The sequence below is a fragment of the Nonomuraea sp. NPDC051191 genome, assembly GCF_044455665.1.
Taxonomy (GTDB): domain Bacteria; phylum Actinomycetota; class Actinomycetes; order Streptosporangiales; family Streptosporangiaceae; genus Nonomuraea.
In genome coordinates this window covers 1-112292 of record NZ_JBITEZ010000016.1, presented here as the reverse complement: position 1 = coordinate 112292, position 112292 = coordinate 1, and the positions used below count along the sequence as shown (strand labels likewise).

Annotated in this window: 103 protein-coding genes, 1 pseudogene and 1 riboswitch (1 of these 105 running past the window's edge); of the genes and pseudogenes, 58 read left to right on the top strand and 46 right to left on the bottom strand. The window is 71.7% G+C overall.

Features of this window, described 5'->3' with window-relative positions:
* Nucleotides 1-1015, top strand: the 3' portion of a protein-coding gene (locus ACIA8R_RS39740) for a glycoside hydrolase family 15 protein (RefSeq protein WP_397042669.1). It extends 815 nt beyond the left edge of the window; the window shows 1015 of its 1830 coding nt (coding positions 816-1830); the start codon falls outside the window, past its left edge; it ends in the stop codon at nucleotides 1013-1015.
* A 5-nt stretch (nucleotides 1016-1020) separates the two neighbouring features.
* On the opposite strand, the gene galK is transcribed toward ACIA8R_RS39740, so the two are convergent.
* On the bottom strand, nucleotides 1021-2133 hold the full coding sequence (gene galK / locus ACIA8R_RS39735) for a galactokinase (protein ID WP_397042667.1): 1113 nt from the start codon (nucleotides 2131-2133) through the stop codon (nucleotides 1021-1023).
* 43 nt (nucleotides 2134-2176) lie between these two features.
* Here galK and ACIA8R_RS39730 point away from each other — a divergent pair, with 43 nt between their 5' ends.
* Complete coding sequence (locus ACIA8R_RS39730) at nucleotides 2177-3013, top strand: 1-aminocyclopropane-1-carboxylate deaminase/D-cysteine desulfhydrase (RefSeq protein ID WP_364086935.1); 837 nt, start codon at nucleotides 2177-2179, stop codon at nucleotides 3011-3013.
* Here ACIA8R_RS39730 and ACIA8R_RS39725 read toward each other — a convergent pair.
* The 3 genes from ACIA8R_RS39725 to ACIA8R_RS39715 all read right to left on the bottom strand — a co-directional run bounded on the left by ACIA8R_RS39725 (nucleotide 2947) and on the right by ACIA8R_RS39715 (nucleotide 4674).
* Nucleotides 2947-3618 carry a DUF6766 family protein gene (locus ACIA8R_RS39725; protein ID WP_397042665.1) on the bottom strand — a complete coding sequence of 224 codons (672 nt, stop codon included), beginning with the start codon at nucleotides 3616-3618 and terminating at the stop codon, nucleotides 2947-2949. The two genes, ACIA8R_RS39730 and ACIA8R_RS39725, sit on opposite strands and share 67 nt — an antisense overlap.
* A gap of 79 nt (nucleotides 3619-3697) precedes the next feature.
* Nucleotides 3698-4078 carry a hypothetical protein gene (locus ACIA8R_RS39720; protein WP_357693885.1) on the bottom strand — a complete coding sequence of 127 codons (381 nt, stop codon included), beginning with the start codon at nucleotides 4076-4078 and terminating at the stop codon, nucleotides 3698-3700.
* A 50-nt stretch (nucleotides 4079-4128) separates the two neighbouring features.
* Entirely contained in the window at nucleotides 4129-4674 is a 546-nt protein-coding gene (locus tag ACIA8R_RS39715; RefSeq protein WP_357693883.1) for a hypothetical protein, read from the bottom strand.
* 114 nt (nucleotides 4675-4788) lie between these two features.
* On the opposite strand from ACIA8R_RS39715, the gene ACIA8R_RS39710 reads away from it, so the two are divergent.
* The 3 genes from ACIA8R_RS39710 (at nucleotide 4789) to ACIA8R_RS39700 (ending at nucleotide 8295) form a co-directional block, all read left to right on the top strand.
* Nucleotides 4789-5520, top strand: a complete 732-nt coding sequence (locus tag ACIA8R_RS39710; protein ID WP_397042662.1) for a TetR/AcrR family transcriptional regulator — start codon at nucleotides 4789-4791, stop codon at nucleotides 5518-5520.
* A complete protein-coding gene (locus ACIA8R_RS39705; protein ID WP_397042660.1) occupies nucleotides 5517-7994 on the top strand; it encodes a PEP/pyruvate-binding domain-containing protein in 2478 nt (825 codons plus the stop codon). The genes ACIA8R_RS39710 and ACIA8R_RS39705 overlap by 4 nt, the downstream gene beginning before the upstream one ends.
* Nucleotides 7995-8145: 151 nt before the next feature.
* Nucleotides 8146-8295, top strand: coding sequence for a hypothetical protein (locus ACIA8R_RS39700; RefSeq protein ID WP_357693877.1), 150 nt, complete (start codon nucleotides 8146-8148; stop codon nucleotides 8293-8295).
* 192 nt (nucleotides 8296-8487) lie between these two features.
* On the opposite strand, the gene ACIA8R_RS39695 is transcribed toward ACIA8R_RS39700, so the two are convergent.
* From ACIA8R_RS39695 to ACIA8R_RS39685, 3 genes are all read right to left on the bottom strand, one after another.
* A complete protein-coding gene (locus ACIA8R_RS39695; RefSeq protein WP_397042658.1) occupies nucleotides 8488-8727 on the bottom strand; it encodes a hypothetical protein in 240 nt (79 codons plus the stop codon).
* 199 nt (nucleotides 8728-8926) lie between these two features.
* On the bottom strand, nucleotides 8927-10909 hold the full coding sequence (locus ACIA8R_RS39690; protein WP_364086947.1) for an amino acid transporter: 1983 nt from the start codon (nucleotides 10907-10909) through the stop codon (nucleotides 8927-8929).
* An 86-nt stretch (nucleotides 10910-10995) separates the two neighbouring features.
* The gene (locus ACIA8R_RS39685) at nucleotides 10996-11652 is read right to left on the bottom strand and encodes a helix-turn-helix domain-containing protein (RefSeq protein WP_364086949.1); all 657 of its coding nucleotides are present in this window, start codon (nucleotides 11650-11652) and stop codon (nucleotides 10996-10998) included.
* Between the two features lie 59 nt (nucleotides 11653-11711).
* On the opposite strand from ACIA8R_RS39685, the gene ACIA8R_RS39680 reads away from it, so the two are divergent.
* Nucleotides 11712-12680 carry an NAD(P)-dependent alcohol dehydrogenase gene (locus tag ACIA8R_RS39680; RefSeq protein WP_364086951.1) on the top strand — a complete coding sequence of 323 codons (969 nt, stop codon included), beginning with the start codon at nucleotides 11712-11714 and terminating at the stop codon, nucleotides 12678-12680.
* 61 nt (nucleotides 12681-12741) lie between these two features.
* On the opposite strand, the gene ACIA8R_RS39675 is transcribed toward ACIA8R_RS39680, so the two are convergent.
* Nucleotides 12742-13746 (bottom strand): PP2C family protein-serine/threonine phosphatase, encoded by a 1005-nt coding sequence (locus ACIA8R_RS39675; protein WP_397042655.1) that lies wholly within the window; start codon nucleotides 13744-13746, stop codon nucleotides 12742-12744.
* 138 nt (nucleotides 13747-13884) lie between these two features.
* On the opposite strand from ACIA8R_RS39675, the gene ACIA8R_RS39670 reads away from it, so the two are divergent.
* From ACIA8R_RS39670 to ACIA8R_RS39650, 5 genes are all read left to right on the top strand, one after another.
* Complete coding sequence (locus ACIA8R_RS39670; protein WP_357693865.1) at nucleotides 13885-16002, top strand: ATPase; 2118 nt, start codon at nucleotides 13885-13887, stop codon at nucleotides 16000-16002.
* Between the two features lie 131 nt (nucleotides 16003-16133).
* Entirely contained in the window at nucleotides 16134-17348 is a 1215-nt protein-coding gene (locus ACIA8R_RS39665; RefSeq protein WP_357693863.1) for a cytochrome P450, read from the top strand.
* A 268-nt stretch (nucleotides 17349-17616) separates the two neighbouring features.
* Complete coding sequence (locus ACIA8R_RS39660) at nucleotides 17617-18561, top strand: alcohol dehydrogenase catalytic domain-containing protein (protein WP_397042653.1); 945 nt, start codon at nucleotides 17617-17619, stop codon at nucleotides 18559-18561.
* Between the two features lie 3 nt (nucleotides 18562-18564).
* Nucleotides 18565-19857 carry an alpha-galactosidase gene (gene melA / locus ACIA8R_RS39655; protein ID WP_397042652.1) on the top strand — a complete coding sequence of 431 codons (1293 nt, stop codon included), beginning with the start codon at nucleotides 18565-18567 and terminating at the stop codon, nucleotides 19855-19857.
* Between the two features lie 2 nt (nucleotides 19858-19859).
* Nucleotides 19860-20912 (top strand): amidohydrolase family protein, encoded by a 1053-nt coding sequence (locus ACIA8R_RS39650; RefSeq protein WP_364086960.1) that lies wholly within the window; start codon nucleotides 19860-19862, stop codon nucleotides 20910-20912.
* A gap of 61 nt (nucleotides 20913-20973) precedes the next feature.
* Here the strand turns inward: ACIA8R_RS39650 and ACIA8R_RS39645 are convergent, their stop codons facing one another.
* Nucleotides 20974-21858: a sigma-70 family RNA polymerase sigma factor gene (locus tag ACIA8R_RS39645; protein ID WP_397042650.1), complete on the bottom strand. Its 885-nt coding sequence runs from the start codon at nucleotides 21856-21858 to the stop codon at nucleotides 20974-20976.
* Between the two features lie 202 nt (nucleotides 21859-22060).
* Here ACIA8R_RS39645 and ACIA8R_RS39640 point away from each other — a divergent pair, with 202 nt between their 5' ends.
* Nucleotides 22061-23368 (top strand): FAD-binding oxidoreductase, encoded by a 1308-nt coding sequence (locus ACIA8R_RS39640; protein WP_397042648.1) that lies wholly within the window; start codon nucleotides 22061-22063, stop codon nucleotides 23366-23368.
* On the opposite strand, the gene ACIA8R_RS39635 is transcribed toward ACIA8R_RS39640, so the two are convergent.
* Nucleotides 23369-24634 carry a C39 family peptidase gene (locus tag ACIA8R_RS39635; RefSeq protein WP_397042646.1) on the bottom strand — a complete coding sequence of 422 codons (1266 nt, stop codon included), beginning with the start codon at nucleotides 24632-24634 and terminating at the stop codon, nucleotides 23369-23371. It abuts the gene before it with no gap.
* A 254-nt stretch (nucleotides 24635-24888) separates the two neighbouring features.
* Here ACIA8R_RS39635 and ACIA8R_RS39630 point away from each other — a divergent pair, with 254 nt between their 5' ends.
* Together ACIA8R_RS39630 and ACIA8R_RS39625 are read left to right on the top strand one after the other, a co-directional pair.
* A complete protein-coding gene (locus ACIA8R_RS39630; protein ID WP_397042644.1) occupies nucleotides 24889-25875 on the top strand; it encodes a polysaccharide deacetylase family protein in 987 nt (328 codons plus the stop codon).
* A 30-nt stretch (nucleotides 25876-25905) separates the two neighbouring features.
* Nucleotides 25906-26409: a GNAT family N-acetyltransferase gene (locus tag ACIA8R_RS39625; RefSeq protein WP_397042642.1), complete on the top strand. Its 504-nt coding sequence runs from the start codon at nucleotides 25906-25908 to the stop codon at nucleotides 26407-26409.
* Nucleotides 26410-26434: 25 nt separating this feature from the next.
* Here ACIA8R_RS39625 and ACIA8R_RS39620 read toward each other — a convergent pair whose 3' ends face one another.
* Nucleotides 26435-26881, bottom strand: a complete 447-nt coding sequence (locus ACIA8R_RS39620; RefSeq protein ID WP_364086970.1) for an Lrp/AsnC family transcriptional regulator — start codon at nucleotides 26879-26881, stop codon at nucleotides 26435-26437.
* Nucleotides 26882-26974: 93 nt separating this feature from the next.
* On the opposite strand from ACIA8R_RS39620, the gene ACIA8R_RS39615 reads away from it, so the two are divergent.
* A complete protein-coding gene (locus ACIA8R_RS39615; RefSeq protein WP_397042639.1) occupies nucleotides 26975-30460 on the top strand; it encodes an indolepyruvate ferredoxin oxidoreductase family protein in 3486 nt (1161 codons plus the stop codon).
* On the top strand, nucleotides 30457-31590 hold the full coding sequence (locus ACIA8R_RS39610; RefSeq protein WP_364086973.1) for an acyl-CoA dehydrogenase family protein: 1134 nt from the start codon (nucleotides 30457-30459) through the stop codon (nucleotides 31588-31590). The genes ACIA8R_RS39615 and ACIA8R_RS39610 overlap by 4 nt, the downstream gene beginning before the upstream one ends.
* A gap of 434 nt (nucleotides 31591-32024) precedes the next feature.
* On the opposite strand, the gene ACIA8R_RS39605 is transcribed toward ACIA8R_RS39610, so the two are convergent.
* The 5 genes from ACIA8R_RS39605 to ACIA8R_RS39585 form a co-directional block, all read right to left on the bottom strand.
* Nucleotides 32025-32237: an SseB family protein gene (locus ACIA8R_RS39605; protein ID WP_357694641.1), complete on the bottom strand. Its 213-nt coding sequence runs from the start codon at nucleotides 32235-32237 to the stop codon at nucleotides 32025-32027.
* A 125-nt stretch (nucleotides 32238-32362) separates the two neighbouring features.
* Nucleotides 32363-32632, bottom strand: a complete 270-nt coding sequence (locus ACIA8R_RS39600) for a hypothetical protein (RefSeq protein ID WP_357693840.1) — start codon at nucleotides 32630-32632, stop codon at nucleotides 32363-32365.
* Complete coding sequence (locus ACIA8R_RS39595) at nucleotides 32629-33768, bottom strand: hypothetical protein (protein ID WP_397042636.1); 1140 nt, start codon at nucleotides 33766-33768, stop codon at nucleotides 32629-32631. The genes ACIA8R_RS39600 and ACIA8R_RS39595 overlap by 4 nt, the downstream gene beginning before the upstream one ends.
* A gap of 264 nt (nucleotides 33769-34032) precedes the next feature.
* Nucleotides 34033-34272, bottom strand: coding sequence for a hypothetical protein (locus ACIA8R_RS39590; RefSeq protein WP_397042634.1), 240 nt, complete (start codon nucleotides 34270-34272; stop codon nucleotides 34033-34035).
* Between the two features lie 792 nt (nucleotides 34273-35064).
* A complete protein-coding gene (locus ACIA8R_RS39585) occupies nucleotides 35065-35928 on the bottom strand; it encodes a hypothetical protein (RefSeq protein ID WP_364086983.1) in 864 nt (287 codons plus the stop codon).
* Between the two features lie 909 nt (nucleotides 35929-36837).
* Between ACIA8R_RS39585 and ACIA8R_RS39580 the strand changes: the two genes are divergently transcribed.
* Nucleotides 36838-38268, top strand: a complete 1431-nt coding sequence (locus ACIA8R_RS39580; protein WP_397042632.1) for a M20/M25/M40 family metallo-hydrolase — start codon at nucleotides 36838-36840, stop codon at nucleotides 38266-38268.
* 136 nt (nucleotides 38269-38404) lie between these two features.
* On the opposite strand, the gene ACIA8R_RS39575 is transcribed toward ACIA8R_RS39580, so the two are convergent.
* Together ACIA8R_RS39575 and ACIA8R_RS39570 are read right to left on the bottom strand one after the other, a co-directional pair.
* On the bottom strand, nucleotides 38405-38824 hold the full coding sequence (locus ACIA8R_RS39575; RefSeq protein ID WP_397042630.1) for a hypothetical protein: 420 nt from the start codon (nucleotides 38822-38824) through the stop codon (nucleotides 38405-38407).
* An 81-nt stretch (nucleotides 38825-38905) separates the two neighbouring features.
* Nucleotides 38906-39208 (bottom strand): hypothetical protein, encoded by a 303-nt coding sequence (locus ACIA8R_RS39570; RefSeq protein WP_397042628.1) that lies wholly within the window; start codon nucleotides 39206-39208, stop codon nucleotides 38906-38908.
* Between ACIA8R_RS39570 and ACIA8R_RS39565 the strand changes: the two genes are divergently transcribed.
* Nucleotides 39203-39952 (top strand): hypothetical protein, encoded by a 750-nt coding sequence (locus ACIA8R_RS39565; RefSeq protein WP_397042626.1) that lies wholly within the window; start codon nucleotides 39203-39205, stop codon nucleotides 39950-39952. The genes ACIA8R_RS39570 and ACIA8R_RS39565 overlap by 6 nt on opposite strands.
* Here the strand turns inward: ACIA8R_RS39565 and ACIA8R_RS39560 are convergent.
* A complete protein-coding gene (locus tag ACIA8R_RS39560; RefSeq protein WP_357693824.1) occupies nucleotides 39839-40747 on the bottom strand; it encodes a LysR substrate-binding domain-containing protein in 909 nt (302 codons plus the stop codon). The two genes, ACIA8R_RS39565 and ACIA8R_RS39560, sit on opposite strands and share 114 nt — an antisense overlap.
* 134 nt (nucleotides 40748-40881) lie before the next feature.
* On the opposite strand from ACIA8R_RS39560, the gene ACIA8R_RS39555 reads away from it, so the two are divergent.
* Genes ACIA8R_RS39555 through ACIA8R_RS39540 form a run of 4 tightly spaced genes read left to right on the top strand, consistent with a single transcriptional unit; the run spans nucleotide 40882 to nucleotide 43045 of the window.
* Complete coding sequence (locus ACIA8R_RS39555) at nucleotides 40882-41322, top strand: nuclear transport factor 2 family protein (protein ID WP_397042624.1); 441 nt, start codon at nucleotides 40882-40884, stop codon at nucleotides 41320-41322.
* Nucleotides 41323-41351: 29 nt separating this feature from the next.
* Nucleotides 41352-41894 (top strand): YceI family protein, encoded by a 543-nt coding sequence (locus ACIA8R_RS39550; protein ID WP_397042622.1) that lies wholly within the window; start codon nucleotides 41352-41354, stop codon nucleotides 41892-41894.
* Nucleotides 41895-41930: 36 nt separating this feature from the next.
* Entirely contained in the window at nucleotides 41931-42764 is an 834-nt protein-coding gene (locus ACIA8R_RS39545; RefSeq protein WP_397042620.1) for an NAD(P)H-binding protein, read from the top strand.
* Between the two features lie 35 nt (nucleotides 42765-42799).
* On the top strand, nucleotides 42800-43045 hold the full coding sequence (locus tag ACIA8R_RS39540; RefSeq protein WP_364087001.1) for a hypothetical protein: 246 nt from the start codon (nucleotides 42800-42802) through the stop codon (nucleotides 43043-43045).
* Here the strand turns inward: ACIA8R_RS39540 and ACIA8R_RS39535 are convergent.
* From ACIA8R_RS39535 to ACIA8R_RS39520, 4 genes are all read right to left on the bottom strand, one after another.
* Complete coding sequence (locus ACIA8R_RS39535; RefSeq protein ID WP_397042618.1) at nucleotides 43029-44744, bottom strand: hypothetical protein; 1716 nt, start codon at nucleotides 44742-44744, stop codon at nucleotides 43029-43031. The genes ACIA8R_RS39540 and ACIA8R_RS39535 overlap by 17 nt on opposite strands.
* Nucleotides 44745-44929: 185 nt before the next feature.
* On the bottom strand, nucleotides 44930-45250 hold the full coding sequence (locus tag ACIA8R_RS39530) for a helix-turn-helix domain-containing protein (RefSeq protein ID WP_357693814.1): 321 nt from the start codon (nucleotides 45248-45250) through the stop codon (nucleotides 44930-44932).
* A 116-nt stretch (nucleotides 45251-45366) separates the two neighbouring features.
* Complete coding sequence (locus tag ACIA8R_RS39525; protein WP_397042616.1) at nucleotides 45367-46047, bottom strand: TetR/AcrR family transcriptional regulator; 681 nt, start codon at nucleotides 46045-46047, stop codon at nucleotides 45367-45369.
* 44 nt (nucleotides 46048-46091) lie between these two features.
* On the bottom strand, nucleotides 46092-47381 hold the full coding sequence (locus ACIA8R_RS39520; protein ID WP_357693810.1) for a cytochrome P450: 1290 nt from the start codon (nucleotides 47379-47381) through the stop codon (nucleotides 46092-46094).
* A 207-nt stretch (nucleotides 47382-47588) separates the two neighbouring features.
* Between ACIA8R_RS39520 and ACIA8R_RS39515 the strand changes: the two genes are divergently transcribed.
* On the top strand, nucleotides 47589-48485 hold the full coding sequence (locus ACIA8R_RS39515; protein ID WP_397042614.1) for a cation diffusion facilitator family transporter: 897 nt from the start codon (nucleotides 47589-47591) through the stop codon (nucleotides 48483-48485).
* Here the strand turns inward: ACIA8R_RS39515 and ACIA8R_RS39510 are convergent.
* Both ACIA8R_RS39510 and ACIA8R_RS39505 read right to left on the bottom strand, forming a co-directional pair.
* On the bottom strand, nucleotides 48470-49726 hold the full coding sequence (locus ACIA8R_RS39510) for a DUF3500 domain-containing protein (RefSeq protein WP_397042612.1): 1257 nt from the start codon (nucleotides 49724-49726) through the stop codon (nucleotides 48470-48472). The two genes, ACIA8R_RS39515 and ACIA8R_RS39510, sit on opposite strands and share 16 nt — an antisense overlap.
* Before the next feature lie 20 nt (nucleotides 49727-49746).
* Complete coding sequence (locus ACIA8R_RS39505; protein ID WP_397042610.1) at nucleotides 49747-50454, bottom strand: FadR/GntR family transcriptional regulator; 708 nt, start codon at nucleotides 50452-50454, stop codon at nucleotides 49747-49749.
* 144 nt (nucleotides 50455-50598) lie between these two features.
* Between ACIA8R_RS39505 and ACIA8R_RS39500 the strand changes: the two genes are divergently transcribed.
* Both ACIA8R_RS39500 and ACIA8R_RS39495 read left to right on the top strand, forming a co-directional pair.
* Nucleotides 50599-51420 (top strand): fumarylacetoacetate hydrolase family protein, encoded by an 822-nt coding sequence (locus tag ACIA8R_RS39500; RefSeq protein WP_364087018.1) that lies wholly within the window; start codon nucleotides 50599-50601, stop codon nucleotides 51418-51420.
* A gap of 29 nt (nucleotides 51421-51449) precedes the next feature.
* A complete protein-coding gene (locus ACIA8R_RS39495) occupies nucleotides 51450-52280 on the top strand; it encodes an AraC family transcriptional regulator (RefSeq protein ID WP_397042608.1) in 831 nt (276 codons plus the stop codon).
* Here the strand turns inward: ACIA8R_RS39495 and ACIA8R_RS39490 are convergent.
* Nucleotides 52238-53155, bottom strand: coding sequence for an NAD(P)-dependent oxidoreductase (locus tag ACIA8R_RS39490; RefSeq protein WP_397042606.1), 918 nt, complete (start codon nucleotides 53153-53155; stop codon nucleotides 52238-52240). The two genes, ACIA8R_RS39495 and ACIA8R_RS39490, sit on opposite strands and share 43 nt — an antisense overlap.
* A gap of 94 nt (nucleotides 53156-53249) precedes the next feature.
* A complete protein-coding gene (locus tag ACIA8R_RS39485; RefSeq protein ID WP_357693796.1) occupies nucleotides 53250-53975 on the bottom strand; it encodes an MgtC/SapB family protein in 726 nt (241 codons plus the stop codon).
* Between the two features lie 114 nt (nucleotides 53976-54089).
* Here ACIA8R_RS39485 and ACIA8R_RS39480 point away from each other — a divergent pair, with 114 nt between their 5' ends.
* Nucleotides 54090-54923: an SDR family oxidoreductase gene (locus tag ACIA8R_RS39480; RefSeq protein WP_397042603.1), complete on the top strand. Its 834-nt coding sequence runs from the start codon at nucleotides 54090-54092 to the stop codon at nucleotides 54921-54923.
* Nucleotides 54924-54955: 32 nt separating this feature from the next.
* Here ACIA8R_RS39480 and ACIA8R_RS39475 read toward each other — a convergent pair whose 3' ends face one another.
* Complete coding sequence (locus tag ACIA8R_RS39475; protein WP_357693792.1) at nucleotides 54956-55972, bottom strand: hydroxyacid dehydrogenase; 1017 nt, start codon at nucleotides 55970-55972, stop codon at nucleotides 54956-54958.
* Nucleotides 55973-55998: 26 nt separating this feature from the next.
* Nucleotides 55999-56139 (bottom strand): helix-turn-helix transcriptional regulator, encoded by a 141-nt coding sequence (locus tag ACIA8R_RS39470; protein ID WP_357693790.1) that lies wholly within the window; start codon nucleotides 56137-56139, stop codon nucleotides 55999-56001.
* Nucleotides 56140-56280: 141 nt separating this feature from the next.
* Between ACIA8R_RS39470 and ACIA8R_RS39465 the strand changes: the two genes are divergently transcribed.
* A complete protein-coding gene (locus ACIA8R_RS39465) occupies nucleotides 56281-57723 on the top strand; it encodes a long-chain fatty acid--CoA ligase (protein WP_397042601.1) in 1443 nt (480 codons plus the stop codon).
* Between the two features lie 11 nt (nucleotides 57724-57734).
* Here ACIA8R_RS39465 and ACIA8R_RS39460 read toward each other — a convergent pair whose 3' ends face one another.
* The 3 genes from ACIA8R_RS39460 to ACIA8R_RS39450 all read right to left on the bottom strand — a co-directional run bounded on the left by ACIA8R_RS39460 (nucleotide 57735) and on the right by ACIA8R_RS39450 (nucleotide 60113).
* Entirely contained in the window at nucleotides 57735-58742 is a 1008-nt protein-coding gene (locus ACIA8R_RS39460; protein ID WP_364087031.1) for an endonuclease/exonuclease/phosphatase family protein, read from the bottom strand.
* Between the two features lie 41 nt (nucleotides 58743-58783).
* Entirely contained in the window at nucleotides 58784-59347 is a 564-nt protein-coding gene (locus ACIA8R_RS39455) for a hypothetical protein (protein WP_357693784.1), read from the bottom strand.
* A 61-nt stretch (nucleotides 59348-59408) separates the two neighbouring features.
* A complete protein-coding gene (locus ACIA8R_RS39450) occupies nucleotides 59409-60113 on the bottom strand; it encodes a hypothetical protein (RefSeq protein WP_397042598.1) in 705 nt (234 codons plus the stop codon).
* Between the two features lie 539 nt (nucleotides 60114-60652).
* Here ACIA8R_RS39450 and ACIA8R_RS39445 point away from each other — a divergent pair.
* Together ACIA8R_RS39445 and ACIA8R_RS39440 are read left to right on the top strand one after the other, a co-directional pair.
* Nucleotides 60653-62428, top strand: coding sequence for a hypothetical protein (locus ACIA8R_RS39445; protein WP_364087036.1), 1776 nt, complete (start codon nucleotides 60653-60655; stop codon nucleotides 62426-62428).
* On the top strand, nucleotides 62425-62787 hold the full coding sequence (locus ACIA8R_RS39440; protein WP_357693778.1) for a hypothetical protein: 363 nt from the start codon (nucleotides 62425-62427) through the stop codon (nucleotides 62785-62787). The genes ACIA8R_RS39445 and ACIA8R_RS39440 overlap by 4 nt, the downstream gene beginning before the upstream one ends.
* Before the next feature lie 91 nt (nucleotides 62788-62878).
* Here ACIA8R_RS39440 and ACIA8R_RS39435 read toward each other — a convergent pair whose 3' ends face one another.
* The 3 genes from ACIA8R_RS39435 to ACIA8R_RS39425 all read right to left on the bottom strand — a co-directional run bounded on the left by ACIA8R_RS39435 (nucleotide 62879) and on the right by ACIA8R_RS39425 (nucleotide 67405).
* Entirely contained in the window at nucleotides 62879-63517 is a 639-nt protein-coding gene (locus ACIA8R_RS39435; protein ID WP_397042596.1) for a GPP34 family phosphoprotein, read from the bottom strand.
* Complete coding sequence (locus tag ACIA8R_RS39430; protein WP_397042594.1) at nucleotides 63514-64917, bottom strand: APC family permease; 1404 nt, start codon at nucleotides 64915-64917, stop codon at nucleotides 63514-63516. The genes ACIA8R_RS39435 and ACIA8R_RS39430 overlap by 4 nt, the downstream gene beginning before the upstream one ends.
* 193 nt (nucleotides 64918-65110) lie before the next feature.
* Entirely contained in the window at nucleotides 65111-67405 is a 2295-nt protein-coding gene (locus ACIA8R_RS39425) for a chitinase C-terminal domain-containing protein (protein WP_397042592.1), read from the bottom strand.
* 293 nt (nucleotides 67406-67698) lie between these two features.
* On the opposite strand from ACIA8R_RS39425, the gene ACIA8R_RS39420 reads away from it, so the two are divergent.
* The 5 genes from ACIA8R_RS39420 to ACIA8R_RS39400 are packed head-to-tail and all read left to right on the top strand — an operon-like array spanning nucleotide 67699 to nucleotide 73030.
* Nucleotides 67699-68697, top strand: coding sequence for a LacI family DNA-binding transcriptional regulator (locus ACIA8R_RS39420; RefSeq protein WP_397042591.1), 999 nt, complete (start codon nucleotides 67699-67701; stop codon nucleotides 68695-68697).
* A gap of 14 nt (nucleotides 68698-68711) precedes the next feature.
* A complete protein-coding gene (locus ACIA8R_RS39415; protein WP_357693768.1) occupies nucleotides 68712-69977 on the top strand; it encodes a sugar ABC transporter substrate-binding protein in 1266 nt (421 codons plus the stop codon).
* Nucleotides 69974-70852, top strand: coding sequence for a sugar ABC transporter permease (locus ACIA8R_RS39410; RefSeq protein ID WP_357693766.1), 879 nt, complete (start codon nucleotides 69974-69976; stop codon nucleotides 70850-70852). Before ACIA8R_RS39415 ends, ACIA8R_RS39410 begins: the two co-directional genes overlap by 4 nt.
* A complete protein-coding gene (locus ACIA8R_RS39405; RefSeq protein ID WP_397042588.1) occupies nucleotides 70852-71658 on the top strand; it encodes a carbohydrate ABC transporter permease in 807 nt (268 codons plus the stop codon). Before ACIA8R_RS39410 ends, ACIA8R_RS39405 begins: the two co-directional genes overlap by 1 nt.
* 10 nt (nucleotides 71659-71668) lie before the next feature.
* Nucleotides 71669-73030: a sulfatase-like hydrolase/transferase gene (locus ACIA8R_RS39400; RefSeq protein ID WP_364087049.1), complete on the top strand. Its 1362-nt coding sequence runs from the start codon at nucleotides 71669-71671 to the stop codon at nucleotides 73028-73030.
* Here the strand turns inward: ACIA8R_RS39400 and ACIA8R_RS39395 are convergent.
* Both ACIA8R_RS39395 and ACIA8R_RS39390 read right to left on the bottom strand, forming a co-directional pair.
* On the bottom strand, nucleotides 73025-74068 hold the full coding sequence (locus ACIA8R_RS39395) for a PP2C family protein-serine/threonine phosphatase (RefSeq protein ID WP_397042585.1): 1044 nt from the start codon (nucleotides 74066-74068) through the stop codon (nucleotides 73025-73027). The two genes, ACIA8R_RS39400 and ACIA8R_RS39395, sit on opposite strands and share 6 nt — an antisense overlap.
* A 160-nt stretch (nucleotides 74069-74228) precedes the next feature.
* Entirely contained in the window at nucleotides 74229-76181 is a 1953-nt protein-coding gene (locus ACIA8R_RS39390) for a glycosyl hydrolase family 18 protein (protein ID WP_364087053.1), read from the bottom strand.
* 242 nt (nucleotides 76182-76423) lie between these two features.
* Between ACIA8R_RS39390 and ACIA8R_RS39385 the strand changes: the two genes are divergently transcribed.
* Nucleotides 76424-76771 carry a luciferase family protein gene (locus ACIA8R_RS39385; RefSeq protein WP_364087055.1) on the top strand — a complete coding sequence of 116 codons (348 nt, stop codon included), beginning with the start codon at nucleotides 76424-76426 and terminating at the stop codon, nucleotides 76769-76771.
* 263 nt (nucleotides 76772-77034) lie between these two features.
* Nucleotides 77035-77172, top strand: a riboswitch (cyclic di-AMP (ydaO/yuaA leader).
* A 13-nt stretch (nucleotides 77173-77185) separates the two neighbouring features.
* Entirely contained in the window at nucleotides 77186-77917 is a 732-nt protein-coding gene (locus tag ACIA8R_RS39380; protein ID WP_357693755.1) for a CHAP domain-containing protein, read from the top strand.
* Here ACIA8R_RS39380 and ACIA8R_RS39375 read toward each other — a convergent pair.
* On the bottom strand, nucleotides 77896-78507 hold the full coding sequence (locus ACIA8R_RS39375) for a TetR/AcrR family transcriptional regulator (RefSeq protein WP_397042582.1): 612 nt from the start codon (nucleotides 78505-78507) through the stop codon (nucleotides 77896-77898). The two genes, ACIA8R_RS39380 and ACIA8R_RS39375, sit on opposite strands and share 22 nt — an antisense overlap.
* Nucleotides 78508-78604: 97 nt before the next feature.
* Here ACIA8R_RS39375 and ACIA8R_RS39370 point away from each other — a divergent pair, with 97 nt between their 5' ends.
* The 10 genes from ACIA8R_RS39370 (at nucleotide 78605) to ACIA8R_RS39325 (ending at nucleotide 89312) form a co-directional block, all read left to right on the top strand.
* The gene (locus ACIA8R_RS39370) at nucleotides 78605-79063 is read left to right on the top strand and encodes a nuclear transport factor 2 family protein (RefSeq protein WP_397042580.1); all 459 of its coding nucleotides are present in this window, start codon (nucleotides 78605-78607) and stop codon (nucleotides 79061-79063) included.
* A gap of 79 nt (nucleotides 79064-79142) precedes the next feature.
* Nucleotides 79143-80366, top strand: a complete 1224-nt coding sequence (locus ACIA8R_RS39365; RefSeq protein WP_397042579.1) for a Tm-1-like ATP-binding domain-containing protein — start codon at nucleotides 79143-79145, stop codon at nucleotides 80364-80366.
* Nucleotides 80366-81181, top strand: a complete 816-nt coding sequence (locus tag ACIA8R_RS39360; RefSeq protein WP_364087063.1) for a phosphoenolpyruvate hydrolase family protein — start codon at nucleotides 80366-80368, stop codon at nucleotides 81179-81181. Before ACIA8R_RS39365 ends, ACIA8R_RS39360 begins: the two co-directional genes overlap by 1 nt.
* 16 nt (nucleotides 81182-81197) lie before the next feature.
* Nucleotides 81198-81611, top strand: coding sequence for a cupin domain-containing protein (locus ACIA8R_RS39355; protein ID WP_357693746.1), 414 nt, complete (start codon nucleotides 81198-81200; stop codon nucleotides 81609-81611).
* 184 nt (nucleotides 81612-81795) lie between these two features.
* On the top strand, nucleotides 81796-82086 hold the full coding sequence (locus tag ACIA8R_RS39350) for a hypothetical protein (protein ID WP_397042576.1): 291 nt from the start codon (nucleotides 81796-81798) through the stop codon (nucleotides 82084-82086).
* A 111-nt stretch (nucleotides 82087-82197) separates the two neighbouring features.
* Nucleotides 82198-82689, top strand: a complete 492-nt coding sequence (locus tag ACIA8R_RS39345; protein WP_364087065.1) for a hypothetical protein — start codon at nucleotides 82198-82200, stop codon at nucleotides 82687-82689.
* Nucleotides 82689-84137, top strand: a complete 1449-nt coding sequence (locus ACIA8R_RS39340; protein ID WP_397042574.1) for a hypothetical protein — start codon at nucleotides 82689-82691, stop codon at nucleotides 84135-84137. The genes ACIA8R_RS39345 and ACIA8R_RS39340 overlap by 1 nt, the downstream gene beginning before the upstream one ends.
* Nucleotides 84134-85435 carry a VWA domain-containing protein gene (locus tag ACIA8R_RS39335; RefSeq protein WP_364087069.1) on the top strand — a complete coding sequence of 434 codons (1302 nt, stop codon included), beginning with the start codon at nucleotides 84134-84136 and terminating at the stop codon, nucleotides 85433-85435. Before ACIA8R_RS39340 ends, ACIA8R_RS39335 begins: the two co-directional genes overlap by 4 nt.
* 14 nt (nucleotides 85436-85449) lie before the next feature.
* Entirely contained in the window at nucleotides 85450-86562 is a 1113-nt protein-coding gene (locus ACIA8R_RS39330; protein WP_357693738.1) for an AAA family ATPase, read from the top strand.
* Nucleotides 86559-89312 (top strand): DUF5682 family protein, encoded by a 2754-nt coding sequence (locus tag ACIA8R_RS39325; protein ID WP_364087071.1) that lies wholly within the window; start codon nucleotides 86559-86561, stop codon nucleotides 89310-89312. Before ACIA8R_RS39330 ends, ACIA8R_RS39325 begins: the two co-directional genes overlap by 4 nt.
* Nucleotides 89313-89412: 100 nt before the next feature.
* Here the strand turns inward: ACIA8R_RS39325 and ACIA8R_RS39320 are convergent, their stop codons facing one another.
* The 4 genes from ACIA8R_RS39320 to ACIA8R_RS39305 form a co-directional block, all read right to left on the bottom strand.
* Nucleotides 89413-90672: a lamin tail domain-containing protein gene (locus ACIA8R_RS39320; protein WP_397042571.1), complete on the bottom strand. Its 1260-nt coding sequence runs from the start codon at nucleotides 90670-90672 to the stop codon at nucleotides 89413-89415.
* Between the two features lie 121 nt (nucleotides 90673-90793).
* A complete protein-coding gene (gene hpaE, locus ACIA8R_RS39315) occupies nucleotides 90794-92260 on the bottom strand; it encodes a 5-carboxymethyl-2-hydroxymuconate semialdehyde dehydrogenase (RefSeq protein ID WP_357693732.1) in 1467 nt (488 codons plus the stop codon).
* Nucleotides 92260-93171, bottom strand: a complete 912-nt coding sequence (dapA, locus tag ACIA8R_RS39310; RefSeq protein ID WP_397042569.1) for a 4-hydroxy-tetrahydrodipicolinate synthase — start codon at nucleotides 93169-93171, stop codon at nucleotides 92260-92262. Before dapA ends, hpaE begins: the two co-directional genes overlap by 1 nt.
* 21 nt (nucleotides 93172-93192) lie before the next feature.
* Nucleotides 93193-94593 (bottom strand): fumarylacetoacetate hydrolase family protein, encoded by a 1401-nt coding sequence (locus ACIA8R_RS39305; protein WP_397042567.1) that lies wholly within the window; start codon nucleotides 94591-94593, stop codon nucleotides 93193-93195.
* 162 nt (nucleotides 94594-94755) lie between these two features.
* On the opposite strand from ACIA8R_RS39305, the gene hpaD reads away from it, so the two are divergent.
* The 4 genes from hpaD (at nucleotide 94756) to ACIA8R_RS39285 (ending at nucleotide 97718) form a co-directional block, all read left to right on the top strand.
* Nucleotides 94756-95616: a 3,4-dihydroxyphenylacetate 2,3-dioxygenase gene (gene hpaD, locus ACIA8R_RS39300; RefSeq protein ID WP_357693726.1), complete on the top strand. Its 861-nt coding sequence runs from the start codon at nucleotides 94756-94758 to the stop codon at nucleotides 95614-95616.
* Between the two features lie 14 nt (nucleotides 95617-95630).
* Nucleotides 95631-96398, top strand: coding sequence for an alpha/beta fold hydrolase (locus ACIA8R_RS39295; protein WP_397042564.1), 768 nt, complete (start codon nucleotides 95631-95633; stop codon nucleotides 96396-96398).
* Nucleotides 96395-97060, top strand: coding sequence for a GntR family transcriptional regulator (locus ACIA8R_RS39290; protein ID WP_357693723.1), 666 nt, complete (start codon nucleotides 96395-96397; stop codon nucleotides 97058-97060). The genes ACIA8R_RS39295 and ACIA8R_RS39290 overlap by 4 nt, the downstream gene beginning before the upstream one ends.
* A gap of 70 nt (nucleotides 97061-97130) precedes the next feature.
* A complete protein-coding gene (locus ACIA8R_RS39285) occupies nucleotides 97131-97718 on the top strand; it encodes a TetR/AcrR family transcriptional regulator (protein ID WP_357693721.1) in 588 nt (195 codons plus the stop codon).
* A gap of 94 nt (nucleotides 97719-97812) precedes the next feature.
* Here ACIA8R_RS39285 and ACIA8R_RS39280 read toward each other — a convergent pair whose 3' ends face one another.
* Nucleotides 97813-98802, bottom strand: coding sequence for a methyltransferase (locus tag ACIA8R_RS39280; protein ID WP_397042562.1), 990 nt, complete (start codon nucleotides 98800-98802; stop codon nucleotides 97813-97815).
* A 214-nt stretch (nucleotides 98803-99016) separates the two neighbouring features.
* Between ACIA8R_RS39280 and ACIA8R_RS39275 the strand changes: the two genes are divergently transcribed.
* The 4 genes from ACIA8R_RS39275 to ACIA8R_RS39260 are packed head-to-tail and all read left to right on the top strand — an operon-like array spanning nucleotide 99017 to nucleotide 104263.
* A complete protein-coding gene (locus ACIA8R_RS39275) occupies nucleotides 99017-100741 on the top strand; it encodes a dipeptide ABC transporter ATP-binding protein (RefSeq protein ID WP_397042561.1) in 1725 nt (574 codons plus the stop codon).
* Nucleotides 100742-100796: 55 nt separating this feature from the next.
* Nucleotides 100797-102401 (top strand): ABC transporter substrate-binding protein, encoded by a 1605-nt coding sequence (locus ACIA8R_RS39270; RefSeq protein ID WP_397042559.1) that lies wholly within the window; start codon nucleotides 100797-100799, stop codon nucleotides 102399-102401.
* Between the two features lie 9 nt (nucleotides 102402-102410).
* Complete coding sequence (locus tag ACIA8R_RS39265; protein WP_357693713.1) at nucleotides 102411-103355, top strand: ABC transporter permease; 945 nt, start codon at nucleotides 102411-102413, stop codon at nucleotides 103353-103355.
* Nucleotides 103352-104263, top strand: a complete 912-nt coding sequence (locus ACIA8R_RS39260) for an ABC transporter permease (protein ID WP_397042557.1) — start codon at nucleotides 103352-103354, stop codon at nucleotides 104261-104263. Before ACIA8R_RS39265 ends, ACIA8R_RS39260 begins: the two co-directional genes overlap by 4 nt.
* Before the next feature lie 56 nt (nucleotides 104264-104319).
* On the opposite strand, the gene ACIA8R_RS39255 is transcribed toward ACIA8R_RS39260, so the two are convergent.
* Nucleotides 104320-105291, bottom strand: a complete 972-nt coding sequence (locus tag ACIA8R_RS39255) for an aldo/keto reductase (protein ID WP_397042556.1) — start codon at nucleotides 105289-105291, stop codon at nucleotides 104320-104322.
* A 114-nt stretch (nucleotides 105292-105405) separates the two neighbouring features.
* Here ACIA8R_RS39255 and ACIA8R_RS39250 point away from each other — a divergent pair, with 114 nt between their 5' ends.
* The gene (locus ACIA8R_RS39250) at nucleotides 105406-106152 is read left to right on the top strand and encodes an SDR family NAD(P)-dependent oxidoreductase (protein ID WP_397042555.1); all 747 of its coding nucleotides are present in this window, start codon (nucleotides 105406-105408) and stop codon (nucleotides 106150-106152) included.
* A 42-nt stretch (nucleotides 106153-106194) separates the two neighbouring features.
* Here ACIA8R_RS39250 and ACIA8R_RS39245 read toward each other — a convergent pair whose 3' ends face one another.
* The gene (locus ACIA8R_RS39245) at nucleotides 106195-107550 is read right to left on the bottom strand and encodes an amidohydrolase (protein WP_397042554.1); all 1356 of its coding nucleotides are present in this window, start codon (nucleotides 107548-107550) and stop codon (nucleotides 106195-106197) included.
* Nucleotides 107551-107633: 83 nt separating this feature from the next.
* Here ACIA8R_RS39245 and ACIA8R_RS39240 point away from each other — a divergent pair, with 83 nt between their 5' ends.
* Genes ACIA8R_RS39240 through ACIA8R_RS39230 form a run of 3 tightly spaced genes read left to right on the top strand, consistent with a single transcriptional unit; the run spans nucleotide 107634 to nucleotide 111944 of the window.
* The gene (locus ACIA8R_RS39240) at nucleotides 107634-108737 is read left to right on the top strand and encodes a zinc-binding dehydrogenase (protein ID WP_364087102.1); all 1104 of its coding nucleotides are present in this window, start codon (nucleotides 107634-107636) and stop codon (nucleotides 108735-108737) included.
* A 10-nt stretch (nucleotides 108738-108747) separates the two neighbouring features.
* Complete coding sequence (locus ACIA8R_RS39235) at nucleotides 108748-109701, top strand: aldo/keto reductase (RefSeq protein ID WP_364087104.1); 954 nt, start codon at nucleotides 108748-108750, stop codon at nucleotides 109699-109701.
* Nucleotides 109698-111944, top strand: coding sequence for an arylsulfatase (locus ACIA8R_RS39230; RefSeq protein ID WP_397042553.1), 2247 nt, complete (start codon nucleotides 109698-109700; stop codon nucleotides 111942-111944). The genes ACIA8R_RS39235 and ACIA8R_RS39230 overlap by 4 nt, the downstream gene beginning before the upstream one ends.
* 4 nt (nucleotides 111945-111948) lie before the next feature.
* On the opposite strand, the pseudogene ACIA8R_RS39225 reads toward ACIA8R_RS39230, so the two are convergent.
* Nucleotides 111949-112292 (bottom strand): annotated as a pseudogene (locus ACIA8R_RS39225) (hypothetical protein); the annotation flags it as partial.

The following is a 112292-nucleotide window of genomic DNA, read 5'->3' as shown; positions in this document are numbered from 1 at the left end:
GGACTACCGCTACACGTGGATCCGCGACGCCGCCTACGCCGTCTTCGCGCTGCGCCGCGTCGGCTTCGAGGAGGAGGCCGACGGCTTCCTCGGCTGGGTCCTCGACGCCTTCGAGCAGAGCGGCGATCCGCTGATCATGTACACGCTGCGCGGCGACCCCGTACCCGAGGAGGTCGTCGACGCCGATCTGGAGGGCTACCGGCGCTCGGCGCCGGTGCGGTGGGGCAACGGCGCGGCCGACCAGCGCCAGCACGACGTCTACGGCGAGGTGCTGGACTGCGCCGACCAGTGGCTGCTGCCCGGCCGCGACCTCCAGCCCGCGCTGTGGTCGGGGCTGTCGGAGCTGGCCGAGGCCGCCGCGCGCACCTGGCAGGAGCCCGACCAGGGCATCTGGGAGGTACGCAGCCAGGGCCGGGTCTTCACCTACTCGGCGGGCATGTGCCAGGTGGCGCTGGACCGGGCCGCGGCCATCGGCGAGCGGCTGGGCCTGGCCGGTCCGATCGCCAGGTGGCGGTCCACCGCCGAGGAGCTGCGCCGGCTCATCCTGGAACAGGCGTGGAACGAGGAGGCGCAGTGCCTGGGCGAGCACCTCGACGGCGGCAGCGGCCTGGACGCCAGCCTGCTCGCGCTGCCGCTGCGCAAGGTCGTGCCGGCCAACCACCCGCGGATGGCGGCGACCACCGCGGCCGTCGCCGAACGCCTGTCCGCCGGCGACGGCCTGCTCTACCGCTACCTGCACGAGCAGTCGCCGGACGGTCTGCCCGGCGACGAGGGCGCCTTCCTGCTGTGCAGCTTCTGGCTGGTGGACAACCTGATCCTCCAGGGCCACCGGGCCCGCGCCGAGGAGCTGTACGCCTCCCTGTGCGCCCGCGCCAGCCCGCTCGGCCTGCTCCCGGAGCAGATCGACCCGGCCACGGGCGCGTTCGCGGGCAACTTCCCGCAGGCGTTCAGCCACATCGGGGTGATCGCCAGCGGGGTCAACCTGGCCCGGGCGGGGGCGGCCCGGACGCCCTGACCGGCTCAGGCCAGGCGGTGGGCGCCCTTGGCCGCGGTGGCCGACAGGAAGCGCGGGGCCTGGAAGCCGCGCTCGGCGTAGGCGGCCGTGACCGACGCGCGCACGTCGTCGAGACGGGCGTCGGGGACCAGGGCGATGGCCGAGCCGCCGAAGCCGCCGCCCGTCATCCTGGCGCCGCGGGCCCCGCCGCGGAAGGCGGCCTCCACGGCGACGTCGAGCTCCGGCGAGGAGACCTCGTACTGGTCGCGCAGCGACAGGTGGGAGGCGTTGAGCAGGGCGCCGATCTCGGTGACCTTGCCCGCGCGCAGCAGGCCGATCAGGGCCTCGACGCGGTGGTTCTCGGTGACGACGTGCATGACGCGCTTGCGCTCGGCGCCCTGGAGCCGGTCGAGGGCCGCGGCCAGGTCGGTGACGTCGCGCAGGGACGGCACGCCCAGCTTCCCGGCGGCGGACTCGCACTCGGCGCGGCGCTTGGCGTACTCGCCGCCGGCGTGCTCGTGGTGGACCTGGGTGTCGATGATGAGGATGCTCAGGCCCTCGGCGGCCAGGTCGAGGGGGATGTTCCTGGAGCCGAGCGAGCGGCAGTCGAGGAACAGCGCGTGGCCCTCCTGGCACAGCGCGGAGGCGGCCTGGTCCATGATGCCGCACGGCATGCCGACGAAGTCGTTCTCGGCCCGCTGGCTGAGCAGGGCGATCTCCATCGGCGTCAGGCCGAGCCCGTGGACGTCGTTCAGCGCGGAGGCGACGGCCACCTCCAGGGCGGCGCTGGAGCTGAGCCCCGCGCCCTGGGGCACGTCGCCGTCGATCGCGATGTCGGCGCCCGCGACCCGGTCGCCGAGCATGGCCAGCACGCCCACGGCGTAGCGGGCCCAGCCGGTCGCCTCCTCCCTGGCCGACAGCTCGACCGGGCCGCCGGAGGACTGGAGGGACAGCAGGCGGATGGTCTGGTCGGCGCGCGGGGTGACGGCGGCGCTCACGCCCCACGGCACCGCGAAGGGCAGGACGAAACCGTCGTTGTAGTCGGTGTGCTCGCCGATCAGGTTGACCCGGCCGGGCGCGCGCCAGACCGTGCGGGGATCGGCACCGAAGGCGGCACGAAAAGCTTCAGCAACGCGCATAATCCAACACTCCTCAACAAAGGCCCGACCGTAGACTAGCGCCATGGAGGAGCTCCTGGATCCAGCGCTCGGCGAGGTCCGGGTGTTCCTGATGCACGACGACAACAAGCGGCGCAAGCTCAAGTACAACCTGGGCCATCGGCGGCTGCTCACCTTCGGCGGGGCGTACTCCCATCACATCAGTGCCGTGGCCCGGGCCGGGAGGCTGCACGGGATCGAGACGATCGGGGTGATCAGGGGCGAGGAGCACCTGCCGCTCAACCCCACGCTCGCCTTCGCCGTCTCCTGCGGGATGACGCTCACCTACCTCGACCGCGCCTCCTACCGGCTCAAGCACACGCCCGAGGTGCAGGCACGGCTGCGGGAGCGCTGGGGGGACGTCACGATCCTGCCGGAGGGCGGCAGCAACGCGGCGGCCGTGCGCGGCTGCGCCGAGCTCCCGCCGGAGATCGGCGTCGACTACGACGTGGTCTGCTGCCCGGTCGGCACCGGCGGCACCCTCGCCGGCATCGCGGCCGGGCTGCCCGAGGGCAGGCGGGCGCTGGGCTTCGCGGTGCTCAAGGGGGCCGGCTTCCTGACGGACGAGGTGGCCCGGCTCCAGCGCGAGGCGTACGGCCGTACCTGGACGAACTGGTCGGTCAACCTCGACTACCACTTCGGCGGCTACGCCCGCTCGACCCCCGTCCTCGACCGGTTCGCCGCCGAGCACCGGGTCGAGGGCGTCTACGTGGCCAAGATGCTCTACGGCGTGCTCGACCTGGCCCGGCAGGGAGCCTTCGCGCCGGGCACCCGCGTCGTCGCCGTGCTGACCGGTCAGCCCTCGACGTCCGTGGCGGCGTGCGGGGCGCCGACCGGCTTCGACTCGGGCGAGCCGCGCTGACGCAGGTAGACCGACAGCACCACCATCGACAACACGGCCAGCAGCTCCGACTGCCAGTTCTGCAGGCTGCGGTTCCAGAACTCGGCGGAGGTCACGTACTGGCCCCACGAGACGGGGTCGCGCAGGTCGCCCAGCCGTCCGGAGTTGTAGGCCGCCTGGCCGGCCACCGACTGGGCCAGCCACGACAGCACGAAGATGACGCCCATCACCAGGCCGAGCGAGTTGCTGAACAGCCACAGCCGGGCTCCGCGGGCCTTGGCCCAGGCGGGGGAGTAGCTGGTGGCGTGCGCGCCGATCTGCTGCTGCTCGTCCGACTCGGCCCCGGCGTCCTCCACCTTCTTGGACTCGGGGGAGCCCTTCTGCACGAGCCAGACGGTCAGCATGATGTACAGGAAGAACTGCAGGTACTCCGACTGCCAGTTCTCGGCCACGTCCACGGCGAAGTCGGAGGAGGTGACGTACTCGGCGAACGACACCGGGTCGGCGCCCTGGACCAGTTGCAGGTCGTTGAACTGGAGCATGCCGGCCACCGCCTGGCCGCCGAGCGCCAGCAGGAACATGACCAGGAAGGCCAGCGACAGGGAGTTCTCCTTCAGCCACCTCACAACCGCGCCCACCCGATGGCGAAGAACCAGGCCAGCCCCGCCGCGATGACGAGCAGGGTCAGCGTGAACATCACCCGCATCAGCCCTCCACCTCGCATTCGTAGGGCAGGTCGCGCACGGGCCGGCAGCCCGCGGCCTTCACCCGCCAGCCGTCGGCGAAGCGGTGGAGGAACACCGTGTCGCCGGCCAGCCGCACCTGGGCCTCGTTCCCCCACACGTTCACCTCGGTGACCCGGCCGCCGGGGCCCAGCTTGACGTCGCCCAGCGCCTGCGCGCAGGTCTGGCCGGGGTCGGGCAGCTTGTCGGCGGTGGTACGGGCCAGCAGCCCGCACGCGGCGTCCTCCTGGTGGGCCGCCACGGCCGCGTGGAACCGTTCGGCGGCCCGCGCGGGGGACGTCGTGTCCACGGCGCAGCCGACGGCCGCCAGGAGGAGCGCCGGAACGACGAACGGGAATCTCATGAGCCACCCGCTACCCACAGGGGCTCAGGGCATGCTGCCGGGCGCGCCGGCTAGCCGAGCTGGTCGAGCACCGGGGTGACCAGGGCGTTGAGCTCGCGGGCCAGCACGACCACGGCCCGGTGGGCCCGCTGCTCGACCTCGTCGTGCGGGCCCTCGGGCTCCGGCGGGAGGTCGTCGAGCGGCACGGGCGCCTCGACGAGCAGTGTGGCGCGCAGGAACGGGATGCGCGCCAGGTCCTGCTGGCTCGGCTCGACGTACTGGCCGAAGGTCTCCTGCCAGCCCAGCCAGCCGCGGTCGCGCCACCAGGCCCGCGACCTGGTCAGCTCCTCGGGGAGCGGCGAGGCGATCTGGACGCGGGCGTAGAGGGTGCCGTCCCAGGTGTTGCGGTGGCAGGTGGCCTCCAGGACGCGGCGGTCCCAGCGCACGTAGCCGGGGGTGAGCGAGGGCGAGGTGGCCAGCCGCCAGGCCGCGCAGGCGAACCTGACCGGCGCGATGTCACCCCACTCGAACTCGTCGAGGTTCTTGCGCACGTGTACGGCGTAGCGCCCGTCACGGTCCCTGTCGAACTCCTGGTCGATCCAGAACGCCTTGCCCATGCCCCCTACGCTACGGCCCGGCGGGGCCGCCCGGCGGGGTACGGGAGATCTGGGTCTTGTCGGTAATTACGTGACCATATAAGCTCATCTGGTCAAACAATGGGAGGGCGAAGAATGGCCAGAGCGGGCAGGCCGCCGCAGGACCCCGCGCGGCACGCCGAGCGGGCCCACCGCATCCTCGACGCCGCCGCCGAGCTGATCCTGCGCTGGGGCTACGACAAGACCACCGTCGACGACGTGGCCAGGCGCGCCGGCGTCGCCAAGGGCACGATCTACCTGCACTGGAAGACACGCGACGAGCTGTTCGCCGCGCTGCTGCGGCGCGAGCGGGTGCTCATGCTGGACCGGGTGCGCGAGGCCGCGCCCGCCACCCTCGGCGAGCTGTTCGGGAGCCTGGCCTCGGCGCTGTTGCACCGGCCGCTGCTGCACGCGGTCCTGCTCGACGACTCCGAGGTGCTCGGCAAGCTCACCCGGCTCAAGCGGCAGCGCCCGTCGATCGGCGGACTCGAACTCGGCGGCCCCTTCGACGCCTACCTGCGCGAGCTGGTCAAGCTGGGTGCCGTGCGCGAGGAGCCGGCCGAGCAGGTCATGGTGATCGGCTCGATCTTCTACGGCTTCATGTTCCTGCCCGGCGCGCGCCCGGAGTCCGAGCGGCTGCCCGACGACCGCGTCGCCGACCTGCTGGCCGAGACCGTCGAACGCGCGGTGGGCACCGGACGCGCGCTGCCGCCCGCCGACGCCGCGGCCGTCGCGCGGGCCACGCTCGACCTCCTCGACGCCCTCGCCGACGTCGCCCGGCGCAAACTGGCGACATCCATGAGCCCTGCTAAGGAGCGCGTGCAGTGAAGGAAGTCATCCCCCTCGACGACGAAGCCGCCGCCGACCTCGACACCGCGGGCGGCAAGGGCGCCTCGCTGGCCCGGCTGGTCAGGGCGGGGCTGCCGGTGCCCGGCGGGTTCGTCGTCACGACCGGGGCGTACCGGTCGTTCGTGTCGGCGTTCGGCGACGAGATCGCCTCCTCCGGTGACCCCGGCGCGCTGTTCGCCGCGCACGAGATCCCGGCCGGCCTGGCCGCGCAGATCGAGGCCGCGCACGCCGCGCTCGGCGACGACGTCGCGGTGGCCGTGCGCTCGTCGGCCACCGCCGAGGACCTGCCCGAGCTGTCGTTCGCCGGGCAGCAGGACACCTTTCTCAACATCCGGGGCGACGGGCTGCTGGAGGCGGTCCGCCGCTGCTGGGCCTCGCTGTGGAACCCGCGCGCCGTCGCCTACCGCGAGCGCAACGGCGTCCCGCACGATGACGTGGCCCTGGCCGTGGTCGTCCAGGAGCTGGTGGACGCCGACGCGGCCGGGATCATGTTCACCGCCGACCCGGTCACCGGCGCGCGCGACGAGATCGTGGTCAACGCCTCCTGGGGGCTCGGTGAGGCCGTCGTCGGCGGGCAGGTCACGCCGGACACGATCACCCTGTCGGGCGGCCGGGTCACCGGGTCGCGGGTCGCCGACAAGACCGTCATGACCGTGCGCACCGCGAGCGGCACCCGTGAGGAGCCCGTGCCCGAGGAACTGCGCCGCCGACCCGTGCTCGACCCGCCGCAGGCGATGGAGCTGGCCGCGCTCGGCGAGCGCGTCCAGGCCCTGTACGGCCTGCCCATGGACGTCGAGTGGGCCAGGCGCGACGGCACGTTCGCGATCCTCCAGGCCCGCCCGATCACCGGCCTGAAACCGCAGGTCGAGGAGTGGAACGACAGCCTCAAGGGCGACTACCTGTGGACCGCGGGCAACCTGGGCGAGGCCATCCCCGACGTGATGACCCCGGCGACCTGGTCCTTCGTCCGGCTGTTCATCCACGAGGCCATGTCGGCCTCGGCGCTGCCCGGCTTCGACCTGGTGGGCAACATCGGCGGCCGGTTCTACATGAACCTCAGCGTCGTCCACTCCATCGCCGCCGCCCTGGGCATGCGGAGCAGGCTGGGCGCGGTCGAGCAGGTCTTCGGCAAGCTGCCGCCCGGCCTGGAGATGCCCCTGGTGGGCCTGTCCCGCTGGGAGATCATCAGGCGCGTCCTGCCGATGGCCGTGAACCTCCAGCGGCGGGTGCGCCGGAACCTCAAGGAGATGCCGGCCTTCCTCGCCGCCTCCCGGCGGCGCTGCGAGGAACTGCGCGAACGCGTCGCCGCCACCTCCTCCGGCCCCGAACTGGCCGACCTGTGGACGGCCGAGATCAAGCCCCACGTGGTCACCTCCAGCCGCATGCTGGAGGCCGCCGGCCGCCAGGGCGGCGCCACGCTCGTCTGGACCCGCGACCGGCTGCGCAGGCTGATGGGCGAGGTGGACGCCGAGGCCATGCTCACCGGCGTGAACGCCGACGGAGAGCTGGCCAGCCTCGGGCCCGTCCTGGGCCTGGGCAGGCTGGCCAGGGGCGAGATCAGCAGGGAGGAGTTCGCGCTGGCCTACGGGCACCGCGGGCCGCACGAGTTCGAGGTCTCCCGGCCCCGGCCCGGCGAGGACCCGGCCTGGATAGACGCCCAGCTCACCGGCCTGCGCGACCTGCGGGCCGGCACCGAGGCGCTGCTCGCCCGCCAGGAGAAGGCCAGGCAGGAGGCGTGGGCGAGGTTCGCCGCCCGCCACCCGGGCAAGGAGGCCAAGATGCGCGCCCGGGTACGGCGGTGGAACGCGGTCGTCCGCGACCGGGAGAACGCCCGCTCGGAGAACATGCGGGCCTTCTGGGTGCTGCGGGCGTTCGTGGTGCGCGCCGGCGAGCTGACCGGTCACGGCGACGACCTGTTCCACCTCTACCTGGAGGAGATCCTCGACGTGCTGCGCGGCGACCCCTCTGCCTTGGAACGGGTGCCGGTACGGCGGGCGACCCACGACCTGTACGCCGCGCTGCCGCCGTACCCGACGGTGATCGTCGGCCGGTTCGACCCCGTCCGGTGGGCCGCCGACCCCGGCCGCCGGGCCGACGTGTACGACGCCCGCGGCTTCGACGTCCCGGTCAGCGACACCGTGACCGGGTTCCCCGGCGCGCCCGGCGTGGTCGAGGGCGTGGCCAGGGTCATCGCCGGCCCGGAGGACGGCGACCGGCTCAAGTCCGGCGAGATCCTGGTGACGACCCTGACGAACGTCGGCTGGACCCCCATGTTCCCGCGCGCCGCCGCCGTCGTGACCGACATGGGCGCGCCGCTGTCGCACGCCTCGATCGTCGCCCGCGAGCTGGGCATCCCGGCCGTGGTCGGCACCGGCAACGCCACCATGCGGCTGCGCGACGGCGACCGCGTCCGCGTGGACGGCGAGCGCGGCACGGTCGAGTTGCTGCGCTGAAAGGGGTGCTGCGCCGAAAGGGGTGCTGCGGTGAAAGGGGTGCTGCGGTGAAAGGGGTGCCGCGGTGAAAGGGGTGCTGCGGTGAAAGGGGTGCCGCGGTGAAAAGACTGCGCCAAGTCGGCCGCCCGCCGGCGGCCGGTGTGTTCTCTGGATGACCATGATCGAACAGTGGATCCTCGACGACGAGCGCGAGCTCGAAGCACGCTGCGCCCGCTTCCGCCTCGCCCTGCTGGGCCCCGACCGCGACGGCCCGCAGCCCGACCTCCAGAAGGAGCCCCGGCACCCGGATGACACCACCTGACCAGCCGTACACGTGGGACGACGTGCCCGGCGCCCTCGTCCGGGAGGTCGAGCGGCGGCTCGGCCGGGCGGCGGCGGGCTTCCAGGAGCGGCACGGCGGCTTCACCGGCGGCGTGCGCGGCGTGCTCACCCTGACCGGCGGCGGCCGGGTGTTCGTCAAGGCCGTGCCCGCCGCCTCCGGGCACGCGGCCGACTACCGGGCGGAGGCGGTGGTCGCCGCCGCCCTGCCGCCGGGCGTGCCCGCGCCCCGGTTCCTGTTCTCGTGCGAGGAGGCGGGCTGGGTCCTGCTCTGCTCGCGGGTCGCACCCGGCAGGGTCCCGCACGAACCCTGGCACGACGACGAGCTGGCCGCCGCGCTCGGCCTGCTCACGGCGTGCGCCCGCGAGCTGACCCCGTCCCCGCTGGGCGGCCTGCTCACACTGGCCGGGCGCATGTCGGGCCGCTGCGAGCTGTGGAACACCCTCGACCCCGCCCGCGCCGGAGCCTGGGAACGCGCCCACCTGCCCCGCCTGGCCGAGGTCGAACGCCGCTGCGCGACCGGCGCGAACGCTCCCGCCGCGCCACCCTCGCCTGGCTGCGCGCCCGCTGGGCCTGACCGGGCCGCTGTCGGTCAGCCGCCGGTCGGCCGCCGGTCAGCCGCCGACGTGGATGCCGGGCCGCCGCTGCGGGTCGGTCTCGATCTTGCGGATGATCTCGCGGACGACCGGGGCGGTGTCGCCGCGCCCCAGGATGAGGTAGCGCAGCAGGTGGACCATCGGCGAGCCCTCGGCCCACTCGAAGTAGCAGTGGGGGCGCACCCCGGTGGCGTCGCGCAGCGCGAGCAGGACGGCCGCGATGGCGTTGGGCGCTGCCGGGCTCTCCGCGCGCAGCACGCGGTGGCCGTCGACCTCGACGCCGCGCACCCGCAGCACGTCGCTGAAGCTGGAGGGGTCGATGACGTCGATCTCCAGGAACAGCACGTCGGCCCGGCCCGGCACCGGGTTCATCGAACGCTGCTCGCTCTCCTTGGCCAGGTACTCGGCCGCGTCGCCGGGGCCGCGCCGGTTGGCGATGATGTTGAGCGCGCCGTCGTAGTCGAGTGAGTCGGTGACGAACCGGCGCGCCACCTCGTCGAACTCGATCCGGTCGGCCCGCAGCTCGGTCGTGCGCGACACCCGCGAGATCAGCGAGATCGCGACGATGCCGAGGATGAAGAACGCCGAGATGGTGATGCCGTCGGGCTTCTCCCTGATGTTCTCCACCAGCGCGTAGAGCAGCACCAGCGTCAGCACGGTGAACCCGATGGCGGCCGGCGTCTGGCGGCGCCGTACGGCCGAGATCGTCACCGCGACCGCGCCGGAGACCATCATGGCCAGGATGCCGGTGGCGTACGCGCCGGCCTGCGCGTCGACGTCGGCGTTGAAGAGCAGGGTGAGCAGGACGCAGATGGCCGTGTAGACCAGCACGACGGGCCGCACGGCCCTGCCCCACTCGGGCGCCATGCCGTACGAGGGCAGGTAGCGCGGCACGATGTTGATCAGGCCCGCCATGGCCGAGGCGCCGGCGAACCAGAGGATGAGGATGGTGCTGATGTCGTAGACCGTGCCGAAGCCCTCGCCGAGGCGCTCGTGCGCCAGGTACGCCAGCGCCCTGCCGTTGGCCTGCCCGCCGGGCGCGAACTGGTCGGCCGGGATGAGCACGGTGGTGACGAAGCTGGTGGCGATCAGGTAGACGCTCATGATGAGCGCGGCCACGGTCAGCAGCTTGCGGGTGTTGGCGATGCGCGAGCGCAGCCGCTGCTCGGGGTCGTCGCCCTGGGCCGCCACGAGGGGCATCATGCTGACGCCCGTCTCGAACCCGGACAGGCCCAGCACCAGCAGCGGGAAGGCCAGCACGGCCGGGCCGAGCAGCCCGGTGAAGCCGCCGCGCCCGGTCAGCAGCGCGTCCGTCCAGCGGGACAGCGACTCGGGCTCGGCCGCCACGTCGGCGAACCCGACGGCGACGACGACCGCGTTGAGCAGCAGGAACAGCGCCACCAGCGGGATCGCGACGCCGACCGCCTCGGTGAAGCCCATCAGGAACACCCCGCCGAGCACCAGCAGCAGCACCACGGTGATGATCACCGCGTGCCCGTGCAGGAAGCTCGGGAAGTACGGGTTCTCCAGGACGTGCACCGAGGCGTCGGCGGCCGACAGCGTGATCGTGATGATCCACGACGTGGCCACGAACCCCAGCAGGACCAGCACGAACAGCTTGCCCCGCCAGAACGGCAGCAGGCGTTCGAGCATGGCGACCGACCCCTGCCCGTTCGGGCTCTCCTTGGCCACCCGCCGGTACATCGGCAGCATGCCCAGCAGCGTCAGCCCCACGATGAGGAGGGTGGCCAGCGGCGACAGCGCGCCGGCGGCCAGCGCGGCGATGCCGGGCAGGTAGGCGAGGGTGGAGAAGTAGTCGACGCCGGTCAGGCACATGACCTTCCACCAGGGCTGCGGCTCGCCGTGCCCCTCGGCGGACTCCGGACCGACGGGCTGGACCTGGTGCCGCAGCAGCCACCGCGCCAGACCGCTCGAAGGCGGCCCGGTACGGCCCGCGCTCTCGACCGACTCGGGGACGGCCAGCCCACCGGTACCGCTCACCGGAACTTCCTCTCAAGGGACACCGCCAAACGAACGTCCCCACACTAGGGGGTCGGCCTCCGCGAGCGCGCGCCGCGGCCCCCGCCCTAGGAGCTGTTCACCGTTCGGATCAGGTGGCCGAGCGTGAGCGGCGGTGCCGGCGGCAGCGGTTCGGCGTGCCCGGCGCCGAAGGACTGCAGCAGGTACGCCACCAACCGCCGCGACGCCGCCTCCACCCCTTCCCCCGCACCGGCGATGAGGCCGCAGTTGGCCCTGAACAGCAGCACCAGGTCCGCGACGTCGAAGTCGGCCCGCAGCCGGCCCGTGGCCTTGGCCCGCCGTACCATCTCTGCGAGGCCCCGCTCGGCCCGCAACCGCGTGCGCTCGTAGTCGATCGCGTCCGGGAACGCGGTGAGGAAGGCCTCGGTGAACCCCCGGTCGGCGACCTGCATCGCGCACACCTTCTCGATCGCCCCGCGGAACCCCCGCCACGGATCCGGGTCGGCCAGAGCGTCGTCCACGGCCGACGCGCACGCCGCCAGCTCATCCGCGAACACCTCCGTGATCAGGGACTCGCGGGACGGGAACCGCCGGTAGAGGGTGGCCACCCCGACCCCGGCACGCCGGGCGATGGCCACCATCGGCGCGTCCAGACCGCGCGCGGCGAACGTCTCCCGCGCCGCGCCGAGGATGCGCGCCCGGTTGTGCCGCGCGTCCGCCCGCAGGTCTTTGGCCGACGCCAACTGAGAGGGATGATCAGCCATATTTCTCACATTAGCGTAAGTGGAGAGGGCCGTCCGGTTAGCGAGCTAGCGTCGTCCGTATGGAGACGAATCAGATGCGCGCGGCCCTGTTCGACCGGTACGGGCCGCCGGAGGAGCTGTACGTGGGCACGGTGCCGAAGCCGGTCCCCGCCCCCGGACAGGTGCTGGTGCGGGTGCACGCCGTCAGCGTGAACGGCGGCGAGGTGCACGGCCGGACCGGCCGGCTGCGCCTGGTGACCGGGATGATGCAGCGGGGCTTCCCGAAACGGGTCGGGATCGACCTCACCGGCGAGATCGTCGCCCTCGGCCCCGGGGTGACCGGCCCGAAGGCAGGCGACCGGGTGTGGGGCGCGCTGGGACGCACGTTCGGGAGCGCCGCCGAGTACGTGGCGATCCGCCCCCGCCGTCTGTCCCCGGCCCCGGCGGGACTCGACCTGGTGACGGCCGCGGCGCTCCCGGTGGGCACGACGGCCATCACGGCGCTGCGCGACCTGGCCGCGCTCAGGCCGGGCGAACGCCTGCTCGTCCGGGGTGGCAGCGGCGGCGTGGGCGTCGTCGCGGTACAGCTCGGCCGGGCGCTCGGCGCCCACGTCACCGCCCTCGCCGGGGCGCGGGGCCTCGACCTCGTCCGCGACCTCGGCGCGCACGAGGCGTACGACTACGCCGCCGTCGCCCCGGCGGACCTGGGCAGGTTCGACGTGATCCTGGACACCGCCGGCACCGAGCACGCCGCCTTCCGCCGCCTGCTGACGCCGTCCGGCCGGATGGTGGCGATCGCCTTCGACCAGCGCAGGATCGCGGCGTCCCTGGCGTACATCGCCGCCTCGGCCGTTCACGGGCGGCGGCGGGTGCGCTTCTTCAGCGGCAACCCCACCACCCGGCTCTTCACCGACCTCACCCGGTACGTGGACAGCGGCGCCATCCGCCCGGTCGTGGACACGGTCTTCCCCTTCGACGACATCGCCCAGGCACACCGGACCCTGGAGAAGGGCGGCGTACGCGGCAAGGTCGTCGTACGGATCGCCTGAGAACGGTACGACACGCCGAACGTCCACCGCGGCACCGCCGTCGCAGGACGGCCAGAAGCGGCTAGAAGCCGTCGTCGCGGGAGTCCGCCGGGAGGGCGGTGACGCCCGGACCACCCGGCACGGGCCCGGGCACCCGCTCGGCCGGTTCCGGTGCGGGGCCCGCCGTCCGCTCGGCCGGGTCCGGCGCGGGCATCGGCTGCGCCAGCACCAGCGTCAGGTCGTCGCGCAGGTCGCCGGCGTGCTCGTCGAGCAGGTCGAGCAGGTTGGGCAGCGCGTGGTCCAGGCCCGGCGCGGCCAAGGCGTGCCGGACCTGCCGGTCGAGCGGGAAGTGCACGCCGTCGGCGTCCCTGGCCTCGCTCAGGCCGTCGGTGTAGAGCAGCAGCCGCTGGGAGGGGCCGAGACCGGCGCGCCGCATCCGCGGCTCGGGGCCCAGGCCCAGCGGCGGCGAGGGCTCGGGCGGCTCCAGGGCCTCCAGGCGGTGGCCGATGCGCAGGGGCGCCGGATGGCCGCAGTTGACCAGCCGCACCTCGCCGGGCACGAACTCGGCCAGCAGGACGGTCACGAAGTCCTCCTCGCCCAGGTGCGGCGCGAGGTCGGCGTCGAGCGCCGCGGCCAGCGCCACCAGGTCGGTCACGACGGGCGCGTGCCGGCGGAAGGCGGCCAGCACGACGGCGCTGAGCCGGACGGCCTCCATGCCCTTGCCCTTGACGTCGCCGACGATCAGCCGCACGCCCGTGGGCGTGACCAGCGCGTCGTGCAGGTCGCCGCCGATCAGCGCCTGGTCGGTGGCCGAACGGGTGTGGACGGCCAGGCTCATGCCGCCCAGCCGGGGCGGCAGCGGCCGGACGATCGCCTGCTGGGCGAGCTCGGCGATCTGGCGGACCCGGGCGAGCTCGCGCTCCTGGCCGCGCTGCATCCGGAAGCTCACGTACATCCACCCGGCCGCGGCGGCGAGGACGAGCAGACCCGTCAGAGGGTCGAAACCGCCGCCCCGGAAGGTGACGAACAGCGCGACAACCACTTCGACCAGCAGGAACAGCAGGAACCAGCCTCGCTGTGAACGCATGGTATGTCTCCGGTTATCGGCTTCTTCTTTCCGGACGCGGCGAACAGGGTGAGTAGCTACTTTCTCACTTTTAGTCACGCAGTGCATCAGGTTCCGGCAAGCTGCTTTCACAACTTCATCCGATAGGTGGCGATCACGATGGCAGGTAAGTGGCAGGCAGGCAACCTTCCAGCGGAACTCACGAGCCTGATCGGCCGCGGCGACGAGCTGGAGCAGGTGCGGAGGGCGTGCCGGCGTTCGCGGCTGGTGACGCTGACCGGGGTGGGCGGCGTGGGCAAGACCCGCCTGGCCCTGCGTGCCGCCGCCGACCTGCGGGCCGACTTCGCCGGCGGCTCCTGGCTGGTCGAGCTGTCGCCCCTGGACGACGGCACCCTGCTGCCGCACGCCATCGCCGAGGCACTCCGGGTCACCGACCAGACCACCAGGCCCATGGCCGAGGTGCTGGCCGAGCACCTGTTCGGCCGCGAGCTGCTGCTCGTGCTCGACACCTGCGAGCACCTGGTCGGGGCCTGCGCGGCGACCGTCGAGGCGCTGCTCGCCGCGGTGCCGGGGCTGCACGTCCTGGCCACCAGCCGCCGTCCGCTGGAGATGGACCCCGAGCTGGTGATCGTGGTCGAGCCGCTGCCGGTGCCGGCGGCGGGCGCCACCGCGCTGCTCGGCCAGGACGCCGTGACCCTGCTCGTCGAGCGCGCCGCGGAGACGATGCCGACCTTCGAGGTCACCGACACCAACCGGGACGACGTCGTCCGGCTGTGCCGCAGGCTCGAAGGCATCCCGCTGGCGATCGAGCTGGCCGCCGCCCGGCTGCGCGACCTGCCCCTGGGTCACCTGGCCGACCGGCTGGAGGACCGCTTCGCCACGCTGGAGGACGACCTCGCGCTCGTCCAGGAGGCCGACCCGCCCTGGCATCAGGCGCTGCGCACCGCCGTCGGGTGGAGCCACGAGCTGTGCGAGCCGGCCGAGCGTCTGCTGTGGGCGCGGGTGTCGGTGTTCTCCGGGGACTTCGACGCCGAGGCGGCCCGCCGGGTGTGCGCCGACGAGCGCCTTCCCGAGGGCGACATCGGGCTGCTGCTCGACGCCCTGGCCGACGAGTCGATCCTGACCTGGCTGCCGACCGGCTCGGGGGAGCGCTACCGCATGCTCGACACGCTGCGCGAGTACGGCGCCGGCTGGCTGCGCGGCCTGGGCGAGGAGGAGGAGCTGCGCCGCCGGCACCGCGCCCACTACCAGGACCTGGCGGTACGCGGCGCGGCCGGCTGGCTCGGCTCCGCGCAGCCGTCGTGGTACGACCGGATGGTCGGCGAGCACGACAACCTGCGCGCCGCGCTGGAGACCGCTCTCGGCGAGCGGGACGGCGCCGCCGCCCTCGACCTGGCCGGCACGCTGGCCTTCTTCTGGTACGGCTGCGGCTACGCCAAGGAGGGCCGCCACTACCTCGGCCAGGCCCTGGCCCTCGATCCGGCGCCTCACCAGGCTCCCGGCGGGGTGCGCGCCCGCGCCCTGTGGGCCGACGGCCTGCTCGCCGCCACCCAGGGGGACGCCGCCGCCGTCGAGGCGCGGGCCGAGGAGTGCGAGGCCGCCGCGGACCCCGACGACGCCTTCGCCGCGCTGTGCGTAAAGGCGCTGCGCTCGTCGGCCGGCGTGATCCGGGGCGACCTGGAGCAGGCCATGACGGAGTCGGAGCCGGCGTACGCGATGCGCTGGAGCGACGAGGACCTGACGATCGCGGGGCTGCTGGCGTTGATGTGCCGGGCGGTCGCGCACACCGTCGGCGGCCGGATCGAGGAGGCGATCGCGGTGCTGGAGGACCTGCGGGCCCTGTGCGACCGCTGCGGCGAGCAGGCCATGCGCTCCCACGGCGACCTGCTGCGCGGCCAGGCCGAGCTGGCCCGCGGACGGGTGGGGGCGGCCGTCGCCTACGGGCAGGCCGCGCTGCGCACCAAGCGGCGGCTGCACGACGACTTCGGGATCGGGCTGACCGTCGACCTGCTGGCGCTCGGCGCGGGCGCGGCGGGCCGGGCGGAGCGCGCGGCCCGGCTGCTGGGGCTGGCGCAGCGGATCTGGAGCACCCACGGGCAGGCGCAGGCCAGCGTCCCGGCCTGGGTGGCGGCCCGGCAGGAGTGCGAGCGGCAGGCGCGCGAGGCCCTGGGCGACGACGCGTACGAGTCGGCGTTCCGCGCCGGGTACGACGGCGAGGTCGACGCCGGGATCGGGTACGCGCTCGAACCCGAGGAGGAGGGGCTGCCGAACGTGTGAGACCGCCGGCCTCGGGGCTCCGACGTGGCGGAGGAGGCAGATGTTGCCCGCCTGACGGTGACAGCCTCACCTCTTGGCTGTATCGGCGTTACCACGGAGAGTAGGGAGACATCCGTACATGGGAGGCTGCATTGGACATCCGTCCACTTTCGTTCCCGGTTCCCGGCGAGCGGACGTCCGAGACGATCCGCCGCCTGCGGGACGAGCACGGCCCCGTCCTGCCCGTCCTGCTGCCCGGGGAGGTGAACGGCTGGCTGGTGACCTCCTACGAGGCGACGGACGAGGTGCTGGCCAACGACGACACGCTCTACAGCAAGAACGCCAAGAACTTCACCGGGCTGCATGACGGCACGGTTCCCGCCGACTGGCCGCTGCGCCAGGTCATCCAGGGCGACCACCTGCTGACCAAGGACGGCGCCGACCACCGGCGGCTGCGCAGCCTCGTCAACCGGGCCTTCACGCCGGCCCGGGTGGCCGCGCTCGTGCCGCGCGTCCAGGAGATGACCGACGAGCTGCTCGACCGCCTGGCCGAGCGGGACGGCGAGGTCGATCTCGTGCACGCCTTCAGCGAGCCGCTGCCCGTCGCGGTGATCTGCGAGCTGTTCGGCGTCCCCGGGGAGGAGCGGGCGCAGATCCGCGAGTGGACCGGGGTGATGTTGTCGCACGCCGCCACCCCGGACGAGGTGAACGCGGCGGCCGGGTCGCTGCTCGGCTACCTGGGGGCCTTCATCGCGCGCCGCCGCGGCGAGCCGGGCGACGACCTGACCACCGGCCTCATCCGCGCCAACGAGGACGACGGCGACCGGCTGTCCGACAACGAGCTGCTGTGGATCCTGTGGGTCGTGCTCGTCGCCGGTCACGAGACGACCGTGCACCTGATCGCCAAGGCGGTCGTGGCCCTGTGCGCCGACCCCGTCCAGCTCGACCGCGCCCGTACGGAGGACGCGTGGGAGCAGGTGGTCGAGGAGGCGCTGCGCAGCCGCAACTCGGTCGTCGGCCTGGTGTTCCGCTACGCGCTCAAGGACGTCACGGTCGCCGGGACGACCATCCGGGCGGGCGAGCCCATCGTCGTCGGGCTCACCGGCGCGGGCACCGACCCGGCCCGCTACGGCCCGGACGCCGGCAGCTTCGACCTGGGCAGGGCCAAGGACGGGCACCTGGGCTTCGGCCGGGGCCCGCACTTCTGCCTGGGGGCGCCGCTGGCCCGGCTGGAGGCCAGGATCGCGCTGTCGTCGTTGTTCACCAGGTTCCCCGGGCTGCGGCTGGCCGTCCCGCCGGAGGAGATCGCCTACACGGCGTCGATCATCACCGAGGGGCCGCTGGCGGTTCCCGTACTGTTGCGCTGATTCTGCCTGCCAAACCGGCTTTCCATGATCCGGAATAGGGTCTGAGCGGCCGGGCTCAGGGGCATCGTCCGAGGACATCGCCCTGGCCCGGCCGCTTCTGTCGTTCTCGCCGAGGTGCGGGGCTCCTGGTTGAGTTCGTCCCTGCCTCTTGACATGTTCTCCGCCCCAGTGGTCTCCTAGCGCCAGTTCGGAATGTCATTCCTTATGACGGAACAGGAACAGGACGGATCTCAATGGAACGCGCGCATTCGACCGCCGGCCCGCTCTCGTGAGGGCGCTCGTCTTCACCGCGCCCGGCGTCGTGGAGCCGCAGGACGTGCCCGAGCCCGTGGCCGGGCCGGACGAGGTGCTGGTGCACGTGGTCGCCTCCGGCATCTGCGGCAGCGAGCTGCACGGGGTGAGGACCCCCGGGTTCCGGGTGCCGCCGCTGGTCATGGGGCACGAGTTCGCCGGGCGCACCGACGACGGGCGGCCGGTGACGGTCAACCCGATCCTGTCGTGCGGCGCCTGCGACGTGTGCCTGATCGGCCGGCCCAACGTGTGCAGGAAGCGGCAGATCATCGGCGTGCACCGGCCGGGCGCCTTCGCCGAGCGCGTCGCGGTGCCGGCCGCCGCCGTGGTGCCGCTGCCCGACGGGCTCGGGTGGAGCGCGGCGGGCGTGGTGGAGCCGGCCGCGAACGCCGTGCACGCCTGGGGGCTGGCCGGACGGCCGGCCGGGGCGCGCGTGGGCGTGATCGGGGCCGGGGCCATCGGGGTGACCTGCCTGCTGGCCGCCCTGTCCGGCGGCGCGGCCAGTGTGGACGTGGCCGACCGCTCGCCCGAGCGGCTGGCCGTGGCCGCCGGGCTCGGCGGCGTGGCGGCCGGCGCCGAGCTGACCGGCGAGTACGACGTCGTCTTCGACGCGGTCGGCGCCGCCTCGACCCACGAGCAGTCCCTGTCCCGGCTGCGCCCCGGCGGCGTGGCCGTCTGGCTGGGCCTGGCCGACCGCGTGGCCGGCTACGACGCCGCCGACCTGGTTCGCGGCGAGAAGCGCGTGCTGGGTTCGTTCGCCTACGACGCGGCCGACTTCGCCGCGGCCGTGGACCTGGTCGCCGGCTGGGACCTGAGCTGGGTCCGGACCTTCCCCCTCGAAGAGGGCGCCGAGGTCTTCACCCGGCTGATGAACGGCCAGGCCACCCCTGTCAAAGCTCTGCTGACCCCGGAATCGAGGTAACCCATGGCCCGCATCGTCCTGGTGGGCGCCGGCAGCATCACGTTCGCCAAGAACCTGCTCTCTGACATCCTGACATTTCCAGAACTGTCCGAGTCCACGATCGTGCTCCACGACATCGACCAGGCCCGGCTCGACACCGCTGAGGCGATGGCCCGCTGGATGGTGACCGAGCTGGGCATCGGCGCCAGGATCGAGGCGTACGCCGACCGCAGGGCCGCCGTCGAGGGCGCCGACTACGTGATCAACGAGATCGCCGTGGGCGGCCTGGAGGCGGTCAGGCGCGACCTGGAGATCCCCGCCGCGTACGGCGTGCGCCAGACGATCGGCGACACCCTGGGCATCGGCGGCATCTTCCGCGCCCTGCGCACGATCCCCGTCATGGTCGGCATCGGCGACGACCTGGCCGAGCTGGCCCCCGGCTCGGTGCTGTTCACCTACACCAACCCGATGTCGATGATCCCGTGGTCGGTCTACGCCGGCACCCCGTTCAAGAACGTCGTCGGCGTCTGCCACGCCGCCCGCGACACCCAGAGGACGCTGGCCGCCATGGTCGGCGTACCGGAGGAGGAGATCTCCTTCCTCACCGCGGGCGTCAACCACCAGGCGTTCGTGCTGCGCTTCGAGCACAACGGCGAGAACCTCTACCGGCGGCTCGACGAGCTGATCGACCAGGACCCCGAGCTGCGGCGGCGGGTGCGCGTGGAGGTCTACCGCAACTTCGGCTACTTCCCGACCGAGTCCTCCGAGCACGGCTCGGAGTACCTGCCGTGGTTCCTGCCGCACGCCGAGGAGGTCGAGCGGTACCGCATCCCGATCAACGTCTACCTGGAGTGGCTGGCCGACGGGTACGAGGAGTACGAGCAGTACAAGGGCTCGCTGGCGGCCGGCCACGGCGTGCCGATCGAACGCGGCGAGGAGCTGGCCTCGCTGGCCATCCACTCGATGGAGACCGGCACCCGCAGGATGATCCACGGCAACGTGCGCAACGGCGGCCTGATCACCAACCTGCCGCCCGAGGCCACCGTCGAGGTGCCCTGCCACGTCGACCGGTCCGGCGTGCAGCCGGTGCTCGTCGGCGAGCTGCCCGCCCAGGTCGCCGCGCTCAACCGGGCCTTCCTCAGCGTCGGCGAGCTGACCGTCAAGGCGGCCCTGGAGGGGCGGCGCGACCACGTCTACCAGGCCGCGCTGCTCGACCCCAACACCGCGGCCACCCTCCCGGTCCGCAAGGTCCGCGAGCTGGTGGACGCCCTCATCGAGGCCCACGGCGAGCTGCTGCCCGAAGGCATCAGGAAGTGACCATGTGCGATGCCGACCTGCCGTTGTCCCGCTACCGGCCGGTGTCCCAGCTGCGGGTGGCCGTCCACGAGGTGGACCGCGCCCGGCTGCCCGTCGTGGACGCCCACATCCACCTCGGACGCTGGCTGACCGAGGACGGCGGCTGGATGGTCGAGGACGTCCCCGCCCTGATCGGCATGATGGACGAGCTGAACCTGCGCGGCATGGTCAACCTCGACGGCCGCTGGGGCCGGGAGCTGGCCGAGAACATCGAACGCTACGACGCCGCCCATCCGGGCCGTTTCGCCACGTTCTGCCACGTCGACTGGTCCGAGACCGCCGTACCGGGGTTCGGCGAGCGGCTGGCCGCGCAGCTGCGCCGCTCGGTGGCCGAGGGCGCGGCCGGGCTGAAGGTGTGGAAGGACGTCGGCCTGCGGGTGCGCGACCACAAGGGCGAGCTGGTCATGCTCGACGACCCCCGGCTGGACCCGCTGTGGGCCGCCGTGGGGGAGGCGGGCGTCCCGATCGCCCTGCACACCGCCGACCCGGTCGCCTTCTTCGAGCCCATGGACGAGCGCAACGAACGCCTCGAACTGCTGGCCGCCCGGCCCGACTGGAACTTCTCCGGGCCCGGGTTCCCCTCGTTCGAGCGGCTCGTGGAGGCCATGGAGTCGATGGTCGCCCGCCATCCGGCCACGACCGTGATCGGGGTGCACGCCGGGTGCTGGCCGGAGAACCTCGGGTTCGCCGGGCGGATGCTGGACGCGTACCCGAACTTCCACATCGACATCGCGGCGCGCGTCGCCGAGCTGGGGCGTCAGCCGCGCGCCACGCGGGCGCTGATGCTCCGCCACCCCGGACGGGTGCTGTTCGGCACCGACGAGATCCCGCCGCACCGGGACGTCTACCGCATCCACTTCCGGTTCATGGAGACCGACGACGAGGCGTTCGCCCACTCCCTCGACGACCCGCCGCTGATGGGCCGGTGGACGATCTCCGGGCTCGACCTGCCCGACGACGTCCTGGAGCAGGTGTACGCGCGCAACGCGCTGCGGCTCGTGCCGAGGCTGGCATGACGGCGGCCCCGGCGGCCAACACCCAGGTGAACGCGCTCTTCCAGTGACCGGCCCGGCCGCCTCAGGCCGCCGGGGGCGGTGCCTCCTCGTCGAGTGCGACGTCCAGGGCGGCCAGGCGGGCGGGGTCGGAGACGATGTCGATCTCGGTGATGCGCTCGCCGTCCGTCGTGACCCGCAGCACCAGGAACAGCCTGCCGTCGCGCAGGACGCCGATGCCCGGCGTGCCGTCGATGAGCACGAGGTCGGCGAAACGCGCGCCGCCGGCGTCGGTGAGCGTGCCCTGCGCCACCGGACGGGCCCCGCGCCGCTCGCCGCCCGAGCCCGGCAGGTCCGACCGGTGCAGCACGTCGGGGTCGAGCACCGCGAGCAGGGCGTTCAGGTCGCCGGCGCGGGCCGCGGCGAGGAAGGCGGCCACGAGCCTGCGCTGCCTGGCGTGGTCGGGGGCGGGCAGCACGGGCGTGCCGTGCACCCGCTGCCGCGCCCGGCTGGCCAGCTTCTTGGCCGTGGCGGGCGTGCGCGCGACGATCTCCGCGATCTCCCCGAACGGCACCGCGAACAGGTCGTGCAGCACGAACGCGACCCGCTCGGCCGGGCTCAGCGTGTCCAGGACCACGAGCAGGGCGAGCCCGACCGAGTCGGCCAGCACCGCCGCGTCGGCCGGATCGCCGTCATGGACGCTGACCTGGTCGAACCGCTCCGCCTCGACGAGGTGCTCGTCCCTGCGCCCGCGGGCGCGCAACATGTCGAGGCAGACCCGGCCGACGATCGTGGTCAGCCAGCCGGGCACGTTCGCGACCCCGTCCGTGCCGGCGCGGGCGGCGCGCAGCCAGGTCTCCTGGACGGCGTCGTCGGCCTCGTCGGCCGAGCCGAGCATGCGGTGCGCCACCGCCCGCAGATGGCTCCTGGTCAGGTCGAAGTGCTCGGCCAGGTGGGCTTGCGCGTTCATCGGTCACCTTTCGTCGCGCCGGGTCGTCATACAGGCGGCTGGGCGACGACGGGGGGCGACCATGGCGGAATCCTAAGGCCCGTCCGGGGGTGGTGAAGGCCCGCGGGCATGTCTTGGGGACGATCGTGCTTCTTCTGATCGGCGGTCACCTTTTCCGGGCCCCCGTCGTCAAGGTGGTGAGTCTTCATGAAGGAGTGACCGAATGACGTACGACAACCTGCGCACCGTGGTCGACGGGCGGGTGTGGCTGCCCGGCGACGAGGGCTTCGAGGAGGCCGCCAGGGCGTGGAACCTGACGGTGGCCCAGCCGGTGGCCGCCGTGGTCGAGGCGGCCCACGCCGGCGACGTGGCCGCCCTGGTCCGCCATGCGCGCCAGGAGGGGCTGACCGTCTCCGCGCAGCCGCGCGGGCACGGCGCGAGCGGCGCCTGCGAAGGCGTGATCCTGCTGCGCACCAACCGGCTGGACGAGTTGGAGATCCACCCGGGCGAGCGGCGCGCCCGCGCCGGCGCGGGCGTCAACTGGGGCGCCGTGCAGGCCGAGGCGGGCAGGCACGGCCTGACCGGGCTCGCCGGCAGCAACCCCACCGTGACGGTCACCGGCTACACCCTCGGCGGCGGCCTGGGCTGGTTCGCCCGCAGGTACGGCTGGGCGGCCGACAGCGTGCGCGCCTTCGACGTCGTGGACGCCGAGGGCAGGCCCACGCGGGTGACCGAGGAGAGCGACCCCGAGCTGTTCTGGGCGCTGCGGGGTGGCGGCGGCGACTTCGCGCTGGTCACCGCCGTCGAGTTCGACCTGTACGCCGAACGCGCCCTGTACGGCGGCCGTCTCATGTGGCCCGGCCAGAAGGAGGCCGAGGTGTTTGCGGCCTTCCGGGAGCTGACCGCCGACGCGCCGCCCGAGTTGTCGCTGTGGCTGAACCGGGTGCAGTTCCCCAAGGCGCCCCCGATGGTGACCGTGGACCTGGCCCACCTGGGCGGGGCGGCCGAGGCCGAGGACCTGCTGGGCCGCCTGGCCAAGATCGACGGCGTGCTGGCCGACACGCGTGCCGCCATGGCCACGGCCGACCTGGGCACGATCACCGCCGAGCCGACCGACCCGGCGCCCGCGCTGTCCCGTACGGAGCTGCTGACCGGGCTGGACGACGACACCGTGGAGATCCTGACGGCCGAGCCGGTCGAGCCGCTGATCAGCATGCAGATCAGGCACCTGGGCGGCGCGCTGACCCGGCCGGGAGGCGGCGCCGGGGGAGCGCTGGCCGAGCCGTACCTGCTCTACCTGCTCGGGCCCGGCGCCACCCCCCAGCTCACCCAGGCCGTACGGGCCAAGCAGGACGCGATCGCCGCCGCCCTGGGGGACCGGGTCAGCGGGCGCAAGCCGTACACGTTCCTGGCGCCGGGCGAGCGGGCGGCGCAGGCGTTCCCCGAGCCCGCGCTCGCCCGGCTGCGCGAGATCAAGCGCTCGCGCGACCCGCACGGCGTGTTCCGTGCCAACTACCCGGTCCTGGACTGATCACCAGTTCGCGGGCAGCCCCGGCGTCGTGGCGGGCAGGGCGTGGCCGGGCGGGCGGATGACGTAGGCGACGCCGCCGCTGCTCGAACTGCGCAGCCACACGTTCTCGAAGGCGGCGCGGGGATAGACGTGGCGGACGGCGTCGTTGCCGGACGAGGCCGGGTCGTTGGCGATCACGTCGCCCGTCGCGGTGAAGCCGACGACCACCATGAGGTGGCCGTCGGTGCCGTACCCGGCGCCGGGCAGCTCGCCCTTCTTGAACGACTGCGAGGTGATCACGGGGATGCCCGCCTTGATCAGCTGTTCCAGCTCGGTCAGGGTGCGCAGGCGGGTGACGAAGCCGTCCAGGCCGTACCGGCCGGCGTAGGCGGTGTTGAACGGCCAGTTGCCCGCGCCCTGGTAGGCGTGGTCGTAGGTGTAGCGGGCCGCGTGGTCCACCTCGGGGTTCGGGTCGGACGGGTCCACCCAGGAGGTGTCCTGCGCGCTCGGCCACTTGTCCCAGTAGCCGAGCACCATCGTGGTCGAGGTCGGGCTGCACCACGCCTCGCCGCCGCCGTCCCATTCGGGGTAGTGGCCGGCGTGCACGTTCTGGGAGCGGCGCGGCACGTTCAGCTCGACGCCCCACGCGCCGCCGCCAGGGCTGACCGGGACGGTCTTGCGGTCCGGCACGTTCGAGGCCATCGCGCCGAGCGTGCGCACCCGGGGCGTCACGGTCGAGCCCGGCGTCCGGTAGAGGGTCAGGCGCAGCTGGTACGCCGACAGCTGCCGCCCGGCCGCCGCCACCAGCGTGTCCACGGCGACGGACGCGTCCGCGTCGCCCTGGCCGGCCACGGAGGTGCGCAGGATGTCGCCCTCGGCGTAGGACCAGCGGCCCAGGACGTACCACTTGGTCAGGCCGGCGGTGTTCCTGGCCCTGGCCTCGACCTGCACCCAGCTGCCCTGGGGCACGTCGGCGGTCCAGGAGGCGATCAGCTCGGTGGCGGGGAAGCCGACCGTGCGCTCGGGGCCGGTCCAGCGGGAGTACTCCCAGCTCTTGGTGCCCAGGGCGTCGGTGTAGGAGGTGGTGCCGGCGGCCGCGGCGAACGACAGCCCGTCCCCGGCGGACGTGCCCTCGCCGGCGCCCGCGGCGAAGTCGGCCCGCTGGTAGACGACGTCGGGGACGAGCGGCCCCGGCTTCTGCTCGGCGGCGGCGGCGACGGCGGCGGCGGGAGGTTGGAGGGTGGTGGCCAGCAGGAGTCCGGACAGGAACACGGTCAGCACGCGCATGAACCCACCTTGCTCGGAAGGCTTCGGATGGGGCCGACAGTAGGCACATCGGGCGGGCAAAGCATCGGGAAATCTACGTATGGGTCATGAAGCTTTCCGCGCGGCGAAACTTTCTCGGCCGGTTCGCGCAGCTCTTCTCGCGGTCGTCGGAGGGCGTGGGCGAAAGTTTCTGTGATGGATTGACATGTTTCGGGATGGTCATCACACTCGCCATCGAGCTTCCCCCCTCCGCCCGGCCGCTTTGGAGGCAGACCATGATCCGGAAGTTGCTCGTCCTGGGCGCCGCGTGCACGCTCGCCGCGGGCCTCGTGCTGACCTGGACCACCACCCCCTCGAAAGCCGCCGACTGCAGCGGCGGCTACGTCGGCCTCACCTACGACGACGGCCCCAACCCCGCCACCACCTCCAACCTGCTCGACGCGCTGACCTCCAACGGCCTGCGGGCCACGATGTTCAACGTCGGTCAGAACGCCCAGAACAACCAGGCCCTGGTCCGGGCCCAGCAGAACGCGGGCATGTGGATCGGCAACCACAGCTGGACCCACCCGCACCTGACCCAGCTGGGCGCCGCCCAGATCCAGTCCGAGCTGCAACGCACCCAGCAGGCGATCCAGCAGGCCACGGGCGCCGCGCCGAAGCTGTTCCGGCCGCCGTACGGGGAGACCAACGCCACCCTCCGGTCGGTCGAGCAGCAACTCGGCCTGACCGAGGTCATCTGGGACGTCGACTCCCAGGACTGGAACGGCGCGAGCACCGCCCAGATCGTCCAGGCGGCGGGCCGGTTGCAGAACGGCCAGGTCATCCTCATGCACGACAACTACGCGACGACGATCGCCGCCGTCCCGCAGATCGCCGCGAACCTGCGTGCCCGCAACATGTGCGCGGGCATGATCTCGCCGGCGACCGGCCGGGCCGTCGCGCCCGACGGGAGCGGCCCGACCACGCCGCCCTCGTCCCCGCCGCCCGGCGGCGGCAGCTGCACGGCGACCGTCTCTGCGGGCCAGCAGTGGAGCGACCGGTTCAACCTGTCGGTCACGGTCTCCGGCACGAACTCCTGGATCGTCACCGTGACCGTGCGCAGCCCGCAGAAGATCATCGCCACCTGGAACGGCACCCCGACCTGGGACGGCACGGGCAACGTCATGACGATGCGGCCGAACGGCAGCGGGAACACCTTCGGGTTCACCGTCCAGCACAACGGCAACTGGACCTGGCCCTCGGTGTCCTGCCGGGTGGGGTGAGGGCGGTCCCGGTATGGAATGCTCTCCGCCATGCTGATAAGGAACGGGACAATTGACGACATTTCCCCGATCGTGGCGTTGCACGTGGAGAGCTGGCGTACGGCCTACGCGGGCATCATGCCCGACGCCTTCCTGAACGGCCCCCTGGACGACGACCGGCTGGCCCTCTGGCGGGAACGGCTGGACGCGCCGGTGCCGGGGGCGGGCCTGTTCGTCGGCCATGACGACGACGGGGACCTGCTCGGGTTCGTCTACCTGCTCCCGGCCCCGGACGGCCGCGTCCTGCTCGACAACCTGCACGTGCGGCCGGGGAGCACGGGCTCGGGCGCCGGGTCGCGGCTGCTGCGCCGCGGCCTGGCCTGGGTGGCGGACGAGCACCCCGGCCGGGAGGTCTACCTGGAGGTGCTGAGCGCGAACACGCGGGCCGTCGCCTTCTACGAACGACACGGCGCACGCCGCACCGACGAGCGGATGTGCCGTTTCGAGCAGGGGTTCGAGCTGCCCGAGTACGAGTACGCCTGGCGGGTGAACTGACCGGCCCGTGCCTCGCCGGGTAGGGTCAGGTGAGGGCGTCGCGGGTCCAGGAGCCCAGGACCAGCAGGGACTTGGTGCCCGTGACGTTGCCGGCTCTGCGCAGCCGGTCGATGACCAGCTGGAGGTGTCCCAGGTCCCGTACCCGTACGTGGATGAGGGCGTCGGGGTCGCCGGCGATGGTGAAGACGGCCTGCACCTCCGGCACGTCGGTCGCCGTGCGGACGATCTCGGCCACCGGCGTGGTGCCCGGGTACCGCAGCTCGGTGAACGCCTCGATGCCCCATCCGAGCTTGGCGTAGTCGATCTGGACGGTGAACCCCGTGATCACCCCGATCTCCCTGAGCCGGTCGACCCGCCGCTTGACCGCCGCCACCGACAGACCGACCTGATCGGCCATCTCGGAGAAGGTCCGCCTGCCGTCCTCGCGCAGCAGCCGGAGCACATGGTGGTCAATGTCGTCGATGTCCGGCATGTGAGAATCCTCCCTGGTGACGCAAAGATCTTCTGTGTCAGAATCGCCCAGCTCACATTATTTGCGTCTTCTTCGTGGTTTCGCATCTGATACTTGCGCACAGTAGCTCTCCGTTGCTGTGCTGGGGAACCCCACATACGCATTGCCCGCCAGGAGGTTCGCGTGAGCGTGAACAGCGCGACCGTGTCGCTCGACGACAAGTACGCCGCGCCCGACGGCCGGGTGCTGATCTCCGGCATCCAGGCCCTCGTCCGGCTGACCCTCGAACAGCGGCGCCTGGACCGGGAACGCGGCCTGGACACCAGGGCCTTCGTCTCCGGCTACCAGGGCTCCCCGCTGGGCGGCGTCGATCTGGAGATGGCCCGCGCCGCCCGGTTCCTGGACGAGGCCGGCGTCGTCTTCCGTCCCGGCCTCAACGAGGAGCTGGCCGCGACGGCCGTGGCCGGCACGCAGCTCCTCGGCCAGGTCCCCGGCCGCAGCCACGACGGCGTCACCGCCTTCTGGTACGGCAAGAACCCCGGCCTCGACCGCGCCGCCGACGCCATCAGGCACGGCAACATGGCCGGCACCGCCGCGCTCGGCGGCGCGGTGGCCTGGATCGGCGACGACCCCGGCTGCAAGTCCTCCACGGTGCCCAGCTCGTGCGAGCCGATGTGCCAGAGCCTGTCGATGCCGCTGCTCGCGCCCGGCTCGGTCGCCGAGATCATCGAGTTCGGCCTGCACGCGGTCGCCCTCTCCCGCGCCACCGGCCTGTGGACGGGCCTGAAGATCGTCGCCGACATCGCCGACGCCTCGGCCACCGTCGACCTGGGCGCGCTGCGCGACGGCATCCCCTTCCCCGACCACGCCGACCGCGGCAAGTCGCCGATCCTGGTCGGCCCGTCCGCCCTGGACGCCGAGTACGACCTGCTCACCCGCAGGCTGGAGCTGGCCCGCGACTACGCCCGCGTGAACGGGCTCAACCGCGTCATGCGCGACGCGCCCCGCGCCACGCTGGGCATCCTGGCCTCCGGCACCACGTACGCGGTGGTCCTGCGCGCCCTGGCCGACCTCGGCCTGGACGAGAGCGCCACCGAGGACCTCGGCCTGCGCCTGATCCGGCTCGGCATGCCGTTCCCGCTGGCCGCGGCCGACCTGGCCGCCATGACCTCCGACCTCGACCGGGTGCTGGTGGTCGAGGACAAGGTGCCGTTCCTCGAAGGGCACCTCAAGCAGGCCCTGTACGGCGGCGAGCGCGCGCCGGTCGTGTCGGGGCGGGACCTGCTGACCGCCCGCGGCACCCTGGGCGCCGAGGACGTCGCCAAGGCGCTGATCAGCTGCCTCGGCCCCGACCGGCTCCCGCGCGGGAGCGTCCGCCTGACGCCGCCCCCGACCGCCGCGCGCCGCCTGCTGCCGGTGGTCGCGGCGCGCACGCCGTACTTCTGCTCGGGCTGCCCGCACAACTCCTCCACCCGCACCGCCGACGACACGCTGGTCGGCGTCGGCATCGGCTGCCACGCCATGATCGCCCTCGACGGGCACGGCCGCGGCACCCAGATCGGCATCACCCAGATGGGCGGCGAGGGCGCCCAGTGGATCGGGCTCGCGCCGTTCACCCGGGACCGGCATTTCGTACAGAACCTCGGCGACGGCACCTTCCACCACTCCGGCTCCCTGGCGGTGCGGGCCGCGGTGGCGGCCGGGGTGACGATGACGTACAAACTGCTCTACAACGACGCCGTCGCCATGACCGGCGGCCAGCGCGCCGAAGGGCGGCTCGACGTGCCCGCGCTGACGCGGTCGCTGGCCGAGGAGGGCGTGCGCAGGATCGTGATCACCACGCCCGAGCCGGAGACGTACCGCGGGGTGCGGCTCGGGCCGATCGTGTCGGTGCGGCACCGCGACGACCTCGCCGACGTCGAGCGGGAGCTGGCCGCGCTCGACGGCGTGACCGTCCTGCTGCACGACGACAAGTGCGCGGCCGAGGAACGGCGGCTGCGCAAGCGCGGCAAGCTGCCCACCCCGACGGCGAAGGTCGTGGTCAACGAGCGCGTCTGCGAGGGCTGCGGCGACTGCGGCGACGTCTCCACGTGCCTGTCCGTCCAGCCCGTCGAGACCGAGTATGGCCGCAAGACCCGCATCCACCAGCCGTCGTGCAACTCCGACCTGAGCTGCCTCAAGGGCGACTGCCCGTCGTTCCTGCTGGTCGAGCCGGGCACCAGGGCGCCGCGCGAGCTGCCGCCGCTGCCCGTGCCGCTGCCCGATCCGGTCGTCAGGCTCGACGGCGACGCCGAGACGCTGATCCGGATGCCCGGAATCGGCGGCACTGGGGTCGTCACGGTCTCGCAGATCCTCCAGATGGCCGCCCACCTCGACGGCCTGCACGCCGCCGGCATCGAGCAGACCGGCCTCGCGCAGAAGGGCGGCCCGGTCGTCAGCGACGTGCGCATCGCCAAGCGGCCGGTGGACGGCTCGGTGCGGGCCTCGCGCGGCACGGCCGACGTGCTGCTGGGGTTCGACCTGCTCGGGGCCGCCGCCGACGCCAACCTCGCCGTCGCCGCGCCCGGCCGTACGGTCGCCGTGGTGAACACCTCGGTCGTGCCTACCGCCGCCATGGTCACCGGACGGGTCGCCCTGCCCGGCTCCTCCGCCGACGCCGTGGTCAGGCTGGAGTCGGCCACAGAGGGTGGGGACAACCTCTACCTCGACGCCCACGAGCTGGCCGAAGCGCTGTTCGGCGACCACATGCCGGCCAACATGCTGCTGGTCGGGGCGGCGTACCAGCACGGCTGCCTGCCCGTCTCGGCCGCGTCGGTCGAGGCGGCGATCAGGCTCAACAAGGCCGCCGTCGAGCAGAACCTCGCGGCCTTCCGCTGGGGCCGGGCCGCCGTCGCCGACCGCGAGGCGGTACGCCGGGCCGCGCTCGCCGAACCCGCCGAGCGGCCCGCGCCCGGCCTGGAGGAGACGCTGGCCCTGCGGGTGACGGACCTGACCGGCTACCAGAACGCGACCTACGCCCGTACGTACGAGACCGAGGTCAGGCGCGTGATCGCCGAGGCGGCCGGGCGTGCGGGGGAGGAGGCCGGCGCGCGTGTCGGGCTCGCCTACGCCCGCTCCCTGCACAAGCTCATGGCCTACAAGGACGAGTACGAGGTCGCCCGCCTGCACCTCGACCCCGACGAGCAGGCCAGGCGCGAACGCGAGTACGGCGCCGACGCGGTCGTGTCCGTGCTGCTGCACCCCCCGCTGCTGCGCGCGATGGGCATGAAGCGCAAGATCCGGCTGCGCCGCAGCGCGCCGACGCTGTTCCGCGGCCTGCGTGCCGCACGCGTGCTGCGCGGGACCGCCTTCGACGTGTTCGGCCAGGCCGAGGTCCGCCGGGTCGAACGGGAACTGATCACCGAATATCGTGATCTCATGCGCGCCGCCCTCGCCCGGCTGACCCCCGGCACGATCGACGCCGTCGCCGAGATCGCCGGCCTTCCCGAGTCGATCCGCGGGTACGAGGACATCAAGCTCGCCCGCGTCGCCGAGTTCCGTGAGCGGGCGGCGACCGCCCTGGCCCGCCTCGCCGAAGCCGCACCCAAGGAGTCGTCGTGACCGTTGACCGCCTGCTCCCCGACCAGGACGCCAAGGACCTGATCGAGCTGACCCGGGACATCGCCGACAAGGAGCTCGCGCGCCGGGTCGACGAGCACGAGCGCGCGGAGACGTACCCCGAGGGGCTGTTCGCCACGCTCGGCGCCGCCGGGCTGCTCGGCCTGCCCTACCCTGAGGAGTTCGGCGGCGGCGGGCAGCCGTACGAGGTGTACCTCCAGGTGATCGAGGAACTGGCGGCACGCTGGGCGGCGGTCGCGGTGGCGACGAGCGTGCACACGCTGGCCTGCTTCCCCGTGGCCGCGTACGGCACCGCCGAGCAGCGCGAACGCTGGCTCCCCGACATGCTGGCCGGACGGATCGTCGGCGGCTACAGCCTGTCGGAGCCGCAGGCGGGCTCGGACGCCGGCGCGCTCACCTGCCGCGCCGAGCGCACCGAGAGCGGCGACTACCGCATCACCGGCAACAAGGCGTGGATCACCCACGGCGGCATCGCCGACTTCTACGCCCTGTTCGCCCGTACCGGCGAGCGCATCTCCTGCTTCGTCGCGCCCGGCGCGGCCGAGGGCCTGACGTTCGGCCGCCCCGAGGAGAAGATGGGCCTGCACGCCGTGCCCACCACCAGCGCCCACTGGGACGGCGCCGTCATCGACGGCGACCGGCTGATCGGCGAGGAGGGCCAGGGCCTGCAGATCGCCTTCAGCGCCCTCGACTCCGGCCGGCTCGGCATCGCCGCCTGCGCCGTCGGCCTCGCCCAGGCCGCCCTGGACGAGGCCGTCGCCTACGCCAAGGAACGGCAGACGTTCGGCAAGCGCATCATCGACCACCAGGGCCTCGGCTTCCTGCTCGCCGACATGGCGGCGGGCGTGGACAGCGCACGGGCCACGTACCTGGACGCGGCCCGCCGCCGCGACGCCGGCCTCGACTACAGCAGGCAGGCCAGCGTGGCCAAACTGGTCGCCACGGACACCGCCATGAAGGTCACGACGGACGCGGTCCAGGTCTTCGGCGGCTACGGCTACACCAGGGAATTCCGGGTGGAGCGCTACATGCGCGAAGCCAAAATCATGCAGATCTTCGAGGGCACGAACCAGATCCAGCGCCTGGTCATCGCCCGCCAACTCGCCAAGTAGCCCCTGACATGCGAAAACCCTGCCTACCGGTTCCTGGGAGGCGGGGTTCGCTGTCTTGTGTTCGAGGCTCAAATGGTCCCGCTGTAGGTCCGGCAGCTGATGTGGCGGTCATCCGTCCAGCGGAAGAGCAGGTTGTGGGTGCGGGGCTTGCCATCCAGCCTCTCCCAGGGCAGGGAACAGCCCAGCGGACGGTAGACCGAGACGTGCCGCTGGACGGCCTCTGCCGTCCGATCGGGCAGCGGTACGACGCGCTCCCGGTCGTGCGGCCACACCCTGGACGTGGTATGACGTCGAGTTAAAGCGACTACTCTCAATCGAGAGGAGGATTTCGCTGCCATCTTCGCGTATAGGAATAATGCGGGCACTGTCTCCCATGGACCGGATCAGGGCGGTACGGCCGGAGGCATTCCTCTCAGACTCCGTAATCCCAATCCTTATGGGCGTTGAGTCTGTATCGCGACCCGCTGGATGGCATCGGCGCGCAGATGGAGGGCGTGGTCAGTGCCTGGGTCGAGGAGAAGGTGGCATCTGCCGGGGAGCTGGGTAAGTAGATCGTCCCCTTTCGTGCGGAACCAGGCCCGATGCTCGGTGAACCCGGCCAGAGCAGCGAGTGAGCTGAAGATCGGGATGATGCTGCGGCCGGTCACTTCTCTGGCAAAGAAGCCGGGTACGGATGGAGCCTCGCAGAACACTGGTGAGAGGCGGAAGACCTCGTGGAGGGCCACGCTGTCCAGCCTTCCGTCGGCAAATCGCTTCGCTGCTTCCACCAGCGTCAGGGGGCTTTTGGGCCGAACTTCTGCTGGAACGATGCGATCACCTTCTCCGCCTGCGCCTGACTGATTTCCACAAGATCTCCGACTGCATTGCCCACTTCCCAGTGCTTGATCTCGCGTGTTGGATGCCATTGGAGGTCCCGGTGTAGGGCTTCGTCAACCTGGGTGCCGTTTTCCAGCACGCGTCGGCGTGCGAGCCCGCCAGGGCTTTCCGGGCTGTCGGGGCCGTCCAGAAGGACCATCGCGTAGTACTGCACATGTTCGTTCATCTAGGTGGGTTGACCTTCGTGAAGGAGGGGATGTCGCGTGCGCCTGGCGGCACCGGAACCGCGGAGAATACCTCCTCCTGATACCTTTCCCAGCGCGTGATCTCTTCAGGTGGAGTTGTCGGGTCCTCAATCTTCTCATAAGCGTCGTGTGTCGACTGCTTAGCCTGCCAGCTGCTGGGGGTGTGGAATTGCACCTCGAACAGGTGGCCGCTCTTCGGATCCCGCCACCTCGTATTGATACCCTTGTAGCTTCCCGGGTTGCTCCAGGAAGGCTTCTGCAGGATCAGCTCGTAACCTTGGTGCTCCAGCAGTTGTCTCGCACGTGTCACCCCAGAGGTGTAGCGGTCATCAGAAAGGCTGAAGGTATATCTGATGCCGTCAGGGATGTTTCCTAACAGCTTGTCCAGCGGCAGATCAGGGCGCTCAGCGACCTGCTTGGCCAGCTTCTCTTTGAAGCGATCCTCACTCTTCAGTACGAATTCCGGATAGCCTTCCATCTTCGCGCCCAACTCCCCTGCGTTCATCCGCATGTTGGCCGACACGTCCTGCTCGGCCTGCCGTAATCCGGAGAACACCTCAGTCACTCGACGGTTGACCTCTGGCTCGAGCCGCAGGCCCTTCCATTCCCAACCTCCGTCAGCGGTGATCTTTGCTGCTGCCTTGCCCGCTCCAGCCACTTTGTCCAAAGCGCGGGAGGCTTGGTCGACTGCACGGGCCCCCTTTACAGCACCCGAGGCCGCGCCACTCGAACCCGCCGACGCCGCCGCCATGAGCATGTCCGGCACCAGCCGACCGAAGGCCCTGTCGGGGTTGGTGGCCCACGTGTCCCAGTCCAGCAGCGCCTTACCCAACTCGATCGGGTGTTGGACTCCATGCGCCAGGCCGCTGCCCAGGTCTTCAAGGTCTTGTGCCCAGCCCGCTGGATCCACGACAAGCCGGACGGTGGAATAAGTGGAGGCCATGTCCACCAGACCACCTACGGCCTCCACTGCGCCCTTGGCCATCTCCGCTGCCGAGAAGCCCGAGTTCTGATTGAGGTCGAGAGCGCTTTGGAACATCTGTCCCAACCTGTCCCCGACATCACCCATGAGCGGCAGCGGCTTACCGGGGGCAAAGGTCTCGGCGTCGACCGTCATGGCCCTTCCCCCTTGGAAGAGGTCCGGCCGTACCTGCTCCATCCGCTCCAACAGCAGCACGCGCTGATTGATCCCGGGGACTTGCTGGCCTGCCCACCCGGCTGCTTGCCGTACAGCATGTGCGGGGGTACCCGACAACCCAGCTTCCAGTAGGAGCCCCCACAACTCCTCCGCTGCTGCCTCCAGCGACGACTCGGCCCGGCGCAGCCTCCCCATCAGAGCCCTGACCCCGTCAGGCACCATGCCCTCTAAGTCGCTCATGGCTTACTGTGGTGCATCGGCCGGAGTGCGGGCCAGGAGCATACGTAGCTCACTGATCGCCGTAGTGAACGCCCCCATGACGGCCTGACGCTGCCCCGCCAGTTCCTGGCCGAATTGATCCGCAGCTGGTCCCGTCCAGACACTCTGCGACATGAGTGCCACAGCGCCATCGAGATCAGCCCTCGCCTGCTCCGCCAGCGCCTCGGCGCCACGTAACGCCTGCTCCAGTTGCTCTCGTGTCATACACGACTCCCTCGCAAGCCGGACAACAATTGCACAATTACTCGAAGCATCAGGCAACCGAAGTGTCGGAATTGGTCTATCTAGAACACCCTGCTCAGTCCAGTGCTATGGCAGGGCGGCGGACATGGCTCATCCACAGGGCTGGTCCTGCTTGCTGAGCCACGCCAGCCGCACGGCGAAACCGGCGGGAATATCTTGCTCCGCAAGAAGCGCGCAAGAAATGAGCCCCGGTCAAGCCGGGGCCGAAAGCGGATTGATCAGGACTACCCGTCAACGCGTCGTTGGGCTTGGTAGTCATATGCCCTGTTGACCGTCCATGCAATTGGCATAGCCCCGAAGCAGAACATCGACGCTGTGGCCGGCCCGCTTGGCGGGCTTTCTCTTGCTCGAACGGCGAGGCTTCTCCTCCGGGGCGTCGGCCATCACACAGCGCTCCCACGCCGCGCGGTGACCGGCTCGACAAGTCCCGCCGAAATGAACGCCTCAAGGGCCGCCTCTGGGATGCGGACATTGCGCCCGAGGCGGACGCACGCGATGCGTCGCTCCTCGATCAAGCGGCGGCGCGCCGCGCCGCCGTGCCCGGCCCTCTGCCGCCCGCCGGCCGGGCATGCGGCCTGGAGGCCGGTCCCGGACGGCGGCGGGACACCGGGCCGGCCGCCGGACACCTGCCGCGCCGTACCGACCGAACGCACCAACCATGGACGCGCCCCCGCCTGCTTCCTTCGGCTACGGCGCTCGGCATACGATCTCCCACCATGACCGGTGACTTAGCGTATGGCGGCTGACTGACGATCATCTCTGCGGAGGCTCGAAGTCGACGAGGTACTCCGCGCTGATCGCACGCAGCTTGCTCCCTGCGGCAAGGGTCTCGTTGAGACTCAGAGTGGTTGAGTCGACCTCAACAAGCCGGCGCCCGACCCTGGCGAACAGCACCATTCTGCCGTTCGCCTCCTTCTTGGACAGCCATCGATCCGCCGCCAGCCGCTCGCAGGACTCAGAGCCCCTTTCCCACGCCGTACACGCCTTGCGTGGATCCCCGCTGCTGCTGATACGGACGAATACGTCGGGCTCGCTCTGTCGGTCCTTGGCGTAGTCGAGTGCCAGGACGTCGTCGGAGATGGTCCATACGTTGACCAGTGTGCGTCCCGGGACTACGTCAGGCACCGCCAGGGGAAGGGACTCGTTGTAGGAGGCGATCAAGTCTTTGCGGAGTTGCTGTTTCCGAGCCGCCGTTCGCTGTTGATGGATCGTCGTCGTCGTGATCACGCACGCGCACACGACCACGGCCGCGATGACCTGGGGTATCAGCGACGCTGTACTCGCCAATCCGGCGGCGCTCGCATAACTCGCCATGGCCAGGACGGTGAATCCGAGCAAGGCCAGATGGGGACGGGGGCTCGGCACGGCCAGATCCACCGCGTTCTTCAACACCAACAACAACAAGGGCGCTAGCAACGCGCTGCGGATCGGATGCGCAATCCTCAGCATTCTGGCAAGCAGCCATCCGACGGGAACGACCAGCACTACGCCCACAGCCACCAAGGGCATGACCGTGTACGTCTCTATGTCGTCCTCGTACAACCGCGACACCGGATACCCGAGCCCGAGGCCTACCACCAGCCCAACACCAGCGCCCCGGACAAGATCCTTCCCCATGGGCCCACGATGCCATCCACCGATGTAGGGCACACGCCGAACCACTCAAATAGTGCTTATCGACGGCAGGCGGGATGGTCAGGCGGGCGAAGGTGTGCGCGTCCGCGCGAAGGTTCTCAAGCCGTGCCCGTCGTGTGCCCGCCAGGGCGGGGAACCAGGGGAACAGCGGGAAGTCACGGAGAACGCGATCAGTGCCGTGAGCTGCGTCTTCGCAGGTCGGGCATGATCGGTGTTCGTCTTTGCAAGCAAGATGTCGGGAGTTCGTATCTCCTTGGCTCCACTCGAGGTCAAACGCCACTACCCGTGATCGGGAAGTGGCCTTGTCGATCTTGTGGAGCTGCCAGGTACAGCTACGGCATCAGCTGTTCTCCAGGCGCTCGCTTTACTGCTGGGGGATGGGGAAGCCGTAGCGCTGCGAGATCTCATTGAGTGCCTCGATACATGCCGAGTGCGTGAACTCGCGGTCCGCCTCCTCGTGCCTGATCTTCACGCTTGCGTACGGCCTGTGCGGACACGGACCCCGCCTCAAAGTCATCTCATGCCAATCGCAGAGGCCCTTGCGCCCCTTCGTGTCTGGGTTGTGATTCTGCGGCTCGAAGGGCTTCGCCCAAATGACGATGTCTGCCATGACGCCGATCTTATGAGCTGTGAGTAACGGTGAAGTTGCGATCCGTTGATATGGGCGCCATCCCAAGCCGGCCAAGGCCGTCCCAGAGGGGAACGGCCTTCGTGATTGAGCCTGTTGCCCCATACGTTCCAACTGATCGAGTTGTTCTCCAAGGGAGAGGTCCTGTCCGGCCTGCTCCCGGTGAGCGACGGCCGATCATGGAGTACGGGGCCGACAGCTTCTGGCTGGGCCGTCGCGCTCGCCGTGCGTGAGAGGCGCGGGGGTTGCGCCAGTATTACCGCATGGACCATCAGAAACTTCGCGAATCGATCAGTGAGGCCTGGGCGACGGACGTGCTGCCCAGCCTCACCGGGTTGATCGAGATTCCGGCCGTGTCGTCCGCCTACGACGCCGCCTGGGAGGAGCACGGTCATCTGCTGGCCGCCGTCGAGCATGTGCGGGGCTGGGTGGCGTCGCGGGGCCTGCCCGACGCGCGGTGCGACGTCGTGCAGCTCGACGGCCGTGCCCCGCTCCTGTTCGTGGACGTGCCCGCGACGCCGGGCGCGGCGGCGACCGGGACCGTCCTGCTGTACGGGCACCTCGACAAGCAGCCGCCGCTGGGTGACTGGTCGGAGGGCCTGGGCCCATGGCAGGCAGTGATCCGCGACGACCGGCTCTACGGCCGCGGTGCCGCCGACGACGGGTACTCGGGCTACGCCGCCACGACCGCGCTGGAGGCCGTACGCGGGGCAGGCGGCGAACACGCGCGGGCGGTCCTGCTTCTGGAGACTGGCGAGGAGTCCGGCAGCCCGGACCTGCCCGCGTACCTGGAGCATCTCGCCGACCGGCTCGGCGAGGTGTCGCTGGTGGTCTGCCTGGACGCGGGCGGCGGAGACTACGAGCGGCTGTGGCTGACGTCCAGCCTGCGCGGCGCGGTGCAGGCGACCGTCACGGTGCGCGTCCTCGAGACGGGCATCCACTCCGGGCTCGGGAGCGGCATCGTGCCGAGCTCGTTCCGTGTCATGCGCCGGCTGCTCGATCGGGTGGAGGACTCGGAGACCGGTGAGGTCAAGGTGGCCGAGATGGTGGTGCCCATCCCGGAGGAACGGCGGGCGGAGGCGGCGGCGCTCGTCGCGCTCCATCCGGAGGTCGCCGTGCCCCGGTTGCCGCTGCTGCCGGAGATGAGGCGAGTGTCCGACGATGACGTCGAGCTCGTCCTCAACAACACCTGGCGGCCGACCCTGTCCGTGACCGGCGCCGGCGGGCTCCCGGACCCCGCGGTGGCGGGCGCCGTGCTGCGGCCCTGGACCTCCTTCCGGCTGAGCTTCCGCCTGCCGCCCTCGGCCGACGCCGAGGCGGCGCGGGCCGCGCTGGAGAAGATCCTCACGACCGACGTGCCGTACGGGGCGCAGGTCGAGGTCGGCGACTTCATGGTCCTGAACGGCTGGCACGCGCCGGCGCCGGCCCCATGGCTGGCCTCGGCGTTGCGGCAGGTCGGTGATCGCGTGTTCGGGAAGCCGTGCCAGAACATGGGCATCGGCGGCGGGATCCCCTTCATGGAGATGCTCGGCAGGCGGTACCCGCGGGCGCAGTTCGTCGTCACGGGCGCGCTCGGTGCGGACTCGAACGTGCACGTGCCGGACGAATGGCTGCACATCCCGTTCGCCGTACAGGTGACCGAAGCGGTCGCGCACCTCCTCGACGCGCACGCACACGCCGGCGGGCATGCCTGACCCGATCCGTCATGACGCCTGAACGGCGGCATCCAGGCCGACACCCCGTCCGGCTCGGCGTGCCGAGCCGGGGTCAGCTTCACCGGTCTCCGACGACCTCGACCTCCTCGCGCGCCAAGGCGGCGTGCCAGGCAGGTCACGCAGCAGCCGCCTGCCGGGCGTGGTGCCGTGGACGGATCTGCGGGAGGTCTCCGACGAGGACGATGCCAACGCCAACGGTGCCAAGGCGTCGAGCGAAGTCTTCGATGCCGTCACCTTGCGGAATCATGCCCCGAAGAAAGGGGAAGCTCGGATCAGATGCTGAGGCGGCTCGCCGGATGCATCCGACGACGAGAGCAGGACGGATCGCGATCGCTCGCTCTCCTAGCCAGTTGTCCGGCCGGGCGTAGGGGAGTGACACCATGAGAACGGCTCCCGGCTCCTCGGCTCGCTCGACTGCGAAGCTGAGGGGTGACCAGGCCATGCCCTCGTCGTAGGTCGGCTTGTGGCGCACGCGCCAGCGGAAGACGGTGCCGTCGACGGTGATGAGCCGTGAGCCCTTCTTCGGTATCGCCACAGCCGCCTCCAAGCTCTGTTCTTGTTCCGTCGCTGTTCCGTGGGTGATGGCGCAGTGCTCTGAGGGGCGCGGCACCAGAGGTCACGAGTCGGGGGCGCCGTGTACGACGGCGTGTGCCACCCGGCTGAAGTCCGACAGGGCGGGGTGTCGGGAATTGGGGGCCCACGCGAGAAACACCGGCACCGAGGGCGCGTCGATCAGGGAAATGTAGACGATCTCGGCGTGCGGATGCAGGCGGGTGCTCGATGCCGGGGTGATGCCCACACCGTTGTTCGCGGCGATGTTGCTCTGCCAGTCATCGACCGAGCCGACCTCCGCGGCGACGCTCGGCCGCGCCTCGGCGTTCCACAGTTCGGGTGTCGTCGTGCCTCCGTTGCGGTGCACATCATCGCCGTCGTGCTGGGGACACAGCCGATCTTCACCACGCTGCTCACCCGTCCGGGTCATGACCGCCGATTCCGGACAGGGCTGCTGATCGGTCTCCTCGGTGTCATACTGACGGTTGGTCCGGCGTTCGGTTCGACGTCCCGGGCCAGTGAGACCGGTACGCTTTCGGGATTCCTTTTCGCCTTTCTCGCATTAGGGGCCATCACCGTCGCCACCATCGTCCAAGGCCGATCCGTGGGCGTGGGCACCTGGGCGGCACTGGCGATTCAATGCACCATCAGTTCGGCGGCGTTCGCCGTGATCACGGCGTGCACGGGTGGGCTGCACCTGACCAGTCATCCGGCCTTCTTCCTCGCGCTCGGCTGGATGATCGTGGTCGTTTCGGTCGGCGCAGCCGCATTGTTGTACTTGATGGTCGCGGCCGGTGAAGTCGCCCGGGTGACCAGCCTGTTCTACTGCGTGCCACCCGTCACCGCACTGCTGGATCTGCTGTTCTCCGGTACCGTCCTGACCGCTGTCGAGTTCGTCGGGATCGGCCTGGTCGTGGTCGCTGTCGCCCTTGTCCCGCCGACGGCGCGGCAGGGCCGTCGGCGCGACCTCGGCGACCGTGCCCGTGACCTTCCCTCGTCAAGCACCGTGAGGAGCGTCCAGCGCGATGGGACCGAGGTCGGCGGCGGTCCGGGCCAGGGCCCGGATGGCCGGGTTGTCGATGCCGGACGGCCAGATCAGGGCGAACTGTAGAGCGGGAGCGTCGGTGAGGGGCACGAAGACGATGCCGGGAGGGCGGTTGTAGCGGGCGGCGATCTCGCCCAGCGGGTGGACGCAGTGCCCGGCGGCGACCAGAGCGAGGATCTCGTGGAAGGTACGCGCGATGGGCCCCCGGGGGACACGACGGCCGAGCGGCGTACGAAACGGAACCATTGACGCGACCCAGTAGTCAGGTGCACGAGGCCCGAGGTCGATGACGTGGTTGTCGGCGAGATCCTCCAGGGAGGCGCTGCCGCGTTCGGCGAGCGGATGGCCCTCGGCCACTGCCAGCACCCGGCCGCTGGTGAGCACGGTGGGCCCGACGGAGAGGTCCGGTTCGGCCACGGGCAACCACAACACGTGCCCGTCGGCCTCCCCGGCCCGCAGCGCGGCGAACGGGTCGCCGCCGGTGACCTCGCTGAACTGCACGTCGCCGCCGGGGTGACGGGCGCGGAAGGCGTCCACGAGAGGCTGTAGCTCGTGCCCGGCGTGGCCGAACACGCCCAATCGGAGGGTGCGGCCCGTGCCCTGACCTGCCGCCTGGGCGCGGGCCAGGCCCTCCCGCAGCAGGTCGTAGGCCTGCTGCAGATCCTCGCGGAGCCGTCGGCCGATCGGGGTCAGCGCCACGCGCCGGCTGGTGCGGTCGAACAGCGCCGCGCCGATCTGCCGTTCTTGCTTGCTGATCGCCTGGCTGACACGCGCCTGGGACACGTGAAGCCGTTCGGCGGTGCGGCCGAAGTGCAGCTCTTCGGCGAGCGTCAGGAAGATCTCGATGTCCCGTAACTCCATGAATAACCCCCATGTTATGCATCGCCCCACGAACCTTACATTGATCGGCCTCTGACCTGCGCTGATGATGAACACGTCACCACCTGGAAGGTGGCGAAGCACCTCAGGAACACATCGACAAGGCAGGGATTCCGATGAGCGACATGCAGGCCGTCGCCGACCGCGTCGAGATCGAGGCGCTGCGCGGCGAGCTCACCGACGCGGTGATGATGCGCGACTACGACCGCCTCGCCTCGCTGTTCGTCCCCGACGCCGCCATGCGCTGGCCGCACATCGGCAAGGAGTTCCTCGGCAGGGAGCAGATCCGCGAAGGGGTCAGGTGGGGCCAGGGACTCTGGGAGTTCTTCGTGCAGAACGTCCACCCCGGCATCATCCGGATCGACGGCGACACCGCGACCGGCCGGGCCTACATCCAGGAGTTCGGACGCATGCGTGACGGCAGCTCGCACCTGAACTTCGCCCTCTACCACGACCGCTACCAGCGCACCCGCGAAGGGTGGAGGTTCGCCGAGCGCGTCTACGAGGTCAGGTACCTCGACTCCACGCCGCTGCCGGGCTCGCCGCTCAACGCCTGATCCCCCCGACGCATCCAGGAGAGACCAGCATGACGACCACCTTCGTGCTCAGCGACCTGACCGGCGACTACACCCTCGACCTGGCCCGCACCCGGATCGGCTTCGTCGCCCGGCACACGATCGGCCCCGAGGTCCGCGGACGGTTCGACGACTTCGAGGGGCACGCACGTCTGGACGGCGGCGACCCGGCAAGGTCGGCCGTCCAGCTCACCGTCCAGAGCGCGAGCATCCAGAGCGGCAACCCGAAGCGCGACGAGTACCTGCGGGACAAGTACCTGAACCTCGCCGAGCACCCGGCCATCACCTTCACCTCAAGTGAGGTGCGGCAGATCGGCGCGACCGCCTTCGAACTCACCGGGGACCTGACCATCCGCGGCGTGCGCAACCCGATCACCGTGAACCTCGAACTGACGTCCGCCGAGCACGACCCGTCGGGCGACCTCCGGCTCCAGCTCAAGGGCGGCGCCACGATCAACCGCAAGGACTGGGGCGTGCACTGGTCCGCCGCCGCCGGCCTGGTGGCCAGGAATGTGACGCTGGAGTTCGACGTGGCGGCACTCAGAAGGCCCTGACCGGCCCGGCCCCGAGAAGAGAAAGAGAGATCGATCATGATCCTGGTCACCGGCGCCTCAGGAAACGTCGGCGCCGACATCGTCCACCAGCTCCTGGAAGCGGGGGAGCCGGTCCGCGTGCTCACCCGTGACCCCACCCGCCACCCGTTCCCCGACGAGGTCGAGGTGGTGGTCGGTGACCTGACCCGGCCGGACACGCTTCCCGCGGCGCTGACGGGAATCGACCGGGCCTTCCTGTTCCCCCTCCACGACGCCGTCGACGGCTTCCTGGAGGCGGCCAGGCAGGTCGAGCTGCGGCAGGTCGTCCTGTTGTCGTCGGCGGCCGTCACCTACGCCACACCCGGGCTGATCGGCGAGCAGCATCTGCGGCTCGAACGGGCCGTCGCCGCCTCCAGGGTGCCGTGGACCTTCATCCGTCCCGACTATTTCATGACCAACGACCTCAGCTGGGCCCGGCAGCTCGCCGAAGGGGAGGTCGTACGCGGCGTCCACGGCAACGCGGCGGTACCCGCGATCGATCCCCGTGACATCGCCGCGGTCGCCGTCCGAGCCCTGCTCGACGCACGGGTCGGTGAGGCGTACCTCCTGACCGGACCGCAGTCGCTGACCCAGATCGACCGCGTGCGGATCATCGCGGAGACGGTGGGCCGGCCGGTGCGCTTCGAGGAGGTGCCACGCGCGCAGGCCCGGCGGCAGCTGGTCGGCAGCGGCATGCCCCCGCAGGTGGCCGACGCCTACCTCGATGGGCTCGCCGCGCTGGACGGCAGGACCGCCGAGACGTCGCCGACCGTCGAGGACGTCACCGGACGGCCGCCGTTCACCTACGCCCAATGGGTCGCCCATCGCGCGGCGGCGTTCAGCCTGACCTGACACACCTGACGGAACGGGCCGCGGTCTTCGAGAGCGTGAAGCGGGCAAGGAGCACTTCGGCCGGCGCCCTCGCCCAGGAGGTCGCCGCCTTCGGCGTCAAGGTGACCCTGATCGAACCCGGCTCCTACGCCACCGAGGGGGCGGCGGGTGCCGTCCACGCCGACCCCGACCCGCTCTACGACGACACCCCATCCGGCCGGCTGACCAGCGCCGGGAAGCGACAGGCGGCGCAGCCGGTTGAGCTTGACGTCCGGCGGCCGCCGCTCACGGCTTCAGCGTGAGCCGCTTTCTCGACGTACCCGGGAACACGACGACCAGGTGTTCCTCTCCCGTCTCGCCGATCCGCACGTAGACACGGAGACGGTAGCCGCCCTTGCCCGCGATCGCCAGGTTCGGCATCGGGGCGCCCGCGCCCACCTCGCCCTCCCCCTTCTCGGGCACGGTGAGCCGGCCGCTGAGGCTGACGATCGGCACCTCGTCGACCTGATCCCAGCCGGCCGTACGCCGTGGCGGCGCGGTACGGAGGGCCTTGACCGTGAGACACAGATCAGAGACGTCCTCGACATGCCCGATGAGCGCCGCGCTGCGAGACACCCCGATGCCGGCGCTGTCGTCGTAGCTCCTGTCCGTCGCCTGTTCCGCCGCCACTTCGGCGGCTTCGTCCGCGGGGTCGTGGACCAGGTAGCCGGGATCGCCGTCGACGAACAGGAAATAGTTGGCCGTGGCCTGGACGACCCCCTTCGTCCGGGGCCACGGATCGCGGCACTTCGCGTTCTCCTTGGCGATGTAGGCGTCGTGCGCCGCCTTGGTCTCCGCGGTCGACCGCAGCAGTTCGGGATTGGTCGCGCCGACGATCTCCGGGCAGACGTAGACGAGGTCCCACGGGGACGCGCCCGAGGTGGGCCGCGCGCTCCCGGCCCGCTTCAGGATCACCTCCTGCTCGTCACGGTCTTTGGCGCGGCACAGCGCCCGCCCGTACGCGAGGATCGCCTGGTCCGACAGGTTGTCCGGGAACATGGGCGGGATCCCGGCAGTTGTGCTGCGCGCCAGGCACAGGAACGCGGCGTCGCGTTCCGCGGGTTCGAGGTCGCCGAAGCTGGGCCGGTCGTAGCAGCCCGGCGACGTGCCGGTGTAGGTGCCGGTGTAGGTGCGGTACGCGTTCTGCTCCGGGTGGATCGCCGCGATGACCGGCAGCACGACCACGGCCGCCACCGCGACGCGGACCGCCCGCCGCCGCGCGGGCGGAAGATCCGCCAGGCGGTCGTCGGTGGGCAGTTCACGGGCGGTCGCGGCGAGCCAGACGAGGCTGACGAGCCCCACCGCGTCCATCACGACGGTCGTCGCCAGACTGCCGCCGAAGATCTCCGCGAAGAGCAGGTTGAGCGGGATCACCAACGCCCAGACGCCCACCGATGACCACCCGGCGATCAGCGTGCCGCGGCTCCACCGTCCGTCGCGCCACTGCCCGAGGACCGTGATGACGGTCGCCGCCGCTCCGCTCAGCATCAGGACCGGTCCGACGATGCCGCCCGAGCCGAGCTCCGGGAGGTCGAGCTCGTCGAGCAGTTCGTTGGCCATCCCGGTCAGATCGACCGCGAACACCGCCCCGGCCGCCGTGCGCAGCGCCCAGGACCGCCAGCGGATGACGAGCAGGTACAGGACGTCGATCGAGGTCCACAGCGCGAGCCGGAACGCCGCGCCGACCACGTCGGGGAGCAGCGCGATCGCGAACCACAGCACGAGCATGTACGCCACCGCCAGACACAGCAGCAGGCGCAGCGCCTTCGCCCGGCTGTCCAGCGGGCCCGGTGCGGGGGCACGCAGGATCAGCCACAGGAGCACGGCCTTCACCGGGGCCGCCGCGAGCAGCGTCACCGTCGTCAGGGTGTCGAACCCGTCGGGCGCGTAGAACCTCAGCTGAGCCGGTGGCGACCATTCGACGGCCACCCAGAGCCAGGAGTCGCCGATCATCAGTCCCACGACCGTCGCCGCAAGGACCAGACCTACCAATCCGATCCTGATAATTCGCCATAAACCGTCCGGCTGCACGGGACGCGATCTTAGCGCGGCATCGCCGTCGCCCGGTCTTCCGTGATGTCGGCGGTGGCGTCAGCTGATGGTCAGGGGGGCGCCTTCGGGGAGTTCGCCTGCTTGCCGCAGGACCTTCAAGGTCCGGGGTCGTGGCGGGTGGGGAGGTCGTGCTGGGCGAAGATGTCGATCAGGGCGCGGACCGGCATGCCGGCCTCCGTCGGGTAGCGGAAGCCGCGGTCGAGGTTGAGGCTGTAGTGGTTGCGGCGGCCCACGCGCTCGCGGTTGAGGTAGCCGCCCTCGTGCAGGTCGGAGACGATGCCCTGGACGGCCCGCTCGGTGATGCCGATGCGGGCGGCGATGTCGCGCAGCCGGGTCTCGGGATCTCTGGCGATCTCCATCAGGACGCGTGCGTGGTGGGTGAGGAAGGTCCAGGTGGAGGGACGGTCGTCGGGCACGCTGGCTGCTCACTTCACGGTCGGCTGCCGGGCAGGCGCAGAGGAGTTCGATCACTCACCACCATATAACGAACTCTCTTTCCGGTAATCAGCTTCAGTTCTCGACCGGGCGGGCGCTACGGGGCGTCGTGGCCGGGGTGGTCGAGGCCGGACGCGAGCTGGCCGATGGCCGTGTCGATCTGCCGCGCGAGCAGGGCCGTGTCCGGCGGCCGGGCGGAGGCCGCGGTCTGCCGGAGCCACTGGTCCAGGACGACGCGGAGCGCCGTCAACGCGGCGGACGCGCACAGGAGGGGATAGCCGGTGTCGCCGGGCCGTCCGGGGGCGGGGTGGCCGATGTGCTCGGCGATCGCCTCGGCCAGGGCCTGCTCCTGCGCGGCCAGTACGGCCAGCTGCTGGGGCACCAGCGTGGGCGCCGCCCGTACGAGCTGCAGGGCCCGGACGTGGTCGCGGCCGGCGGCGTCGCTCTCGTTCATGACGGCCAGCACGGCCTCGCGGAACGCCCGCAGGACCGGCTCGGTGCGCGGCCGGGCCCTGAACCGGGTGATGAGCTCCTGGGCGGCGGCGGCCAGCGAGGCCACGACCGCCTCCTCCTTGCTGGAGAAGTAGTTGAAGAAGGTGCGCAACGCGATGTCGGCCTCGTCGGCGATCTGCTCGACGGTCACGTTCGCGACGCCGTGGCGCAGGGAGAGCCGGAGCGCCGCCTCGCGGAGGGCGGCGCGGGTGGCCTGCTTCTTGCGTTCGCGGCGGCCGACGGCCGGCGACGCGGGCTCCCCGCCGCCCGATGCGAGCTGAACCACCCCGGCCTCCTTCACCACGGTCCCCATTATGGGGTCCGGCCCGGTCAGGACCAGGTGACGGGCAGGGAGTGCACGCCGAAGATCAGCATCTCGTTGCGCACCGGCACCTGCTCGGCCGGTACGGCCAGCCGCAGGCCGGGCAGACGCGTGATCAGCTCCTTGAGCCCGATGCGCATCTCGACCCGGGCGAGCTGCTGGCCCAGGCACTGGTGCACGCCGTGCCCGAAGGCCAGGTGCGGGACGCGGGCGCGGTCGACGTCGAACCGGTCGGCGTCGGGCCAGTGGCGGGGGTCGCGGTTGACCTCCGGCGTGGCGATCACGACCGTCGAACCGGCCGGGAGGTCGGCGCCGCCCAGCGTGACGGGCTCGGTCGTGACCCGGCTGACGCCGAGCTGGATGATGCTCAGGAAGCGCAGCAGCTCCTCGACCGCGTTGTCGACGAGGGAGGGGTCCTCCCGCAGGGCGGCGAGCTGGTCGGGATGCTCCAGCAGGGCGAACGCGCCCAGGCCCAGCATGTTGGCGGTGGTCTCGTGGCCGGCGCCGAGCAGGACGAGGGCGACGTCCACGAGCTGGGCGTCGGTCAGCGGCGGGTCGGCCTCGTGGACGAGCCCCGACAGCAGGTCGTCGGCCGGTTCGGCACGCTTGGCGGCCACCAGGCGCTGCATGAACGCGTACAGCTCGGCGCCCGCGACGGCCCGCTCCTCGGCGGTGGAGTTGGCGTTCAGCCCTACGGAGGTGCGTTCCTGGAACTCGGCGCGGTCGGCGTAGTCGACGCCGAGCAGCTCGCAGATGACCAGGGAGGGCAGCGGCAGCGCGAACGCCGGCACGAGGTCGGCCCGCGGGCCGGCCGCCCGCATCGCCTCGATGTGCTCGACCGCGATCTCGGTGACCCGCGACTCCAGCTCCCGCATGCGACGGACGGTGAACTGGCCGGTCAGCAGCCGGCGGATGCGCGTGTGCTCGGGCGGGTCCATGAACACGAAGAAGCCGTCCTCGCGGCTCTCGACCGGCGGGCCCGGCTGGAGGGTGCCGGCCGCCTGCTCGGCCACCTCGTGCGGCTGCAACGACGTGGCCTCGCGGTGGCGGACCCGGTCGGCGCTGAAGCGGGCGTCCGACAGGACGGTGCGGGCCTCGTCGAAGCCGGTGACCAGCCATGCCTGGGCGCCGTTGAGCAGCCGCACCGGCTGGACCGGGTCCTGGCCGCGCCGCTCCCGCAGGCCCGGCGGCGGGTCGAACGGGCAGCGGCCGCGCTCGACCAGGTCGGCGGGCAGGATGCGGCGCATCGCCGTGGGGCCGGCGCCCGGGGAGTCGTCGGTCAGGCTGGTGTCGCTCATCGGCACGTCCTGTTCTCTCGGATGCGGCCGTTCCACCCTACAAAGATGCATGACGCGCATCAATGCACGCCGTGCACGGCGACCTGGACGCGGGATCAAGGTGTGGACGCGGGCCCACGGGGCAAAGGCACGCATCCAACAGAGACGACGGCCCGGGAGGACAGTGATGACCCGACAGCCCGCACGAGCACCGGTTGCGGGGACGGCGTGAGCGGTAAGGGTTCGCAGGAGGCCACCTACGCGGCGCTGGCCGCCAACCTGGGGATCGCCGTCACCAAGTTCGTGGCGTTCTTCTTCACCGGCTCGTCCTCGATGCTCGCCGAGGGCATCCATTCCTTCGCCGACTCCGGCAACCAGGGGTTGCTGCTGCTCGGCCAGTCCCGCGCCAAACGCGGACCCACCCCGGACCACCCCTTCGGCTACGGGCGCGAGCGGTACTTCTACGCCTTCCTGGTCTCGGTGGTGCTGTTCTTCGGCGGCGGCCTGTTCGCCCTGTACGAGGGCTACGAGAAGATCAGCGACCCGAAGCCCCTGGAGAGCTGGCCATGGGCGATCGGCGTGCTGGTGGGCGCGATCGTCATGGAAGGGCTGTCCCTGCGCACGGCGGTCCGCAACGCCGACCAGGCCCGCCGCGGCCGGTCGTGGACGCGTTACATCCGCGAGGCCAAGGCCCCCGAGCTGCCCGTGGTCCTGCTGGAGGACACCGCCGCGCTGACCGGGCTGGCCTTCGCCCTCATCGGGGTCACGCTCGCGCTGGTCACCGGCAACCCGGTCTACGACGGCATCGGTTCGATCGCCATCGGCGTGCTCCTGATCATCGTGGCCATCACGCTGGCCACCGAGACCAAGAGCATGATCATCGGTGAGTCGGCGTCCCCGGAGGTCCAGCGGGCCATCGAGGAGGCCCTGCGCGAGGACGACGCCGTCGCCTCCTTCACCCGCCTGCGCACCCTGCACCTGGGCCCGGAGGAGCTGCTGGTGGCCGCCCGCGTCACCGTCGCCGAGCAGGGGGACGCGGTGGCCGAGGCGCTGGCCGAGACCGAACGGCGCATCCGCGAACGGGTCCCGATGTCCACGGTCGTCTACCTTCAGCCCGAGTCCTGACCCGCGGCCGTCCACCGCCGGACCCACGCGCGGCCGTAGTCGTTGCCGTGCGGCGTGCGCAGCACGGTGTGGACGTGGAACGGCTTCGGCGTGTCGTAGTCGAGGAAGACGCCGCAGTGGTGGTCGAGCTCGGCGACGATCACCGGGGACTGCAGCCGGTAGTAGAAGACGTCGCCGGGCTCGTGGCCGCCGATCCAGCAGAACCAGGTCTCGTCCAGGTGCGCGGCGATCTCCCGCAGCCGGGCGGCGCGCGGGCCGGGCGGGAGCAGGCCGGCGAACGACTCGGCGACGGCCAGCGCGTGCTCCCTCGCCGCCGCGGGCATGGCGGCGACCCGAATCCCTTCGTACGGGATCACGCGGTTGTCCTGGAACGCCCCGGCCAGGTGACGTTCGTCCCCGGGGTGCACGCGTCCCTCGGGCATCGCCGGATCGACCATGCGCTCGTACACGACGGCCTGCCGGCGCTGCTCCTCGGGCAGGGCGGCCATCAGCCGCAGGCCGAGGGCGACCCGGTCGGCGAACAGGTCACGCAGGCCGGCGTGCGGACCGGCGTCGATCTCGTCCGGCTCGGCGCCGAGGAACACCGGCGACAGCGCCATGCGGCCCTCGACGACCAGGCAGTTCAGGGCGCAGTGGTGGCCGTAGAGCTGCCAGCCCCAGGGGGCCCGCAGGTCGGGGGTGCCGTAGAGGGCGAGGTTGTAGCTGAACTCGTTGAGCACGGTCTCCAGGCCGACGACCTCGCCGAGGAAGCCGTTGACCCGCATCACCGCGCGGACGAGCCGGTGGCCCTCGGGCGAGAGCGAGGCGCCCACCAGGGCCAGCGCCTTCTCCCTGACGACCGGCGGCCGCAGGTCCAGCCGCAGGCCGGTGTCGAACTGCATGAACTCGGGGTTGGCCCAGGTCTGCCACTCCACGGCGTCGACCTCGTACGAGAGGCGTTCGCGGCCCTCGTCGTCGAGGCAGGCCAGCAGGTCGCGGGCGGCCGACACCATGGCGGCGACCGGGGCCTCCTCGCCGGGCGCGGCCGGTGTCAACGGGTGCAGGCCGTCCCTCAAGGCGCCGTCCTCGGTGACGCCGCGGAAGTCGTTCCCGTACAGCGGGGTCCAGCCCTCGATCAGGCCGCCGGTGAACGTGCCCGCCGTCCTGGCCAGCTCGCGGTAGGCGTAGGGGTCGAGGCCGCGGATGCCGGCCAGCCGCGGGTGGTCGTGCGGGAACAGGTACTGGCGGTACTCGCCGGGCATGCGGGCCCCTTCGGTCTGTCTCAGGTGGTGGTGTTGTGCCGGGCGACGGCGGCCCGTACCGCGTTCTCGTCGCCCGCGGCGATCGCCTCGACCAGGTCGGCGTGGACCTGGTAGCGCTGCTCGCGGTAGCCGGCGCCGGCCGCGTCGTCGGGGCTCGGGGAGGTGGCGCCCAGATGGCCGACGGTGCCGGTGTAGACGGCGCGGGCCATGGCGTTCGGGCTGATCGCGGCGATGCGTTCGTGCAGGGCCCAGTTGGCGCGGACGAAGGCGTCCCAGCCGGGCGCGGCGCGCAGCCGTCGCAGCAGGCGGCGCAGGTCGGCGACGTCCCGGCGGGTGCGATGGCGGGCGGCGCCGACGTCGATCAGCTCCTCCAGGTGGTCGCGCAGCTCGATGGCGTCGGCGACCGTGCCCGGCTCCTCCGCGACGCCCAGCAGGGTGTGCCGCAGCCGCACCACCGGACCGGGGTCGGCGACGAACAGCCCGCCGCCGCGCCCCGGCCGGATCTCCAGCACGCCCCGGTCGCGCAGCAGCCGGACGGCCTCGCTGACCGTGGCGTAGCCGAGGCCCGTCTCCGCGCGCAGCGACTCCAGCGTGCCGACCGGCTCGCCGGGCGTCAGCCCGCGCGACCTGATCCGGTCGTCGAGCGCGGCGGCCAAGCGCTCGGCCCGCGTGAGCGCGCCCTGTCCGGGGGCGGACGCCGGTTGTCCGGGCGAGGAGAGGTAGGGCATAGTCCGGATCCAACCACAAAACCTGCGAACCTTTGGAAGGTTTTCGCGGCCTTGAGGAGATGAACGATGAGGATCGTCGGGATCCGCCGGAACACCCCGGAAAGGGCCGTTGAAAAGGCCGTTGAAAGGGGCGGCGGGGTAGAAGTGGGTGCGTTGTCGGACGACGGCGCCGAGGTCGCCGTGCTGGCCCCGCTGGAGCGGTTCTGGGCCGGCGCGGCCGGGTTCCTGTCCGGCGAGCCGGCCGGTGAGCGGGTCCCGGCCTCGTCGGTCACCTTCGTGCCGCCGGTGCTGCCGCAGGCCCGGGTGATCTGCGTCGGTCTGAACTACCTCAGGCACGTCGCCGAGGGCTCGTACGCCGGGGAGGGCGTGCCGCCGCACCCCACGCTGTTCGCCCGCTGGACGCGGTCGCTGACCGTGGACGGCGTCCCGGTCCCGGTGCCCTCCGGCGAGGACGGCCTGGACTGGGAGGGCGAGGTGGTCGCGTACGTCGGCGCGCCGCTGGTGGACGCGGACCCGGAGGAGGCGCTGGCCGCGGTCGCCGGCTACTCGGTCTTCAACGACCTGACCGCGCGCAGGGCGCAGAAGCTCACCAGCCAGTGGATCCTCGGCAAGAACGCCGACCGCTCCGGCCCGCTCGGCCCGCTGGTGCCCGCGTCCGAGGTCGGCGACCTGCGTGACGGGCTGCGGGTGCGGACCCGGGTGAACGGCGAGGTCGTCCAGGACGGGCGTACCGACGAGATGGTCTACGGCGTCGGCGACACCCTGGCCCTGATCTCGCGCACGTTCACGCTGCGGCCCGGCGACCTGCTGGCCACCGGCACGCCCGCCGGGGTCGGCTACGCGCGCACCCCGCCGTGGCTGCTGCGGCCCGGCGACGTCGTCGAGGTCGAGGCCGAACGCCTCGGCCGGGTGCGCAACCCGATCGTCGGGAACGACGCGCGGGCGCTGCCCGAGACGGAGGGGTGAACCCGGCCGCGATGGCCGACACTGGGGTGGTGGAGACACGGCCTGTCCGGGGCGGGGCGGCACGGCCGGGGCACCGGCTGCGCTTCGGCCCGGCCGCCGAGGGCATCGAGCGGCTGGCGGCCTCGCTCGTCGGCGAGGCGTTCGCGCCCCACCGCCACGACACGTACGCGATCGGCGTCACGCTCGCCGGCGTGCAGACCTTCCGCTACCGCGGCGAGCTGCGGCGATGCCTGCCGGGGGAGTGGCACGTGCTGCACCCCGACGAGCTGCACGACGGTGCCGCGGGCACCGACGCGGGCTTCGGCTACCGGATCTTCTACGTCGACCCGTACCTGGTCCAGGAGGCGCTGGGCGGCCGGCCGCTGCCGTTCGTCGCCGACCCCGTCGTGCGGCCGGAGGGGATGTCGCCGGCCCTGCTGGCGTGGCTGCGGCACCTGGACGAGCCCCTGGAGGAACTGGCCCGGCTGGAGGTCGCGCTGCTGGTCGCGGCGGCGCTGGAGCGTCACGCCGACGTCCCCGCCCGGCGGCGGCGCGGCGCCCTCGCGTTGGAGGCCCTGACGCGGGTGCGCGAGCTGATCGCCGCCGACCCCGCGACCCGGCACCCGGTGGCCGTGCTGGAACGCGTCTCGGGGCTCGACCGCTGGACGATCGCCCGCCAGTTCCGCGCCGCCTTCGGCACCAGCCCCACCCGGTTCAGGACGATGCGCCAGCTGGACCTGGCCCGGCGGGCGATGCGCGGTGGCCTGCCGCTGCCGGAGGCCGCGCTGCGGGCGGGCTTCGCCGACCAGAGCCACCTGACCCGCATGTTCAAGCGCGCCTACGGGCTCACGCCCGGCGAGTGGACCGCCGCCCTCACCTGAGGCCCGTCGGTCCTGGCCTCGATCGCGCGCACGACGGCCGCCATGTCGAGCGTGCCGTGCCCGAGCGCCAGGGTCTCGGCGAACAGCTCGTGGCAGACGTCCAGCAGCGGCGAGGCCACGCCCGACGCCCGCGCCGCCTCGGCGATGAGCCGGTTGTTCTTCAGCACGTCGGCGACGGCGGCCTGGGCGGCGAAGTCGCCGTCCAGCAGCTTGCGGGCCTTCGACCGGGACACCTCGCTGGCCATCGGGCCCGAGTGCAGCACGTGGGCGAACGTCTCCAGGTCCAGGCCGTGCCGGGCGGCGAAGTGCGCGGCCTCGGCCAGGCCGCTGACCATGGTGATCAGGAAGATGTTCACCGCCAGCTTCATCAGCAGCCCGCCGGGGACCTGGCCGCACGCGATCACCTCGGAGCACATCGGCGCGAGCAGGGGGCGTACCTCCTCGACCGCCGCGGGCTCGCCGGCCGGCATCGCCACCAGCCGCCCGGCCTCGGCCGGGCCGCGCGAGCCCGACACGGGCGCCTCGACGTAGTCGCCGCCCGCCGCCCGCACCGCCGCGCCCAGGTCCGCCGAGTACGCCGGGGACGTCGTGCCCATGTGCACCACGACCCGCCCCGCGACCATGGACGCGAACCGCGGCGTGCCGCGTCCGAGCACCGCGTCCACGGCGGCCTCGTCGGCCAGCATGAGCAGTACGACCCGGGCCGCCTCGAACACCTCGGCCGGGCTCGCCGCGACCCGCGCGCCGGCCGCCCGCAACGGCTCGCACCCGGCCGTCGTACGGTTCCAGACCACGACCGGCGTGCCCGCCCGCACCAGGTTGAGCGCCATGGGCCGTCCCATGATGCCCAGTCCGATGAATCCCGCTCCGGCCATGCGCCCGACCTCCCGCTCCACGCGTGCCGCCGCCAACCGTTGTAGCCGGGCGGACGGGCCCCGGTCTTGAACGGTTGTGCGGCCCCGGCCGCCGTCAGGGCGTGGTGACGTCGAGGTCCTCGCTGGAGACGCCGAGCACGCCGTCGATGTCCAGCAGCTCGGCGACCAGCTCCCTGACCACCCCGGAGCCCTGGACGACGAGCCAGATCGAGACCGACCGCGGGTCCTTGCCCTCGTGCTCGCGTTCCATGGTGAGCTCGGCGATGACGAAGCCCATGTCGCTGCACAGGGAGAGCACCCGCCGGAGCGCGCCGTGGCGGTCGAGGTAGGTCAGGTGCAGGCGCGACTGGGCGTACTTCGAGCGCGGCAGCCGGGCGCTGAGCGGGGTGAAGGCGAACAGGACCAGGAAGTGGCCGGCGGTGACGGCGATCGCCAGCAGCCACAGGCCGGCTCCGGCGGCCATGCCGACCGCGCAGGTCAGCCAGACCACCGCGGCGGTGGTCAGGCCGCGCACCGCGTCCCGCCGGACGAAGATCAGGCCGCCGCCGATGAACCCGATGCCCGACACGATCTGCGCGGCCACCCGGGAGGGGTCGAGCGTGACGTGCTCGCCCAGGACGTCGGCGAAGCCGTACTTGGACACCAGCATGATCAGGGCCGAGGCGAAGCCGACCAGCGTGTGGGTGCGCAGGCCGGCGCTCTTCTGGCGGATCTCGCGTTCGAGCCCGATGGCGGCCGACAGCAGCAGGGCCAAGCCCAGTTCGCCCAGCTGGGTCCATCCTTGCCCGGCCAGCGCCGTGGCAGCGAGAACCGTCCCCATTTGCCCAGATGTCCCCGGGGCACGCGGGATTCACACGTAGTTAGTTGCCTGACTCAGTTTCTGTGTTACGGTTCTTGTTAGTCGGGCAACTGACTAATGACTGAGGAGAGAATCATGATCGTTGTCACCGGTGCCACCGGGAACGTCGGCCGTCCGCTGGTCCGCCTGCTCGCCGAGCGGGGCCACGAGGTGACCGCCGTGTCCCGCCGCATCACCCCGTCCGACGTGCCGGCCGGCGTGCGCGCGGTCGCCGCCGACCTGTCCGGCCCGTCCGCCGGCCTGCCTGCCGCGGCGGACGCGGTCTTCCTGCTCATCGGCGGCGACCTGATGATGGCCGGGGACCCCGTCCGGGTGGTCGCGCCCTTCGCCGGGGCCGGCAGGATCGTCCTGCTCTCCTCCCAGGGAGTGGCCACCCGGCCCGACTCGCCGTCGCACGGCCTGGCCTTCGCCGCCTTCGAACGCGCCGTCATGGAGTCCGGCGCCGACTGGACGATCCTGCGCCCCGGCGGCCTGGCCTCCAACGCCTACGCCTGGGTCCCGTCCGTCCGGTCGGGCCGTGCGGTGGCCGCGCCCTTCGGAGAGGTCGGCCTGCCGATCGTCGACCCGGAGGACATCTCGGCCGTGGCCGCCGCCGTCCTGACCGAGCCGGGCCACGCCGGCGCGACGTACGAACTGACCGGGCCGGCCCTCACCACCCCGCGCGAGCGGGCCGCCGCCATCGCCGAGGCCGTCGGCGAGCCGATCGCCTTCGCCGAGCAGACCCGCGAGGAGGCCCGCGCCCAGATGGTCACGTTCATGCCCGCCCCCGTCGCCGACACCACGCTCGACATCCTCGGCACCCCGACCGTCCGGGAGCGGACCGTCAGCCCCGACGTCGAGAAGATCCTCGGCCGGGCCCCCGGCGACTTCGCGGGCTGGGCCAGGCGCAACGCCGCCGCCTTCCGGTGACGCCCGCCGGGACGGACGGCCCGCGCGTCGGCTCAGGCGCTCACGCCGAGATCCCCGGCCGTCACGGGAGCGCGCGGCGGACGGCCCGACACGTGCCGTTCGAGCTCGTCGAGTGCGCTGTCGCTGAGCCGCCGGGTCTCCGCGCCGAGCGAGCCCGCGACGTGCGGGGTGAGCATGACGTTGGGCAGGTCGTACAGCGGTGAGCCGGCCGGCAGTGGCTCTGGGTCGGTGACGTCGAGGATGGCGTCGATCCGGCCGGCCGCGCACTCGCGTTCCAGCGCGGCGGTGTCCAGGACCGAGCCGCGCGCGGTGTTGATCACGGTCGCGCCGTCGCGCAGCAGGGCCAGCTCGGCGGCCCCGACGAGGTGACGGGTGGCGGGCAGCGCCGGGACGTGCAGCGTGAGCACGTCGCAGCGGGCCAGCAGCTCGGGCAACGCGACCAGGCGGGCGCCGGCCGCGCGCACCTCGTCCGCGTCCGCGTACGGGTCGGCGACCAGCACCTCCGCCGCCTCCAGGACGCGCAGCAGGTCCACGACCCGGCGGCCCACCCGGGAGAAGCCGACGACGCCGATCGTCCTGCCGCGGTTGGACAGCTCGCCGCGGCGGGCCAGGTAGGACCGGTCCTCGCGGTACCGGCGCGCGTCCTGGGCGAGGAACGGCGCCTTCTTCCCGGCGAAGACGATCGCGGCCAGGGTGAACTCGGCCACCGGGATCGCGTTCTCGTCCGCCGCCGTGGTGACGAGCAGGCCGCGGCGCCAGACCGCGTCCGTGGCGAACCCGCGTACCGAGCCGGCGCAGTGGAAGATCGCACGCAGCCGGGACGCGTCCGCCAGGCGCTCGGCGGTCAGCGGCGGGCAGCCCCACGACGTCACCAGCACCTCGGCCGCGTTCAGCGCCCGCCGCGCCGCGGGCGCGTCCAGGTCGGCGGTCCAGACGGGGTCGCCGACCTCGGCCAGTTCGCGCAGCCGCCGCAACTGCGGCTCGTGGAACTGCTCGGCGAAGGTGGCGGGGTCCATGACGAGCAGGGCACGCGGCCGTCGTACGTTCACCTGGGTCCTTCCGGCGGCGGCATCGCTCAGGACGTGAACCTGACCAGCTCCACCCGTGAGCGGATGCCGAGCTTGCTGAAGATGTCCCTGAGATGGTGCTCGACCGTGCGCCCGCCGAGGAAGAGCTGCTCGGCGACCGCCTTGCCGGCAGCGCCCTCGGCCACCATGCGGGCTCGCCCGGGCGGGGCGGGAGAAAGTGTGGCATTCCGGTGACAGCAAGCGCTTGGTGACCTACCTTGAGTCCTGACCGTCAAGGAGTGCCGATGCGCAATCAGGGGCTTGGGTCTTGGCCGGCACGCAGGGCGCGGATGACGCCCGCCCGGCCCGCGATCGGTTTCCAGGGAATCGACCGCACTTATGGCGAGCTGTACGACCGGGTCACCCGGCTGGCTCACGGGCTCGCGGCCCTCGACGTGGGCCGCGGCGACCGGATCGCCTACCTCGGGCCCAATCACCCGTCCCTGGTGGAGACGTTCTTCGCCGCGGGCCTGCTCGGCGCGATGTTCGTCCCGCTCAACGCCCGGCTCGCCCCGCCCGAGCTGCGGTTCGTCCTGGACGACTCCGGCGCCCGGGTCGTCGTCCTCGGCGAGGGCCGCGACGGCGGCGGGCTGCCAGGACGGCACCTGAGCCAGGACGCCGTCGAGGAGCTGATCGCCGGCGCGCCCGCCGACCCCCTCGACGAGCCGGTGAGCCAGGACGACATCTGCCTGATCATGTACACCTCGGGCACCACGGGCCGCCCCAAGGGCGCGATGCTCACCCACGGCAACCTCATCTGGAACGCCGTGAACCTGCTGGTCGACGTGCCGCTCGCGCACGACGAGGTGACGCTGGTCAGCGCGCCGCTGTTCCACATCGCGGCCCTGGCGCAGACGCTCGTGCCGACCGTGCTCAAGGGCGGCAGGGCGCTGCTGGAGCCGTCGTTCGAGGTGGACAGGACGTTCGACCTGATCGAGTCCGAGCGGGTGACGGTGATGTTCGGGGTGCCGTCGATGTTCACGGCCCTCGCGCGGTCGCCGCGCTGGGCGGGCGCCGACCTGTCCGGAGTGCGGCACCTGCTGTGCGGGGGAGCGCCGGTGCCCGAGCCGCTGATCAGGACGTACCGGGCGCGCGGGCTGACGTTCCTCCAGGGGTACGGCATGACGGAGACCTCGCCCGGCGCGCTCTTCCTCGGGGAGGGGCACCCGGACGACAAGCTCGGCTCGGCCGGGGTGCCGTGCTTCTTCTCCGACGTGCGCCTGGTGGCCCCCGACGGCTCGCCCGCCGCCCCCGGCGAGCCCGGCGAGGTGTACGTGCAGGGCCCCAACGTCATGCCCGGCTACTGGCGGCGTCCGAAGGAGACCGCGAAGGTGCTGTCCGCCGACGGCTGGTTCAGGTCGGGCGACATCGGCGTGGCCGACGAGGACGGTTACGTCCGCATCTCCGACCGGATCAGCGACATGTACGTCTCCGGCGGCGAGAACGTCTACCCGGCCGAGATCGAGAACCTGCTGTACGCCCATCCGGCGGTGGCCGAGTGCGCGGTGATCGGCGTACCGGACGAGAAGTGGGGCGAGACCGGCAAGGCGCTGGTCGTGCTTCGGCCGGGCGCGAGCGCGGAGCCCGACGACCTGCTCGCCCACCTGGACGGCCGCCTGGCCCGCTTCAAGATCCCGAAATATCTGGAGTTCGTCCCCGAGCTGCCGAGGAACGGCGCCGGCAAGGTGCTCAAGGCGTCCCTCAGCAGGCTGTACGGGGAGCAGGGCGGCTGACCCGGGCGGGATCAGCCGATCGCGGGCAGGCGCAGGTCGGCGAAAACGCCGCGGTGATCGGTGCCGGGCACGTCGAGGAGCTCCGTACGGGCCACGCCCACCCGCCGGTCGGCCAGCACATGGTCGATCGCGATGATCGGCGGTATCGCCCGGCCGCTGGGCCAGGTCGGGACGAGCCCCTTGCCCACCTGGTCGGCCGCGTCGACGTAACCGCGGGCCAGCAGGTCGCGGAAGGCGCGGTGGTCGAGGGTGGCGTTGAAGTCGCCGGCCAGGACCCTGATCACCGACGGCGACGGGGACGGCAGCGCCCTGAGCGAGGCGTTCCACCGCTCCACCATCGGGCCGAGCGGCGCGTCGGGATGCACCGCCACGACCTCGACCTTGACGCCCCCGGGCAGGGACAGCGTGGCGGCCGGCATGTTGTGGCCGATCGGGGTGAACAGGCCCCGCAACGACCTGAGCGGGTGCTTGGCGAACAGGCCGCTGCCGATCGCGCCGTCCGCGGCCTGGAGCACCCGGTAGGGGAGCAGCTTGCGCAGCCCGGCCTGGTCGAGCCGCCGGACCGCGTCCGGCGTCAGCTCCAGCGCGCTGAACATCTCGATCTCGTACGTGCTCACCAGGCGCACCACTGCCTCGGCGTCGGCCCGGCCGAACAGGTTGACCGACAACACCCGCAGCGGGACGCCGTCGGTCACCTTGCCCGCCTCCACCCCGGACGCCCTCGGGATCAGGCACGCGACCAGCACCACGCCCACGAGCGCCGCGCACAGCCCCGCCGGACGGTTGCGCCTGAGCACCGACAGCAGCGCGGTCAGGGCGGCCAGCCCCGCGCCGATCGGCGTCACCGTCATGAGCTGGGTCAGGAAGGAGCCGGTCTCCAGGCCGCCGACCCGCAGCGCCGCCCAGGCCGCCAGCAGCGCGACCACCGTCCAGGCGAACCAGCGCCTGCGCCGCCGGGGGGCCGGACGCTCGTCGGCGGATGCGCGTTCGGCCGTCGCGCTCGCTCCCCGTTGATCCACAGCATGAACCCTAAGGCAGCGGCGGAGGAGGCGAACCGGGGTCAGCCCGCCGACTCGGCCCCGGCCTTGACGGCGAGGAGCTGCCTGCGCATCGTGACGAAGTCCCCGACGTCCGTCATCGCGACGTGGGCGGCGCCGCGTACGGTGGGCTCGCCGCGCGTCCGGAGCCGGTAGATCAGCCGGGTGCCGCCGCCGGTGTCGCGGAGCGCGACGGAGCAGGTCGTGGTGGCGTCCGCGCCGCGGTCGGCCAGCACCAGGCTGTGGGGCACCTCGGCCCGTTCGACGACGAAGCCGCCGCCGATGACGTCGCCCGGCTTGAGGTCCCGGAGGGGCCGGTCGGGTTCGGCGGCCGCTCCGGGACGCGTGCCGGGACGCGGGTAGCCGCCGAGCCGGACCACCCAGGCCCAGACCGCGGCGGGCGGGGCGTCCACGGTGACGGCGCGGGTGGCCTGGAGCTGGGGGAGCGGCACGATGTCGTCACCCGGCAGGTCCTCGTGCACCTCGCTGTCGGTGGCGCCCCAGCGCAGATGCCAGGGGCGTACGGCGAGCAGGTACCCGGCCGCCGCACCTGCGGCCAGCCGGACCAGACGTCGTGGCAGGAACATCGCAACACTCCTTCGTACGCTCGGAATTTCGGCTACATGTGTGAATTATGGGCCAATATGGCTAGATCTGATCGGCTTTCCAAAATGTCAGATCGTAGGTCTCCGCTATCGGTCGCCATGCCTGGACGAATCGCTCCTTCGCCGTCTGCGCGTCCGCCGATCTGCTGAGACCCCGCCGGTAATTCCGGTCGCCGGAGACCGGGCCGGTGCAGCCCCCCGCCAGATGGCGCCGGGCCCAGGACAGAAAGGCGGTGTCGGCGTCGTAGGAGGCGTCGAGCGCGGTGATGAGCGCCTGCTTCAGCGCCGCGCCCTCGGGCAGGGCCGTCACCTCCAGCGTCCGGGCGGCGGCGAGCTGGTCGCGGCGGCTCGCGGTGATCTCCTCGATCGTGGTCACGGCGGCCCGGCGGCAGCCGGTCGCGTCGGCGATCGCCGCCGACAGGCTGGAACGGGTCGAGCTGCTGCTGGACAGGAGCTCGTCCACCTGCCCGGCCTGGCCGGCCGCCGTCCCGGCCCCGTCCGTGGTCGGGTCGCCGCTCGGCGTCGGGTCCCCGGTCGCGGCCGGGTCTCCGGTGGCGGTGGCGTCCCCGGTCGAGGGGGCGCCGGTCGCCGGGTCCCCGGCCGTCGCGGTCGACGTCTGCGGCTGCCCGGCCGGCGGCCCGCCGTCCGGGCTCCGGCCCGCCTCGGCCGGTGCGGACGGCCCGCTCCCGGCCACCCACCACACCAGGGCCGTCGTCGCGCAGGCCGCCGCCACGCTGACCAGCACCACCGGTCGCCGCCACCCTGGCGGACGCAGCCGTGAGGGCGGCGGCGGATGGTCGTCCCCGGGCGCCCTCGGCGAAGCCCCGCCGAGCGGCCCGCCCTGGATCGGACGCCCGCCCGATCCGCCGCCCCTGACGTCCGCAGGGCCGACGGGCGGCGAGCCGGTGGGCGCGGGGCTGAAGGGTGGCGAGCCGGTGGGCGTTGGGCCGCCTCCTGCGGTGCCGGGCGGGCTGCCGGTGTCAGGGGTGGCGGTCGGAGCGGGGGAGGTGGGGGAGGGGGTGGGAGGGGGGACGGGGAGGAGGGCGCCGCAGCGGGGGCATTGGGCCAGGGCGCCGGTGTCGCTGCCGCATCGCCCGCACCGCCCTCCCACGCCTGAATGGTGGACCAATACACCCTCCCGTAATGTTCCGTAAAGGGATGAATTTCGATTTATCGGGCTTTTGTCCTGAGCTTCACTTCTGGTGAACGAGACTATTTGATAACAACGAGCCCCCCAAAGCACTCGCCCCTCATAAGCTCGGCCGGGTCCACCGACGAAGGAGGGTCATGGCCGTCGGCAGCTCCGGTGCCACCGGCTCGACGCGGGACACGGCGGCCCACCCGGGCGTGCCCCGCATGAGCAACGTCACCCGCTACCTCAGCGCCGCCGCCTACCTGGACAGCGGGTTCCGCGACCGGGTGCTGGCGGAGCTGATGTTCGATCCCTACCGCGCGGTCCCCCCGTCCTACGGCGGCTTCGACCTCATCCCGGTGATCCACCACTGCCGCCGCTCGCGCTCGATGCTCGTCGTCCGCGACGCCCTCATCACGGTGTTCTTCCTCATCGGGTTCATGATCTCCCCGATGAACACGATCGCGTGGGTGGCGGTGCTCGTCCCGCTGGTGCTGCTCACCTCGGCGCGGGTCCGGCGCGGCTCGGCGGTGCTGCGGGCCATGCTCTGGTTCTGGGCCGCGAGCATGGCCCTGGTCACGCTGTTCGCGGTGTTCTTCACCGGCCTGTACACGATCCTGCTGGGGTTCTCCGGGTCCTCGTTCTACGACGACCGCCCCTCCTACGACCTCGCCGACGTCCTGGGCCAGAACGCGGGGCCGCTGGCGCTGGCGATGTCCGTGCCCCTCACCACGCTCGGGGTGGCGCTGGTCTACCGGATCGCGACGTACATGACCCTGGCCGGCACGCTGCGGCCGGGCGCGCCCGAGCCGGTCACCGGCGCGGCCGGCCCCCGCGCCGCCCATCGCATCGACTACGTGCGCAGCGCCCAGTGGGGCAACGTCACCATGTACGCCAACGAAGACGCCTTCATGGGCGCCGGGTCCATCGCCCGGAGCTGGTCGATCGCCGTCGAGCTCGACCGCGTACGCGGCCGCGAGGGCCCGCCGCGCCGCCAGGACGACCCGGTCGACCTCGACCCCGTCGAGCTGCACGCCTTCGTCCGCGAGCGGCTCAAGGACATGCGCGACCGCGTGCTGCGTCCCAACGAGGGCATCCAGCGCCTCGACATCGGCGACCACGTCGTCACCCGGGGGATCTTCACCGTGGCCGACTGGCACCAGGGCGGCGCCCCGGTGTCCCATCCGCTGATCGGCAAGAACGGCCTGCCCAGGTCCCACGCCACGCCCGAGGAGATCGAGGCCGTCGTCCGCCATCCGCAGGGCGGCGTGCGCTACTACCAGCGCGTCACGATCAACAACGCCGGGCAGGAGATCCGCGACCGCAACGGCCGGCTCGTCGCGCCCGCCGAGGACCAGGAGGCGCTGACCTCGGCGTTCATCTACCTGGCCGTCGAGGGCCGGATGCTCTACACCCAGTTCGTGGTCACCGTGCTGCCGCCGGCCTACGGCCCGTACCACGTGGTCGACCGGCTGCCCACGATGACCGGCGGCCGCATCGCCTGGGAGGCGGTCCGGTCGCTGAAGCTGCGGCTGCTGCGCGACGTGCTCGCCGCCCCCGCGCGCCTGGTCCGTACGGGCACGCAGGCCGTCCGGCAGAACATGATGGCGCCCGACCCGCGCAAGCACATCGTCTACCCCTACGGCGCCCGCTTCAGCGTCCGCGAGCTGGGCGCGAGCGACGACCTGCAGACCCACATCCAGGTGCTCGACGTCTCCAAGTACGTGCGGATGATCGAGCAACGGCTCACCGAGGCGGTCCTCGACTTCCTGGAGGACCGGGGCGTGGAGACCGGCGCCTACCGTCTGCAGGCGGCGAGCGTGACCATGAACACGCTGTCGGTCAGCGGCGGCGCCACGGTCAGCGGCCCGGTCGCCTTCGGGCACCAGGCCGCCGCGACGGTCAACAACCTGGGAGGGCAGAACGCGTGACGAACGAGGAGACCCCCATGCCCGGCTCGTACGGCGTGCACATCAGCGGCGGCGAGGTCAGCGGCCCGATCGCGGTGGGCCCGCACTCCCGCGCCACGGTCAACAACCTGGGCGGCACGTCCCCCGGCGAGGCTGCCCGGCTCCTCGACCTGCTGGAGCGGCTGCTCACCGAGCACGAGGCGGCCGTGACCGAGCCCGCGCGGGCCCGCCGGGACGTTGCCGACGTGCGGCAGGAGATCGAGCAGGCCGACCCCGACCGCTCCCGCGTCATGGACGCGCTCAAGCGGCTGTCGGCCCGCGCGGCCGAGGTGTCGGTGATCGTGGAGGTCGTCGGCCAGATCCGCGAGCTGTTCACCTGACCCGGGCGGGGGATCGTGGTCGGGGGAGGCCGTGTCCCCCGGCAGAGACCGTGTCCCCCGGCAGAGACCGTGTTCCCGGCGGGGGCCGTGGTCAGCGGAAGACCGCGACCGCGGCCTCGCCGAGCATGTCGTCGATCAGCTCCACGACCGCCGCGACGACGGGGGAGTGCTCGCGCGCGATCTCCCGCAGCCGTTCGATGAGCCGGGCAGAAGGCTGGTCGAGGTAGAGCTCGGCCTCCAGCCGCAGCGCCCCCACCAACCCGCACAGCGCCGCGCCGCGCCCGTCGGGCTGCTTCCAGCCCTCCACGGCCGAACGCACCCCGGCCGAGGCGCGCACCACCGAGGCGATGTCGGCCAGCTGGTGACGCGTGTACGGCAACATGCCCATGCGGCGCCTGGTCACGATGACGAGCACGCCCGAGGCGACCAGGCTCTGCCGGGTGCGGTCGTAGGCGTCCTCGGCCAGCTTCTTGATCCAGAACTTGGCCTCCCGCTCGGCCCGGTCGCGGGCCAGCATCGGGACGAGTGAGTCCACCACGGCGTCGCCGACCGGGGTGGGGTCGGTGACGGCGATCCGGCCCTGCTCGACCGTGACGCGCTCGCTCAGCGCCAGGTCGAGCAGCATCGCCCCGGCCAGCCCGAGCGCCATCGAGTGCTGGTGCACCAGGGGCTTGCCGGACTGGTCGTGGCCGATGAGGAACAGCTCCTGGTGGAGCGGCGGCCGCGTCATGGCGACCGGATGCCGGTCAGGCCGGCCTTCTCGCCGTCGTCCAGCGTCGGACGGCGGCCCCGGGCGTACAGGACGCCGAGGACGACGAAGCCGACGGCGAGCCAGATCAGCCCGACCCGCTGGGCCAGGATGTTGGCGTTGACGATCACGAAGATCAGGATCGCCATGCCGATCAGCGGCATCACCACGTGCGACCAGAGGTCGGACGAACGCCCGCGCACCCGGTAGTGGACGATCACCGACAGGTGCAGCACCACGAACGCGATCAAACCGCCCATGTTGACCAGGCTGCTCAGCAGGGTGACGCCGGAGCCGTCCTCCAGCTGCGCCGCCCACACGCCGATGCCGACGGACAGGGCCGAGACGAGCAGGATGGCGTTGGCCGGCACCGAGTGCTTGATCGACACCTTGGCGAGGAAGGAGGGCAGTTGCCGGTCGCGGGCCATGGCGTACAGCAGGCGGGAGACGGCGACCTGGGCCACCAGCGTGTCGGCGAAGCCCCAGGAGATCGCGGTGGCGGTCGAGGTGACGTGCCGCAGCCACTCGCCGCCCGCCGAGGCGGCGGCGTCGTAGAAGGCGCTCTCCGAGCCGGACGCCAGCAGGCCCGCCGGATCGGGCACCAGCAGAGCCGCCACCCAGACCTGGACGACGAACAGCAGGCCGGCCAGGATCAGCGCGAGCCGCATGGCCCGGCCCACCTGGGCGGAACCGCCGGCGGACTCCTCGACGAGCATGCTGATGCCGTCGAAGCCGAGGAAGGACAGCACCGCGACGGAGACCGCGGCGAAGATCACCGGCCAGGAGAAGGTGTCCGGGTTGAACAGCGGAGAGAGGCTGAACCCTTGGCCCTCGCCCTGGAGCAGGGCCCAGACCCCGATGAGCACGAACAGGCCGAGCACGACCAGCTCGCAGGTGATCAGCACCTTGGTGAGGGTGATCGTCATCCGGATGCCGCGTAGGTTGATCACCGTGTTGACGGCCACGAAGATGAGCAGCCAGCCCCAGACCGGCACCCCCGGCACGCTGGCGTTCATGGCGATCGAGGCGACGAGGTAGAGCAGGCTCGGCACCAGGAGGTAGTCGAGCAGGATCGCCCAGCCGGTCATGAATCCGACCGGCGGGGCGATGCCGCGGCCCGCGTAGTTGTAGACCGAACCCGACAACGGGAAGGCCCGGACCATCTGCGTGTACGAGGCCGCGGTGAACAACATCGCGACCATGCCCACCAGGTACGCCAGCACGGGCATGCCGCCCGAGATCTTGTACACCGGGCCGAAGATCGCGAACGGCGCGATCGGCACCATGAAGATCAGGCCGTAGAACACGAGGTCGGTAAGCCCGACCCCGCGACGTAATTCCTGACGGTAGCCGAACTGCTCGACGTTCTCCTGAGGTTGCACGACAGCCTCTCCATGTCGTCATGCGCGCACGCGGGGGGGTGACGGGCCTCGGTATACGCATGGGGTTACGGATACCGGTGGGGCTCGATCTGGCGATCCTTCCGTAGCTCACGGTCACGTCGCAAGGGTCTGCTCCAGGTGCTTGCGTACCTGACCTCGCCGAGGGCCCGTCCGCGCGGTCGCCGGCGCCTCCTCAGCAGGCGCCGACGTCCTTCCAGACCCCCCATTCGCCGGTGGTGCCGGGCTCCTGGCCCTGCGTCCACCACTTGGCCTCCCACGTGTGCGCCTTGTGCGAGACGCGCTGGCCGCCGTTGTAGACGGCCGTCGCGCTCCAGGCGGGCGCGGTGCAGGAGCCGCCGGTCGGGGTGACGGTCGGCGTCGGGCTCGGGCTGGGCGCGACGCCGCCGCGCGCCAGGTCCTGGAGCAGCCCGTACGTCCTGCCGCCGAAGGTCAGCGTGTAGTTCGCCTGGCCGGGGACGGGCAGGTAGTACACGTAGTCGAGGGTCACCGACGCCCCGGGGGCGAGCGTCTGCCACGTGGGCAGCTTCACCGACACCCGGTTGAAGTCGCCCTTGAGGCCGCCGACGTTGTTGCCGGTGTGCTCGCTGCTGATCACCCTCAGGCCGAAGCCGGACTGGTCCTTGGCGTTGTTCGGGGCCGAGGACGCGTAGTCCCACTGGAACTCCGCGCCGCCCGGGATGGTGGTCTGCGTCTTGTTGGTGATGACGAGCTTGGGGTTGATCGGGTAGTTGCTGTCGCCGGCGGGGAAGCCGGTGGCCTCGATCGTGACGTCCACCTTCTCGGCGGGGACGGCCACCTTGGCCTTGGCCGCGCCGTACGGGCTCGCCGTCCTGAGCTTGTCGTAGAGCAGGTCGGTCAGGGTCTGGCCCATGAAGTACTCGCCCTTGGCCGCGTCCCAGGCGTAGTCGCCGGCCAGCTCCCAGATCATCACGCCGCCGATGCCCTGGTTCTTGACGTAGTCGGCCTTGGCGCCGAGCGACTGGTCGTCCTCGGTGGACAGGAACACCTTCTTGGTGGCGTTCCACAGCCAGGGGGCGGTCAGGGTGGCGTTGTAGTTGCGGGTGTAGGTGCCGGTCAGCCTGTCCTCGGGGTCGCCGGCCGGGTCGAGGCCGTAGGCGGGGCCGTAGGAGCCGGCGATGCCCTTGGCCAGGTTCATGGCGTGCCACATGGGGTTGGAGCCGGCGCCGACCTCCTTGCCGTTCTCCTCGTCGTGCCACAGGTTGTCGATGCCGCGGGCGCCGTCGCCGCACGTCGTCAGGCCCTGCGGGCAGCTTCCGCTCTGGCCGTTGGAGGTGCCCCACAGGCCGTTCGTGCCGCCGTTGACGTTCTTCCAGCCGCGCGTGTAGTACGGCACGCCGATGTTGATCCGGCCGGCCGGCATCGCGCCGCGGAAGTAGTGGTAGGCCCAGTCGGTGTTGAGGTAGCCGAGGCCGCCGTACTGGGCGGTGGTGTAGACGCCCCACTTGGCCAGCTCGGCGTCCTTGCCATCGTCGTACAGGGCCGCGTTGGGGCCGACGAACTCGTTCCAGGCGCCGTGCAGGTCGTACGACATGATGTTGACGTAGTCCAGGTACTGGGTGACCTGGAAGGTCTCCATGCCGCGCAGCAGGTAGCCGGAGGCGGGGGCGGCGACGGTCAGCATGTAGTACTTGCCGTCGGCGGCCGCCGCGGTGTCCAGCTTCTGGCGCAGCGTCCGCATCAGCGCCGCGTAGCCCTTCATCAGGTTCGGCCTGCGGGCGTTGGCGATGGTCCAGTCGAGCGGGTTCCCGGCGTCCTTCATCGAGGTCGGGTACTCGTAGTCGATGTCGACGCCGTTGAACCCGTACGCGCGGATGAAGGCGACGACCGAGTCGGCGAACGTGCCGATGCCGGCCTGGTTGACCGAGCCGTCGGCGTTGGTGGTCATGGAGTAGAAGCCGCCGGAGGGCACGCGGGCGCCGTTCGCGTCGAAGTAGCCGCCGGTCTCGGCCCAGCCGCCGACCGACACCAGCGTCTTGGTGCCGGGGAACTGCTTCTTGTACTTGTTGAGCAGGTTGAAATGCCCCTTGTAGGAGTAGGCGGGGTCCATCTCGGCGCCCGCGACGCCGGGCCATTCCGTCGCGGTGGCGTTGGCGTCCACGGCGATCTTGTTGGCGCCGTCGACGTGGGCGAAGGCGTAGTTGAGGTGGGTGACCTTGCCCCACGGGATGTTGTTCGCCAGGTAGGCGGGCTGGCCGTTCTTGCCGGTGCGCCAGCTGGTGAAGTAGCCGATGATGCGGCGGGGGTGGTCGGCCCCCATCTTCTCGCGGCCGTCCTCGTCGTAGGCCAGGCAGTAGGGGACGTCCACGCCGGGGGTCTGGTAGAGGCCGTCCGGGCGGCAGGCGGCGTTGTCGGCCGCGGCGGTGGCCGTACCGGCCAGGGCTCCGGCGATGAGCAGCAGTGAGGTGCCGCACGCGGCGAGCGCCGCGCGGGTGCGTAAGGGCTTCAAGGCCACCTCCGATGGGGCATGGCTGGGGGGTTGATCGGAACGTAAGCCGAGTGACCAGGACCGTCAATGCTCTCTGTTAGGAAACTTTCTTAATAGTTCACCTGAGGGCCGCCCGAGGTGCCGCTTGCCCGCATGCGACCAGGGGGAGTACGGTTCCTCCACCTCTCTGTTAAACGATTAACGGGACGGACGGCCGACGCATGTCCACTCCCCACTCCAGCCACAGCAGCCCGAGCTCACCATCGCTTAATTACCCGTCTTTCCTATAGGAAATGCTAGGTTATTCGACTAACATGAGACCGACAGCGCGACAGGTGGCCGAACTGGCGAACGTGTCCGTGGCGACCGTCTCCTACGTGCTCAGCGGCCGGGACCGTCCCGTCGCCGTCGGCACCAGGAAACGGGTGCTCGACGCGGCCAGGCAGCTCGGCTACACCCCCGACCAGGCGGCCAGGAGCCTGCGCAGACGGCGGACCCAGCGGGTCTGCCTGGTGCAGAGCTCGCCCGGCGGCGTGCCGTCGGAGGAGCGGCTGGCCAGGGACCTGCACGAGATGGCCGACATGCACGGCTACTCCGTGATCACCCTGGCCGTCTACTCCCGGGCCCGCGCGAGGGCGGCCGCGGACGTGCTGCGCAGCGGCATCGCCGACGGCGCCCTGGTCAACGTCGCCGTCGACGAGCTCGTCCACGACCTGCTGGCCGAGCCGGCCGGACGGCCGCCGATGGTGGTGGTGCACGACGTGGACGTGCCCGAGGGCTGCGACGTCGTCCGCACCCCGGAGGCCGAGGCGTGCGCCGAAGCCGTCGAGCACCTCCTGGAGCAGGGCAGACGCCGGATCGCGTTCATGGCCCAGCGCCACGAGCTCTACCGCGACCGTCCGGTCGGCCGGCTCCTGGGCTACACCACGGCCCTCGACCGGCACGGCGTCACCGACCGGATCATCGTCTCCGGCGCGGACGACCGGGTCTCGGCCTACCAGACCGCCGCCGAGCTGCTGGCCTCGCCCGGCCGTCCGGACGCGGTCTTCGCCGCCTCCGACCGGGCCGCGATCAGCGTCATCCGGGCCGCCAGGGACGCGGGCTTGCGCGTCCCCGGCGACCTGGCGGTGGTCGGGGTCGGCAACGTCGGCGAAGGTCTCATCAGCAACCCGCAGCTCAGCACCGTCGGCCCGCTCAGGCACGACTACACCGACGTCGTGCGCCTGCTCTTCGACCGCCTCCAGGCCGAGGAGCCCCTGCCCGCCCGCGAGATCGTCCGGCCGTGGACGTTCCTGCGGCGGGGCTCTTCCTAGAAGGGAAATGCGAGATGTCTCCCACCCTCTCCCGCCGCGACCTGCTCCGCCTGGCCGGGGCGGCGGCCGCCGTGCCCGTCCTGTCCGCCTGCGCGGGAGCCCCGCCCGCGCAGAGCGCGGCGCCCGGCACGTTCACCGTCTACTGGAACGCCGGCCACGACTACCAGGCCTACCGCAAGGTGATCGCCGAGTTCGAGCAGGCCCACAAGGTCAAGGTCAACCTGCAGAAGTACCAGTGGCCCGACCTGCGCACCCGCCTGCTGGCCGACTTCGCCTCCGGGACCGGCCCCGACGTGGTGGAGGAGCCCGGCGGCTGGGTGCAGGAGTTCGCCATCTCCGGCAACGCCCGCTCGCTCCAGGACCACGTCGACCGCGACGGCGCCGCCATGGGCTTCCCCGCCGACTGGCGTCCGGCCACCGTCGAGCGCAACTCCTACCAGGGCAAGGTGTACGGCGTTCAGCTCCACCTGACCTGCAATACGCTCCTCTACAACAAGGCCATGCTCGACGACGCCGGCCTGGAGCCCCCGTCCACCTGGGACGAGTTCCTCGCCGCCGCCGTCAAGCTCACCAAGGACGGCGTCCACGGCGTCGCGCTCAACCAGGACTACGGCTACATCTGGCCCTGGCTGCTCCAGGCCGGCGTCACCCCCTACGACGCGAAGACCGGCCAGATCATGACCCCCTTCGCGGACGCGGTCGCCGCCATGCAGTTCCAGGCCGACCTGATCCACAAGCACAAGGTGGCCCCCGTCCCGGTCTCCAGCACCGACTACTCCGGCCCGCAGAAGCTGTTCTCGGCCAAGCGCGCCGCGATGATCCTCACCGGTCCTTGGGACCTGGACCCGATCAGGAAGACCAGCCCCGACATCGACCTCGGCGTCGCCCCGCCGCTGCGGAAGGCCCGGCAGGCCACCAACGCGGCGGGCGTCAGCCTGTTCGTGCCCGCCAAGGCGGCCAGGCCCGACCTGTCGTGGGACTTCATCAGGCGCGTCACCACCCTCCAGGCCGAGCAGGCGGCGACCGCGGAGGTCGGCATGCTCATGCCCCGCACCTCCTGGGCCGCCCTGCCCGAGGTCCAGTCGGACGCGGCCACCAAGGTCTTCGCCGACGCCCTGGCCTACGCCGAGGACCCCGGCAGGCAGGTCCGGCTCACCGGGCAGCTCGGCAAGTGGGAGGAGCAGCTCAAGATCATGTATCAGGAGGTGCTCATCCGGAACACGCCCGCCGAGGCGGCCCTGAAGAAGTTCACCCAGGCCGCGGAGGGCTTCCTCAAGTGATCCCGCGCCCCAGGACCCTGGCCGGCCGCTACGCCAGGACGGCCTACCTGTTCCTGACCCCCGCCATCCTGTTCTTCGCGGCCTTCTTCTACCTGCCGATCGGCAACGTCGTCGCCACCAGCCTGCGCACCGGCCCGCAGGCCGACCGGTTCGCCGGCCTGGCCAACTACGGCCAGGCCCTGGCCGACCCGGCGGTGCGGCACTCGTTCCTGGTCACGGTGGCCTTCGCGGTGGCCGTGGTGGCCGGCTCGATCGTGATCGGACTGGGCCTGGCGCTCGCCATCGACCAGCCGCTCAAGGGGCGGGTGGCCTTCCGCGTGCTGCTGCTGGTGCCGTACCTGACGTCCGTGGCCATCGTCGGGCTGCTGTGGCGCAACATCCTCGACCCCGAGCTGGGCGTGCTGAACCGGCTGCTCGGCGCGCTCGGCCTGCCCGGACAGCAGTGGCTCAACACCGCGCCGCTGCTCACCATCGCCGCGGTCACGCTGTGGCAGAGCGTCGGCTACACGATGGTGCTGTTCCTGGCGGGCTTGCAAGGTATCCCGGAGACCTACCACGAGGCCGCCAAGATGGACGGCGCCGACGCCTGGCGCCGGTTCTGGTCGATCACGCTGCCGCTGCTCGCGCCGACCACGCTGTTCGTGTCGGTGATGGCGGTCATCTCGGGGCTGCAGGCGTTCGGCCAGGCGTACATCATCACCAACGGAGGGCCCGGCGACGCCACGGACCTGTCGGTGTTCCACATCTTCAACGTGGCCTTCCGCACCAGGGACTTCGGCTACTCCTCGGCCCAGTCGGTGCTGCTGCTGGCGGTCATCGTGGCGTTCACGCTGATCCAGCTCAGGGCCGGCCGGCGCGGGGAGGTCGTGTACTGATGCGCAGGCCGCTGCTCTACACCCTGCTCGGGCTGGCCTCGCTGGTCACCGTGCTGCCGCTGCTGTACATGGTGTCGCTGTCGCTGCAGACCGAGGCGGAGACCATGTCGGCCGAGGCGGTCCTGTGGCCCGCCGCGCCGCAGTGGGGCAACTACGCCGAGCTGTTCACCTGCGCGCCCTTCGGCGACTTCATCGTCAACAGCCTCGTCGTGGCGGGCGCCATCACGCTGGCGCACCTGGTGTTCGACCCGCTGGTCGGGTACGTGTTCGCCAAGTTCCGCTTCCCGCTGCGCAACACGCTGTTCGTGGCGTTGCTGGCCACGCTGATGGTGCCGTTCTTCGTGCGGATGATCCCGTTGTACGTGCTCATGGCCCAGCTCGGCTGGCTCGACACGTACCAGGGGCTGATCACGCCGTTCCTCATGGACGCGTTCGGCATCTTCCTCATGCGGCAGTTCATCCAGCCCATCCCCGACGACCTGATCAGCGCGGCCCGCATCGACGGCGCCTCCGAACTGGCCATCTACCGGCGGATCATCCTGCCGCAGGCCAGGCCGGCGATGGCCGTGCTCGGGCTGTTCACCTTCGTCTTCCAGTGGAACGAGTTCCTGTGGCCGCTGGTGGCCACGTCCACGCCGGAGATGCGGACCATCCCGGTCGGGCTCACCCTGTTCAACCAGGAGTACTTCACGCTGTGGCACCTGACGGCGGCCGGTTCGGTGATCCTCTTCGTGCCCACCGCCGTCCTGTTCGTCCTCACCCAGCGGTACTTCGTGCGCGGCATCGCGCTCACCGGCCTTCGATAGGAGCCCCTTCTTGCGTCCGAACGTGATCGTCGTCCTCACCGACCAGCAGCGGTGGGACACCGTCGGCCCCTTCACCCCGAACCTCGACAGGATGGCCAGGCACGGCACGCAGGCCACGGTGGCGCTCACCCCGCAGCCGGTGTGCGCCCCGGCCCGCGCCGCCCTGCAGACCGGCCGCTACCCGACGTCCGTGGGCGTGCACCGCAACGGGCTGACCCTGCCCGGCGGGCAGCGCACCCTGGCCCACCACTTCGGCGAGGCCGGGTACGCCACCGGCTACATCGGCAAGTGGCACCTGGCCGACGGCGACCCCGTACCGGCCGGGCAGCGCGGCGGCTACGGCACCTGGCTGGCGGCCAACACGCTGGAGTTCACCTCCGACGCCTACCGCACGATCGTCTACGACGACGCCGACGAGCCGGTCTTCCTGCCCGGCTACCGCTCCGACGCGCTGGTGGACGCCGCGATCAGGTTCGTCGCCGACCACCACGCCGAGCCCTTCTACCTCTTCGTCTCGTTCCTTGAGCCCCACCACCAGAACGAGGTCGACAACCACCCCGCCCCCGACGGCTACGAGGAGCGCCACCAGGGCCGCTGGCTGCCCGCCGACCTGGCCGCGCTCGGCGGCACCTCGGCCCGCCACCTGGGCGGCTACCTGGGCCAGGTCAGACGCCTGGACGAGGGCCTCGGCCGGCTGCTCGACGCGCTGCGCAGCATGGACCTGCTCGACGACACGATCGTCGCCTACACCTCCGACCACGGCAGCCACTTCAAGACCCGCAACGACGAGTACAAACGTTCCTGCCACGACGCGTCCCTGCGGGTGCCGCTGGCGCTGCGCGGCCCCGGCTTCGACGGCGGCGGCGCCATCTCCCGCCTGGTCAGCACCCTGGACCTGCCGCCCACGCTGCTGGCGGCGGCCGGGCTGCCCGTCCCGGAGGAGATGCAGGGCCGCTCGTTCCTGCCGCTGCTCGCCGACTCCCGCGCGCCGTGGCCGGAGGAGGTGTTCTTCCAGGTGAGCGAGTCGGAGGTGGGACGTGGCCTCCGTACGCGGCGGTGGAAGTACTACGCCGTCGCCGAGGACGCCGACCCCTGGAACGCCCCGGCCGCCCCCCGCTACCGCGAGCAGGCCCTGTACGACCTCGACAGCGACCCGCACGAGCTGGTCAACCTGGCCGGGCTGCGCTCGCACGCGCAGGTGGCCGCCGAGCTGCGCGAACGCCTGCTGCGCCGGATCGTCGAGGCGGGCGAGGCCGAGCCGGTCGTCGACCCGGCCGCCGAGCTGGACTCCGACGAACGCGTCCTGCCCGACCCGGCGGTACGGATGCTCGGCCCCGAGCCGGTCAGGTTCGGCCACCAGCGGCGGTCATGAGCCGGTCCTGCGCAGGATGAGCACGGCGATGTCGTCGCGCGGGGCGCCGTGGGTGAAGGTGTTCAGGTCGGCGGCCAGGGCCTCGACGGTCCTGGCCGGCGGGTCGCGGGCCCAGGAGCGCAGCCGCTGCTCCAGCGGGTAGAAGGAGCCGTCCCGGTCGCGGGCCTCGGTGACGCCGTCGGTGCACAGCAGCAGCGAGGCCCCCCGCGGGAAGGCGAAACGCGCGCCGTGGCGGGGCTCGCCCGTCAGCGACGCCAGGCCGAGCGGGACCTCGGGCTCGCCGAGCCAGAGCTGCCCGGCGTTCCCGTTGTGGATCAGGTACGGCGCGATGTGCCCGCAGTTGACGGCGTCCACCTCCAGCTCCGGGCCGACGTCCAGCAGGAGCGCGGTGACGAAGCGCTCGGGCTCGCCGGTGTGCGCGGCGAACCTGTTGTGCCTGGTCACCGCGTCCTCCAGGGCGTCGGCCACGCCCATGAGGCTGATCTCGCGGTAGGCCGCCTCCCGGAAGGCGCCCAGCACGGCCAGCGCGGCGCCGATCGCGGGCAGCCCCTTGCCCTGCACGTCGGCGATCATGACCCGGGTCCCGTACGGCGACGGCGCCACCTCGTACATGTCGCCGCCCACCATCGTGTCCTCCTCGATGGGCTGGTAGAGGCCGTCCACGACCACGTCGAGCGAGCGCAGCGGCAGCGGCCTGACGAGCTGCCGCTGCAAGGCCGCGGCGGCCGAGCGCAACCGGCGCACCTCGTCCTCGCGCTGGATCCGGTAGCTCGCCCCGACCACGCTCATCAACCCGAACGCCGCGGTGAAGCCGGAGACCTCCAGGTTCGTCCGCAGGTTGCCGCCCAGGTAGGCGACCGAGCCCGACACCACCACCAGCACCCACAACGACGCGATCGCCGTCTGCCACACCGTGCCGAGCCCCGAGACGATCGCCGGCAGGAAGATCAGCACCGGCACGAGCTCCGCGCCCCCGCCGGTGAACCGGTCCAGCCCGACCACCAGCGCCGTGATCCCGATCAGGCCGACCAGGAACACCGGCGTCGTGAAGAAGGGCCGCCTGAGCCCGCCACCCCAGAGAATCGTCGTTCACCCCCGGTGACCAGCTTCTCCCAAGGCGTCCACGTTCCGTCCTGCGGCGCGCCGGACACGGCGAAGGGCCGGCCCCGAAACCCGGGACCGGCCCTGACGTGCGAACTTATCCGAGGCCGTTCTTCATGGCCGTGAGAAGTTCGGCGTTGGTGGTGTCACCGCTGAGCTCCCAGAAGAACGCGCCGCCGAGGCCCTGGCTCTTCGAGTAGCCCATCTTGCCGCCGATCGTGCTCGGCGTGTCGTAGCTCCACCACTGGTTGCCGCAGTAGGCGTACGCCGTGCCCGCGACCGTGCCGGTGGACGGGCAGCGGGTCTTGATGACCTTGTAGTCCTCGATGCCCTGCTCGTACGTGCCGGGCGCCGGGCCCGTCGCCGTGCCGCCGGGCGCGGCCTGGGTCACGCCGGTCCAGCCGCGGCCGTAGAAGCCGATGCCGAGCAGCAGCTTCGCGGCCGGGACGCCCTTGCTCTTGAGCTTCTGGATGGCGTTGTCGGTGTAGAAGCCGGGGATCGGGATCTTGTCCCAGGTGGTGAGCGGCGAGTGCGGGGCGGTCGGGCCCTGCGCGTCCCAGCCGCCGAAGAAGTCGTACGTCATGACGTTGTACCAGTCGACGTACTGGGAGGCGCCGCCGTAGTCGGCCGCGTCGATCTTGCCGCCGTCGTTGCCGTCGGCGGTGATGGCCGCGGTGACCAGGTTGTTCGCGCCGAAGCGCGAGCGCAGCGCCGACATGACGTTCTTGAACGCCGCCGCGCCGCTGGTGTCACAGGTCAGGCCGCAGGCGTTCGGGTACTCCCAGTCGATGTCGATGCCGTCGAAGACGTCGGCCCAGCGGGGGTCCTCCACCAGCTTGTAGCAGGAGTCGGCGAAGGCCGTCGGGTTCTGCGCCGCCTGGCCGAAGCCGCCGGACCAGGTCCAGCCGCCGAAGGAGAAGAGCACCTTCAGGTTGGGGTACTTCTTCTTCAGCTTGCGCAGCTGGTTGAAGTTGCCGCGCAGCGCGCCGTTGTCCCAGGTGTCGGCGACGCCGTCCACGCTCTCGCCCGCCTGGTAGAAGCGGTCGTAGTCGGCGTAGCTGTCGCCGATCGTGCACTGCCCGTTCTGCACGTTGCCGAATGCGTAGTTGATGTGGGTCAGCTTGGCCGCCGAGCCGCTGGTGTCGATGTTCTTGACGTGGTAGCCGCGCTGGTAGATGCCCCACTGGACGAAGTAGCCCAGCACCTTGTTGCCGCCACCGCCGCCGCCCGTGGTGGTCGCGGTGATCTGGTTGCTGTCGGCCGAGCGGTTGCCGGCCGCGTCACGCGCGCGCACCGTGTAGGTGTAGGACGTGTTGGCGCTGAGGCCGCTGTCGGTGTGCGAGGTGCCCGTGACGGTGGTGACGAGAGTGCCGCCGCGGTAGATCTCGTAACCGGTGACGGCCACGTTGTCGGTCGAGGCGTTCCAGGCCAGCGAGACGCTGCTGCTGCTGACGCCGGTCGAGCGCAGGTTGCCCGGCACGGTCGGCGGGGTCTTGTCGTCGCCGCCGCCGCCCGTGGTGGTGGCGGTGATCTGGTTGCTGTTGGCCGAGCGGTTGCCGGCGGCGTCACGCGCGCGCACGGTGTAGGTGTAGGCCGTGCTCGCGGTGAGGCCCGTGTCGTTGTACGTGGTGCCCGTGACGGTGGTGACGAGAGTGCCGCCGCGGTAGATCTCGTAACCGGTGACGGCCACGTTGTCGGTGGAGGCGTCCCAGGCCAGGGCCACGCTGTTGTTCGTGACGCCGGTCGAGCGCAGGTTGCCCGGCACCGACGGCGCGGTCGTGTCGCTGCCGCCGCCGCCGGAGACCTTCCACAGCGCCGCCACGTTCGGCGGCTCCCAGCCGGGCTGGGAGGTGTGCGCCTGGAGGCAGACGTAGTCCACGCCGTTGTAGGTGACGACCGTGCCCGCGGTGTACGCGGTCCACGGGGCCCAGGCCGCCGCGAAGGCCACCGTGCTGGCGGAGGCGATCGGTGGGACGGCGACGGCCGCGGTCAGGGGCAGGGCCAATGCCGCCATTCCTGCCAGGACCTTGCTCAGAATGGTGTGTTTCATGTCGCTCCGACATCCGTTGGGGGGTGTGTGGGGAGTGGGATGGGAGACTTCTGGGGAAACTATTAGGAAAGTTTCCTTTAAGTTGTGAATCGACGGTAGCCTCTGCCTGCGGGAGCGTCAATACGTATCGGTCAGGCGTCCGTAATCGTGCCGGTCAGACCCCGAATGTGCCCGTTCACGAGGGGATAACGGTTCAGGAACGGGGGCTGACGGCGGGGTGAGCCGTGGCCCAGCATGGGAGCGTGGCAGGAATCTCCGCCTGGCGGCGGACGCCCACGCGCCGCGGACCTTACGTGGTCCGCGCGGTCGCGGAGTTACGGTCCTGGCCGTCGCTGAACGTCAGCGGCACCGGGCGACAGGTCGCCTTCGCCGTACACGGAACCGAGATCCTGCGCCTGGCCGGCCGGGACGAGGTCCACGTACGGCTCACCGCCCCCGCCATCGGACGCCTGGAGCCCTATTTGCAGGCGTGCGATCAGGTCCATGCCTGCCGCGACCGCGCCTGGGTCGCCGTGCAGGTCGACGCCGAGCCCGATCTGGAATTGTTGCTGGCCCTCACGAGCGTGGCGATAAAGGCGCACGTGGCCTGAAACGATTCTTCGCGGTGCGTAGCGTTTCTCCTACGCACCGTCTGAACAATGCCCTCCATTTGCCCTGGAATTACTCGCCGGGTAGCTTGGTTGTACACAGCCGAACGGGGAGACGTCCCAGGTAGGGATGTCATTGCCGGGGAATTACCCCAGCGGGACCCGTGTTGTACAGAGTCGGCGCGGATACACCGCGTCCGGGCGTCGCAGATATACCTTCAGGCCCTTTCCTGGGCCCGGGAAGACGATGCGTCAGCCCTTTGCCTGACCAGAGACCGCTGAATCCGCCTGTGCGCGGAACCGGGGACCCATGTGTCCATCGGGGTGAATCGGCACCACGGTGCCGTAGGGCAGCTTCCCGCCCGAACCCGTCAGCTAACCCGGCAAGCGGCACGGAAGCACAAGGAGTAATCCCTCATGGCCAAGCACCGTCTTCACCGTGCCTACAAGCTCGACCTCGCCAAGATCGCCCTCGGCGCGACCGCCGTCGCCGGTGTGCTCGGCACGCACGCGGCAGTGAACGCCGACACCGTCCACGCCACCGCCGGCACCGCCGCCCAGACCGCCAAGGTCGCCGGCGTGGCCGCCGCCCAGCCGCGTGTCGCCACCGTGGCCGACAAGCGCGCCACCGACGAGAGCGCCAAGGGCAAGGTGAACGTCACCGCCGCCCAGGTCCTGGCCACCGCCCGCGCCCAGGTCGGCGTCTCCGAGGACGCCAACGGCGGCGGCACCAAGTTCCAGAAGTGGTACGCCGGCTCGCCCCGCGCCGCCGAGACCGTCGCCCGCGACGGCGGCAGTCGCCAGGACTACGTGAACGCCGCCTGGTGCTCGATGTTCGTCTCCTGGGTCGGTGACCAGACCGGCGCCCGCCCGCAGGTCGGCTGGGACGCCTACACCGTCTCGCACGCCAAGTGGTTCGCCTCCAACGGCCGCTGGGGCACCGAGGCAAAGCCCGGCGCCGTCGTCTTCTTCTCCTGGAGCGGCAGCAAGAGCCTGAGCGACATCCAGCACGTCGGCTTCGTCGTCAAGGACAACGGCGACGGCACGATCTCCACGATCGAAGGCAACACCGGCAACGGCAAGGTCGAGGAGCGCGTCCGCCCGGCCTCCCAGGTCGTCGGCTACGGCTACCCGTCGTACGCCGCCTGATCTCCCTCCTGTGAAGAGCGCACTCCCTGCGGGGGGTGCGCTCTTTCGCGTGTGTGCTGGTCGACCAGGGTGGCGGCGGACTGGGCGGCCGAGCGGGCGGCGCCGGGGTCCTCGGAGATCATCGCGGTCACGGTGGCGCCGTCGATCAGGGTGAGCAACTGCTCGGCGAGCAGGCCGGGATCGCCGGCGCCCGCCTTCTCGGCGAGCGAGCTCAGGTAGGCGCGCAGGCGTTCCTTGTGTGCGCGCACCGCCGTACGGACGGCGGCCGAACCGGCGCCCAGCTCGGCGAAGGCGTTGACGAAGCCGCAACCGCGGAAGTCGTCCTCGGTGAACCAGCGTTCCAGCCACTCGAAGACCGCCGGGATGCGGTCGCCGGCGTCCGTCACGTACGCGGTGAGCGAGGCCGTCCAGCGTTCGTCGCGCCGCCGCAGGTAGGCCACGACCAGCGCCTCCTTCGACGGGAAGCACTGGTAGAGCCGCTTCAGCGAGAGGCCGGAGGCGGCGCGGATCTCGTCCATGCCGACCGCCTGCACGCCGCGGCGGTAGAACAGGTCGCCCGCGGCGTCCAGCAGCAGCTGCTCGTGATCCATGACACTCCTCCAGGTGCTTGCGGCGGAGAACGCTCGTTCTCTACGCTATCGCACACCCCGGGAGAACGCCCGTTCTCTCGATATGAGAGGACATCACATGACACGCCCGCCCGTTCCGCCGTTCACCGAGGAGACCGCCCGGATCAAGGTCCAGGCCGCCGAGGACGCCTGGAACACCCGCGACCCCGAACGTGTCGCGCTCGCGTACACCGAGGACTCCGTGTGGCGCAACCGCGGCGAGTTCGTCACGGGCCGCGCCGAGATGGCCGCGTTCCTGCGCCGCAAGTGGGATCGGGAGCTGGACTACGCCCTGCGCAAGGAGCTCTGGGCGTTCACCGGCGACCGCATCGCCGTCCGCTTCCAGTACGAGTCCCGCGACGCCACCGGCCAGTGGTGGCGCAGCTACGGCAACGAGCAGTGGGAGTTCGACGAGTCCGGGCTGATGCGCCGCCGGGAGGCCAGCATCAACGACGTCCCCATCACGGAGGACGAACGCCGCATCTTCGGCTCCCGCCCCCTGTCCGAGCACGGAGTGGACGTCCTCGGCGTCCGGTGACCCCGCGATCGCTCCGGCATTGACAGCCCGCCCGGAGATCAACGGGTAAGGTCGAGGAGCCGATCGTAGGAGGTCTGACATGGCGGTTCTGCTGCTGGGCACCCTCGACACCAAGGGGGAGGAGTATGCCCTCGTCCGCGATCTGATCGTCCGGGCCGGGCAGGACGTCGTCCTCATGGACACCGGCGTGATGGGCGCCTCCGCGCTGGCCGCCGACGTCCCGGCAGAGGCCGTCGCGCGGGCCGCCGGCACCGACCTCGACCGGCTCAGGAGCGCGGGCGACCGCGGCGCCGCGCTCGCGGCGATGGCGGCCGGGGCCACGGCCGTCGCCAAGGAGCTGCACGCCCGCGGCGGGCTGGGCGGCGTGCTCGCGCTGGGCGGCAGCGGCGGCTCGTCCATCGCCGCCGCGGTCATGCGGGCGCTGCCCGTCGGCCTGCCCAAGCTGCTGGTGTCGACCATGGTCAGCGGCGACGTGTCCGCCTACGTCGGCGAGACCGACGTGACGCTCATGTACAGCGTCGTCGACGTCGCGGGCGTCAACTCCATCTCCCGCCGCATCCTGGCCAACGCCGCCGCCGCGATCAGCGCGATGGCCGCCTCGTACGACGCCGGCGCCGAGCCGTCCGGCGCGGACAAACCACTGGTCGCGGCCACGATGTTCGGCGTCACCACGCCCGCCGTGGACGCCGCGCGGGCCCGGCTGGAGTCCCTGGGCTACGAGGTGCTGGTCTTCCACGCCACAGGCTCGGGCGGACGCGCCATGGAGGCGCTGGCGGCGGGCGGCCACTTCGCCGGGGTGCTCGACCTGACCACCACCGAGCTGGCCGACGAGCTCGTCGGCGGCGTCCTGTCGGCCGGCCCCGACCGCCTGACCGCCGCGGGGAACGCCGGCGTCCCGCAGGTCGTCAGCCTGGGTGCGGTCGACATGGTCAACTTCGGGCCGATGGAGACCGTGCCGGACCGCTTCAGGTCACGGCAGCTCCTGGTCCACAACCCCACCGTGACGCTCATGCGCACCACCCCCGCCGAGAACGCCGAGATCGGGCGGGCGATCGGCGAGCGGCTGGCCCGCGCCTCCGGGCCCGTCACGCTGTTCGTGCCGCGCGGCGGCGTCTCGGCCGTCGACGTCGAGGGCGGGCCGTTCCACGACCCCCGGGCCGACGCGGCCTGCTTCGACGCCGTGCTCGCGGCCGTCGCCGGGAGCCCCGTCGAGGTCGTCCAGAGCGACCAGGACATCAACAGCGCGGAGTTCGCCGTGGCGGCCGCCGACCGGCTGCACCAACTGATCCAGAAGGGGGCCTGATGCATCGCGACGAGGCACTACGGAGGCTGCGCGCCCAGCGGGAGGCAGGCAAGCTGATCATCGGCGGCGGCGCCGGCACCGGGCTGTCCGCCAAATCCGCCGAGGCGGGCGGGGTCGATCTGCTCATCATCTACAACTCCGGGCGGTTCCGGATGGCCGGCCGCGGCTCGCTCGCCGGCCTGATGCCGTACGGCGACGCCAACGCGATCGTCGTGGAGATGGCGGGCGAGGTCCTGCCGGTCGTCAAGGACACGCCGGTGCTGGCCGGGGTGTGCGGGACCGACCCGTTCCGGCTGATGCCGCACTTCCTCGACGAGCTGAAGCGCATGGGCTTCACCGGCGTCCAGAACTTCCCGACGGTCGGCCTGATCGACGGCGTCTTCCGGGCGAACCTGGAGGAGACCGGCATGGGCTTCGACCTGGAGGTCGAGATGATCAAGCTGGCGGCCGAGCGCGACCTGCTCACCGCCCCCTACGTGTTCAGCCCCGAGCAGGCCACGGCCATGGCGCGGGCGGGCGCCGACATCCTCGTCCCGCACATGGGCCTGACCACCAAGGGCAGCATCGGCGCCGTCACCGCGATCAGCCTCGACGAGGCCGCCGTACGGATCCAGGAGATGCGCGACGCCGCCGTCGCCGTGAACCCCGACATCATCGTCCTGTGCCACGGCGGCCCCATCGCCGAGCCCGACGACGTACGCCACATCCAGGACAAGACGGTCGGCATCGCCGGCTTCTTCGGCGCGTCCTCGATGGAACGCCTGCCCGCCGAGCGGGCCATCGCCGAGCAGGTCCGCGCCTTCAAGCAGCTCTGACCGGGAGGAACCCGCCATGCACCGACGGCCGGACGCCCTTCCCACGATGCTCTTCGACTGGGGGGCCATCAAATGGCACGTGACGCCCGACGCCGTGCCGGGCGCGTCCTCCACGTTCGGCGAGGTCATCATCAACCCGAACAAGGGGCACGAACGCCACCTCCACCCGGACTCCGACGAGGTCCTCTACGTCATCGAGGGCGAGGGGCGGCAGACCGTCGGCGACGACCCGGAGTTCCCGGTCAGGGCCGGTGAGGCGATCTACATCCCGAAGGGCACGCTGCACTCCACGTTCAACACGGGGTGGCGGCCGCTGCGGATCATCGCGACGTACACGCCGGGCGGAGCCGAAGCGGCACTCCGCGACCTCCCCGGCTTCACGGAACTCACCCCCGGCGACCACCCGACCTGGACGGCCGTCACGCCGTGAACGGCGTAGGCCGGGTGCGGAGCGCCCGGGCTGCTTGACCTCGGCTCCGGCGATGAAGCCGCCGCGGTCGAGGCACAGGTCGGCGGTCCGCAGGATGTCCTCCCGGCTGTTCGTGGCGAACGCGATGTGGTGCAGCCGGCCGCTGGAGCCGGACCGGTCGTCGGTGCAGACGAGGTCGTAGGACTTGTTCGCGAAGTGCAGCCACTGGGCCGAGATCCGGCCGCTGTCCGGCATGATCTGCGTCGGTGACGCGGGCGCCGAGCGTGTCCCTGACGAACGCGCCGCCGGCCGCCGCCTGCGCGGCCAGGAAACTGACGTGGTCGAGCCGGCGCACGCCGACGCCCGTGGCGGGGAAGACCTGCGGCTGGTTCTTGGGCGACGGGCGAAGCTCCTCCGGCGGCTCGTACCACTCCGACTCCCAGTAGAGGTGCAGCTCGTGGCCGTCGGGGTCGCGGAAGGCGTACTGGCCAGATGATCGTTCGGCCCCGGTATGTCGGTGGCCTCCGGTAGATTTCCGGATCTGTTGATCAAGCCCATCGAAGTTGGCTGTCGGCGTGAGCATGCCGTCGGACTGGAGGTCGAGATCTTGGACGCGGACGAAACCGCGTGGGAGCAGCGCAGCGTCGTGCGGGTGGTGCCGCCGGTCCAGCCGCGCAAGCTGGCGAAGGTGCCCTTCGTCGAGCTGGCTGACGGCAGGTTGCAGGGGGTCGTGTCGAGCGGGTCCGACATCGAGCGGGTCTACGTCTCGTCGATCGCCGCCGGCACCCATGACCTGAGTTGCAGCACCAACAACAACCGCCCGTGCGGCGCGCTGCACGGCTACGCGTGCAAGCACATCCGCATGCTGGCCGACGAGGCCGTGCTGCAGTACGGCCTCGACCGGGTGGCCCGCTACCTGCGTGTCGAGGTGCCCGAAGGCGCCGGCCTGATGAGCGCGCTGAACGGGACCCCGCAGCGGACGCCGGCGGCCGTGGTGTTCAGCCGGTTCCTGCGCCACCTGGCCTACCTGGAGGTGCCGGACAGCACCGAGCCGCTGGCCGAGCTGCACTGGTTCCCGGCGATGGGGGAGGTGCGGTGATGCTCGACGTACAGCTTGGGGAGCTGGTCGGCGACGGGCCGGCCGGGGTGGAGGAGGCGCTCGCGCTCGTCGCGGGGTTCGACGGAGCGCTCGGGCACGGGTTCGCCCGGGTCGCGGAGGAGGACGCGGCGGCGCTGGCCGCGCTGGCGGGGGCGCTCGCGGGCTCCCCGCTCGGCGACCGGCTGGCCGAGGCGGCGGAGAAGGTGACCGCGGGGTCGGTCGCCGACGAGCATCTGGCGGCGCTGGCCGGGGGGCGTGCCGCGCTGTTCGGCGCGGTGCACGACGCCCTGCTCGCCCGCCTCGACCAGGCACTGGGCCGCAGCCGCACCTCCTGGCCTTCGGCCGCCACTACTGACGCCAACACAGGGGCGGCGTCTGTCGGCGGTGCGACGGAGGTCAATGCAGGGGCGGCGTCCGATGGTGGGGTGCCGGAGAACGTGCTGGCCGGGTGCCGGGTGTGGTTGCGGGAGTTGGCGATCACCGGTTGGCGGGGCGTCGACGACGACCTCGTCTCCGGCGGTGACCAGGTGATCGAGGCGCTGCTCGCGGTGCCCGGGTCACGCGGGCTCGCCGTCCTGCTCGACGGGCTGGCGGCCGAGCTGCGGGCGTCGTCCCCGGTGGCGACCATGGACAGGGTGCCGGTCAGGCGGTGGGCCGATCTGTGGACGCGCGGGCTGCTGCTCGCCCAGTCCGGCCCGTGGCACGGCGTGCCCGAGCCGGTGTCGGGGCGGCTGCTGATCCTCGGCGCCGACGTGCACGAGCATGCCACGGTCGTCCGCGTGCAGGTGCACGGCGTCCTGGAGGAGGCCGGGGGGCAGGCGAGGCTGGTGCGGACGAGCGTCGCGGCGGCCAAGGTCGACACCATCGTCGGGCCGTCGGTGTGGCGGCTGTTCGGCGGCCGGCCCGTGCTCATGGGCGCGCTGGCCGAGCACCGGTCCGTGGAGATCGACGGCATGCCGCTGCTGCCCGGCGGCGACCTGCTGTGGCACGACGACCGCGCCCGTACGGGGGCCGAGGCCGATCCGTTCACCACCGCGCGGGTTCAGCTCGCGGGCGCGTCGGCCCCGGCCACGCCGCCGCTCGACCGCCATCCCGTACGCATCGCCGAGCCGGTGCTGGTCGAGGGGTACACGGTCGACGGGCACGTCCTCGACCTGGGCGGCAACAAGCTCACCCTCGACCTCGACCGGCTCCCGACGAGCTGCCCGCTCACGCCGGAGCTGGTGGCCGCGTCCTCGGCGTGCATCGGGCTGGTGCGCCGCGACGGCGGCAGGTGGTTGCTGCAGCCGCTCGCCGTCCAGGCCACGGTCAAGAAGAAGCCGGTCACCGTGCACAACGGCGACTGGGCGACGGGCCCGACCGACCCCAAGGTCGTCAAGGCCGAGGCCAAGGCCGGTGACGTGGTCGCCGTGCTGCGCGAACGGGCAGGACGGCTGCTGCGGAAATGACCGAACCCACCACGAGCGCCGACGAGACCAGGCGTCAAGTGCTGTACTGGCGGCTCATGTCGCGGCTGTTCTCGGCCGACGAGCAGCCCGCGCTGGAGACGGCCAGCATGGGCATCGTCGGCGACCTGGAGCTGCCGCCCGCGCTGCTCGACCCCGGCGTGTCGGTGGACACGCTCGTCCAGCGTTTTCCCGAGCTGGGCGACGAGCTCCAGGACCTGATGGCGGACAAGGAGCACGAGGAGGGCGGCGAGGTGCGCCGCGCCGCGCTGGTCTCCAAGCTGCTGCTCAACGTGTTCTCCACCGGCACGGGCGACGTCTCGGCGGGTCAGCTGGCCCGCTGGAAGCAGGACGCCGGCTGGTTCGAGAAGGGCATGGGCTGCGAGCCCGGCGGCCTCAGGAACGGGCCGGGCAACGAAGAGCTGGCCGCCGTGCTCGCCATGATCGAGGGCGACCTCGTCAAGCGCATGCGCCTGCGCGAGGTGCTGGCGGACCCGGCCCTGGCCAGGCAGCTCACGCCCAGCATGTCGCTCATCGAGCAGTTGCTGCGCGACAAGTCCAACCTGTCGGGCGTCGCGCTGGCCAACGCCAAGGCCCTCATCCGCAGGTTCGTGGACGAGGTCGCCGAGGTGCTGCGCACGCAGGTGGAGAAGACCAGCGTGGGCGTCATCGACCGGTCGGTGCCGCCGAAGCGGGTCTTCCGCAACCTCGACATCGAGCGCACGATCTGGAAGAACCTCACCAACTGGAGCCCCGAGGACCAGCGGCTCTACGTCGACCGGCTCTTCTACCGGCAGACGGCCCGCCGCACCACCCCGGCCCGGCTGATCGTGGTCGTCGACCAGTCGGGCTCGATGGTCGACGCGATGGTCAACTGCACCATCCTGGCCTCGATCTTCGCCGGCCTGCCCAAGGTCGACGTGCACCTCGTCGCGTACGACACCCGCGCGCTCGACCTGACGCCGTGGGTGAACGACCCGTTCGAGGTGCTGCTGCGCACGACGCTCGGCGGCGGCACCGACGGCACGGCCGCGATGGCCCTGGCCAGACCGAAGATCGCCGATCCGCGCAACACGGTGATGGTGTGGATCTCCGACTTCTACGACAACCGCTCGCTGATCAACGACTTCGGGTCGATCCACCGGTCGGGGGTCAAGTTCATCCCCGTCGGCTCGGTCAACAGCTCCGGCTACCAGAGCGTCGATCCGTGGTACCGCCAGAAACTCAAGGACCTGGGCACCCCCGTGCTCTCCGGCCATGTCCGCAAGCTCGTCTTCGAGCTCAAGAACTTCCTCACCTAGGAGAACCCCCGACCATGAGTGACATGCTGCGCGCCCCCGCAGAGGTGAAGTACGCCGACGAGCTCGACTGGCTGGAGTCGGTCGACGACGGCCCCAAGCCGTTCTCGTGGCGGCTCAGCCCGCGCATGATCCGCATCTTCATCCTCGGCTCCGAGCGCTCCGACGGGCTCGACCGCGAGATCCCGCAGAAGTGGTTCGGTGACCGCAGCTTCGTCGAGCGCAGCATCGTGACGCTGGCCTCCGACCGCGGCCTGCTGCTGATCGGCGACCCGGGCACGGGCAAGAGCTGGCTGGCCGAGCTGCTGTCCGCGGCGATCAGCCGCAACTCCACGCTGGTCGTGCAGGGCACCGCGGGCACCACCGAGGACCACATCAAGTACTCGTGGAACGTCTCGATGGTCATCGCCAAGGGCCAGTCGCGCGAGTCGATGATCCCCTCGCCGATCATGAACGCCATGGAGCAGGGCGTGATCGGCCGCTTCGAGGAGCTGACCCGTTCGACCAGCGACGTCCAGGACGCGCTGATCTCGATCCTGTCGGAGAAGTACGTCTCCATCCCCGAGCTCGACGACGACAACATCGTCTTCGCCCAGCCCGGCTTCTCGATCATCGCCACCGCCAACAGCCGCGACCGGGGCGTCAACGACCTGTCCTCCGCGCTCAAGCGCCGCTTCAACTTCGTCCGCATCCCGGTGGTGACGAACAAGAAGAGCGAGGCGGAGATCGTCCGCTTCCGTACCGAGGAGCTGCTGCGCAGGCATCAGATCGAGCTGGACCTGCCGCCCACGCTGCTGGACATCCTGCTGCAGAGCTTCGCCGACCTGCGGGCCGCGGCCGCCTCGGCGACCAGCGACGACGAGAAGCTGGAGTCCGCGCTGTCCACGGCCGAGCAGATCGGCGTGCTGGAGGACGCGATCCTGCACAGCCACTTCTTCGGCGACCGCACGCTGCGCCCCGACACGCTCGCCGGTTCGCTGGTCGGCTCGCTGGCCCGGCGCAGCCCGGAAGACCTGGCCATCCTCAACAAGTACTGGCACGGTGTCGTCGAGCCGCGCAGCAAGAAGGACGGCGGCCCGTGGCAGGACTTCCTCGAGGGCGGCCGCCAGGCCATCTCCACCCTGTCATGAGCCTCTTCCAACCGCTGAAGGAGCAGCTCAGCGAGGCCGCCTCGGCCTTCGCGGGCGACGGCGCGGTGTCGTCCATCCTCACCGGCATGCTGGAGGACGTCGACCGGGCGCTGCGCGAGGAGCTGGAGATCTTCCCGGTCTGTCACCATTCGCCGGCCTCGGCGCTGGCCATGGTGCGCCGCCTGCGGGAGAAGCAGCCGAAGGTCATCTACCTGGAGCTCTGCGAAGACCTGACGCCGCTGCTGACCGAGCTGCGCAACTGCCGGCTGCCGGTGGCGCTCCAGGCGTTCGCGACCGAGCTGGACGGCTTCCCCAAGGGTTCGGGGCCGCTGAGCGTGGTGGCCCCGATCACCGAGGCGTCGGCCGAGTACCAGGCCATCTCGTACGCGCTGGAGACCCCGGGCGTCGAGCTGGTGCTGGTCGACCGCTCGTCCGACCACGTCTTCCAGTGGCTGCCGCAGGAGCGGGAGGAGCCGGCGAAACCGGGGGAGGAGGCCGGCCTGCACGGCGACGCCGTCGGCGTGGAGATCGGCGACCTGCGCCCCCGCTTCGCCGAGCTGGAGGAGCACCTGCTCCACCACGGCAAGGTGCGTCACTGGTCGGAATGGTGGGACCAGTACGTCGAGCAGCCGCTCTCCGGCGCCGACTACGACACCTACCGCCAGGTCATGGTCCTCATCGGCAGCCTGTTCCGCCGGTTGCGCCCCGACGACGACCGGCTGGCCGGCGACGAGGAGCGCGAGCGCTACATGTGGACCAGGATGCGCGAGCACCTGTCCACCTCGGGCGCCGACCCGGCCGACTGCCTGTACGTCTGCGGAGCCTTCCACGCCGCCAGCCGCGTCGAGCAGTTCGGTCTGGCCGCCACGGCCCCGTACGAGATCGGCCCGCGTACCGCGACCCGCTGGCTGTACGGCCTGATCCCCTCCAGCCACTCGGCCATCGAGGCGCAGTTCGGGCTGGCCTCGGGGTCGGTCTCGATCGCCGCCGCGACCTGGGCCAAGGCGGTGACGCGGAGCAAGCTGACCCCGTTCCAGCTCAGCGGGCAGAAGGGGGCCAGGAAACGGCCGGTCAAGCTGCCCGCGCCGACCGCGCCGGCGCAGGTCACCGACCGGCTGACCGGGTTCCTGTCCAGGCCGCCCGCGCTCGACGCGCTCGACGAGGCCGAGCTGCTGGGCTGGAGCGTGGACATCGTCCGGCTGGCCCGGCGCAACGGCTACCTCGCCAGCACCGCCGACGCCATCGCGGTGTTCGAGACGTCGATCCTGCTCGCCGGCATGCGCAACCGGGCCAGGCCGACGCCGTACGACTTCCAGGACGCGGCGGTCACCTGCATCGAGAAGGACGTCGTGCCGGGCCGGCGCGACGTGCGGCGCCTGTGCGAGATCCTGCTCGGCGGCGACCGCATCGGCTCGGTCGGCTACGACGCGCTGCCACCGCTGGCCCAGAACGTCTACGACCGGCTGCGGCCGCTCGGCGTCGACTTCGACAAGCGCACGATCCAGCGGGCGCTGCTCGACCTGCACTCCGATCCGGAGCTGCGCCCCTGCTCCGACCTGCTGTGGATGCTGCGCTTCCTGCTGCCCGGCGACGCGGCGCGGCCGATCATGGGTGAGCGCCGGCTCGGCGAGCGGTCGATCCAGGAGAGCTGGGACCTCGCGCTCGGGCGCAACCAGCGGGCCATCATCGAGCTCGGCTACGAGGGCGTCACCATCGAGCAGGTGGTCGAACAGCGGCTGCGGCGCATGGTCTGGGAGCCGGACGCCACCGCCGCCGTGGCGCTGGCCGCCGTCGAGGACGCCATCCTCTACCTGGGCGGCGGGCGCATCGCCGACGAGCTGGGCGCGCGGGCGGTCGAGCTGCTCGCCGCCGAGCGCGGCGTCGACGACGCGCCCGACGTGCTGCGCCGCATCCGCCGCCTGCTGGCCTACTACCGCACCGCCGAGCCCACGCTGCCGGCGTGGTGCGAGGCGTTCGTGACCGAGGGGTACGCGCACTACTGCACCCTGCTCCCGACCGCGTTCGTCGAGGACGACACCGGCGTGCGGCAGGTGTCGGCGATGCTCGGGTTCCTGTTCACGATGGAGGGGCTGGCGCTGGCGCTGGGCTGCGACCGGGCGCAGCTGGAGATCGCGGTGCGGCAGTCGCATCCGGAGGCGCCGGCCAAGGTGGCGCTGCTGTGGGCCGCCCAGCACCTGCTGGGGCTGCTGCCGCTGGCCGAGCTGCGGTCGCGGTGCGACGAGCTGCTGGGCAACCCGCTGGTCATCCCGTCGTTCCCGCAGTACATCACCGGGTTCGTCCAGGCGATGGAGCCGGCTCCGGCGCTGTCCGGGTTCGTGGTGGAGGTGATCTCCAAGGCGTTCGGACGGCTGCCCGACCATGTGTTGCTGCCGTGGCTGCCCAAGTTGATCACGACGCTGCGGGACCAGGCGGGGGAGCTGATGCCGGTCCTCGTCCGGGAGGCCGGGCGCACGTTCCCGGGCAGCCTGACGGCGGTGGACGCCTGGACGCCGCCCTGGGCCCGTACGGCGGCGCCCGCGCCGAAGGCGGTCCCGGCGGTCGCGTCGGGGCCGGTCGCGGAACTGCTGGCGGGGCACCCGGTGGCCTGCGACGCGGTGGCCGGGCTGCTGGGCTGCGGGGGCGGCTGGCAGGCTGCCACCCCCGCCACCGGCTCCCAGCACCGAGAGGTGGAAACCCTGCTCACCGACCACCCCACCACGGCCACCGCCCTGGCAGCACTGCTGGTGTGAGCGCGCACGTGAGCGCTGCCGGTCTGGGCGGGTCACCACCGCCCTGGGCGCAACCGCGCCCGCGGACGCTCAGGGCGGGGTGGGTGTTCTTCGGTCGGGATCAGTGGTTGAAGGGGATGGTGCGGCCGGGGTGGACGGCGTCGGGTTTGTAGGTGGCCCGGTCGATGGTGAGGCCCTTCGGGTCCACCAGGAGGATCGTGTCGCCCTGGTTCCGCAGCTGCCCGCGCCCGCCCACCACGACCTGCACCACGCCCCCGCCCGCGACCGTCCCCGTCAGCTCCTCGCGCCCGCCCCCCGAGTCCGCCAGCGCCCATCCGGCCAGGTCCACGGCCCGGCTGGTGACGTTGAGCAGGGTGACGGTCTCGTGCCCCCCGTCGCCGCCCAGCGGGTCGGGCAGCGCGGCCACGATGAGCACGTCCCCGGTGGACGGCGGGTGCGGTTCGACGGTGGCGCCGGGCGGCGCCGGGTCGGGGCTGATGACGAAGTCCTCCGGCCAGGCCGTGAGCTGGATCTGGGTGCCCGAGGCCCGGATCACGTCGTGCAGGTTGCCGTGTTCGAGCCGGTCCAGCAGGAAGACCGCGTCGTCCCGGTTGACGGGGTCGGCCCGGAGCCAGGCGTCGAAGCCGTCGAGGTCGGCCGCCCCGGTCGCGAGGTAGGGCACCAGCCTGCGGAACAGCTTGGGCCACATGACCAGCCCGGTGAGCGCGTCCAGGGAGCCGACCTCGGCGGGCCCGTCGGGGTCGGCGGCCGAGCGCGGCCAGATGCCGGTGGGCGACGCCTGCGCCCTGGCCGCACGCGACACCCCGGCCAGGTGCGCGCGCAGCGTCGCGGGCAGCGTGGCGTAGAAGGCCGGGTACGTCAGCCCGGCGGCCAGCAGCCTGGCGTTCGCGGACGTGTCCACCAGCGCCTCGTCGAGGAACACGGCCAGCCCGTCGGGCCCGGGGTGCTCGCCGGGGAACGCGAAGCCGATCAACCGCCCGTTGGCGTCGATGCCGTTGCTGAGGACGTGCCCGCGCAGCTCGTCCTGGTCGGCGGAGCGGACCTTGTTGGGCAGGTCGTCGAAGAAGCGCACGTTCGTGAAGCCGAGCAGGCGCAGCAGCTCGTCGCGGGCGGCGTTCGCGCCGGTCAGCTCCTGGTGGGTGTCCTGGAAGTGGGTCTCCAGCGCGTCGATGGCCTCCAGACGGACGGAGATGCCGCGCGCGCTGAGCCCCGGCGGCCGTCCGGACGGCCGGGCCAGCCCTTCGACCAGGGCGGGCGTGTCCGGCCTGAACTTGACCGTGTCGCCGTCGGGCTCGGGGCCCTGCCGGGGAAGGTCCGGGTAACGAATCACGAAGCTGCCGCGCAAAAGTGTGTAGCTCATTGGGTTCCCCCCAAAGATGGCCATCACCGCCGTATCGGCCACCGGGAGCGTAACTCCGCGCACTTCTCGGCGTCCACGTCCCACGCCGGGCCGGGATCGGCCCGGCGTGGGACGTGCCGGATCAGGCGGCGCCGAACCGGGGGATCGGCAGGTCCTCGGTGGCGACGTGCACGATGTGCGACTCGGTGTAGACGTCGATGCTGTGCCTGCCGCCCTCACGGCCCACGCCGCTGGCCTTCACCCCGCCGAACGGCGTACGCAGGTCGCGCACGTTCTGGGAGTTGACCCAGACCATGCCCGCCTCGATCGACTGGGCCAGCCGGTGCGTCCGGCGCAGGTCGTTGGTCCACAGGTAGGCCGCCAGGCCGTACCGGGTCGCGTTGGCCAGCTCCACCGCCTCCGTCTCGGTGGAGAAGGGCGTCACGCAGACGACCGGTCCGAAGATCTCCTCCTGGAAGATCCGCATGTGCGGGGCCACGTCGGCGAACACCGTCGCGGACAGGAAGTTGCCCGACGTCAGGTGCTCGGGCCGGGAACCGCCGGCCACCAGGCGGGCGCCCTCGCCCGAGCCGATCGCGACGTACTCCATGACGCGCTCGTAGTGCTCGGGGTGGATGAGCGCGCCCAGCTCGGTGGCCGGGTCGTCGGGCGCGCCCACGCGCACCCGCGCGGCCCGCTCGGCCAGCCGCGTCACGAACTCCTCGTAGACGGTGTCCTGGACGAGCACCCGCGAGCTGGCCGTGCAACGCTCGCCGTTCAGCGAGAACACGCCGAAAACGGCCGCGTCGAGCGCCCGCTCCAGGTCGGCGTCCTCGAAGACGAGCAGCGGCGACTTGCCGCCCAGCTCCATCGACAACGTCTTCAGCGACGACGCGGCGTTGCGCATGATGGTCTGCCCGGTGCCGCTCTCGCCGGTGAAGGAGATCACCGGGACGTCGGGGTGGGCGACCAGCGCCGCGCCGGCGTCCTCGCCGATGCCGTGGACCAGGTTGAACACGCCCTCGGGCAGCCCGGCCTCCTCCATGATCTGCGGCAGCAGGCTCGCCGAGGCCGGGGACCATTCGGCGGGCTTGAGCACGACCGGGCATCCGGCGGCCAGCGCGGGGGCCAGCTTCCAGGTCTCCAGCATGAACGGCGTGTTCCACGGCGTGATCAGCCCGGCCACGCCGACCGGCTTGCGCACGACGTAGTTGAGCTGCGCGGAGCCGACGCGGTAGACGTCCTCGCCCATCGTGGTGATCACGTCGGCGAAGAAGCGGAAGTTGTGCGCGGCGCGCCGGGCCTGGCCGCGGGCCTGCGTGATCGGCAGGCCGGTGTCCCGGCACTCCAGGGCTGCGATCTCGTCGTCCCTGGACTCGATGGCCGCCGCGACCGCGCGCAGGGTCCCGGCCCGCTGCTCGGCGGGCATCGTGCTCCACGGGCCGTCGGTGAACGCCTTCTGGGCGGCGGCCACGGCCGCGTCCACGTCGGCAGCGCCTCCCGCGGACACCTCCAGGTACGGCTCGTTCGTGGTCGGGTCGAGCGCGGTGAAGGTCGCACCGGACTGGCTCGGGACGTGCCGGCCGCCGATGTAGTGCTCCAGTTTCATCAGGCGACTCCCTCGCTCTGTGCCAGTAGCTCGTTGATCCGGGCGATGCCGGGTTCGGTGGGGGTGATCAGGGGCGCCCGTACGTGACCGGAGGCGATCAGGCCGCGCTGCTCCAGCACCCACTTGGCGGGGGCCGGGTTCGTCTCCACGAACAGCAGCTCGACCAGCGGGTGCAGCGAGTAGTGCAGGTCCAGCGCGGTCGCGTGGTCGCCGGACGTGTACGCCTCGTACATGCGGGCCACGGTCTTCGGCGCGAGGTTGGCCGCCGCGCTGACGAAGCCGACGCCGCCGATGGCCAGCAGCGGCAGGCAGAGCAGCTCGATGCCGGACCACATGAGGAAGTCGCGCCCGCACAGGTTGAGCACGTGCGAGAAGTGCTCGAAGTCCTTGGTGGTCTCCTTGATGCCGACGATGTTGTCGTGGTCGTGGCGCAGCCTGGCCACGGTGGCGGGGGCGATGTCGACGGCGGTGCGGGAGGGCACGTTGTAGATGACGATCGGCAGCGCGGGGAACTCGGCGGCGACCGTGGCGTACCAGCGGTAGAGGGCTTCCTGGGTGGGACGGGCGTAGTAGGGCGTGATGACCAGGGCGGCGTCGGCGCCCAGGCGCTCGGCCTCGGCGGTCAGCCGCAGGGTCTCGTCGAGCTTGGCCGACCCGGTGCCGGGCAGGAACGGCACCCGGTCGGCGGTCTCCTCGGCCACCACGGCCATCGCCGCGACGCGCTCCTCGACGGACTGGGCGCCGGGCTCGCCGGTGGACCCGCCGGTCGAGATGCCGTGCGAGCCCTGGTCGAGCTGCCAGCGCACCAGCGAGCGCAGCGAGTCGAGATCCAGCGACCCGTCGGCGGCGAACGGCGTCACCACGGGTGCGATGGATCCGCGGACGGTCGACGGATCGGAGCGGAACTTCATGGGGTTCTCCTTCTCGGGGGGTCAGCGCTGCTGCTCGTACGCCTCGCGCCAGGCGCCCTTCAGCGGGTAGAGGCCGTCGATCGAGGCTCCCTCGGAGACGCGATCGAGGATGAAGCGCTCCTCGTCCTCCTGCCGGGCGGCGTCCCCGGCGACCTCGGCGACCAGCGCGGGCGGGATGACGACGACGCCCTCGGCGTCGCCCACCAGCACGTCGCCGGGGCACACCAGCACGCCGCCGCAGTCCACCGGCACCTGGGAGTCCATCGGGACGTGGCGGCGGCCGAGCACGGCGGCGTGCGCGGCGCCGTAGTAGGAGGGCAGGTCGAGGGAGGCGAAGGAGGGGCTGTCGCGCAGCCCGCCGTCGGTGACGACGCCGGCGGCGCCCCGGCGCAGGGCGCGCATGGCCAGGATGTCGCCCAGCGTGCCGGCGCCGTGCTCGCCCCGGGCGGAGATCACCAGCACCTCGCCGGGCTGGAGCTCCTCGACGGTGCGCTTCTGGGCGTTCATGCCGCCGCCGCGCTCGGCGAAGACGTCCTCGCGCAGCGGCAGGTAGCGCAGGGTGCGCGCGACGCCGACCATGCGCAGGTCGGGGCGGGCGGGGCGGACGCCCTCGATGAAGTGGTGGTCGATGCCGCGCGAACGGAGCTGGGAGGAGAGCGTCGCGGTCGAGACCGACCGCAGCGCGGCGACGATCTCCGGGGTCAGGGGGCCGGGCGCGGGGTGCGCGGCGCCGTACGCGGCGGCCCGGGTCGCGTCGGTGACCTTGGGCTGGACGCCGTACGCCGCCGGTGGTCCCTGGCCCGCGACGACCTCGTTGCGCAGCCGGGCCGTGCCCTCCAGCTCGACCTCCACCACGTCCCCGGGTTGCACGACGGTCGAGCCCGCCGGGGTGCCGGCCAGGATCAGGTCGCCGGGTTCCAGCGTCATGTACCGGGACAGGTCGGCGATCAGCAGGTCGAAGCCGAACAGCAGCTCGTCGGTGCACGCCTCCTGGGCCGGCTTGCCGTTGACATACGTGCGCAGCCACAACCGTCCCGGGTCGGCGCCGGTGAGCAGTTCCGAGCCGACCGGGGTGAACCCGTCCTGGCCCTTGGCCCGCAGGTTGGAACCGAGGTCGGCGTGCTTGAAGTCGTAGACGCCGAAGTCGTTCGCCGCCACGTACCCGGCCACGTGCTCCAGCGCGCGCTCGGGGGATACGCGGTGGGCGCGGCTGCCGATCAGCACGCCGATCTCGCCCTCGAACGCCAGCAGCTCGCATCCGTCCGGACGCACCACGGGCCGGCCGGACCAGGACAGGGACGTCGGCGGCTTGAGGAAGTAGGAGGGGACGGCAGGGACGCGTCCGCGCTCGGCGGCCCGGCCGCGGTAGTTCAGATGGACCGCGATGATCTTCCCCGGTGACAGGCCAAGAGGGTGTCCCACCTCGTCTCCTTCCAAATCATATACGACATCGTTTATGTTATGACATGTGGAACAATATCGACAAACCCCCTCAGATGCCTACATGATGCTCATCACGTCATCAGTGGAGAGGAGAGTGCGGATGATGGTTCAGACCGCCCAAGCGGGCCGGCGGGTGGCGTGATGGGCGAGATCGTGCTCGCCGCGAAGATCACGCACGTGCCGTCGATCTGGCTGTCGATCCAGCCCGGCAAACACTTCGGCATCCGCAGGCCCGCCGAGCTCGCCCTCGCCGAGGTCGGCAGGCGGGCACGCGAGCGCGGCGCGGACACGTTCCTGATCGCCGACACCCACTGGATGAACAGCATCGGCTTCCACCTCAACGGCAAGCCGCGCCACCGGGCCACGTACGTCAGCCATGAGTTGCCGCACTTCATCCACGACCTCGCCTACGACTACGCGGGCGACCCGGAGCTGGCCGAGCTGATCCGCGAGGAGATCGTCGCGGGCGGCCAGAAGGCCCGCGTGCACACCTACCAGGACCTGGGCCTGGAGTACGCCACGCTGGTGCCGATGTACTTCATGAACCAGGACGCCGGTATCCGGGTCCTGCCCATCGGCTGCAACATCTACTCGACCGTCGAGGAGAACCGGCGGATCGGCGAGGCCCTGCTGCGCGCCGTGCGGCGCAGTGACCGGAAGGTCGCCTTCCTGGCCAGCGGGTCGCTCTCGCACGCCTTCCCGCCCAACGAGATCGCCGAGTCGCTGCTCGACGACGTGAGCAGCGAGCTGAACCGCAACGTCGACCACGCGGTGCTGGAGATGTGGGGCGAAGGGCGCATCCCGGAGTTCCTCGACATGCTGCCCGACTACAACGAGCGTTGCACCGGCGAAGGGGCGATGGCCGACACCGCCATGCTGTTCGGGCTGCTGGGCTGGCGCGAGTACACCGGACGGGGCGAGCAGCTCTGCCCGTACTTCGGCAGCAGCGGCACCGGCCAGGTGGTCGTCGACTTCCCCGTGCCCGCCCACCACACGACATGAAGGAATCAGCGCAGATGACGGCCGTACAGACGTTCACGCCCGACAGGCCCGGCGGGGCGCCGCCCGTGCTGCTGCTGCACGGGTTCGCCTCCAGCGGGCGGCAGGACTGGGTGGAGACCGGGATCGCGGCGGAACTGGCCGCGGCCGGGCGCGTGGTCGTCGTGCCCGACCTGCCCGGTCACGGCGAGAGCCCGGTTCCGGCCGGGCCGGTGGGCGCGTCAGAGGTCGCGGCGGCGCTGCTCGCCCTGACCGGCGACGGGCCGCTCGACGTGGTGGGCTACTCCCTCGGCGCCCGGCTCGCCTGGGAGCTGCCGGAGCTGGCCCCCGACCGGGTGCGCGCGGTCGTGCTGGGCGGGCTCAGCCCGTTCGAGCCGTTCGCCGCGCTCGACGTGGCGGCGCTGCGCTCGGCCGTCGCGGGCGGCGAGCCGGGCGACCCGATGACCGGCATGATCGCGTCGATGATCGCGGGCGCCTCGGGCGGCGACCCCGAGCGCGCCGCCGGGCTGGTACGGCTGGTCGAGGGGCTGCGCGGCACGCCGTTCGAGCCCAAGGGCTGGGCCGGGCGCACGCCGCCGGTGTTCGTGGCGGGCTCGCAGGACATGATGACCTCGGGCATCGAGAACGTCGTCGCGCTGGTCCCCGGCGCCCGGCTGGTCACCGTCCCCGGCGACCACCGAGCCGCGCTGGCCGGCCCCGAGTTCCGCGCCGCGATCGCCGCAGCGCTCGGTACGGCGTCCGATACGGCGTCCGATGCGGCGTCCGATACGGTGCTCGGCACGTGACCAGCACCGACGGAGTCGCGTCGAAGGCGGAGCTCAGCTACGAGATCCTGCGTTCGCGCATCCTGGACGGCACGTACGGCCCCGGCTACCAGCTCGTCATGGACCGCCTCGCGCGGGAGATCGGCGTGAGCACGATCCCCCTGCGCGAGGCGCTGCGCCGCCTGCAGTCCGACGGGCTGGTGGAGGTCGTGCGCAACGTCGGCGCCCGCGTCGCGGTCTTCGACGCGGCGCAGGTGCGTCACACGCTGGAGGTGCTGGCCCGCCTGGAGGGGTACGCCACCGCCGTCGCCGCCCCGCGCATGGGCCCGGCGGACGTGGCCCGCTCCCGCGACATCAACGCCCGGCTGTTCCAGGCGCTCGACTCCTTCGACCCCGCCGCGTTCACCGCGCTCAACCGCGCCTTCCACTTCTCGGTCTACGAGCACTGCGACGACGAGCACCTGAACTTCCTGCTGGAGGCCGAATGGACCAGGCTGGACCACATGCGGCGCTCGGTGTTCGGCTACCTGCCGGGCCGGGCCCGCCGTTCGGTCGAGGAGCACGAGCACCTGCTCGACCTCATCGCCGGGGGAGCCGACCCCGCGGAGATCGAACGGCTCGCCTGCGCGCACAAGACGAACACCGCCGGCGCCCTCTATGACGTCCGGGTCACCCGCGGCTAACGATCGGGTCATACCCTCCTGGCAGTTTGTCCTACACTGGTAGACGAAACGCCGTACGGAGGGGTGCCGCATGCCCAAGATCATTGACCACGACCAGCGTCGTAGCGACATCATCGACGTCACGTGGGAGCTGATCACGAAAGGGGGCATCGAGGCGGCCACCATGCGCGAGATCGCGAACGCGGCCGGCTTCGCCAACGGCGCGCTCAAGCACTACTTCCCCGGCAAGGAAGACATCATCGAGGCGACGTACGAGCGCGCCCTGGCCATCGTGACCAGCTACGTCAAGCTCGACGGCCGTCGCGGGCTGGGCGCGCTGCGGGAGATGTGCGAGGCGGCGATGCCGATCGACGAGGAGCGCATCACGGCCGGCCGGGTGCTGCTGATCTTCTGGCAGACCTCGCTGACCAACCCCAAGATGTACGACAAGTACCTGGAGCACCTGCGCGCCTGGCGCGGGATGCTCCACCGGCTCATCGGGGAGGGCCGCGCCGACGGCGACATCCGCACCTCGATCCCCGACGAGCAACTCGTGGACGAGCTCGTGCTGCTCAACGCGGGGGCCAACGTGATGAGCCTGGTCGGCCCGCAGTTCTCCACGGTCGAGCTGCAGAAGCGGCACCTGGAGTCGTTCTTCGACCGCATCTCCCAGCCCTGACCGGCCCTGACCGGCCCTGGCCCGGCCCTGACCCGGCCCTGATCCCGCCCGTTCCGGCCCGCGTCGCGCGTCCGCGGCGCGGGCCGGCGCGTGCTCAGACCGCTTCGGCCACGATGACCCGCGGGCTGCCCGGCAGGGCCAGCTTGTCCACCGGCTTCCAGGCCGCCTCGTCGAGCCAGCCGCGCACCTCCGACTCCTCGTAGACGACGGTCCCGTCGATCACCAGGTACTCCCCGGCGTGCAGCGCGTCGATGGCGCGCTGCTCGGCGTCGTCGTCGAGGAAGAAGTCGAGCAGCAGCAGCCGCGCCCCGGGCGCCGCCGCCGCGCGGGCGTTGCGCAGGATGGCCCGGTTCTGCTCGACGCCGAACCGGTGGATGACGTGGTTGACCATGACCAGGTCGTACGGGCCGGACGGCGTGGCCGTGTCGGTCGGGACGCCGGTCACCTCGGCCCGGTCGGCGAACCCGGCCTGCGCCACCTGCTCGGCGATCGAGTCGGAGAAGGTCGGGTCGTACACGAAGGACGCCCGCAGCCCCGGGTTGGCGCGCAGGGCCTCGAAGGCGAAGGCGCTGGACAGGCCGCCCAGGTCCAGCAGGCTGCGGAAGCCGGAGAAGTCGAACGCGCCGCCCAGCATCCTGGCGTGCAGGCTGTTGTAGGTCATCACCCCGGCCATGAACGTGCCCCACCGCTCGCCCGAGGTGTCCAGGACGCCCGGCTCGGTGGTGTCCACGGTCTTGTCGAACTGCAGCCAGTGCCCGTAGCTGACCTCGTTGAGGAAGGTCAGGAACGGGCCGAGGTCGAGCTCGGACGACTTCTGCCCGGCCAAGTAGCCGGCCGCGTCGGCGCCGAGGGCGTACCGGCCGCCGGTCCTGGTCAGCAGGCCGAGCCCGGCCATGCTGTCGGCCAGGATGCGGGCCATGCGGGGGGTGACGCCGGTGGCCGCCGCGATCTCCCCGGCGCTGCGCTCGCCGTCCGCGAGCGCCGCGAAGAGCCCGATGCGGCTGGCCGCGAAGAGCTGCTTGGCGCCCATGTAACCGGTGGCGATGGCGACGATCGGATCCGGCGTGGGGGAAGGCGTGGACATGGTCAAGGCCCTGCCCTTTCTGTATTGTCTACGAATGTAGACGTTCACCATAGACCCTCTGTCTACGAACGTGGAATAACCGTTGACAGTAGGGGGACCCTCTGTCAACCTTTGTAGAACTATCTGGCTCGAACATGGCTTTTCGGCAGCTCAGTGTGGGTTTGCGTGCCCCACTTCGAGCACGGGACCGGTGCCTGGAATGGAGCTCTCGCGCATGTCGCTGCTCAACCTGACGGACCTCACCATCGGCGTCACCCGGGAGGACGCCGAGCCCCAGGAACTCGTCCATCGGCTCACCCTCGACGTCGCCTCCGGGCAGACGCTCTGCGTGGTGGGGGAGTCGGGCAGCGGCAAGACCGTGACGGCGTTGTCGATCATCCGCCTGTTGGAGTTCGTGGCGCCGGCCTACACCGAGGGGACGATCGAGATCGGCGGCGTGGACGTCACGCGGCTGAGCGCCGAGCAGATGCGCGCCTACCGGGGCGCCCGGATCGGCATGATCTTCCAGGAGGCCCTGGACTCGCTCAACCCCGCCCAGCGCGTCGGCGTGCAGCTCATCGAGGGCTACCGGCCCGAGGGCGCGCTGCCCCGGCAGGCGCTGCGCCGGGGGAGCCGGTTGCGCCGCGAGGCCGAGGCCAAGGCCAGGAGCCTGCTCACCGAGGTCGGGCTGGACGACACCGACCGGATCATGGCGCTCTATCCGCACCAGATGTCCGGCGGCATGCAGCAGCGCGTGATGATCGCCATGGCGCTGATGTCCGACCCCGACATCCTCATCGCCGACGAGCCCACCACCGCGCTCGACGTGACGACGCAGGCCGAGATCCTGGCGCTGTTCCGCCGCGTGCAGCGTGAGCATCGGACCGCCTGCGTGTTCATCACCCATGACATGGGCGTCGCCGCCGAGATCGCCGACCGGATCGCCGTCATGTACCGGGGCAGGCTGGTGGAGATCGGCGACAAGATGGACATCCTTTTTAAGCCTACGCATCCGTACACCAAGGCGCTGCTGGAATGCGTGCCGCGGCTCGGCGTCAGCCGCCGTACGGGATTCCCGACGATCTCGGAATCCAAGCTGCGGGCCGCCACGGAAGGCTCCGGCGGGACCGTGACCGAGACGCCGGCGCTCGGCGACGAGCCGGCGCCGGTGACCGGCACCCCGCCCCTGGTCGTCGAGAACGTCACCAAGGTCTACCGGACCGGCCGCCGGGCGAGCGTGCGCGCGGTCGACGACGTCTCGCTGGAGATCGCGCCCGGCGAGTTCTTCGGCCTGGTCGGCGAGTCCGGCTCCGGCAAGACGACGCTCGGCCGCATGGTCAGCGCACTGGAACGGCCCACCTCGGGCAGCATCGCCTTCGGCGAGCACCGCATCACCGAGTCGGGGCTGCGCGGCGACGAGCGCGCCTTCCGCCGGGCCACCCAACTGATCTTCCAGGACCCGCAGAGCTCGCTCGACCCCCGGCACACCGTGGCCCGCATCATCGCCGAGCCGCTGCGCGAGCTGACCCCGCTGCGCGGCGCGGACCTCGACCGGCGGGTGGCCGAGCTGATCGACGAGGTCGGCCTGCCCGCCGACTGCGCCGGCAAGCTGCCCTCGCAACTGTCCGGCGGCATGCGCCAGCGCGTGTCCATCGCGCGCGCGGTCGCCGCCGAGCCGAAGCTCATCGTCGCCGACGAGCCCACCTCCGCCCTCGACGTCTCCGTCCAGGGCCAGGTCATGAACCTCCTCCTGCAACTGCGCCGCTCGCACGGCATCAGCTTCCTGTTCATCACGCACAACCTCAGCCTGGTGCTGTCGGTGGCCGACCGTGTCGGCGTGATGTACAAGGGCGATCTCATCGAGGTCGGCGCCCCGGAAACCATCGCCTCCTCCTCCACCCACGAGTACACGCGACGGCTCCTCGCCGCGAACCCCGACTTGTCGGCATACGTGGGATAGCCCCGGGCCGACCTTCTCTTCTGTCCCCCCTTTTAGAGCAAGAGCGAGAACCCCCATGAACGTGCTCAAGAGCCTGAGGGCCGGGCTCGTCTCCGTCGCCGCGGCGAGCGCACTGCTGCTCTCCGGCTGCGCGGGCGGCGCGACGTCGTCCTCCCCGTCCTCCTCCGCCGACGCAGGCACCCCCGTACGGGGCGGCGGCCTGGTCGTCGCGGTGCCGACCGACCCGCAGTCGCTGGACATGGTCGCCAACCCGGGCCAGGTCACCGCGCACATCGGCAACATGTTGTACGAGAAGCTCTTCGAGGTCGACAAGACCTTCACGGCCAGGCCGATGCTGGTCGACACCTACAAGCAGAGCGACGACCGGCTCACCTACACCTTCAGGCTGCGCGCCGGTGTCACGTTCCAAGACGGCAACCCGTTGACCGCCGCCGACGTGGTGGCCAGCCTGGAGCGCTGGCTGAAGAGCCACGTCACCGGCCAGCAGGTCGCCGCCGACGTCAAGAGCCTCAAGGCCACCGACGACACCACGGTCACGCTGGAGCTGAAGAAGCCGCGGTACCCGCTGATCGACGAGCTGGCCAGCCCCGGCGCGGAGGTCTACGAGGCGAAGAACCTCAAGGGCGTGCCGGCCACCGGCTTCGCCAAGGAGGGCGCGGTCGGCACCGGGCCGTACAAGCTGAAGAGCTGGGACATCGGGCAGCAGGTCGTGCTGGAGCGCTACGACGGCTACAAGTCGCGCACCGAGGAGGACTGGGGCGGCCAGGCCGGCGCCAAGCACGCCTACCTCGACACGGTCACCTACAAGGTCGTCGCCGACCAGGACGCCGTGGTCAACGGCCTCCAGACCGGCCAGTGGGCGCACGCCATGCCGGGCGACGACCAGTACACCCCGCTCAAGAACAATCCCGCCGTGGTCGTGTCGAACCTGGCCGGGGCCAACCAGAACGTGCTGATCCCCAACTTCAACCAGGGCTCCAAGTTCTCCGACGTACGGGCCCGGCAGGCGCTCAACCTGCTGATGGACAAGCCCGCGCTGAACGCCGCCACCGGCGGCGGCCCCGACCTCACCGCCGAGGTGGGCGCGCTGGTCTCGCAGGACAACAAGGGCCTGTACTCCACCGCCGGCGACGACGTCTACAGGCAGCACGACCCGAACAAGGCCAAGGAGCTGTTCGCGCAGGCCGGCGTCAACGCCGGTGACACCGTGCGCATCCTGACCTCCAGCAGCTACCCGCAGTTCAGCCAGTGGGCGGTGCTGCTGCAGGACCAGCTCTCCAAGATCGGCATCAAGACGAAGATCGACACCTACGACTTCCCGACGATGCTCGGCACGATCACCAAGGACCCCGGCGGCTGGGACATCACCACCCTGTTCTTCAACGCCGCGCTCACCTCGCCCTCGCAGATGCCCGCGCTGACCCTCGGGGCGTTCAACGGCTCGGGCTCGCCCGAGATGGCCAAGCTCATCGAGGACTACAACGCCGCGACCTCCCCCGAGACGGCCAGGACGCTGATGGACCAGCTCCAGGCGTTCGTGTGGCAGCAGTTCCCGGTCATCACGATCAGCCAGTCGAAGCTGTACGCCGCCTACTCGCCCAAGCTCAAGGGGTACGACACGTTCTACCGCGTGTTCTGGAACTCCTGGCTCCAGAAGTGAGGGGGGAACATGGCGGGACTGCTGCTCCGGCGACTGCGTGACCTGGTCGTCATCCTGCTGATCGTGGGCACGATGATGTTCTTCGTCATCCGCCTGATCCCGGGCGACCCGGCCATCGCGATCCTCGGCCCGACGGCCAGACCCGAGGACGTCGAGGCGCTCAGGCAGAGCATGGGCCTGTCCGGCTCGCTGTGGGAGCAGTACCTGAGCTGGCTCGGCAACGTGGCGGGCGGCGACTTCGGCTCGTCGATCACCTACCACGCGCCGGTGGTGGGGGTCGTGGCCGAGCACTTCGTCCCGACGCTGACCCTGGCGGTGATCAGCACCGTCGTCAGCTTCTTCGTCGCGGTGCTGGTCACCTCGTGGAACGCGGTCTCGCCGCGCAACCCCGTGGCCCGCGCGCTCAACCTGCTGTCCTCGCTCGGCATGGCGATCCCCGACTTCTGGATCGCGCTGATCCTGGTGCTGGTGTTCGCCGTGTCGCTGCGCTGGTTCCCCTCCAGCGGGTACGCCGACCTCTTCACCGATCCGGTCGCCGGGGTGCCGATGCTGGTGCTCCCGGTGGTGTGCCTGGTGATCGGGCAGTCGGCGCTGTTCACGTTGACGCTGCGGGAGAGCGTGCTCGGCGAGCTGCCGCACACGTACCTGCGCACCGCGCGGGTCAAGGGCCTGTCGGAGCGGCAGGTCATGCTCAGGCATGTGCTGCCGAACGCGCTCATGCCGCTGATCACCCAGCTCGGCAGCAACTTCGCGATGATGGTCGGCGGCATCGTGATCATCGAGTCGATCTTCGTCATCCCCGGGCTGGGGTCGCTGCTCATGGGCGCGGTCTCGACCCGGGACTTCCCGCTCGTCCAGGGCGTGACGTTGTTCGTCGCGCTGATGTTCGTGGTCGTCAACCTGATCGTCGACCTGTCCTATGCCCTCCTCGACCCCAAGGTGCGTGTTTCGTGACTACCGAGGCCGTCGCGGGGCGCGTCGGGACGGCCGGGCGGCCCTCCGCCGCCTCCCGTGCCTGGCGCCGCAACCGGGTGCTGATCACCGCCACCGCGCTGCTCGTCCTCGTCGTGCTGGCCGTCGTCCTGCTGCCGGTGTTCCTGCCGGACGCGAACGCGACCGACCCGGTGCACCGGCTGCTGCCGCCCTCGGCCGACCACCTGCTCGGCACCGACTCCTACGGCCGGGACGTGCTGAGCCGCCTGGTCTCCGGCGGCCGGGCCTCGCTCGGCCTGTCGGCGCTCATCACGCTCTGCGCGGCGTTCACCGGCATGGTGATCGGCCTGGTCAGCGGCTTCTACCGGACCGTGGACGCGATCGTCATGCGGATCATGGACGCCTGGATGTCGTTCCCCGCGATCATCCTGGCCATGGCGCTGGCCATCGGGCTCGGCGCCAGCATCTGGACCGAGCTGATCGCGCTGACGGTCATCTTCACGCCGTTCACGGCCCGGGTGATCCGCAGCCGGGTGCTCGGCGTGGCGGCGCGACAGTACATCGGGGCGGCGCGGGTGTCGGGCATGCGACCGGCGAAGATCCTGTTCGTGCACGTGCTGCCCAACGTGCTGCCGCTGGCGCTGGTGCAGGTCGTGATCCTGTCGGCCTCGGCGATGCTGGTCGACGGGGCGATGAGCTTCCTCGGGCTGGGCATCGCGCCGCCGACGCCGACGTGGGGCAACATGATCGCCGAGGGGCGGTCGTACCTGACGCAGGCGCCGTGGCTGATCGTGCTGCCGGGTGCGGCGATCATGTTCTGCGTGCTGCTGCTGAACCTCATCGGGTCGAGCATGCGCAACGTCGTGGACGCGCGCGCCCGGTCGATGAGCGAGCTGCAGAAGCTGCGCGCCCGCCGTCCGGCACGGTGACGGCGGGCGCGCGCGGGGACGCCCGGCGATCACCGCCGGGCGCCCCCGCGTCCGTGTCAGGGGGTCCAGACGCCGTCCGGGCTGACCTCGCGGTCCAGCCACAGGTCGGCCAGGGCCGCGCGGACCTGCGGCCCGTGCTCGCGCCAGAGTCGCAGCGCGCCCAGGTTGTCCTCCAGCTGGGCCGGCCTGCTCACCCCGAACAGCACGTTGGCCACCGCCGGATGCTCCAGGCAGAACACGATCGCGACCTGGCCGGGCGTCGCGCCGAACTCGTCCGCCACCCGCGCCACCACGTCCGCGGCCTCTCTGATCGCCTCCCGGATGCCGCCCGGGTCCGCGCCGATCTTCCGCTCGGGGAACTTCCTGCCGACCAGGATGCCGCCCTCGAAGACGTCGCTGGCCTGCAACGCCAGCGCCCCGGACGTGAAGTGCCGGCCGTAGAAGTCGCCCTCGGCCATCGAACGCCGCGCGATGCTGTACTTGAGCTGGGCGAAGCTCGGCGGTGTCAGGCCCTCCTCGGCGGCGTAGCGCAGCGCGAGGTCGACGTCCTCGGCGATCCAGTTGTTGACGCCCCAGCTCGTGAACCGGCCGGCCGCGATCTGCTCGGCGACGTCCGTCACGATCTGCCGGATGTCGGGCCGCTGCATGTAGTCGCCGACCACGACGGTCTCGGCGCTCTCGACGCCGACGCGCTCGAAGCTGACGTCGAGCTGCTCGCGGAAGCCCGTGCGCGGGTACTCCCACAGCCACAGCTTGCCGCAGAGCTGCCAGTCGTCCCGCTTCGCGCCCGCTTCGCGCACCGCCCGGCCGAAGATGAGGTCCGTACGGGCCTGCTCGGCGTGCGGGCCCATGTTGTAGTGGGCGACGTCGAAGAGGGTCACGCCGGCGTCGAGCGCCGCCCTGATCAGGGCCACCGCGTCGCCGAACTCCATGCGGTCCCAGGTGTTCCAGGATCCCAGCCCGAACAGGGACGTCGTGGGGCCGCCCGGTCCGAGGCGTCGTACCGGAACCCGCTCTGTGTCGCTCACGTCGATCCACTCCCTGCCGGACGAGGTCTTTTTGTCTACGCTTGTATAATAATAAACCCCGGACGCCCCCGCAGCCCCGTCTGTGAAGGGCCCTCACCGAACAGGAACCCCCACATGAGCGAACCTGCCGTTCCCAGGACCGTCCTCGTCACCGGCGGCGCGAGCGGCATCGGCCGCGGCGTCGCCGAGGCCTTCGCCGCGGCGGGCGATCGGGTCCTCGTCGCCGACCTCGACGAGGCGCGGGCGCGGGCCGTCGCCGAGGAGATCGGCGCCCACCACGTCCAGGTGGACGTCGGGGACGCCGCCTCCGTCGAGTCCGCCGTCGCGGCCGTCGTCGCCGAGCACGGCTCCATCGACGTGCTGGTGAACAACGCCGGGCACACCGCGGGCGGCGGCCTCCTCATCGGGCTCGACGTGGACGTCTTCGACGCCTGCGCCCGGGTGAACTTCCGCGGCACGTTCCTGATGACCAGAGCCGTCGGCGCGCACATGGTGGAGCGCGGCGTACGCGGCTGCATGGTCAACATCTCCTCCATCGGCGCCCGCCAGCCCACGCCCGGCCTCGGCCACTACGAGGCCACCAAGGCCGCCATCGACGCCCTGACCCGCTCGGCCGGCATCGAGCTGGCCCCCCACGGCATCCGCGTGAACGGCGTCGCCCCCGGGCCGGTGCTCACCCCGATGACGGCCATGTTCGCCACGGACGACGCGGCCAGGAAGGCGTGGGAGGCCCGGATCCCGCTGGGCTCGATCGCCCAGGTGGCCGACATCGTGCCGGCCGTGCTCTTCCTGGCCTCCGACGGCGCCCGCCACATCACGGGCGTCAGCCTCCAGGTGGACGGCGGCCAACTCCTGGCCTGACCCCGCCCCCGCCGGGACCGGGCCGCCACCCGGCCCCGGCGGTCAGTCCAGGGCCACCCCCTCGCGGAGGTGGACGATCCGGCCTCCGGTGACGGTGGCGTCGACCGCGACCTCGGGCAGGTCCGCCGGGGCGACCTCCAGCGGGTCGCGTTCCAGGACGCAGAAGTCGGCGACCTTGCCCGCCTCCAGCGACCCCTTCCACGCCTCCGCGCCGTCCTGCACGGCGGGCGCGGTGGTGTAGCAGTGCAGCAGGCGGGCCATCAGCCGGGGACGGGGGGCCCGTTCGCCCAGCAGCGCGCACGCCGCCGCCACCTGCGCCCGCCAGTCGGGCGTGGTCACCGGCCCGTCGCTGCTCAGGGTGAACGTCACCCCGCTCGCCAGCAGCTCCTGCAGCGGCCAGGCCGCGCCCGCGACCTCAGGGCCGAGCGCGCCCGCCACCCAGTCCGCCGTGGCGACCGCGATCACGGGCTGCGTGGTCAGGCCCATGCCGAGCAGGCCCATGCGGGCGATCTGAGCGGGGTTCACCAGGTCGCCGTGGATGACGTAGTGCCGTCCCGCGGCCCCCTGTTCCAGCTCGGCCACCGTGTCCACGAACGCGTCGATGGACCGGTCGCCCGTGGCGTGCACGCCGACCTGGAGGCCCGCCCGGTGCGCCAGCCGGATCATCGTGCGGAGGTTGTGCTCGCGCCCGGCGTCGTCGGCCCCCGCCACCAGCAGTGATCCGTGGCCGCCCGCGGTGTAGGGGTGGCAGGTCCAGGCCGACCCCATGGGCGGGATGCCGTCGGCGAAGATCTTGAGCCCGGCCACGTTCAGCCAGGCGGGGTCGGACCGGGGGAGCGGCGCGTCCAGGCCGGCGGCCACGTCCTCCAGGGTGCTGGGGCCGTCGAGGGTGCCGAACAGCCGCAACGCGGTCACCCGCGCCCGCAGCTCGCCCTCCTCGGCCAGCCTCGCGTAGGTGTCCAGGACGGCCTGGGAGAAGCAGCCGGTCTCGCCGTCGTCCTCGCCGGGGCCGAGGCCGGGCTCGGTGTAGCTGGTGATGCCGAGCGAGGCGCAGATCCGTCCGGCGCGCAGAATGGCCGCCCGCCTGGACTCCTCGTCGGCCAGCAGCAGGCCCTGGTGGGCGGACAGGCCGTGCTCGCTGATCAGGGTGTCCGGCCAGACCGCGCCCAGCCAGGCGGCGTGCAGGTGCGAGTCGTTGATGCCCGGCAGGACCGTGCGTCCGGCCAGGGAGAGCACCCGCGTGCCCGGCCCGGCGTGCGCCAGGGCCTCCTCGTCCGTCCCGACCGCCACCAGGCGTCCGGCGCGCACCGCCAGGGCGCTCGCCCGCCCGTCGCGGGCGTCGAAGGTGAGCACGTTGCCGCCGACCGCCACGAGGTCCGCGTACTCGTCCGCTGACACCGGGTTCCTCCTGAGGGGCTGTAATTGTTTGTCAACGAGTGTAGATTAACCACACTTAACGGTCGAAAGCCACGAAGGTGACCATGCCTACGAGAACCGCCGCCGCCGTCCTCACCGAGCACGGCAAGCCCCTCAGCCTTCAGGACGTGCCGCTGCCCGACGCCGTCGAACCCGGCGCCGCCCTGGTCCGCATCACGTGCACCACCCTGTGCGGCACCGACGTGCACCTGTGGGCCGGGCAGATGACGTTCCCCGGGATGCTCCCGATGATCCTCGGCCACGAGATGGTCGGCGAGGTCGTGGAGGCCGGGCCGGGCACCACGGACGCCCTCGGCCGCCCGATCGGCGCGGGCGACCGCATCGGCTGGTCGGAGTCCACCTGCGGCCACTGCTACGGCTGCGCCGTGCTGCGCCAGCCGGTCGCCTGCGCCAACCGCGGGTACGGCTTCACCCAGCGCGCAGACCGCCCCCCGTACGCCACGGGCGGCCTGGTCGAGTACTGCTACGTGACCCCGGGCGCGGCCAAGCTGCTGCTGCCCGCCGACGTCAAGGACACCTGGGCCTCGATGTCGGGCTGCGCGGCCAAGACCGTGCTGCGCGCCGTGGACCGGGCCGGCGGCATCAGGGCCGGCTCGACCGTGGTGGTGCAGGGCGCGGGCGCGCTCGGCATCTTCGCCACGGCCGTCGCCAGGATCGCCGGCGCGGGCCGGGTCATCACCGTGGGCGGCCCGGACGACCGGCTGGCCGCCGCTACGCGCTTCGGCGCCGACGCGACCGTCTCGACCGACCTGGGCAAGGACGAGCGCGTCGCCCGGATCAGGGAGCTGGCCGGGGAGCGCGGCGCGGACTACGTGTTCGACCTGGCCGGGGCGCCGACCGTGGCCGAGGAGGCCGTCGCGGTGGCCGCCCAGCGCGGGACCGTGGTGATCGTCGGCTCCACCGGGTTCGAGCTCGCGCCCGTGCCGCTCGGCGCGGTCATGGGCAAGGAGCTGACCGTGGTCGGCTCGCTCAACGGCGACATCGCCGACTACCACCGTTCGATCGAGTTCTTCCAGACGTTCGCCGGCCGCATGCCGTGGGACGAGCTGTTCAGCGAGCCCGTCGGCCTGGCCCGGGCCACCGCCTGCGTCGAGTCGATGTCCAGGCTCGGCCAGATCAAGGCCGTCGTCGACCCCCGCCTGCCCTAGGAGCCCCACCGTGCAGACCATCCCGCGCCGCCGCATCGGGCGCAACGGACCGGAGACGGGCGTGCTCGCGCTCGGCTCCTGGCACACCTACGACCGCATGGACTTCCACGACGCGGTCGCCATGATCCGCGAGGCCGTGGACCGCGGCATCGACCTCTTCGACGTCGGCGTGTACGGCTTCCCCGGCATGCCGCCCGTCTTCACCGACGTGATCTTCTCGGCCCTGGTGCGCGCGGCCGGCCTGCGCCGCGAGGACTACCTGCTCTCCTCCAAGCTGTGGCTGGAGGGCTACCCCGAGCACAGCCTCCGCGACCAGCTCCACAACGCCCTGTTCCGCGCCGGCGCCGACCACGCCGACCTCGTGGTGCTGGGCGACCTGCGGCACGACGGCGTGGACCTGCACCGGCTCGTCCTCGACCTGGACGGCCTGGCCAAGGAGGGGCTGATCCGGAGCTGGGGCGTCAACAACTGGTCGGCGACGAACGTGCAGACGCTCATCGACGCCGCCGCCGGGGAGGGCGTCGAGGGCCCGGCCATCGCGCAGCTCAAGTACAGCGTCTCACGCCGGTCGATCCCCGACGGGGCGCCGTTCGCCCGGATCTTCGCCCAGGGCGTCACGTTGCAGTCCTCCGACGTGCTGGAGGGCGGCGTGCTGCTGGGCAAGGGCGTGGACCGGCAGGTCGGCCGCGACCCCGGCGGCATCAGGGAGCGCATCGCGGCCTCGGCGGCCGAGCTGGCCCGCCTGGCCGCCGACCTGGACACCACCCCGGCGCAGGTGTGCGTGGCCTTCACCCTCACCCACCCGGCCAACACCACCACGCTGTTCGGCGCGACCGGCCTGGAGCAGTTGCGCGACAACCTGGCGGCCGTGGAGCTGGTCGAGCGGGTCGGCGCCGAGGAGCTGCGGGCCCGCGTGGCGCCGCTGTGGGCCGACAAGGACGCCGTCGATCCGGAGGGCCCGTGAGCACCCCGCCGAGCAGGGGTTACGAGGGCTTCGGCGGCACGGTCCGCGAGCTGGCCTCGCAGTCCACGCCCTGGTGGCCGCCGCGACGGCGGGCCCGTCGCGGCGCGCCCAACGTGGTGGTCGTGCTGGTGGACGACCTGGGCTTCAGCGACCTGTCGCCGTTCGGGTCGGAGATCGACACGCCGCACGTGCAGGCGCTGGCCGAGTCGGGCTACCGGTTCACCAACTACCACAGCACGCCGCTCTGCTCGCCCTCCAGGGCCGCCCTGATGACCGGACTCAACCCGCACCGGGCCGGGTTCGCGATGGTGGCCCACGTGGACCCCGGCTACCCCGGCTACCGGATGGAGATCGCGCCGAAGGTGCCCACGCTGGCCGAGTCGTTCCGGGCCGGCGGGTACGCGACGTTCATGGTCGGCAAGTGGCACCTGACGATCGAGTCCAAGCTGCACGACGGGGCCGACAAGAGCTCCTGGCCGATCCAGCGCGGCTTCGACCGCTACTACGGCTCCATGGACGGCTTCACCTCCCTGTTCCACCCGCACCGCCTGATCAGCGACAACGGCCCGGTCCCCGACGAAGGCTTCCCGGACGACTTCTACCTGACCGACGCCCTCACCGACCGCGCCATCGGCATGATCGACGGGTTGCGCGCCAACGACGCGGACAAGCCGTTCTTCCTCTACTTCGCCCACCAGGCCGTGCACGGCCCGGTGCAGGGCAAGCCGGCCGACGTCGCGAAGTACCGCGGCCGCTACGACGCGGGCTGGGCGCGGACCCGCGAGGAGCGCTTCGCCCGCCAGCTCCGCGACGGCCTCTTCCCCGAGGGCACCAGGCCGTCTGACCCGGACCTGCCGCCGTGGGAGGAGAACACCGAGCTGTACGCCCGCCACATGGAGGTCTACGCCGCCGCCGTGGACGCCGTGGACCAGAGCCTCGGCCGGCTGGTCGAGCACCTGAAGCGCATCGGCGAGTACGACAACACCGTCATCGTCGTCACCAGCGACAACGGCGCGACCGCCGAGGGCGGCCCCGAGGGCACGCGCAGCTACTTCAGCCGCTTCGTGCGCCTGGCCGGCCTGCCCGACGACTGGTGCCCCGACGTGCCGCGCGACCTCGACCTCGTCGGCGGCCCCCAGGTCCACGGCCACTACCCGCGCGGCTGGGCGAACGTCTCCAACACCCCGTTCCGCCTCTACAAGGGCCACGCCCACGCGGGCGGCATCCATGTGCCGTTCGTGCTGTCGTGGCCGGCCGGCCTGCCCAGGGGAGCCGGCGACCCGGGCGTGCGCGACCAGTACGCCTACGTCACCGACGTCGCCCCCACCCTCCTCGCGCTGGCCGGCCTGGACCGCCCGCAGGACGTGGACGGCGTGCCGTTCGACCAGTTCCTGCGCGAGCGCGACCGGCCGAGCCTGCACCGCTCGCAGTACGTCGAGTGCGGCGGACAGCGCGGCTACTTCGAGGACGACTACAAGATCATCGCCCCGTCGCTCGGCCACGACTGGGAGCTGTACGACATCGCCCGCGACCCGGCCGAGACCGCCGACCTGGCCGCCGAGCAGCCGGAACGGGTCGCCGACCTGGCCGCGAAGTGGCGGGCGGCGGCCTGGCTGAACACGGTCTTCCCGCTGGCCGACACGCCCGACATGCTGGAGACCCGGCCGCCGACCGAGCTGCCGCTGTCGGAGCCGGTCACCATCCGCCCGGGCACGCCGGTGCTGGAACGGTTCCGGTCGAGCAGGCTCACCTCGATGCGCTCGTTCACGATCGAGGCCTGGCTGGAACGGCGGCCGGGCGACGAGGGCGTGATCGTGGCCCACGGCGACCAGGGCGGCGGCTACGTCCTTTACGTGGAGGACGGCGAGCTGCGGCTGACGTACAACGCCTACGGGGTGCCGGTGCGGGCGGGCGGCCCACTCCCGGCGGAGGGGCCGGTGACCGTCGCGGCCCGCTTCACGGCGCTGCCGGAGATGCGCTGGGACATCGAGGTGCTGGTGGAGGAGAAGCCCGTGCTGGCGGTCGAGGGGGTCCCGCAGTTGCTGGGCATGGCCCCCTTCACCGGCATCAGCGTCGGCTTCGACTACGGCGGCCCGGTGGACTGGGAGCTGCACGAGCGCCGCGGCGTGTTCCGCTACCGGCGCGGCCTGGACCGGGTGCGGTACGTGCCCGGCGAGAAGGCGCCCTACAACCCGGAGATCATCGCGCTGGCCGAGGACCTGGCGCAGCGCGCGATCGAATGACGGGTCACAGGTGGTAGGCGTACTCGCCGAACTCCCAGTCGGTGACGTGCCGCTGGAAGCGGGCGACCTCGTCGCGCTTGTAGGCCAGGAAGGCGGCGGTGAAGTCCTTGCCGAGCAGCTCGGTGAGCTCGCCGTCGGCCTCCAGGGCGTCCAGGGCGTCGGGCAGGGTCATCGGCAGCACGGGGGCCTTGGAGGCGTCGTAGCCGTAGCCGACGAGCGGTGGGGGGGGCGGCGCGGCCCCCCCCCCCCCCCGCGGGGCGGGGGGGGCCCCCCCCCCGGCCCGCCGGGGGGGGGGGGGGGGGGGGTCGCCCCGGCGCCGCGCCCAGCCGGGGCGCGGGCCGCGCGCCG

What these genes read in the sequence shown, in the direction of transcription:
- ACIA8R_RS39620 (WP_364086970.1), bottom strand. Translation starts at nt 26,881, where the DNA reads ATGCCGGACATCGACGACATTGACCACCATGTGCTCCGGCTGCTGCGC.
- ACIA8R_RS39325 (WP_364087071.1), top strand. Translation starts at nt 86,559, where the DNA reads ATGAGCCTCTTCCAACCGCTGAAGGAGCAGCTCAGCGAGGCCGCCTCG.
- ACIA8R_RS39550 (WP_397042622.1), top strand. Translation starts at nt 41,352, where the DNA reads ATGACGACCACCTTCGTGCTCAGCGACCTGACCGGCGACTACACCCTC.
- ACIA8R_RS39730 (WP_364086935.1), top strand. Translation starts at nt 2,177, where the DNA reads ATGGAGGAGCTCCTGGATCCAGCGCTCGGCGAGGTCCGGGTGTTCCTG.
- ACIA8R_RS39480 (WP_397042603.1), top strand. Translation starts at nt 54,090, where the DNA reads ATGATCGTTGTCACCGGTGCCACCGGGAACGTCGGCCGTCCGCTGGTC.
- ACIA8R_RS39380 (WP_357693755.1), top strand. Translation starts at nt 77,186, where the DNA reads ATGGCCAAGCACCGTCTTCACCGTGCCTACAAGCTCGACCTCGCCAAG.
- galK (WP_397042667.1), bottom strand. Translation starts at nt 2,133, where the DNA reads ATGCGCGTTGCTGAAGCTTTTCGTGCCGCCTTCGGTGCCGATCCCCGC.
- ACIA8R_RS39265 (WP_357693713.1), top strand. Translation starts at nt 102,411, where the DNA reads ATGGCGGGACTGCTGCTCCGGCGACTGCGTGACCTGGTCGTCATCCTG.
- dapA (WP_397042569.1), bottom strand. Translation starts at nt 93,171, where the DNA reads ATGAAGTTCCGCTCCGATCCGTCGACCGTCCGCGGATCCATCGCACCC.
- ACIA8R_RS39715 (WP_357693883.1), bottom strand. Translation starts at nt 4,674, where the DNA reads ATGGGCAAGGCGTTCTGGATCGACCAGGAGTTCGACAGGGACCGTGAC.
- ACIA8R_RS39685 (WP_364086949.1), bottom strand. Translation starts at nt 11,652, where the DNA reads ATGGCTGATCATCCCTCTCAGTTGGCGTCGGCCAAAGACCTGCGGGCG.
- ACIA8R_RS39330 (WP_357693738.1), top strand. Translation starts at nt 85,450, where the DNA reads ATGAGTGACATGCTGCGCGCCCCCGCAGAGGTGAAGTACGCCGACGAG.
- ACIA8R_RS39375 (WP_397042582.1), bottom strand. Translation starts at nt 78,507, where the DNA reads ATGGATCACGAGCAGCTGCTGCTGGACGCCGCGGGCGACCTGTTCTAC.
- ACIA8R_RS39365 (WP_397042579.1), top strand. Translation starts at nt 79,143, where the DNA reads ATGGCGGTTCTGCTGCTGGGCACCCTCGACACCAAGGGGGAGGAGTAT.
- ACIA8R_RS39455 (WP_357693784.1), bottom strand. Translation starts at nt 59,347, where the DNA reads ATGTTCCTGCCACGACGTCTGGTCCGGCTGGCCGCAGGTGCGGCGGCC.
- ACIA8R_RS39405 (WP_397042588.1), top strand. Translation starts at nt 70,852, where the DNA reads ATGCGCAGGCCGCTGCTCTACACCCTGCTCGGGCTGGCCTCGCTGGTC.
- ACIA8R_RS39545 (WP_397042620.1), top strand. Translation starts at nt 41,931, where the DNA reads ATGATCCTGGTCACCGGCGCCTCAGGAAACGTCGGCGCCGACATCGTC.
- ACIA8R_RS39595 (WP_397042636.1), bottom strand. Translation starts at nt 33,768, where the DNA reads ATGACGGTCGACGCCGAGACCTTTGCCCCCGGTAAGCCGCTGCCGCTC.
- ACIA8R_RS39675 (WP_397042655.1), bottom strand. Translation starts at nt 13,746, where the DNA reads ATGCGTTCACAGCGAGGCTGGTTCCTGCTGTTCCTGCTGGTCGAAGTG.
- ACIA8R_RS39630 (WP_397042644.1), top strand. Translation starts at nt 24,889, where the DNA reads ATGATCCGGAAGTTGCTCGTCCTGGGCGCCGCGTGCACGCTCGCCGCG.
- ACIA8R_RS39700 (WP_357693877.1), top strand. Translation starts at nt 8,146, where the DNA reads ATGACCATGATCGAACAGTGGATCCTCGACGACGAGCGCGAGCTCGAA.
- ACIA8R_RS39340 (WP_397042574.1), top strand. Translation starts at nt 82,689, where the DNA reads ATGCTCGACGTACAGCTTGGGGAGCTGGTCGGCGACGGGCCGGCCGGG.
- ACIA8R_RS39585 (WP_364086983.1), bottom strand. Translation starts at nt 35,928, where the DNA reads ATGGGGAAGGATCTTGTCCGGGGCGCTGGTGTTGGGCTGGTGGTAGGC.
- ACIA8R_RS39625 (WP_397042642.1), top strand. Translation starts at nt 25,906, where the DNA reads ATGCTGATAAGGAACGGGACAATTGACGACATTTCCCCGATCGTGGCG.
- ACIA8R_RS39490 (WP_397042606.1), bottom strand. Translation starts at nt 53,155, where the DNA reads ATGGCCGGAGCGGGATTCATCGGACTGGGCATCATGGGACGGCCCATG.
- ACIA8R_RS39555 (WP_397042624.1), top strand. Translation starts at nt 40,882, where the DNA reads ATGAGCGACATGCAGGCCGTCGCCGACCGCGTCGAGATCGAGGCGCTG.
- hpaD (WP_357693726.1), top strand. Translation starts at nt 94,756, where the DNA reads ATGGGCGAGATCGTGCTCGCCGCGAAGATCACGCACGTGCCGTCGATC.
- ACIA8R_RS39435 (WP_397042596.1), bottom strand. Translation starts at nt 63,517, where the DNA reads ATGACGCGGCCGCCGCTCCACCAGGAGCTGTTCCTCATCGGCCACGAC.
- ACIA8R_RS39415 (WP_357693768.1), top strand. Translation starts at nt 68,712, where the DNA reads ATGTCTCCCACCCTCTCCCGCCGCGACCTGCTCCGCCTGGCCGGGGCG.
- ACIA8R_RS39560 (WP_357693824.1), bottom strand. Translation starts at nt 40,747, where the DNA reads ATGGAGTTACGGGACATCGAGATCTTCCTGACGCTCGCCGAAGAGCTG.
- ACIA8R_RS39240 (WP_364087102.1), top strand. Translation starts at nt 107,634, where the DNA reads ATGCCTACGAGAACCGCCGCCGCCGTCCTCACCGAGCACGGCAAGCCC.
- ACIA8R_RS39285 (WP_357693721.1), top strand. Translation starts at nt 97,131, where the DNA reads ATGCCCAAGATCATTGACCACGACCAGCGTCGTAGCGACATCATCGAC.
- ACIA8R_RS39420 (WP_397042591.1), top strand. Translation starts at nt 67,699, where the DNA reads ATGAGACCGACAGCGCGACAGGTGGCCGAACTGGCGAACGTGTCCGTG.
- ACIA8R_RS39580 (WP_397042632.1), top strand. Translation starts at nt 36,838, where the DNA reads ATGGACCATCAGAAACTTCGCGAATCGATCAGTGAGGCCTGGGCGACG.
- ACIA8R_RS39640 (WP_397042648.1), top strand. Translation starts at nt 22,061, where the DNA reads ATGACGTACGACAACCTGCGCACCGTGGTCGACGGGCGGGTGTGGCTG.
- ACIA8R_RS39635 (WP_397042646.1), bottom strand. Translation starts at nt 24,634, where the DNA reads ATGCGCGTGCTGACCGTGTTCCTGTCCGGACTCCTGCTGGCCACCACC.
- ACIA8R_RS39295 (WP_397042564.1), top strand. Translation starts at nt 95,631, where the DNA reads ATGACGGCCGTACAGACGTTCACGCCCGACAGGCCCGGCGGGGCGCCG.
- ACIA8R_RS39275 (WP_397042561.1), top strand. Translation starts at nt 99,017, where the DNA reads ATGTCGCTGCTCAACCTGACGGACCTCACCATCGGCGTCACCCGGGAG.
- ACIA8R_RS39360 (WP_364087063.1), top strand. Translation starts at nt 80,366, where the DNA reads ATGCATCGCGACGAGGCACTACGGAGGCTGCGCGCCCAGCGGGAGGCA.
- ACIA8R_RS39280 (WP_397042562.1), bottom strand. Translation starts at nt 98,802, where the DNA reads ATGTCCACGCCTTCCCCCACGCCGGATCCGATCGTCGCCATCGCCACC.
- ACIA8R_RS39250 (WP_397042555.1), top strand. Translation starts at nt 105,406, where the DNA reads ATGAGCGAACCTGCCGTTCCCAGGACCGTCCTCGTCACCGGCGGCGCG.
- ACIA8R_RS39355 (WP_357693746.1), top strand. Translation starts at nt 81,198, where the DNA reads ATGCACCGACGGCCGGACGCCCTTCCCACGATGCTCTTCGACTGGGGG.
- ACIA8R_RS39505 (WP_397042610.1), bottom strand. Translation starts at nt 50,454, where the DNA reads ATGCCCTACCTCTCCTCGCCCGGACAACCGGCGTCCGCCCCCGGACAG.
- ACIA8R_RS39445 (WP_364087036.1), top strand. Translation starts at nt 60,653, where the DNA reads ATGGCCGTCGGCAGCTCCGGTGCCACCGGCTCGACGCGGGACACGGCG.
- ACIA8R_RS39645 (WP_397042650.1), bottom strand. Translation starts at nt 21,858, where the DNA reads ATGAACGCGCAAGCCCACCTGGCCGAGCACTTCGACCTGACCAGGAGC.
- hpaE (WP_357693732.1), bottom strand. Translation starts at nt 92,260, where the DNA reads ATGAAACTGGAGCACTACATCGGCGGCCGGCACGTCCCGAGCCAGTCC.
- ACIA8R_RS39680 (WP_364086951.1), top strand. Translation starts at nt 11,712, where the DNA reads ATGGAGACGAATCAGATGCGCGCGGCCCTGTTCGACCGGTACGGGCCG.
- ACIA8R_RS39710 (WP_397042662.1), top strand. Translation starts at nt 4,789, where the DNA reads ATGGCCAGAGCGGGCAGGCCGCCGCAGGACCCCGCGCGGCACGCCGAG.
- ACIA8R_RS39470 (WP_357693790.1), bottom strand. Translation starts at nt 56,139, where the DNA reads ATGGTGGCCGAGGGCGCTGCCGGCAAGGCGGTCGCCGAGCAGCTCTTC.
- ACIA8R_RS39590 (WP_397042634.1), bottom strand. Translation starts at nt 34,272, where the DNA reads ATGACACGAGAGCAACTGGAGCAGGCGTTACGTGGCGCCGAGGCGCTG.
- ACIA8R_RS39520 (WP_357693810.1), bottom strand. Translation starts at nt 47,381, where the DNA reads ATGAGCGACACCAGCCTGACCGACGACTCCCCGGGCGCCGGCCCCACG.
- ACIA8R_RS39465 (WP_397042601.1), top strand. Translation starts at nt 56,281, where the DNA reads ATGACGCCCGCCCGGCCCGCGATCGGTTTCCAGGGAATCGACCGCACT.
- ACIA8R_RS39695 (WP_397042658.1), bottom strand. Translation starts at nt 8,727, where the DNA reads ATGCGCCCGGCCAGTGTGAGCAGGCCGCCCAGCGGGGACGGGGTCAGC.
- ACIA8R_RS39600 (WP_357693840.1), bottom strand. Translation starts at nt 32,632, where the DNA reads ATGAACGAACATGTGCAGTACTACGCGATGGTCCTTCTGGACGGCCCC.
- melA (WP_397042652.1), top strand. Translation starts at nt 18,565, where the DNA reads ATGGCCCGCATCGTCCTGGTGGGCGCCGGCAGCATCACGTTCGCCAAG.
- ACIA8R_RS39720 (WP_357693885.1), bottom strand. Translation starts at nt 4,078, where the DNA reads ATGAGATTCCCGTTCGTCGTTCCGGCGCTCCTCCTGGCGGCCGTCGGC.
- ACIA8R_RS39390 (WP_364087053.1), bottom strand. Translation starts at nt 76,181, where the DNA reads ATGAAACACACCATTCTGAGCAAGGTCCTGGCAGGAATGGCGGCATTG.
- ACIA8R_RS39650 (WP_364086960.1), top strand. Translation starts at nt 19,860, where the DNA reads ATGTGCGATGCCGACCTGCCGTTGTCCCGCTACCGGCCGGTGTCCCAG.
- ACIA8R_RS39485 (WP_357693796.1), bottom strand. Translation starts at nt 53,975, where the DNA reads ATGGGGACGGTTCTCGCTGCCACGGCGCTGGCCGGGCAAGGATGGACC.
- ACIA8R_RS39320 (WP_397042571.1), bottom strand. Translation starts at nt 90,672, where the DNA reads ATGAGCTACACACTTTTGCGCGGCAGCTTCGTGATTCGTTACCCGGAC.
- ACIA8R_RS39510 (WP_397042612.1), bottom strand. Translation starts at nt 49,726, where the DNA reads ATGCCCGGCGAGTACCGCCAGTACCTGTTCCCGCACGACCACCCGCGG.
- ACIA8R_RS39335 (WP_364087069.1), top strand. Translation starts at nt 84,134, where the DNA reads ATGACCGAACCCACCACGAGCGCCGACGAGACCAGGCGTCAAGTGCTG.
- ACIA8R_RS39370 (WP_397042580.1), top strand. Translation starts at nt 78,605, where the DNA reads ATGACACGCCCGCCCGTTCCGCCGTTCACCGAGGAGACCGCCCGGATC.
- ACIA8R_RS39670 (WP_357693865.1), top strand. Translation starts at nt 13,885, where the DNA reads ATGGCAGGTAAGTGGCAGGCAGGCAACCTTCCAGCGGAACTCACGAGC.
- ACIA8R_RS39270 (WP_397042559.1), top strand. Translation starts at nt 100,797, where the DNA reads ATGAACGTGCTCAAGAGCCTGAGGGCCGGGCTCGTCTCCGTCGCCGCG.